The following is a 110750-nucleotide window of genomic DNA, read 5'->3' as shown; positions in this document are numbered from 1 at the left end:
ACGCTGGCATCGCCATTGGCGGCGATGGTGCCGACCTGGGCGATCTCGGCCGACGATTTGACCTTCTTGGCCTTGGCCTTGATTTCCACGACAACGGCGGCGACGGCCTGGTCGATGCCGCGCTTCAAGTCCATCGGGTTCATGCCGGCGGCGACCAGCTTGGCGCCTTCGCGCAGGATCGAGGCGGCCAGCACCGTGGCAGTGGTGGTGCCGTCACCGGCGAGGTCATTGGTTTTCGAGGCCACTTCGCGCACCATCTGCGCGCCCATGTTCTCGAACTTGTCGGCAAGCTCGATTTCCTTGGCGACGGTGACGCCGTCCTTGGTGATGCGCGGCGCGCCATAGGCCTTGTCGATGACAACATTGCGGCCCTTGGGACCGAGGGTAACCTTGACGGCGTTGTTGAGGAGCTCGACGCCGCGCAGCATGCGGTCGCGCGCGTCGGTGGCGAATTTGATTTCCTTGGCAGACATTTTTTCAATCCCGTTCGTGTGAGTGGACCCGTTCGCCACCGAGCCGCTGAGGCTCGGTGTTTGCCGGGTCAGGCGGCCTTCTTGGCCGCAGCCTTGTCGATGACGCCAGTCTCGCTCTTGTCGATGACGCCCATGATGTCGGCTTCCTTCATGATCAGAAGATCCTCGCCGTCGATCTTGACCTCGGTGCCCGACCATTTGCCGAACAGGATGAGGTCGCCGGCCTTGACGTCGAGCGGCACAAGCGCTCCGTTTTCGTCGCGTGCGCCGGGGCCGATGGCGACAACTTCGCCTTCCTGCGGCTTTTCCTTGGCAGTGTCGGGGATGATGATGCCGCCCTTGGATTTGATATCGCCTTCGGCGCGCCGGATGACGACGCGGTCGTGGAGTGGCCGAAACTTCATGAGAACTTCTTTCTGGGGCCGGCTTAGGCGGCCGCGCCCATCCTATAGGCGCTTTGGCACTCGATAGATAGGAGTGCCAAAATTATTCGCGACCAAAATTAAATATTGAAAAGTATTATTTCGGCACGCGGTTTCGTGGTACCCAAAACCGGTCAAATAATTCAAAAAATTGAATTTTGCCGGTCGAGTGCCTATTTATCGGACAAGTTCACTTTCACGATTTCAGGGCACAAGGAGATTTCCACAATGGCCGACGGCAATCAGACGATCATGGAAAAAGCTGAAGCCCGCTTTGTCGACAAGCAGAAGAAGACGGCGGAGCGCAACAAGGCCACCGCCGAGTACATGTCCGAGGCAAGGGCCAGGGAAATCAAGACGGCAAGGCTGAGGCAATTGCGCCTGGCCAAGGAAGAGGCCGACCGGGTCGCGGAAGCCTTGAATCCGACGCCGAAGAAGAAGCGGGCGGTGAAGAAAGCCTAAGCAATTCCAGGAAGAGTGCGAGCGCTTTCCCTTGGGAATTGCGCCAAAACAAAGGAGGCAAGAACATGAGCCTGACCTTTCCCAACCACAGCCGCAGCTATGACGAAGCCGGTAAGCGGATCCGCTTCGTCGGCCATGACGGCATGTTCCAGATTTCCTTTTCCGTCGCCGCCGATGCGATGACCAAGATCCAGCCGCGAACCAGCGCCACCGAAGCCGGCTACCTCGCCACCTTCGACATCGAAAGCAGCGTCATCCGCGATGTGGCGTCGAAGGCCTACGACCGCACACGCAAGAGCATGTATGTGTTGACATCGGACGATTTCCGCTGAGACCCGCTTCCGAACGCGGTGGCCCGGATCAGGCCCTGCGTTCTGCTCCCTGCATTGCAGTGCACTGACGGCTAATGCATGTCGCCCAAAAGTGCCTCGGTTTTGGGATGATGACATGCATAAAAACAACGACCCAAAGCGCATCGCATGAATCCGTTTCCACGCGACGCGATTTGGGAATCAGCCCTTGCGTTCCGCCCTCTCCCGGCGTTTGACGTCGCGGACATTCATCTGCACCATCATGTCCTCGGCATCGCGCGAGCTCATGCCCACCATCACTCTTTGCCGCACCACGGCGGGCTGGCCGGTGAAGACATCGATGATGGTCCAGCTCTGGGGAAGTTCCATGCGCAATGCGTAGCGATTTGCCATCTGGCGTCCCGTCTTTCGGCCCGGCCGCTCTGTCGAGCCTCAACCCTTGATCAAGAAAAATACGGCAGCCAGGATCATTACCGTCCAGGCTATGACCGACAGCTTCAACGCCATGCCGCCATGCGCGACCAGGATCTCGCGCAGTCGCGGAACGATACCCGCCGGCCGGGCCCGCACCGCCCCTGCGGCGGGCGCCTTGACGCCCTGTTTCCCAAAGACCGGCAGCAGCGACGGTTCACGCACGAAGATGGCCTCGAATGTCAGGGAAAAATCGGCAAGCAAGGATGCTCGCTTGACCTCCATAGCACCCTTTTCGCCAGCGCCCGCATGCCAAATCAAGAATGGCACTACAGAACCGATGGGACAATGATGCTAGCCGGAACCGCGGTTGACGCTCAAGCGGCGGCGCTGCGACCCTTCACGCCGGGCTCGGCCTTGAAGATGCGGATCGTCGCCGCCAACTTGGCGAAGGATAATTCGACCTTGAAGCGCTTGGCTTAATCCCCACCATTTTCCCTCTTGAACGCTCACCCAATCTGGCCTAGCCTTGGCTTGAGAAAAGGTTTTTCCAAACATTTCCGATCAAGCTCGGCCATCGACCGGGCTCTGTTTCGACCTGTAAGAGAAAACCTTTTCTCAAGCTAAGGATTTTCGGCACGATGCCATCGGACGATCAGCCTGTTCCGGTCTTTCCAAAGCCTGTCACCTTGCGTGACGTGGCCGCGCAGGCCGGCGTCAGCGTCGCCACCGCCTCAAAAGCGCTCAACGACCAGGGACGCATGACCGCCGAGACCCGCGAGCGCATCCGCGAGACGGCGCGCAGCCTCGGCTTCCGCCCCAATAGCCTGGCGCAGAGCCTGCTACGGCGCCGCAGCTTCACCGTTGGCCTGCTCACCAACGATACTTATGGCCGCTTCTCGCTGCCGCTGATGTCGGGCATTTCGGACGCGCTGGTCGACAAGGGTGTCTCGGTGTTCCTGTGCAATGTCGAGGAGGATCCTCGGCTCGGCCAGATGCATGTGGACGCCATGCTCGACAAGCGTGTCGACGGCATCATCGCCACCGGCAAGCGCATCGACCGCCATCTGCCGATCGACCTCTCCAACCTGCGCGTGCCGGTGATCTATGCCTTCACCCAGCCCGATCCCGACGCCGTCGCCTTCGTCTCCGACGACGCCGGCGGCGCGCGGCTGGCCGTCGAGCATTTCTGCCGGCTCGGCCGCCGACGCATCGTCCATGTCAGCGGACCGGCGAGCTTTGCCGTGGTCCACGCCCGCGCCCAGGCCTATCGCGACGTGCTCGCCGAAAACGGCCTGCCGGTCACCGAACCGCTGCTCGGCTCCTGGTCGGAGGCCTGGGGGCACGAGGCGGTAGCGCAACTGTTCGACGGCAAAAGCGACAGGCCGGACGCCGTCTTTTGCGGCAACGACCAGATTGCGCGCGGCGTCATCGATGCGTTGCGCGAGCGCGGCCTCGACGTGCCCAATGATGTCGGCGTCATCGGCTTCGACAATTGGGAGATCGTGGCGGAAGCGACGCGTCCGCCGCTGACTTCGGTCGACATGAACCTGACCGCGCTCGGCCGCGAGGCCGGGCTAACCCTGCTTTCACTTGTCGGCGGCACAGCCGCCGCGCCGGGCATTCGAAAACTGCCGTGCCGGTTGGTGGTGCGGCATTCCTGCGGCCGTCCGATGGACGGCTGACAACGAAGCGCCGCGCGAGCGACGCCAAGCCGCGGACAGCGGCCAACCCTGGAGGAGGAGAACATGAGGAACCTGATTGCCAAACTGGCCCTGGCCGCTGCCGTTCTGGGCGGAGGCCTCGGCACTGCCGCCGCCGAAACGGCCAACATCTGGGTGCGCGCCGACGGCTCGAATTTCATGCCGAGGATCGTCGACGCCTTCAACAAGGCGCACAAGGACCAGGTCAAGCTCGACATCATTCCCAATGCCGAGATCATCCCGAAATATGGTGCGGCCGCCGCCGGCGGCACGGCACCCGACGCGCTGTCGCTCGACCTGATCTATACGCCCTCCTTCGCCGCGGCCGGCCAGTTGGAGGACATCACCGACTGGGCCAAGTCCCTGCCCTATTTCTCCAGCCTGTCGCCGGCGCATGTGAAGACCGGCACCTACAAGGACCATATTTACGGCCTGCCCTTCTCGGCCGACGCCTCGGTGCTGATCTGGAACAAGAAGCTGTTCAAGCAGGCCGGGCTCGACCCTGAAAAGGGCCCGGCCAACTGGGCCGAGATCGCCGCCGACGCCGAAAAGGTCAACGCGCTCGGCGGCAACATCAAGGGCTTCTACTTCTCCGGCAATTGCGGCGGCTGCAACATCTTCACCTTCACGCCGCTGATCTGGGCCTCCGGCGGCGACATCCTCTCCGCCGACGGCTCGAAGGCGACACTCGACAGCCCGCAGTTGCGCGGCGCCATCGATCTCTACCGCTCGATGGTCAAGAAGGATCTGGTGCCGGCCGGCGCGCAGACCGATACCGGCGCCAACTTCTTCGCGGCGTTTGCCGCCGGCAATATCGGCATCTCGCCGTCCGGGGCCTTCGCCATCGGCGCTCTCAACACCCAGTATCCCAATGTCGATTACGGCGTCACCTTCCTGCCGGGCAAGGATGGCGGCTGGTCTTCCTTTGCCGGCGGCGACAATTTCGTCGTCACCAAGGGCACAACGAAACTCGCCGTGGTGAAGGAATTCCTGGACTTCGCCTATTCGCTGGAAGGCCAGACCATCCTGGCCAAATATGGCAGCCTGCCGGTGCGCGGCGACATCGCCAAGGATGCGCTGAAGGACCTCGATCCGCGCTATCAGATCGCCGCCGAGGCCATGGCCAAGGGCAAGACGCCCTATTCGGTGGTGTTCAACGATCTGATCAACTCCGCCAACGGCCCGTGGACGCAGATGATCAACGAGGTCTTCTTCGGCGACGACGTCGATGGCGCGATCGCCAACGCCCAGGAGACCATGCAGTCGATCATCGACCAGGCGCCGCAGAAGTAAGCGCCAACCTCACCTCCCCCTCGAGGGGAGGTCGGACCGCAGGTCCGGGCGGGGTCGTCTCGGCAGTGCTCGACGGTCTTTTTCGTCGGCGCGTTGCGGAGAGGACCCCACCCCCGGGCCTTCGGCCGGACCCTCCCCTCGAGGGGGAGGGGGACGAAGCGCCAAGGAACAGCCATGACAACCATCGCCACACCCACCACCGCCCCGTCCCGCGCCCGAAAACTGGTCGGCGCCGGGCGCCGGCAATGGATTGGCCTCATCTACGTCGCGCCGGCCGTGGCGTTGGTGATGGTGTTCTTCGTCATCCCGCTCGGCATGACGGCGTGGATGTCGCTGCACAACTGGCCGTTGATGGGCGAGCACTCCTTCATCGGCCTCGACAACTATTTCGCGATCCTGCGCGACACCAGGTTCTGGAACGCGCTCAAATTCACCGGCTACTACACCGTCATCGTCACCATCGCGATCTTCGTCATTGCCTTTCCGCTGGCGATCTTCATCGAAAGACCGCGGCCGCTGACCAACCTCTACCGGACCGCCTTCTTCATGCCGGCGGTCGTCGGCTTTGCCTCGGCGAGCCTGCTCTGGTCGTGGCTCTTGAACGTCGATTCCGGCCTGTTCAGCCCGGCCGCCTACGCGCTCGGCCTGATCGACAAGAAGTTCAACCTTCTGGCCACCTTCCAGCCGGCCTTCTGGTCGATCATCGCCATGGTCGTGTGGAAGGTCGCCGGCTTCACCATGATCATCCTGATGACCGGCCTGCAATCGATCCCGCAGGATCTGCAGGAGGCGGCCGTCATCGATGGCGCCGGGCCGTTCGCCCGCTTCCGCGCGATCACCCTGCCGCTGATGCGCCGCACGCTCGCGCTGGCGCTGATCCTGTCGGTCGCCGGCTCCATCCTCGCCTTCGACCAGTTCTACATCATCCTGCGCGGCGGTCCGCGCAACCAGACGCTGACGGCGGTCTACTGGATCTTCAACCAGTCCTTCGTCTCGTTCAAGCTCGGCTATGGCGCCGCACTGTCCATGGTGCTGCTGGTGATCCTGGTGGCGCTCAGCCTCATCCAGCTCTGGCTGCTGCGCAAGCCGGAAGGGCTCGACTGATGGCGCAGGCAATATCAGCCCGAGGCAAGCTCGCCGCCCGCTTGGCCAGGCATTCCACCGGCATCATCGCTTCGGTGCTGTTCTTGGCGCCGATCGTGTGGACCGTGCTGTCGGCCTTCAAGCCGGCCGCCGAAGCACGCCTGCCGCCGCTGCCGCCATGGCCGACCACAGGCTTCTCACTCGAAAACTACGCCACGCTCAACTCCTTCGGCGACGGCCTGTGGGCCTCGGCGCAGAACAGCATCTACGTCTCGGTGATGACCGTCCTACTGTCGGTCATCGTCAGCGTCTTGGCCGGCTACGGCTTCTCGCGCTTCCGCTTTCCGCTCAAGGACCTGTTCTTCGTCCTCATCCTGTCGACGATCATGATCCCGTTCCAGTCGATCCTGACGCCAATCTTCCTGGTGCTGACCAAGCTTGGCCTGCACAACACGCTGACCGGGCTGGTCGGCGTCTATGTGACGCTGCAACTGCCGTTCTCGATCTTCATGATGCGCAACGCCTTCGACGCGGTGCCACGCGAGATCGAGGAGGCCGCCCGCATGGACGGCGCCGGCAACGCCACCATGCTGGTCAAGGTGATGCTGCCGCTGGTCTGGCCGGGCGTCGTCACCATCGCGCTGTTTGCCTTTCTCGGCGCCTGGAACGAGTTCCTCGCAGCCCTCGTGCTGATGACCGACCAGTCCAAATTCACGCTGCCGGTAATGATGACGGCGCTTCAGTCGGGCCGCTTCGGCGCCATCGACTGGGGTGCCGTGCAGGCGGGCGTCACCGTGATGATGGTGCCGTGCCTGATCCTCTTCCTCGCTCTGCAACGCTTCTACATCCGCGGCCTGATGGCCGGGGCCGTCAAATAATCGACCAAATGGAGTCCAGTTCATGACCGCATCGCCATCCCCGCGGCCCGCCGCAACGAGAAAACCCAAGCTCGCCTTCCGCCCGTTGCCGGTGCCGCAGGTCGACGTGCACGGCTTCTGGGGCGACCGCGCCGACGCGGTGGCGACGCGCACCGCCAATATTCTCTACAATCGCTGCGTCGAAGCCCGGATGCTGGAGCAGATCGACCCGGACCGCCCCTCGCCCGGCGTCGTCATTCCGTTCCACTCGCCCTCGCCCGACGAAGCGGACCGCCAGGGCGCCGAGTTCACCGGTTCGACGGTCACCACGCAGATGTTTTGGGATTCCGATCTCGGCAAGACGATCGAGACCGCGGCCTATTCGCTTTACCGGCGCAAGAACCCAGAGCTGGAGAAGAAGATCGACGCCGTCATCGATATGTATGGCAAGCTCCAGCAAGAGGACGGCTATCTCTCCAGTTGGTACCAACGCATCCAGCCCGGCAAGCGCTGGACAAACCTGCGCGACTGCCACGAACTCTATTGCGCCGGGCACCTGATCGAGGGTGCGGTTGCCTACTACCAGGCGACGGGCAAGCGCAAGCTGCTCGACATCATGTGCCGCTATGCCGACCACATCGCCTCGGTGCTCGGACCCGAGCCCGGCAAGAAAAAGGGCTATTGCGGCCATGAGGAGGTCGAGCTGGCTCTGGTCAAGCTGGCGCGGGTGACGGGCGAGCAAAAATATATGGAGCTGGCGAAATACTTCATCGACCAGCGCGGCCAGCAGCCGCATTATTTCGACGAGGAAGCGCGCGCCCGCGGCGCCGACCCGAAAGCCTATCATTTCAAGACCTACGAGTACAATCAGTCGCACATTCCGGTGCGCGAGCAGGACAAGGTCGTCGGCCATGCGGTGCGGGCCATGTACCTCTATTCGGGCATGGCCGACATCGCCACCGAATATGGCGACGACACGCTGCGGGTGGCGCTCGACCGGTTGTGGGACGATCTCACCACGAAAAACCTCTACATCACCGGCGGGCTTGGACCGTCGGCGCACAATGAGGGTTTCACCAGCGACTACGACCTGCCCAACGAGAGCGCCTATGCCGAGACCTGCGCGGCGGTCGGCCTGGTGTTCTGGGCGAGCCGCATGCTCGGCATGGGACCGAACAGGCGCTATGCCGACATGATGGAGCGCGCGCTCTACAACGGTTCGATCTCGGGTCTGTCGCTCGACGGCTCGCTGTTCTTCTACGAGAATCCGCTGGAAAGCCGGGGCCGGCACAACAGATGGAAATGGCACCGCTGCCCGTGCTGTCCGCCCAATGTCGGGCGCATGGTGGCTTCCATTGGCAGCTATTTCTACAGCCTGGCGGACGACGCACTTGCCGTTCATCTCTACGGCGACTCGACAGCCCGCTTCGAGATTGCGGGCACGCCGGTCAGCCTGACGCAGGCGAGCCGCTATCCCTGGGACGGCGCCGTCGAGATCACGCTCGAACCGCAGGCGCCAGTGGAGTTCACCCTTCACCTGCGGGTGCCGGGTTGGAGTTCCAGCGCGACGCTTCAGATCAACGGCGAGACGGTCGAACTTGCCGGGATGACCAGCGACGGTTATGCCGCGATCCGGCGTGTCTGGAAGAAGGGCGACAGCGTCCGGCTCGATCTCGAAATGCCGATCGAGCGGCTCTACGCCAATCCCGAGGTCAAGCAGGATGCCGGCCGCGTCGCGCTGTCGCGCGGACCGCTGATCTACTGCGTCGAGGCGACGGACAATGAGACCCGGCTGCACCGTCTCGCTCTGCCACGCACGGCAGATATAGAGGCGCATGATCAGCCCGGGCTTCTCGGCGGCGTGGTGACGCTTTCAGCCACGGCACAAGCCGACGCCGGCTGGCAGGACGGGCTCTACCGCTCGAAGCCGCCAGCAAGCGTCGAGACGCGGCTGACCGCCATCCCCTATTTCGCCTGGGACAACCGTGAGCCTGGCGAGATGCTGGTGTGGCTGCGGGACGGATGACGGCCCCTCCCCACGCGCTTGGAGACACCATCCGGCTTTGGAAAACACCGTCCGAACAAAGGGATAGAGCCGGATTCTGATTCAGCCCGGATCGAAATCTCTAGCGTTTGGCTGTGGCCTTGGACTTGTTCAAGGCGATCGCCGCGCGCACGAGTGCCTTGAATGCCTCCTCGTCCACTTCCTCGCCTTTCTGGAAGTCAATGGCACGCCGTGTATTGCCTTCGAGACTGGAGTTGAACAGGCGCGTCGGATCGGGCAGTGCAGCCCCCTTGGCGAAGGTCAGTTTGACGAGGCTCTTGTAGGTCTCGCCGGTGCAGATGATGCCGTCATGTTCCCACACAGGGACACCGCGCCATTTCCACGTCTCGACCACCTGGGGATCGGTTTGCCGGATCAGGGCGCGCAGCCGGCCGAGCATCTCGCCGCGCCAGTCGCCGAGTTCCTCGATCCTGCCGTCTATCAGCTGGGATGGAGATTTGCCGTCCTGCATTTCGGTGTCTGTCATGTCGTTTCTCCTCCGAGCTTCGATGGATAGAGCAATCCCGGCAAAGTGTGCAGCGGTTTTGCGTCCGCAATTGCGTAGAACACCCTGGAGCACTCACATGCGCTCGCCAGGCAATTGGCTGGCCTGCTTCACCCAGGCGCTGAATTGGGCCTCGTCGAACGCATCGTCCTCATGGATGTCGAGATAACGCGTGTCCTTGCTCTTGGATTCGCCCGGTGGCACCGGATCGAGCGACAGGCCGCGGAAGAAGGCTACCTTGATGTAACGGGTGAAGCAGTGAAAGCTCAGGAACCAACCCTCGCCTTCGACGCCGTAGAACGGCGAGTTCCATTTGACGGCCTTGTGCACGCCGGGCACCGCGCGCTCGATGAGCGCATCGAGGCGCTCTCCCACCTCGCGCTTCCAGCCCGGCATGGCCGCGATGTAGGCCTGCACCGGAGCGTCGCCACAACCCTTGGCGATCTGCGGGTTGCCGCCCGAAAGCAGCTTCGGCTCAGCCTTTGCGGGTTTGGTCGACTTTGCCATGCCTTCCTGTCTTGTTCGCTGGCCTATCCGATGGCACGCTGCACGCTGCGCGTCTTAGCAACATAGGGCAGCACGAACATATAGAGGCCGCTGAACAGCAAAAGGAAGAGCGGCGGGAGTGGCGAATAGACCACCCAGGCAGGCGGCTGCCCGAACGCCATGGTGACGAAGTTGGCGACGACGGTTGCCGTGAAGATGATCGACAACCAGCGATGCGTTTGCCTGATCCATTTGCTCCAGTCCAAGATTACCTCCCTTGAAAAACGCGTGAAATAGGACGCCTTACCAGCGCGCCAACTGGGTGATCTGCACGAGATTGCCGCAGCCATCGTTCAGCTTGGCGATTGTCGAGCCGGTCACCTCGGTCGGCGGCATGGTGAACGTGCCGCCGTTCGCCGCGATGCGCTCGTGGTCGCCCTTGATGTCGTCGGTGAAGAACATCACCGCCGGCTGGCCTTGCTCGAACATCGCCTGCTGGTAGGCCTTGGCCGCTGGCTGGTCGTTGAGCGCCAGTTGCAGTTCGGTGCCCTCGGGCTCGTCCGCCGAGGCGACCGTCAGCCAGCGGAACGGCCCGTTGCTGAAATCGGCCTTCTTGGTCAGGCCGAGCACACCGGTATAGAAGGCAAGCGCCTTTTCCTGGTCGTCCACGTAGATGCTGGTCAATTTGATCTTCATCGTCTTTCTCCACAGTTTTGCTGGCGGCAAGGCCACCCTTTGAAGTCAGGTTCACTTTTCAATCCGGTTCTGACCGGGGGACCTCAGTCTGTCCGCGCCAGGAGCTCTTCCAGCTTCTCGAAAGATTGCGGCCAACCCATCTTGGCGCCGCCATAGGCACGCCTCTGCTCGGGCCGGAAGCCGGCTTGCTCCATGCGCAAATGGGTTCCCGTCGGCGTCGGGGTGAGCGTGAAAGTCACCACGCTTCTGAGATCGAAGGCTGGGTCGTGATGCGCCAGGTTCCAGGTGTAGGACAGCGTCCTGTTCGGTTCGACGGCAAGCACCTCGCAATCCAGAACGCCACCCCAATCGGCGCTGATGTTGAAGCGATGGCCGACGACCGGATTGAAATCGTTCTTCATCAGCCACTCCTCGATCAGATGTGGTTGCGTCAGCGCGCGCCAGAGTTTCTCGGGCGGATGGGAAATCTCCCGCTCGACGACGACGGTGCGGGTTTGCATCGGCGCTTCATTCACTGGTCCATCCTTTTGAGCAAATCCTCGAGATCGTCGAACCGGCTTTCCCAAAACCCCGCCATCTGGCGCGTCCAGTCCATCAGCGGTGCCAGCGCGCCGAGCTGCGCGCTGTAATGCGTCTGACGGCCCTGATGGCGGTCGCGCACCAGCCCGGCCTGTTTCAACACGCCAAGGTGCTTCGACACCGCCGGCTGCGAGACGCCGGATTGCGTCGTCAGCGCCCCTACGGTCTGCTCGCCCTGCCGGCATAGCCGTTCGAAGATCGCCCGCCTGGTCGGGTCGGCGAGCGTCCTGAAGAGCATGTCGTGAGCGTCCGGCATTCGTGATCGATAACCCATTGGCTATTGGTTGACGTATAACCGCGGGGATATATGTTCGTCAAGTAGGAGATTTGGAGAGGCCGGCGGGAACCTGGACTGCGGCGTGGACGCGCCCGATCTCCTGCGCCACCAATTCCTGCAACTGCCACAGATTGCGGTCGCGGATGCCGCAGGCATCGAGATGGCGGATCGTCTCGAACAGATACTCGGCCCCCGAGCCCCAATGGCCGACAGCCCTGGCGAGCGTCGCCGCGATCTCAGGCTTGTCGAGCTTGCCGGCATAGCGCGGATTGGCGGGGTCGACGACGAAGCCGAGCGCCTGGCTCACCCCGCCCCCGGTTCTCACCTGCAGCCAGCGTGGCACGTTGACGGCGGGCAGGATGGTCATCTCGCGGCGCAGCAGCGCTTCGAGATTGGCGGCTACAGGCTCGGCGATCTCGAACACCATGCCCTGGCATTGGCCGCCCCGGTCGAGCGCCATCATCAGGCCGGGCTGCTCGAGCGTGCCGCGAAAGCGCTGCACCGTGAAGCAGAACGACCGGTGCCAGCCTCGCGCCACTGCCCGCTCACCGCCCCGCACCTCGCCGGCCGGCTTCCACAGCAACGAACCGTAGGCGAACAGTTTCAGCGGCCCGGCGGGTGCCGAGCCCAGGATCTCGTCGCGAAATCGCGCATAGTCGGCGTCGGTCATGTAGACCATGCCCGGCGTCGGCCCGGCATCCTCGACAACGCGCATTGTACGGGCCACCAGCGCCTCGGTCAGCGCCATCGGCGCCTTGCGCGGCGCGGACTTGCGCGGCGATACGGAGGAAATGGCTTCGTTCATCCCGGTGCTCCCAGCCTTGACGCCATGTTGCCGAAGGCTGGGGGATTCTCAAGGGTCTATCGGCGGGCGCGAAATCCGGCCGCCGATTCTAGTGCTTGGTACTGCCGCCACCGATCGGTATGCGCTTTGTCCTGCTCTGCGCCTTCTCCGTTTTCGGCAAGGTGACGGACAGCACGCCGTTGCGGAAATCGGCCGCAACCTTATCCTCCGCAACTTCGAAGCCGAGCGGGATGCGACGTTCGAAGCGGCCATAGAACCGCTCGGAGAACTGACGCTCCTTGTCGTCGGTTTCCGCCTGTTTTTCACCGCGCAACGTCAGGACGCCGTCATCGAGCAACACCTCGATGTCCTTCTCCTCCATGCCGGGTATCTCGGCCGTCACGCGGATCTCCTTGTCGGTTTCGGAGATTTCCACGCTGGGCCAACCACCGCCGAACGAAGACAACCTGCCCATGGACGGAAGCCGCGAATCGAAGCCGCGGAACATGTCGTCGACCAGGCGGCTCATCTCCCGATGCAGGTTCATGAACGGGTCCTGGTCGCGGTCGCGAAAGAGGGTCGGAGCCTGGCTGCCTTCACGGCTCCACGGCATGAGATCACGAATGGCCATTGCATTTCTCCTTTCTTGATCTTGTTTGTGGTTCCTTTTCCTGCGCTGTTTGCCATGCTCCGGGGACAATGCGCCGTCCGACCTCGCCCCATTTGCGCTCGCTCTGTTCTGGTCCGCTCCACCTTGGAACGCCCTCGACCCGTCAGGTGCCTCGCGCGCCTTCATCGCCTCCGACGCACGCGGCTGCACCGGCCGATCCGGAGCCGACACGGTCGATCTGGCGTGGACGGTGATGAGGTCAAGGCCCAGTAATGCAATGTGATCGGGGGCTTGCAAGCCTCGCCTCATCCTCGGTTTCCGGCGACGCCCTCACAGGGGCAATGCAAGTTCACCGCTCAGCCTATGACAGCCACGTCCGACGCGATGACGGTAGCGGGCGCGGACCCGATCTGGACCATCACCACCATCCTCGGTTCCGGACCCAGCGATCTGCAGGGCGATCGCCGATACAGGCAGTTAAGGACAGACGCGGACAAATCTGGACATTGGCCCGACAGTTCCGGTTCCCGCCCATGCAAGCGAGGCAGATCCATACTGTCGACCACAGCTTACGCGCGTGCAAATCGTCCCGCGCGCACCCCGTGAGGCTGCGGAACGAGATCGCCTTCGAGACGTTCTATCCAGGTCGGAGGAAACCATGAACGACGCCCCGGCAACGCCCATCGGCAGGTCCCTGTCGCCGGGCGAGCTGGTTACCGTGATGTCCCATTTCCACCGCGCCGAAATTGCGCGCATGGCCGGTTGGCGTGACCGCCTCGACCGCACCAGCAACTGGGCGATCACCGTTGTCGCGGCCATGTTGTCCGTGTCGCTGTCGACGGCCAGCGCACATCACGGCGTCCTGCTGTTCGCCATGCTGCTGGTCCTGCTGCTGCTGTGGATCGAGGCGCGCCGCTACCGCTTCTTCGATGTCTATCGTGCCCGCGTGCGCCAGTTCGAGCGCCACTATTTCGCGCAGATCTTCTCGCCTCAGCCCGACTTCGCATCCGACTGGCTGCTGATCCTCGGCGAAAGCCTGCGGGCGCCCAAATTCCTGGTTTCGCAGCGTGTCGCGCTGGTGCGTCGTTTGCGCCGCAACTACATCCACATGATGCTGATCCTGCTGCTCGCCTGGATACTCAAACTCTCGACGCCGAGCCTGATCGACCAAGGCGTTCCGGCCGGTTTCGTCGGCACTTTGCGCCAAGCCGTCAGCGCTGCGGCCCTGGGCCCGATTCCGGGATATGTCATCGTAGTGGCGATCGCGGTCCTCTATGCCGGACTGTTCGCCGCGGCCTTCCTGACACCCGGCGATGATGGCGAACTGTCCTTCGGCGACGTGCATGTATAGCCCGAAGCAGGGCGCAAAAATCATTACCGAACAGCGGGATGAGGCGAAATCCTGATCAGGATCCGAACGGCATGTTCGGTTCCGCTTGTAAAACGCAGCGCCGATGCCATCTAGTTCGTATGGGTGCCGGCGCGACTCGTCGGCCAGGGAGACGTAAACGAAGTGACACAGCGAAGCGGCAGCGCCGACCTGCCGCTGCATGGCGGACGGGTTCCGAAATGGCTGGGCGATCGCATGACGCGCCTAGGCGCGGTGCTGTGCGAGGCGATCATCCATCATTATGGCCGCGACGAATTGCTGCGTCGGCTGGCGCATCCCTTCTGGTTCCAGTCCTTCGGCGCGGTGATGGGCATGGACTGGCACTCCTCCGGCATCACCACCAGCGTCATCGGCGCGCTGAAGCGCGGGCTGACGCCGCTGTCGGGCGAACTCGGCGTCCATGTCTGCGGCGGGCGCGGCACCCATTCGCGCAAGACGCCGCATGAGCTCGAGATGATCGGGGAGCGCGTCGGCATCGATGGCACGGCACTCGCCACCGCCAGCCGGCTGGTCGCCAAGGTCGACAGCGCCGCCGTGCAGGATGGTTTCGATCTCTATTTGCACGGCTTCATCGTCACCGACGACAGCCGCTGGGTGGTCGTCCAGCAAGGCATGAACGGCGACAGCAAGCTGGCGCGCCGCTACCACTGGCTCTCGGAGGGCCTGAAGAGCTTCGTCGACGAGCCGCATGCGGCGATCGAGGGCAGACGCCAGGGTGAGATCGTCAACCTGACCGACCACCGCGCCGAGGCTTCGCGCAGCGGCCAGCTCGACCTTTTGCGCCAGCTCGGTCCCGACAGGATCGTGCGTGAATTCGCGGCCATCGAACCGCCGGCGGCTCCCGTCACCGTCCAGCCGATGCTGCCCAACCTGATCATGCCCGCCCACCATGATGTCCGCGAAAGCGATATCGTCATGCGCCGGCTGCACGGCAATATTTCCGCGGCGATCGAGAGCGGCCCGGCGGATTTTCCCGAACTGCTGCTGGTGCCCGGCGTCGGCGCGCGCACCGTGCGGGCACTGGCCATGGTGGCGGAGGTCGTGCATGGCGCGCCGTGCCGCTTCTCCGATCCGGCGCGGTTCTCGCTGGCGCATGGCGGCAAGGACCGGCACCCCTTCCCGGTGCCACTGAAAGTCTATGACGAGACCATCGCGGTGATGAAATCCGCGGTGCGCAAGGCCAAGCTCGGCAACGAGGAAGAGCTAGGTGCCCTACAGCGGCTTGACGGACAGGCGCGGCGGCTGGAGCGCTATGTCACCGGGCCAAGCCTGAAGGAAATCGTCGCCGGCGAGTTCGACCAGTCGCACCAGCTCGGCGGCCGCAGCGTCTTCGGCTGGGAGCCGCCTCCAGGCGAGGCTTTGCCGGGCGCCAAAAAGTCGGGCTAGATCGCTCGGTCGCTGCAGCTTGCCGCCTATGTCGGCATTTGCCAAAAAGATTGGCCCGACCCCGTCGCAACCTTGCGCTGCATTGCACGTTTATGGGCAACGCGTGCGACTTGATCCGCGTTGAGGGGTTGGATGACCAGGCACTGCCCGCAAGCGAGATTTCTCCCCGCCATTCTCATCCCATTCACCGTCCTTGCTTTTGCGGGCACGGCCTGGGCCGCGCAGCCGGCCGGACACGCCTCCGGCATGGGCGGCTCGGCGGAAGGATTGTTCGTCGCCGAGATCGTGCTTCTGCTTCTGGTCGGGCGTGGGCTGGGTGAAATCTTCCAGCGTTATGGCCAGCCGGCGATCATGGGCCAGTTGATCGGCGGCATCCTGCTTGGCCCTTCGCTGTTCGGCTTGATATGGCCAGGCGCGCAGCATCTGATCTTCTCCACCGACCCGGCGCAGAAGAGCATGATCGACGCCGTCTCGCAGCTCGGCATCCTGCTCCTCCTGCTGCTGACCGGCATGGAGACGGATCTGCGCCTCGTGCGCCGCGTCGGTGCCGCCTGCTTCTCCATCTCGATGTCAGGCGTCGTCGTGCCCTTCGCCTGCGGCTTCGCGCTGGCGCAGGTGCTGCCGGGCTCGCTGCTGCCCGATCCGACGCAGCGCATCGTCGCCGGCCTGTTCCTCGGCACCGCGCTGTCGATCTCATCGGTCAAGATCGTCGCCATGGTCGTGCGCGAGATGAACTTCATGCGCCGCAATCTTGGCCAGGTCATCATCTCCTCGGCCATCATCGAGGACACGATCGGCTGGCTGATCATCGCCGTCACCTTCGGCATCGCCACCAATGGCAGCCTGCAGGTGCTGCCGCTCATCACCACCGTGGCCGAAGTGGCGCTGTTCATGGTGTTCTCCTTCACCATCGGCCGCCGCCTGGTGTTCACCCTGATCCGCTGGAGCAATGACAGTTTCCGCAGCGAATACGCCGTCATCACCGTCATCCTCATCATCATGGGCGTGATGGCGCTGATCACCAACCTGATCGGCGTGCATACCGTGCTCGGCGCCTTCGTCGCCGGCATCCTGGTCGGGGAATCGCCGATCCTGTCGGACCACATCGAGAGCCAATTGCGCGGCGTCATCACGGCGCTGTTCATGCCGATCTTCTTCGGCATGGCCGGCCTGTCCGCCGACCTCACCGTGCTTGCCGATCCGACGCTGGCGCTGCTGACGCTGGCGCTGGTGGTGATCGCCAGCGTCGGCAAGTTCGGCGGCGCCTTCATCGGCGGCCGCTTCGCCGGCATGTCATTGAAGGAGGCAACAGCCGTCGGCAGCGCCATGAATGCGCGCGGCTCGACCGAGGTCATCGTCGCCAGCATCGGCCTGTCGATGAACATCCTGTCCCACAATTTGTTCACGATGATCGTCACCATGGCCGTCATCACCACGCTTGCCATGCCGCCGATGCTGCGCTGGGCGCTCGGCCGGCTGCCCCTCGGCAATGCCGAAAAGCAGCGCGTCGACCGCGAGCTGCTCGACGAGCGCGGCTTCGTCTCCAGGCTGGAACGGTTGCTGCTTTTGGTCGATGACAGCCCGGCCGGCAAGTTCACCGCCTATCTCGCCGGCCTTATCGGCGGCGGCAGCGGCATGCCGACCACGCTTCTCCACCTCGAGGGCGGGCAACTGCCCGGCGCTGTCCGCGACAAGGGTCCGGAACGGGCCTCCAGGGAGGTCAAGAAGGGTGCGGCCAGAAGCGCCAGGGCCGTCAGAAAGGCCGAGGACACGCCCGTCGACAAGGTCCACCTCACGGCCCGCACCGAACTCGAAGCCACCGCTGAGACGATCGCGACGGAAGCCCGCAAGGGCTACGGCCTCCTGCTGGTCGGGCTGGAGAACGCACTGACCGACAAAGCCACCTTCAGCGGCGCTCTGAATGACATCACCAGCGGCTTCGACGGCCCGCTCTGTCTGGTGCTGAATGGCGCCAGATCCACCGGCAAGATGCCGATGTTGCGCGCCGGCACCACGATACTGGTCCCCGTCAACGGCACCGAGGTCGCTCGGCGCGCCGCCGATTTCGCCCTGGCGCTGGCGCGGCCGCATCGGGCCCGCGTGAAGGTCCTTTATGTCTCGCAGGTCCGCAAGGGCAGTCGGCCGGGCTCGGTCTCGCATCGCCGCGAAGAAGCCGTGCTGAAGGACGTCGTCGATCTCGCCGACCGCTATGGCGTCGCCGTCGACACCGCGATCCGCACCCGCGCCACGCCCGACAAGGCGATCGCCAGGGAGGTGACCAAGGGCGCGGCGATGGTGGTGATGGGCGTCACCCAGCGGCCCGGCGAAGAGCTGTTCTTCGGCGACACCGCCACGGCGGTGCTGGCCGCGGTCGCCTGCCCGGTCGTGCTCCTGGCCAGCGAGCGCGTCAGGCGAGCGGAAGCCGAGGAGGCGGCAACCGAGACCGGCGCCTGATGCCCTCGGCCAAGGTTTGCGGCCTAGATGCCGAAGAACTGCCGCCCGATCATGTACCCCAGCGCCGCCACGATGAGCGGAAACAGCGCCGGCGCCGCCTTGCTGAGGAAGGAAGCTTTCGTGTCCTTGGGCGGCACATAGCGTGCGTTGCCGAGATTCTTGGTCATTGCGTACCCCGCGCCAAACCAATCAGTTTGCGCATGTCCTTATCCCGAAACCGCTGCGCGGTTCCGGTCGACATGCATTAGAAAGAACTTATTAACAGCACGGCCAAATTAACGGCTTGCAAAGAAATTAGATCGAATAGCCGACCATTTGCGAGCTTGGCTGGCATGCATCCGTGCCATTGCGGCCGAGATAATTATCATGTTAAGTTGTTGGTCGTTGCATCCGGGCATGACACCGAGCCACAATCCCGCGCCAAGACGGGCCCGTGACAAGAACGGAAGGCTGTTGGAGGAGGAAACTAGAATGCACGCCCACCATGTGAGCGTCGCCGACGGCGAGGCTTTCCTGTCGACATCGCGCCTTTTGTTCGGCCCGATCACCCAGCGTTTCCCGCGCGGCACGGTGCCGTCGATCCCGCAGCTCGTCTCGGTCAACCTCGGCGCCTGCCGGCTGTCCGAGATCAAGGCCAATTCGCATCTTGTGGTCAACGACCGGCTGTTCTGGCGCAGCTTCGATCCCGACGCGATCAAGATCCTGGTGCAGCTGCGCGGCCGCAGCCGCTTCGAGCAGCAGCAGGTCGCGGTCGACCTCGGCCCGCAATCGGCTGTTATCTACGATCCGGTGCGCAGCTATTCCCTGCAGAACCTCTCGGATGTCGACCAGCTCATCCTGCAGGTGCCGCGCTCGACCTTCGGCGACGACACGCTCGCCCGCCTCTCAGCCCCGCTGCCGCTGCCAGGCAATGGCGACAGCCTGACCCACATCGTCTCCGGCCTGATGCAGATGGCGATCGGCGAGGCGCACAAGCTCGACGAGGCCGGCAGCCGGCGCGTCGGCGACAGCCTGGTCCAGCTCGTCAACGGCCTGATCCAGGCCAAGCCGATGGCGCCCGAATTCCGCCGCCCGCCGCTCGAAGCGCTGCGCGAGCGCATCGTCGCCTATATCGACGCCAACCTGGCGCGCAGCAGCCTGTCGGCCGAGGATATAGCCCGCCATATGGGCTGCTCCCGGCGCTATCTGCACCGCGCCTTCGAAGGCGAAGGCGCCACGCTGGAACGCTTCGTCTGGGACCGCCGGCTCGAACGCAGCAAGGAAGAATTGTTGTCGCCCGCCCGCGCCTCGGCCTCGATCTCGGAGATCGCCTTCGCCTGCGGCTTCAATTCGAGCGCGCATTTTTCACGCGCCTTCAAAGGCCGGTATGACGTGGCGCCGAGGGAGCTGCGCGAGCGGCTGCGGGCGGTGGTGCATTGATGCGCGATCTGCGCTTCCGCGCAACCGTCCGCCGCCCCCTTGCGCCGGACCTAGATCCGCCAGACCTAGATCCGGCAGACCGCCATGACGAAGAACTCGCGGTAGCAGAAGTCCGGATCGTCGAGCAGGCGATCCGGCCGCTCTCTCAGCTCCCGCCAATAGGCCTGGTCGGCGTCAGGCAGGGCGTAGCCCGGCGCGACGCTGGCAAAATAGGCCAGCAGGTCGCGAACATAGTCGCGCGTGAAACGCGGCGCGGGCGCCCAGCGCTCGACCAGCCAGCCCTTGCGGCTGACGACCTCCAGGCCCGCCTGCCGCAGGCGCGCCGGAAGCGTCGAACCGCAATCGGTGCCGAGCACGCCCCGGTCGCGAAATCCCTTGAGCCTGGCCGCCATGAAGCGCGCCAGCAGGGCGCGATCCAAGGGCAGGATCTGCAGGATGGTCGAATCGAAATCCTTGACGGCGAAGATACCGCCCGGCTTCAGGACGCGCCTGGCCTCGCCGACGGCAAGCTCGAACTCGGCCGGCGTCAGATACTGCATGACATTGCCGGACCAGACGCAATCGAACGAGGCGTCCGAGAAGGGCAGCGACAGGATGCTGCCGACATGCGTGGCAATTTCCGGCGGCCCGGACAGCGTGCCCGCGAGCGCCTCGACCCGGGCGATGTTTTCGGGCGCAAGGTCGAGTGCCGCGATGAAGCCGGATGGGCCGACGGCCCTGGCGATCAGCGGCAGGAAGCCGCCGCTGCCGCAACCGGCGTCGAGCACACGCCAGCCCGGGCGGATACCGGCATCGAGCAAGGCCGCCTCATATTCGGGACGCGACGATTCGAAATGAAGGTCGAGCCAGCCCGCCTCGCTCGCTTCGTGGCCGGTGGACGTTTGGTTCCTGCCAGACAAATGATGATCCCCCCTATACCCCGTCACGGATAGAAGCGCACCCAACGGCATCACGCAATGCCCTGCGGTTGTTCGAAGCAGACACTCCGCGCCCACGCTGGAGGCCGCGGCCGTGCTGGGAACCGCTATGCCTTGAGCGTCGGCTCGGTATTAGGCTCCAGCGCCTCTTCCGGCTCATGCTCGTCCGGCAGGACATCGCCATGCACCCCCAGCGGCCGGCCTATCCAGACCGGATCGACCAGATGGTCGCGCTTCGGGTTGGTCGTGTTCGGGTGGATGAGGATGCTCAGGCCGCGATGGTTCAGCATCAGCCACGGCACCAGCGAAGCAAAGACCTCATTGGCGAACGAGACCTGGAACATCGCCTGCTCATGCGGCCCAACCTTCTGGTCATGCCAGGCCCCCAGGCGCACGCGAAACCGTTCGCCAATGCGAAGACGCAGCCATTCCGCATGCTGCCGCTCGGCCTGCCCGGCGTAGTAGATGTGGGCGTGATAGCTGGCGATCTCGGCGAGTGGTCTTGGGTTGGCTTCGGTCACCTCGATACCTCCCTCAATGTATGTCGCTCCCGGCGGAACTCTACCCGAAGCACGGATGCCTTGTCTGCACCTGACATCCGCTTGTCACGACCGCAATGCGTGAGACGGCTCCGTTATTCGCCGGTGCCGGAGAACGACCGGAGCGAGAGCTGATCCTGAATGGCTGTTTTGCGCCCTATCTCGGTCGTTGCGGCTGATGCCGTGAGCGCCCGAAAGCTGCCAATCATCGAGACTATTGCCTATGGCTTCTTACCGCTATGATTGCGGGCGGCAGGACTCTACTGATCGATTCCCAAATGCGGAGTTCTTGGAGATGAAAAGTTGGTGTTTTCCGGCTCCTCAGTGATATTTGTCGCTTGGATCAGTGATATTTAGGTCACTTATGGGCGAACGAATTTCAACATTAACAAATCGACTGGGTGGCAGGTTCACTAGTTTCGGTGCCTTCTTGGAAGGTATTGGTCGACCCGCCGTCACAAAAGCAAAATTTGTAAATCTTGCACCGACCGACCAAGCTGACAAGGCCGGTGTATATTCCGAAGCTTTGCTCTTCGCGACGACAGACCCGAAAGTGAACAATATAGCGCTGACAGGGCCTTATGGTTCAGGAAAAAGCAGCATCATCCAATCGTTCCTGAAAAGATACCGAAGACCTTCACTTCACATATCTCTTGCGGCGTTCGTGAAAGAGGCCAGTCCACCAGGCGACAAAGAAGCTAGCACCCCAAGTCTCAAAGTGAGCCGGCAGGAGATTGAAAGAAGCATACTGCAGCAGATGCTGTATGGTGCAGATGCCAACAAACTTCCGCTGTCGCGCTTTAAGCGAATTCAATCCCCTGGCGTCCTGTCGATCTTCAAATCGCTGTACATCATGTGCGGCTTACTTTCGATTTGGTACGTATTCAAAAAGCGGGAAGCGATAATCAGCGGCACCTTTTTCGATCCACTCGAATTCAGCAATTGGCCTAACTTCACAATATTCGGGTTTTCGTTGCTTTTTTTGTGGGCTGCGCTGCACAAATTTTATGTCGCCAGCTTTGGGCTGTCACTCAAAAGCATCTCTCTAAAAGACATAGAAATTAGGCCGGCATCAGACAATCTCGATTCAATACTTAACCGTCATTTGGATGAAATTATCTACTTCTTCCAGTCAACAGAATATGATCTCGTAATAATAGAGGATCTGGACAGATTCGAAGATGCAGAAATATTCGTGACGTTGCGTGAAATCAACGGCTTGGTGAATGCGAACGCGGGAGTCAGGCGAACTATTAGATTTCTTTACGCACTGCGCGACGACGTATTTGTTAATACGGACCGGACCAAGTTCTTCGAATTCGTCATTCCAGTTATTCCCATCATAAACGCTTCGAACTCGATTGATATGGTGCTGGAGCAGGGAAAGAGGCTTGAACTCGACGGTCGTCTTGATCGACAATTCCTTAGAGAGGTCTCCCGGTATCTAGACGACTTGAGACTTATTCAAAATGTCTTCAATGAATACGCCATCTACGTCGCTAATTTGGAGACCGACGACGAAAATACTCTCAACGCCAACAAGCTTCTTGCGGTCCTGATATATAAGAACGTCTACCCCAGGGACTTCGAACAACTGCACCGGGGCGAAGGCAATCTCGCTGACATTCTGGGCCGCCACGATGAACTCGTTGCGCACGAGGAGGTGGCCTGTAAGGCAGAGATAGCGGAAATCGAACGAAAGATTGACGTTGCCGAAAGGCAGACACCCTCTGATCTGAAAGAATTGCGCCAAATCTACGCAATGACGCTCGTTCAGATGCTTCCTGCGAACGTCAATAGCATCAGCCTTGACGGGCAGTCTTGGATCGCACTTCACTCGCTCGTTGGGCACGACGCGTTTGAACAGTTAATCGCACTTCCTCATATTACCTTCCGCGATGTCTATAGTAGGGGACAGCGGACCGATATCTCGGCCTTGCAGAACGAAGTGGATAGGGAGAAAACCTACTTTCAGCGCAAGGCGGAAATTGAAAGCAAATCTGAAGCCAACAAGAGCGAGAGCTTGCAACGGATTCGCGAGCTTAGAGCGAAGATCGCGACACTTCGAACAGCCAAGTTCAATGAACTCGTGCGTTCAAGCGCCGACCGTGTGACTGACCTTTTCGACGGCTTCGGCGAGAAGGGCGAGTTGGCTCGCTTCTTGATTCTAGAAGGCCATCTGGACGATACGTATTATCAATATACGTCACTGTTCCATTCTGGTCGGCTGTCGCCTAATGACAACAAGTTTCTCATCCAGATACGGGCGTTCTTTACCCCCGACCCCGACTTTCAGATTGACAACCCAAATGAGGTCATCGCAGCGATGCGCGAAGCGGACTTCGGGCAAAGCTATGTTCTTAACGTCAAATTGGTTGACTGCCTTCTAAACGAGGCGAGCCGGTACAGCGATCAGACTCGTAGGTTTTTCGAGTTCATCGCGTCCCAGTTCGAAGGCTGCGAAGATTTCTTAGAGGCCTACTACGCCACGGGACGCGCCGTCCCCAAGTTGCTTTTCCGCCTGGCTGACGAATGGAGGCAGTTCGTTCCGACGGCAATCGCCAGCAAGCGCAGTCTTTCCCATATTACACAGTTGGTAACCAACCTGCCGGAAAGGGCGCTAGAAACACTAGCACGCAATGGCGACGAGTTCCCAGATTTCGTCGCGGCGAAACTCTCTGAAATTCTGGCACTTGCACCTGACTTGGCACCCGAACGCCTCGAGCGCATTGGCTTCGAGGTTCGAGACCTTCCGGCAATAGGAAAGTTAACCGGCATCGTGCGCTTCATGGCAAGACGTGGCCTTTTTGAACTCTCGATTGCCAATGTGGAACACATCTATCGCGAGGTCATGGGCGAGACCAATCTCATGGCGTTTCGCGAGTGCAATTACACTACGCTGCGTTCGCTCACAGATCCTGCCTTGATCATCAGGGTCGAACGCGATCTTGATATCTATCTTAGCGACGTGCTCCTTGAGCTTCACGACAATTCTGGAGAAGATGCGGCAGCCATAACCGATCTCCTAGGTCGTGAGGAACTTGACGAAGACAATCTTCGTGAATTTCTCGGTCGACAGACGGCTCTCCTGCCAGCGCTGGAGGGTGTTCCGGAGAAATTGCACGCCACGGTATTAGAGCTGCGACGTATCACGCCGACATGGGACAATTGTATCTCGTTCATGGGAGGCAGTGGCTTCGCAGCGGAAATTCTGGTGGCCTATCTTGATCGGAAAGATGTGCGCGCGGTAATTCTGAAGCACAGTCTGCGTAACGGTCCCGAGACACTGCCGCTATGCCAATTCCTTGTTAACGCGAATGCACTGAGCGATGACAGTTACCGGGAATATGTCCGAGCGTTGCCCAATACGTTCAAGAATTTTCCCAAAAGCCTCGATTCTTCGAAGCTTACTATTCTCATAGAGGAGCGCAAGATCACCTTTTCAAAGGAGACCCTTGAAAGCCTAGACGTCAATACAGACTTGCCGGTCCTTTTCATGGCAGAAAACATCGAAGCTTATCTCACCGATCCCGGAATGTTCGGTCTCGACGACGTCTTCCGAGAAGGGCTTCTTCAAGCCGACATAGCAGATGACGATAAGCGCGCGATAATCGACCTGATGGATTTGAATACGCTAACGGAACTGCCCAAACGAGCAGCACTCATAGGCCCGATTCTTGACCGCACCAACGTTCGTATATCAGGCATTGATGCGGCTAAAGCGCGGTCACTGATCCTGAATTCAAGGCCCGTTGAGACGCAGATTTCCCTGTTCAACAAGTTTCACTCGACTATGGCGGTCGACGAAGCGCGCGAAGTGCTTGCGGCGCTTCCATATCCGTTTTCTGAGATCACGACAGGATATCACACTCCAAGACGGCCAAGATCAGATGAAAATCGTGCATTGGTCCAATGGCTTGAGACTCGCGGAATCATCTCTTCGTGGAGCGAGGGAGGTGGTTGGTTCCTGGGTGATGAGATACGGGTAAATCTCAAGAGGCGATGAAAAACTGGTAGTTATACAGTCTTCTAATAGACAGCAGGTTTCAATGAGATGCCATTAAATTGGTGTTTTTGGAATTCTTACCGGTGGCTAACCAGGTTGTTGGTTCTCCCAAAAATCAGTCCACCTGACCCCAATTCGCTAAACCTGACAGTCTGCTTGCGTCCCCTAACAAGACGTTCGGAGACCCATGCCCCAATCGTAACGAGACGCTTGCCCTCATCCTCCCGCCAATCTTGGCAGCAGGAAAATCTCCGCCCCGGGCGGCAGCTCCTTGCTCCACGTGTCGCGGTAGATCGTGCCGTCGATCGCCACGGCAATGCCGCGATCGATCCATGGCTCGAAGCCGGGATACTGTTCAGCCAGTTTCCTGAACAGCTCCCTGATGTCCTTGGCTTCGACCTCGACCTTGCTCTTGCCGCCGGCGAGCTGGCCGAGGGCGCCCCAAAGGGTGACTTCGACCATCGGCGCTACGGTGTGCTGATATTCAGGTGAGGCCGGCCTGCAAATGGCAGGTTCCTGCGCTTCCGGTGCTCACGTACTTCAAGTACGCTCCGCTCCGGTTCTCGGAACCCGCCACTTTCGGCTCGGCCTGACCTGAATCTCAACACACCTTATCCCTAGCTTTCGCCCTACCCTTCCCGTTCCGCCTCGATCGCCGCGAGAATCCGTGGCGGGGACATCGGGATGTGGGTCATACGCACGCCGGCCGCGTTCGACACCGCGTTGGCGATCGCCGCCAGCGGCGGCACGATCGAGGTTTCGCCGACGCCGCGCACGCCATAGGGGTGGTTGGGGTTGGGAATCTCCAGGATCTGCGTGTCGATCATCGGCAGGTCGGAGCAGACCGGGATGCGGTAGTCGAGGAAGCCGGCGTTCTGCAGCCGGCCGTCCTTGCCGTAAATATACTCCTCGTTCAGCGCCCAGCCGATGCCTTGCGCGGCGCCGCCTTGGTACTGGCCCTCGACATAGGTCGGGTGCACCGCCTTGCCGGCATCCTGCACCACCGTGTAGCGGATGACCCTGGTCGATCCGGTCTCGGGGTCGACCTCGATGTCGCAGATATGGGTGGCGAAGGACACGCCGGCGCCATCGGCGACGAGTTCGCTGTGGCCGGCGATCGGCCCGCCGGTCTTGCCGGATTGGGCGGCGATCTCCTTCAGCGACAGTTTGCCGAGATTGCCGTGCTTCTCGCCCTTGGCGACCGCATGGCCCTGTTCCCAGACCACGTCGTCGACGGCAATGTCCCACATCTGCGCGGCGCGCTCACGCAGGATCTTGATCGCGTTGCGGGCAGCCGAGATCGTCGCCATGGAGGACGAGAAGGTGCCCCGGCTGCCGTCGGTCATGTCGTTGTAGCCGAGGCTCGACGTGTCGGCGACGATCGCCTTGACCTGGGCATAATCGATGCCGAGCTCCTCCGCCGCCACCAGCGACAGCGAGGCGCGGGACCCGCCGACGTCCACCGTGCCGACGGCAAGCGACACCGACCCGTCCATGCCGATGTTCAGATCGGTGCAGGTCTGGCCGCCGAAATTGAACCAGAAGCCGCAGGCCATGCCCCTGCCCTGGTTCTTGGTCAGAGGTGCCTTCATGTGCGGATGGTTCTTCACCGCTTCCAGCGTCGGGCCGATGCCGATCGGGCCGTAGACCGGCCCATAGGACGATCTCGTGCCTTCCTGCGCGGCGTTCCTGATGCGGAAGTCGACAGGGTCCATGCCGATCTCCTTGGCGAGTTCATCGACAGCACTTTCCACCGCGAAAGCGGCCATCGGCGCCGAGGGCGCGCGATAGGCGGCGGTCTTGGGCCTGTTGACCAGCACCTCGTAGCCGACGGTCTTGACGTTCTCGAGCTTGTAGCAGGCGAACGCCGTCATGGCGCCGATCTCGGCCCAGGAGCCGGCATAGGGGCCGCAGGAATAGCGCAGCGTCGCTTCGGCGGCGGTGATGGTGCCGTCCTTGCGGGCGCCGATCTTGACGTCGATCGAGGTGGCGCTGGTCGGGCCCGAGGCGCGGAACACCTCGTCGCGGGTCATCACCAGCTTCACCGGCCGTCCGGCCTTGCGCGACAAGGCAAGCGCCACCGGCTCGGCCCAGACATGGGTCTTGCCGCCGAAACCGCCGCCGATCTCGGACGAGGTGACGCGCAGCTTCGAGGCTTCCATGCCGAGCAGTTGCGCGCAATGCTGGCGGTAGACGAAATGGCCCTGCGTGCAGACCCAGAGGTCCGCGGTGCCGTCGGACGAGACGCTCGCCACGCAGGCATGCGGCTCGATGTAGCCCTGGTGCGTCTGCTCGGTCTTGAAGGAGCGCTCGACGATGAAATCGGCATGGCCGAAACCCTGGTGGACATCGCCATGGCCGAACTGGCTGCGCTTGGTGACGTTGGAGGGCTTTACCGGCTTTTCCTCGAGGCCCTCGGTGAAGATGGCGTCGTTGATCAGGGGCGCGGTGTGCTTCATCGCCTCGTCGACATCGGTGACGTGCGGCAGCACCTCGTAGTCGATCTCGATCAGCTTCAGCGCCTGCCTGGCCGTGCGGGCATCGACCGCGGCGACAGCGGCCACCGCATGGCCGTCATAGAGCGCCTTGGTGCGCGCCATGCAATTGTCGAGGATGTCGTACATGGCGGCATCGCCGTCGGTAAGGTCCGGCAGGTCGGCGGCGGTGATCACCGCCTTGACGCCGGCAAGCTTCTCCGCCTTCGAGGTGTCAATCTTGCGGATTTTGGCATGCGCGTGCGGGCTTCTGAGGACACGCCCGACCAATTGCCCGGCCATGTTGAAGTCAGCGCCGTAGCGGGCGCGGCCGGTCACCTTGTCGACGCCGTCGGGACGGATGGGGCGCGTGCCGACGGATGCGAATTTACGCCCGGAAAAACGCGGATCGAAGTTCATGCGTGCGCTCCCTTCATCACGTTCGCCGCGTCCTGGACGGCGCGTACGATCTTGTCGTAGCCGGTGCAGCGGCAAAGGTTGCCGGCCAGGCCGAAGCGGATTTCCTCTTCGGTCGGATCGGGGTTCTTGGCCAGAAGATCCTTGGCCGCGATCAGGAAGCCCGGCGTGCAGATGCCGCATTGCAGGGCGGCGTGTTCGAGGAACTTCTGCTGCAGCGGATGCAGCTTGTCGCCATGCGCCATGCCCTCGACGGTCTCGATGCGCCGGCCCTCGGCTTCCGCGCCCAGCACCAGGCACGAGCACACCAGCCGGTCGTCGACGATGACGCTGCAAGCGCCGCAATCGCCGGTGCCGCAGCCTTCCTTGGCGCCGGTCAGCCCGAGCCGATCGCGCAGCACGTCGAGCAGCGTTTCGTCAGGTTGGCAAAGGTACTCGACGCTGTCGCCGTTGATTGTGGTTGAGACTGCTACGCCGGCCATCATTTGCCTCCTGCACGTGTATAAGCCGAAGTGGCGGCACGCCTGGCCAACACACCCGCGACCTTCCTGCGGAAATCGATTGTACCCCGCTTGTCGTCGATCGGGCGGCAGGCGCCGGCGCAGACCTTGGCGAGCCGCTCCAGTGCCGCTTCGTCGAGCTTCCTGCCGATAAGCGCCTCGGCGGCCTCCTCGACCAGCAGCACGGTCGGTGCCGCCGCGCCCAGCGCCACGCGGGCCGCCTTGATGACACCTTGCTCGTCGATCGTCAGGTTCACCCCGGCGCTGACCACGGCGATATCCATCTCGGTGCGCGGAATGAACCGCAGATAGGCATCGCCCGAACGCGGCGCCTGGCTGTCGAGCAGGATCGCCTCGATGATCTCGCCTTTGGCCAGCGACGTCTTACCCGGCGCGGTCGGCACTTTCTCGACGGGAACCGTGCGCTTGCCCGAAGGGCCGACGATCACGGCCTTGGCGCCTGCCGCGACCAGCGCCGGCACGCTGTCGGCCGCCGGCGAGGCGTTGCAGAGATTGCCCACAATGGTGCAGCGCCCCTGCACCTGCTTCGAGCCGATCAGCTTCGCCGCTTCGACGACGCCCGGCCATGCCTTCTTCAGTGCCTTGTTTTCGCCGAGCAGCGCGCAGGGCACGGCCGCGCCGATGCTGAAGCCTTCGGCCGTTTCCCTGATCTCGCCCAGCGACGCGATCGCCTTGATGTCGACGATCAGGTCGGGTTCGACAAACCCGCCCTTCATCCTGACCAGGAGGTCGCTGCCCCCCGCGAGAATGGCCGATGTGCCGGCCGATCCGGCCAACTGGCCAACGGCATCTTCTATTGAAAGCGGACGTATGTAACGCATCGTCTCCCCTTGGTCATCTCGATCTCAGCGACCGTTATAAACACTCTCCTCATAATGGCTATCCGGTTCCTGGTTTTCGGCGATTGGGCCAGGCGTCATAAAATCGAGTCCCAAATCGGTCTGAGCTGCCGCAGGCCATGGACAGACAGGCCCGTAGCCGGAGCCCGAAAAATCTGACAGCCTGTGTCGGACTGGCCAGGCCCCGTTCGTCCTAGGGGCGTCGAACAGGCATCATGAAAGGATAGGATATGCCCGGTACCGTACGTTTACACCGCGTTCTCACCACCAGCCCGGAAAAAGTCTATCGCGCCTTTGTCGAAGGCGACGCGCTGGCCAAGTGGCTTCCGCCGAACGGCTTCACCTGCACGGTCCATCAATTCGAAGCCAAGATCGGCGGCACGTTCAAGATGTCCTTCCGCAACTTCACAACCGGCGACAGCCATTCCTTTGGCGGCGAGTATCTCGAACTCGTTCCCGGCGAGCGCCTGCGCTACACCGACAGGTTCGACGATCCCAATTTGCCCGGCGAGATCCAGGTGACGGTGATCTTGAAAAAAGTGTCGGTCGGCACCGAAATCGACATCACCCAGGCCGGTATTCCGGACGTCATTCCGGTCGAGGCCTGCTATCTCGGCTGGCAGGAATCGCTCAGGAACCTGGCAAAGCTGGTCGAACCCGAGATCAATCAGTAAGGCAATTCCCAAGCCCCGTTCGCAGCGGCGTCGGCCGCTGCGAACGGTGTTTAGACCCTTCGCGGGACGTCGCCGCAGTTCTGGCCCGCTGAAGCCCGGCACCTGGACCGTGGCAGGCACGGTCATTTGTCGCTAGCAATTCATCATCGGTTTTTGATGCGGAGCGCAAAGCATGACCTTGACCAATCGCGACATCGTCGAGCTGACCGAGTGGCGACGCAAGCTGCACCAGCAGCCGGAAATGTCGAACGAGGAAGAGAAGACGGCACAAGAGGTCGTCTCCTTCCTCGCCGATACGGGACCGGACAAAGTGTTGACCGGATTGGGCGGCCACGGCGTCGCGGCCATATACGACAGCGGCAAAAACGGACCGACCGTCCTGTTTCGTTCGGAACTCGACGCGCTGCCGATCGAGGAGCTGTCGGGCGTGCCGCACTCCTCACGCGTGCCGGGCAAGTCGCATATGTGCGGCCATGACGGGCACACGGCAATCCTCGCCTCGCTCGGCCGTCAGTTCGGGCGCGAGCGGCCCGCCAGCGGCCGCGTCGTGCTGATGTTCCAGCCGGCGGAAGAGACTGGCAATGGCGCGGCCGGCGTCGTCGCCGATCCCCGTTTCGGCGAGATCGCGCCGGATTTCGCGTTCTCGCTGCACAATCTGCCCGGCGTGCCGTTCGGCGAGGTGCGGCTCAAGCCCGGCGTGGTCAACTGCGCCTCGCGCGGCATGCGCATCGTGCTGGAGGGCAAGACCGCGCATTCGTCCATGCCCGAGACCGGCATCTCGCCGATGCTGGCGATCAGCGAGCTGATGCCGGCTTTGCCCGCGCTCGGCCGCGCGACCTTCGCCGACGATGATTTCTCGATGGTCACCGTCACCCATGCCGCGATGGGCGAAGCCGTGTTCGGCATCGCGCCCGCGCATGGAGAGGTCTGGGCAACGCTGCGCACCCGCCGCGACGAGCGCATGGCGGATCTGTGCGCTGCAGCCGAGGCTCTGGTCACCGAGATCGCCGGCCGGCATCGGCTTTCCGCGCGCTTCGACTATCACGAGATCTTCGTCGCCAGCGTCAACGCACCGGACGCCGTGGAGCATCTTCAGCGCGCGCTCGACGAAGAGGGTGTGGCGCACGGACAAGAAGCCCTGCCGATGCGCGCCTCGGAGGATTTCGGCCTGTTCGGCCATAGCGCCAAGTCGGCCATGTTCTTCCTCGGCGCCGGCGAGCGGCACCCTGCCCTGCACAATCCCGACTATGATTTTCCCGACGACCTGATCCCGATCGGCTCGAGGATTTTCATGCGCACGGCGCGCAATCTGCTGGGCTGAGCTGCAGTCGCGGCACCACGAACGACTGGCGCCTACGGCCTTCTGTTTGAGGGCGGGCCAACGGATCCGCGTTCAATGATCGTGGTCGGCAGGATGAGCCTTTCGGGCGGTTGTGTGTCGCCCTTCAACCGCCGGATGAGCAATTCCGCGACGCCCTTGCCAAGCGCGTAGACGGGCTGGTCGATGACGGTGATGGGCGGGGTTGTCACGCTGGTCCAATCCGCATCATGGAAGGTGATCAGCGAAATGTCCTGCGGAACCCGCAACCCGCGCTCGCGGATCACCTTGAATATCTCCAGCGCTATGACGCTGTCGGAAGCAAGGATCGCCGTCGGACGATCTGGTCCGGACAGCAGCTTGTCAGCAATCCTACGGGTTTCGACAGGGCTTGTCGCGCCAAGGCAAACGTGACGCTCTGGCCGGTCCATCCCAGCCTCTCGGCACCCGGTGAGGAAACCGTCGATACGCTCACGGACCGACGACGTGTAGATTTGCCCGAGATCGCGGTATTCCTGCCCTTCGGCGTCGACCGCCGTCACATAGGCGATGTTGCGGTGGCCGGCATCCGCAAGGATGCTGGTTGCCCGCATGGCGATGCCGCGATCGTCAACGGTGACGGTGTCGACATCCAGGTCGGGCAGCGCCCTGTCAAGCAGCGCAAGCGGCCGGCCAGAACGATGGATGTCGCGCAGGTGTGATATGTCGCGCGATTCCGACGGCGTGACGATCAGCCCGTCGACACGCTTGCCGATCAAAAGCCGCACGGCTGCCTTTTCGGCTTCGATCCTCTCGCCCGAGTTGGCCAGGATCACGTTGAACCCGGCCGCCCTTGCCGCATCGCTGATACCGCGCACCGCCAGGCTGAAGAACGGGTTCTCGATGTCGCCGACAACCACCCCGATGATGCCAGACCGGCCGGTCGTCATGCTGCGGGCCAGTTCGTTCGGACGATAATCCAGTGCCTTGGCCGCGGCCATGACGTCCGCGCGGATCGTATCGCTGACGACGCCGTATCCGCCGAGCACGCGCGCGGCTGTCGCCTTCGACACGTCCGCCGCGCGGGCGACGTCGCTGACTGTTATCGAGCGGGTTTTGGGCACGGTTCTTTTCATCGGACGAACGACTACAAGAGTTGTTGACGGAAGGTCAATCTGGCGATAACCATTACCAAAGAGACCGGTCTCACGCAATAAGAGACCGGTCTCTTTGAGAGATGAACGAGCCAGGAGGCATGATGACAGCCCCCGTGCGAGCCGCTTCCGCGGCGACCAACGATGTGAGGCCTGAAATTGCGGGCTCGACGCGAATGCCAAGAAGAACGTGCCAAGAAAAACAACCCTTCAGAGTGGAGAGAAGACATGAGCAGGATGGGAATTCTCAAGTCGTTGATGTCGCCGGTAAAGACCGGCGCAATGGCACTTATGGTTGTATGCATCGGAGCGGGTCTGGTTTCGCGCGCCGCCGCGGCGGATGACAATCCCTACGGCCTCATCGATGCGAAGGTCATCAGCGTCGGCACCATGGGAGACGCCAAGCCATACGCTTTCACCCAGGCGGATGGCACATTCACCGGGTTCGACCTTGAATTGTTTCGCAACGTCGCCGGCCGCCTGGGATTCAAACCCGACCAGGTGATCTTCACCGGTCAGGAATTCTCGGCGCTTATGCCCTCGGTTGCCAACGGGCGCTTCGATGTCGCGGTTGCCGCGATCGGCACGACGGATGCGCGCAAGAAGACTGTCGACTTTTCGGATGGCTATCTCGCAGGCTATCTCTCGGTGCTTACCGCCGACAAGGCCATGAAGTCGGCGGACGGGCTCAAGGGCAAGCGTCTTGGCGTCGTCCAGGGTACGCTGCAGGAATCTACGCAGCGAAGAATTTTGTCGGGACAGATCTCGTCAAGTTCCCCGACAACAACTCTGCCGTCTCCGCGCTGAACAACGGAACCGTCGACGCGCATTTCCTCGATTACGAGGCAGCCAAGGACTATGCGGTTCGCTATCCGGACTTGAAGATCGCGGTGAACATCCCCTCCTTCGACGCACCCGCGGGCTTCGTCCTGCGCAAGGGCAACGACAAGTTTCGCGAGGCATTGAACACCGCCCTGCATGCGGCGATGCAGGACGGCACCTGGAAGACGCTCTACGAGAAGTGGTTCCCCGGTTCCCCGATGCCTGACCAGTACCTCCCCCAGAAGTAACCGCGCACGCGGCCGCCGGTCGTGATGGCCGGCGGCTGCGGACACGCTTTCGCCCAGCTTTTGGCTGCGCGAACGGAGCAATGGAAAGGGGCCGAATGAATTGGCTTGAAAACCTGCGGCGCAGTTTCCTCGACTGGCAAGCCATGGCGGACGTGCTGCCAAGCATGATCACCATCGGGCTGAAGAACACCTTGATCCTTGCCGCTGCGTCCACGGTGATCGGAGTTGTCCTCGGCATGATCCTTGCTGTCATGGGCATCTCGCAATCGCGCTGGCTGCGCATCCCGGCCCGGGTCTATACCGATATTTTCCGGGGTCTTCCGGCGATCGTCACGATTCTGCTGATCGGCCAGGGCTTCGCCCGCATCGGCCGTGAAATCTTCGGGCCTTCGCCCTATCCGCTCGGCATTCTCGCCCTCAGCCTGATTGCCGGCGCCTACATCGGCGAAATCTTCCGCTCCGGCATCCAGAGCGTCGAGCGCGGACAGATGGAAGCCTGCAGGGCGCTCAGCATGAGCTACGGACAGGGCATGCGGCTGATCGTGGTCCCGCAAGGCATCCGCCGCGTCCTGCCGGCTCTGGTCAACCAGTTCATCGGCAACGTCAAGGATTCGAGCCTGGTCTACTTCCTAGGCCTGCTCGCGTCGGAGCGCGAGATTTTTCGTGTCGGCCAGGACCAGGCGGTGGTCACGGGAAACCTGTCGCCATTGCTCCTGGCTGGCGTGTTCTATCTCGTCATCACCGTGCCGTTGACCCACGTTGTCAACTACATCGACAACTCGCTGCGGGTCGGAAAGCAAAAGGCAGGCCTCGTCACCAGCGGCCTCGCCGAGGTGAGCGAACTGGAAAGCGCGATCGGCGGTCCATCTTCGCAGACCAGCCCCGACGGCAGCCCGGCGCTTCCCCGGTTCAAGGGCGGTAGTCTCGCCATCACCGATCTCGACATGGCCTATGGCGATCTCGATGTCCTCAAGGGGGTCAGCCTGACGGTCAAGCCGGGCACGGTCACATGCGTCATTGGTCCGTCGGGTTCAGGCAAGTCGACCCTGCTGCGCTGCCTCAACCGCCTGGTCGAGCCCAAGGGCGGCGACGTGCTGCTCGATGGCGCGAGCATCCTGGCGATGAAGCCCGAAAAATTGCGCCGGCGTGTCGGCATGGTGTTCCAGCAGTTCAACCTGTTTCCCGACCACACAGCCCTGGAAAACGTCATGCTGTCCCTGACCAAGGTCAAGGGCATTCCGGTGCCGGAGGCCGAGCGCATCGCCGAGGCGCGCCTGGCCGATGTTGGCCTTGCCGCCCGCAAACACCATCGTCCCGGGAGCCTTTCCGGCGGCCAGCAGCAGCGTGTGGCAATCGCCCGTGCGCTTGCCATGGACCCGGAGGTCATCCTGTTCGACGAGGTGACCAGCGCTCTCGATCCCGAACTGGTGAAAGGCGTCCTCAACCTGATGGCGGACCTCGGCCGCCGCGGCATGACGATGGTCGTCGTGACCCATGAAATGGGCTTTGCCCGCAAGGTCGCCGATCAGGTCGTCTTCATGGATGAAGGCCGCGTCATCGAGGCCGGCACGCCCGCTGCGATCTTCGACACTCCGAAAAGCGCGCGTCTGAAGCACTTCCTAGACGAAGTGCTTTGATCGCACCACCGCATGGCCCAATCCAACCTCCACACAGTGAAAGAACATCCCATGGCTACATCACATTCGGTCGCAAAGGTCGTTGTTGTCGGGGGCGGTATCTTCGGCGTCTCTTCGGCCGTTCATCTTACACGGCTCGGCATCGAAACTGTCCTGGTCAATGACGGGCCGCTTGCCAAGGGAGCTTCAGGCCGCTCGCTCGCCTGGCTCAATTCCGCCCGCAAGCGGTCAGCTGAATACCATCGCCTGCGCATGATCGGTATCGATCGCTATCGGACGTTGTCGGCGAGATATCCGGATGCTGCCTGGCTGCGTTTCGACGGCGGCCTGACATGGGATGCGGACAGCGCCTCAAACGAGATCGCGGATGTCTTCGCATATGAGAAAATTCTTGGCTATGACGCGCAGCATCTGTCCGCGGGCGCCATAGCGTCGGTCACCCCGGGTATCGCTGCAGATGCTGTCACGCCCCAGGGCGCGATCTTCAATCCGGGCGAAGGTTGGGTCGACCTGCCGTCGCTGATCGACCTACTGGTTGCGGAATTCACGGAGCGCGGCGGACAGCTGGTCACCGATGCCGGAAGCGCGGCGGTCACGGTCGTCGACGGCCGCGCCACCGGCGTCACCACGACAAGCGGCATCAGCTTCGCCGCCGACGCGGTGCTGTTGGCGACCGGCGGTGCTGTGCCGCGAATGGTCGCGGACTCCGACCGACATATTGCCGACGGGACGCCGATCGCGCTGCTGGTCAGGACCAAGCCGCTGCACTTGCCCCTTCGGGCCGTGCTCAACACGCCGCGTGTCGCCATCCGCCCGACGCCGGACGGAGCCCTTGCGCTCGATTCCGCCTGGTCGGAAGAAGAAGTGGTCGTCAATTCGGACGGTACTTATGGCGTGAAGGATTCGACCCTTCAGGGGCTTCTCGACGAAGCCTCGAAAGTTCTCGAGGGCCATCCGAAGCTGGAGCTGGAAAACTATGGCGTCGGCCCCAAGCCGATCCCCGCGGACGGCGATCCGGTATTCGGCCAATTGAAGGACATCAAGGGATATTACGTAGCCTTCAGCCACAGCGGCGCAACGCTTGGCCTGATCGCCGGCGAGCTGCTCGCCGGCGAGATCGCCACCGGAAAGGAGCACCCGCTCCTTGCAAACTTTCGGCCGGCTCGGTTTTCTTGAGGGTCGTTGCAAATCTGAACCGCGTCACGCCACCCTCCCCGCAAAACTTCGCATCAGCCCCTTCGGCAGGAACAGCATCGCCAGGATGATCGTCAGGCCCGAGATCACCGGGTGATAGTCCGGCACCACGATCCGCGCGAGGTCGAACACGGCGTACATCACGAAGGCGCCGAGGATCGGGCCGAGCAGCGTGCCGGTGCCGCCGACCACGGTCATCATCAGCGGCAGCAGCATCCAGTCGAGGGCGAACACTGAGTCCGGGCCGACATGGAAGATGTAGTAGGTGTAGAGGCTGCCCGCGATGCCGGCGATGAAGGCGCTGCCGGCGAAGGCGGCGACCTTGACCCTGAGCGTGTCGATGCCGTTGGCCGACGCCGCCATCTCGTCGTCGCGCACGGCGATCAGCGCCAGCCCGTAGCGCGAGCGCATCAAGAAGCGGACGGCAAGTGCCGTGCCGACCATCAGGCCGAGCCCGACCAGATAGTGCGGCAAGAGCGTGTCGAAGGTGCCGGCAGGCGCCACCACGCCGAAGGCGCCGCCGGTGAAGTCGCCGCCATTGATGAACATCACCTTGACGATCTCGCCGAAGCCGAGCGTGCCCAGCGCGAAATAGTCGCCGCGCAGCTTGGACAAAAGCGGCAGGCCGATGATGATGGCGGCAACAGCCGCCACCAGTCCGCCCAGCACCATCGTCAGCGGGTCGAAATAGTAGATGCGCGGGTAGGCGTCATAGAGCGAGCCCCAGAGATAGTTGCCGCTCCACAGGATCGCGGTGGTGTAGGCGCCGAGCCCGAAGAAGGCATGGTTGCCCAGGCTGATCTGACCGCCGAAGCCGGCAACCAGGTTCCACCCCTGCGCCATGATGGCGTAGATGAAGACGAAGAACAGGAACGAGAAGGCGTAACTGTCGATCGCACCGGGCAGCAGCGGCACCAGGGCGAGTGCCACGACGACGGCAATGGCAATCCCCGCCTTGGCTTGCTTGTTCCAGGCTTGCTTCAACATGGTGCTCAAGCCTTCTTGTAGGGCCGGCTGAACAGGCCTTCCGGCTTGAACATCAGCACCGCCAGGAACACGCCGTAGGCAATCGCGTTGGTCCAGCCGCCCGAGATGAAATACTGCACATAGGCCTCGATGAGGCCGAGCAGGATGCCGCCGGCGAGCGCACCGGCGACATTGCCGATGCCGCCCAGCGCCAGCGCCACCAGCGCCTTCAGGCTGAAGATGAACCCGGCGAACGGGTTGAATGGAAATGTGGTCGCCACCGCGACGCCGGCCGCTCCCGCCAGCGCGATGCCGATGGCAAAGGCGATCGCATTGACGCGATGCGGGCTGATGCCCATCAGCGTCGCCGCTTCCATGTCTTCGGACGCCGCGCGCACCGCCTTGCCGACCAGCGTCTTGCGCAGGAACAACACCACCAGCCCGGTGCCGGCGAGTGCGATCAGGAAGCCCATGGAGCGGGTGAAGGAGGTGCGCACGCCCAATATCTCGATACCGCTCGCCGTGTAGGAGGTGACGATCGCTGCGGTATTGCCGCCCCACACCACCGTCATCAGGTTCTGGATCAGGAACATCAGGCCGACCGCGATCAGGAGCGAGATGTTGCGGTCCTCCGCGGCGGCTGCCTTGCGGAACAGGCCTTGGTAGATCAGCCAGCCGACGACGAGCCCGACCGGAACGACGATCAGCAGCGACAGGAACGGGTCGATGCCCAGCCCGTAGAACAGCGCCCGCACGAAATAGGCGGCCAGGATGATCATCGCGCCCTGCGCCAGGAAGATCAGCCGCATGGTGCCGAAGATGAGGCTCAAGCCAACGGCGGCGACGCCATACATGGCGCCGCCCAGCGCGCCGTTGAGCGACAGTTGCAGCAGGATGTCGGGAGGCGGAATGTTGAACGTCATCACTACTCCAACACGCCCATATAGGCCTTCTGGATTTCGGGATCGGCAAGCAGCTCGGTGCCCGTGCCTTGCATGGCGAGCTCACCGGTCTTCAGCACGAAGGCATAGTCGGCCACCTTCAGCGCCTGGTGGATGTTCTGCTCGACGAGCAGGATGGTGACGCCTTGGCTGTGCAAGGTCCCGATCAGCGCAAACATCTGCTGCACCACGATCGGGCTGAGACCCAGCGACGGCTCGTCGAGGATGAGCAGCGATGGATCCGACATGGTGGCGCGAGCGATCGCCAGCATCTGCTGCTCGCCGCCCGAAAGCGAACCGGCCTTCTGCCCTGCCCGCTCCTTCAGTCGTGGAAACAGCGCATAGGCCTTTTCCAAAGATTGCTTGAAGCGCTTCCGCACCTTGGGCTGGAAGGAACCGAGTTCGAGGTTCTCCAGCACCGTCATCTGCCGGAACAGGCCACGCCCTTCCGGCACATGCGCAATGCCCATGCCGGCGATCTCCTCCGGCGCCTTGCCGGCCAGCGGCGCGCCGGCGAGGAAGATCTCGCCGCGCTTCGGCTTGAGCAGGCCGGAGATGGTCTTCAGCAGCGTCGTCTTGCCGGCGCCATTGGCCCCGACAATGGCGACGATCGTGCCGGGGTCGACATGGATCGACACGCCCCACAGCGCGCCGACATCACCATAGGCGACTTCCAGATTATTCACTTCAAGCAGCCGGTTCGCCAAGATAGGCCTCTATCACTTTGCGGTTGGCGACGATCTCGCGTGGCGTGCCGTCGGCGATCTTCTCGCCATGGTCGAGCACGATCACCCGGCTGCACACTTTCATGATGGCATCCACCTTGTGCTCTACCCATAGGATCGACACGCCACGCTCGTTGCGCACGCGGCGGATGACATCGACCATGCGCTGGATCTCGGTCGGGTTCAGCCCCGCCATCGGCTCGTCGAGCAGGAGCAGCGCCGGGCTGGACGCGACTGCCCGCGCGATCTCCAGCAGCCGCCGGTCGGACAATGTCATATGCGCGGTCCGGACATCGCGTTTCGCGGTCAGGCCGACCAGTTCCAGCGCTTCCTCGGCCGCGGCAGTGGCGTGCCTGACGCGCCCGCCACCGCCATAGACCGCGCCGACCATGATGTTCTCGAACGCCGTCATGGTCAGGAAGGTGCGCACCAGCTGGAAGGTGCGCGCGATGCCGAGCCGGCAGATGCGATGCGGTGCCGTGCCGGTGATGTCGCGCCCACGAAACCGGATACGCCCTTGTGTCGGCGTGTAGAGCGCGGTGATGAGGTTGAACAGCGTCGACTTGCCGGCGCCATTGGGACCGATCAGCCCGATCAGCTCGTTGGCGCCGACGGCGATGTCGATGTTGTTGAGCACGACGAGCCCGCCGAACCGCTTCTGTACCGCCTCGAGGCGAAGCAAGGTTTCGTCGGATTGCATCGTGTTTCCGTTCTCCAGTCTGTCGTCAAGGATGCTGGGGCGGACACAGAAGCCGCGCCCGCCCCATTCCGCCGCACCGATTGCTCAGCGCTTGTCCCAGGCCGGTGCCGGCTTGTAGGTCCAGTTGCCGTCCGGGTAGATCAGCTGGTGCTTGCCTTGCCACCATTGCGTGGCGACGCTGGGGATCAGGGCAAAGCCGGTCTGGTCGAATTTGAGATCGCCGACCACCGTGTCCTTGAATTCCTGGTTGAAGATCGCCTCATGCAGCGCGTCGGCGTCGGTGGAACCCGCCTTCTCGATCGCCTGCGCCAGCACTTGCGCGTTGGCATAGAAGGCGCCGACGGTGACGGAGTCTTTCTTGAACTCGGCCTCGTAGCGGTCGCCGAGCTCCTTGGCGCCCTTGTAAGGATAGCTCGCCGACCAGAAGCCGTCGGTCAGGATGTAATCGGAATCCGGCCCGAGCGCTTCGTGGAACTCGCCCGTCCAGGTGCCCTTCCAGCCATGCAGATAAGGCACGGAGAAGCCGAGCTCCTTCATCTGGCGCAGCAGCGTCACCGTGTCGGCCGGCGAACCGAACACCAGCATGGCGTCGACGTCTGCCGCCTTGAGCTTGGTGATCAACGCCGAATAGTCGGTGGCGCCGATCGCCCAGGGATCGTCGACCGCGAAAGTGTAGCCATACTTCTTGGCCGCCGCCTCGAAGGCGCCGCCAAAGCCCTTGCCGTCGGGCGAATCCTCGGTGACCAGCGCCGGGTTCTTCGGCTTCTCATTGGCCGGCAGCTTGTTCCAGATCTCGAACGGCACTTCGGCGCCCGGACCCGGGTGGAAGAAGAACAGCGCCGAATATTTGAGCTTCAACGGCTGCCATTCGAACGGGAAGGCCGTCGTGATCATGTAGAACTTCTTGTATTTTTCCGCGACGATGGCACCGGCGATGTTCATCGGCCCGGAATGGGTCGAGAGCAGCGCGTCGACCTTCTGCACCTTGATGAGGTTCTCCAGCGCCGATGCGACCTTGCCTTCCGAGCTTTCGTCGTCGGCGATGACGAGCCGCACCGGCAGTTTCTTGCCGGCCGACTTGACCATGATGCCGCCGGCCTTGTTGATGTCGGCCACCGCCTGCTCGTAGGCCCATTTCTGCTCCTTGCCGTCGCCAGCCAGCGGCCCGGTCAGGGAGATCGGCGCACCGATGACGATCTCGGTATCGCCGGCATTCGCCATACTGGTGCCGCCGGCCGCGAACACGGCCGACAGGGCCAGGCCCGCCAGCATTCTCTTCCCCGCCAGCATTGCCTTCAGACTGTTTCCCATTTCATCCTCCCAGGTTTTCATCGGGCGGGCGCGTCAGCGCGCCCGCCCGTATGTCTCAGGCTGTCGCTGCCGCGACCAGCCTGGTGTCGGTGAACTGCTCGAAACTCAGCACTTTGCCGTCCTCCATCTCCCAGACATGGACGACGCGCGCCGACATCGGCTTGCCGGTCTTCTTGTAGGTGCCCGAATAGGTGCCGATGCCGACGATGGTGGTGCCACCGTCGACCAGCTTTTCGAGCTTCAGATTGTAGCCGTCCCACTCCTCGCCGATGCGCTTGAAGACGCCCGCTATGATGGCGTCGGGGCCGACATAGGTGCCGGCATAGGGAAAGCCAGCCATTTCGGTCCAGGCGGTGCGGCCGGTGATCGGCGCCATCATCGCGGCCAAATCCATGGCGTCGGAGCCGGCGTAATGCGCCTTGATCGCTTCGTAGTTCTTGTTCATGGCGTTCTCCCGCGCGGTCAGACCGGCGCCTTGCCTTCGTCGTAGACGGTTCTGGATTTCTTCTCGATGTGAGCGCCGGCCGGCTTGTTCTCGACCTTGCCCTGGCTGGTCACGCCAAGGAATTTGCCGGTCGAGCGCATCGTGTCCCAATTGTAGAAGAACAGCGACGCGACTGGGATGATGAACTCGCGGAAACCGAACACATACTGGTTCTCGGCGAACTTCCAGGTCGTCGCCAGATCGACGTCGCCATGGCCGCGCTGCACGCCGACGAGGTTCTGCCAGGCATAGCGCTCGGCGCTCAGATAAATATGTTCGTAGACGTGGTTGGGACTGTAGGTGTAGTGCGCGGTGAGCCCGATCAGGTCCCGGGTCGGTGCCGGCACGATGCCGGTCGGCGCCACGCGGGGGTCGCCGAGCACACCGGCCGACCAGGTCTGCGCCACGCGTGGCTCGCCGGGCGCCTCGCCTGCTTCACGCACCCGTTCGCGCACCGACAGCACGCGGCGCGTACTGGTGTTGACGATGAGCGCCTCGTCCTCCGTCGGCCGGGCGGCGAAACTCATGTTGATGAAGAACACATCGGAGGCGACTTCGAGCGCCTCGTACCAGTCCGCGCCGGCTTCCGTGCCCTCGCTCCACGCCACCGTATCGGCTGACGTGAAGGCCAAGTCGATGGTGCGGCCGGTGTCGAGCGTGATCTTGAAGGTCTGCCCGCGCAACGCTGATGTCGTCGGCAGCCGGTTGGTGGCGATGCCGGCGGCGAAATCGTCGAAATGCTTCCAGTCGGCCGGCCTGTTCTGGTCGTTCATGGTGCTCCTCCACATCAATCGACAAAAGCTAACGTGGGCAGGTCGACGACGGTGGCGCCGCCATCGACCGTCAGGATCGACCCGTTCATCATCGCCGCCTCGTCGGAGGCGGCGAAGCAGATGACGTTGGACACCTCTTGCGGTGTCGCCGGCCGGCCGAGCGGCACGTCCTTCGTCACCAGCCGATAGGCCTCTTCGATCGAGCCAAGCCCGTGCTTTTCGACGATCATCTCCATCTGCTCGTCGGCCATGTCGGTCGACACCCAGCCCGGGCAGATGATGTTGGTGCGCACGCCCTTGCGGCCATAGTCGCGCGCCAGCGATTTGCCGAAGCCGATGCAGGCATGTTTCATGGTGACGTAGCCGGCCGCGTCCGGCCCGGCGAACAGGCCGGCGATAGAGGCGACGACGACGATGTTGCCTCGGCGCTCGATCAGGTCGGGCAGGCATTCGCGGGCGCAAACGAAAGCGGTGTCGAGATTGGTGCGTGTCGCCAGGCTCCAGGTTTCGTCACTCATCGAGATCGTCGGCCCGACGCCATGGCCGCCGGCATTGGCGACGAGTATGTCAACGGGCCCGACCTTGTCATGCACTTCGGCCAGAGCCGCGCGCACCGCCTTCGGATCGGCGGCGTCGCCCTGCACCACCAGCCCACCAATGTCCCTGGTCACGGCCTCCAGCGGCTCGCGCCGCCGGCCCATCAGCACCACCTTGGCGCCGTCGGCCGCCATGCGCCTGGCAACCGCCGCGCCGATGCCGGTGCCGCCGCCGGTAATGAAAGCCGTCTTTCCCGAAAATCGCATTGTTCCATCCCGATCGATGCTGTGCCGGCTGTGCGCCGATCTTCGCCAGGGATAGTGCGGCATCCGCCATTTCGCGTCTTGTCCGAGCGGGAACTTTGTTTTGACTGAGCGCGCACTTCTGCCGGGAAAGCACCGCGCGGCCTGTTGCGAGCCGCACGGCGCCCGTTCGCCAGCTACTTCTTGACCGCCTCGATGTCGATGACGATGTCGACATCCGGACCGAGACCGAAACCGGCGGCTGCCTTGGCCATCGGGAAGTCGGCGGTGCTGACTTTTCCGGTGGCGGTGAACGCGGCCTTGGTCAGCGTCGCGTCCCACGGCGCCGGCGCCTCGTTGACCAGCGTCACGTCGAGCGTGATCTCCTTGGAGACACCGCTGATGCTGAGATTGCCTGATACCTTGCCGGTCTTGTCGCCGACCTTTTCGACCTTGGTGCTTTCGAAGGAGATCGCCGGGAATTCGGCGGCGTTGAAGAAGTCGGGGCCTTTCAGATCGCTGTCGCGCTGATCATAGGCGGTGTGCACCGAGCCGACATCGATCTCGGCCTTGACGCTGCTTTTGGACGGATCGGCCTTGTCCATGACGATGGCGCCCTTTACGGCATCGAACTGTCCATGCGCGATGCCATAGATGCCGTGTTTGATGGTGAAGGTGACCCAGGCGTGCTGGCCGTCGATCTCATAAGTGTCGGCACGTGCTGCAGACGCGAATGCGCAGCAGGCAAAGGCCATGGCCGTCAGTTTTCCTATCGTCACGTATCTCTCCCCATTGTTGGTTGTCGTTCTTTGAATCCGGCTCAGGAAAAGCCGAGGGCGGCTCCATGCGGCGCCCACAGGACCGCCGTCAGGATGGCCAGCATCGCCGGTATGGCGATCAGCAGACCGGCAATCAGCGGCCGCAAGGGCCGGACGCCAGGAAGAAGGCCGCGCAGCGCGCCGGGCATCAGGGCGGCCAGGATTAGCGGTAAGGGCGAAAGCATGAGCGCCGCCGGGTTCGCCTTTGGCGCCAGCAGCGCCACCTGGATCAGCACCGTGGCGGCGGCGAAGATGAGGAGCAGCCCGTTGCCTTTGCTCCAGGCGACGGCGGTGCCGCCCCGCAACACCGCGATATGCTGGACAAGGCACCAGCCGCCGGCGAGCGCGGAAAGCGATCCCAGCAATTGCCCGGTGACGATCGAGGCGCCGAGCACCGAGATGATGGCGCCGGCCAGGCACAAAGCGAGCATCGCCGCTGGCACCAGGAACGGCTCCTCGACGGCAGGCGATGGCGAGACCTTCAGGGACATCAGCATCGCGCTGCCGACGATGGCCAGCAAGCCGGCGACGAGGGCGGCGACCATTTGCGGATCGAGCGAACCGCCGGCAATGCGGCGCCAGCCAAGCCACAGCAGGGCGGCCGCAAGGGCGATGGCGATCAGCACGCTCGTCATGGGGGCACTCAGCAGACGTTCGGGCAACAGGCCGACGACGATGCCGGCAAAAGCGAGATAGATCAGCTTCTGGCTGGCCGCGACCGGCGGCACCACAGGCGGGCCAAGCGTGTCCCAGTAGAAGAACAAGAGCAAGCCGGCCCACGGCAGCGAAAGCACCTGCGCCGGCAGTGCGATCTTTGCCAACAGCGCCATCACCATGCCGAGCACAAGCGGCAGCGCCGCCGTGGTGACCATCGGATTGCCAAGCAATGCGCTCAATTACTCTCCTCCGAGCCAGCCCCTCACCCAGCCATCGCTTTGCCCGACTCTCCTCTTCCCGAGGTGAGACGAGAGTTGCGACGTCGCCGCCTTCTCCCCCGCGGGGAAGAAGGCGGGATGAGGGAGCGGAGCGGCAAGACCGGGTTGGCGATGATCCGTTCTTCAATCTTGCCCGGCGAAGGACCGAGCGTCTTGTCCTAGCGGGAACTTTGTTTTGACTGAGAGCGCACTCGTGCTTTGGGAGGCTTGAAGCCGGCCGATGCGCTCCATAATCCTCGGCTGGGATGTTCATCAGCAATCGAGGAGGATGGCGTGAACGAGAGAACCCTGCCGCCGATCAGCCCTGCCGCCGCCGCTTTCCTGGCGCGTCCGCATCGGCCCTTCATCAATGGCCGCTTCGTCGATGGCCTCGCCGGTGACGGCCTCGCCGTCGACGATTCCGCCTCCGGCGAGATCGTCGCGCACGTGCCGGAAAGTGGCCCTGAACTGGTCGACCAGGCGGTGCGCGCGGCGCGGGCCGCGCTCGAAGGACCATGGGCATCGATGCGACCGGTCGACCGCCAGAATTTGATGTTGAAGCTCGCCGACGCCGTCGAGGCCGATGCCGACCTCCTTGCAGAGATCGAAAGCATCGAGAACGGCAAGTCGCTCGGCGTCGCCCGCATGCTGAGTGCGGCCGGCACCGTGGACTGGCTGCGCTATTATGCCGGCTGGGCAACCAAGATCGAAGGCTCGACCTTCCAGGTCTCCATCCCGGTACCGCCTGGCGCCAAACATCAGGCGATGACCGTGATGGAGCCGGTCGGCGTCGTCGGCGCCATCGTCCCGTGGAATTTCCCGCTGCTGATTGGCATGTGGAAGATCGCGCCGGCGCTGGCCTGCGGCTGTACCGTGGTGCTGAAGCCACCGCAGGAAACCCCGCTCGGCCTGCTCCGGCTCGCCGAGCTGATCGAGGCATCGGGCTTTCCGCCCGGTGTCGTCAACATCGTCACCGGCAGCGGCTCCGTCACCGGCGAAGCGCTGATCCGCCATCCCGGCATCGACAAGTTGACCTTCACCGGCTCGACGGAAGTGGGAAAACGCGTCGGCCATGCCGCCGTCGACCGCGTCGCCCGTTTCACGCTGGAACTCGGTTCGAAATCGCCGATGATCCTGCTTGCCGACATGGAGGAAGGCATCGAGCCTTTGGTCGCGGGCCTCGGCATGTTCTTCAACCAGGGCCAGGTCTGCACCTCGGCCTCACGGCTCCTGATCGAGAAGTCGATCTACGACCGCACGCTGGCGCGGCTGGCCGAGATCGCCGACGGCATGACGCTGGGCGCCGGCCGCGACGCCGATGCGCAAATCAACCCGCTGGTCTCGGCCAAGCACAAAAGAAGCGTCGAGGGGTTTGTCGAGCGTGGGCTGGCGGCCGGCGTCGAACGGGTCAGCGGCGCGCGGCCGGTCCCGGCCAGGGGCCATTATGTGGCGCCGACCATCCTGCACAATGTCCGACCGGACATGGAGATCGTGCGCGAGGAAGTGTTTGGGCCGGTGGTGGCGGCGATGCCGGTGGCCGATCTCGACGAGGCGATCCGCATCGCCAACGACACGCGCTACGGCCTGTCGGCCTCGATCTGGACCCGCGACATGGGCAAGGCGATGACCGCCATCCATGGCCTCAAGGCCGGCACGGTATGGGTCAATTCGCACAACACGCTCGACCCCAACGCACCCTTCGGCGGCTTCAAGCAGTCCGGCATAGGCCGCGAGCATGGCCGCGCCGCCATCGACGGCTATCTCGAGACCAAGACCGTCATCATGCGCTACGCCTGACATGAGCGGAGAGTACGACTACATCATCGCCGGCGCCGGCTCGGCCGGCTGCACGCTGGCCAACCGGCTGGTCAATGCGGGTAAGCGCGTGCTGATCGTCGAGGCCGGGCCTGCCGACAACACGCGGCTCATCGACATGCCCGCCACCTTCGCCAAGGTGATCGGCACGGCGCGCAGCTGGATCTACGAATCCGAGCCCGAGCCGAGCGTCGGCGGACGTCGGCTGCCGGTGCCGCAGGGCCGCACGCTGGGCGGCGGCTCTTCCATCAACGCCATGCTCTACATCAGGGGCCAGCCGCAGGATTACGATGGCTGGCGCGACCTTGGCTGCACCGGCTGGGGCTGGGACGAGGTGTTGCCGGTGTTCCGGCGGCTGGAGCGCAATGAGCGGCTGGCCGGCGAGCACCACGGCATCGAGGGCCCACTGCCCGTCTCCGATCCACGCCACCGCCATCCGCTGTCGTTGGCCTATGTGCAAGCCGCGCAACAGGCCGGTTATCGCTACAATGACGACTTCAACGGAGCGCAACAGGAAGGCGTCGGCTTCTACCAGACGACGACCACGAACGGCGAACGCCAGTCAGTGGCTAAAGTGTTTCTGAGGCCGTTGGCCGGCAACGCCAACCTCACCGTGGTCACCGACGCGCTGGTCACCGGCGTGACACTGGAAAACGGGGCGGCAAGCGGCCTCGCCTACACCACTTCGGACGGCCGCAACCATACAGCGACGGCAAGGGCCGAGGTGATCCTCACCGCCGGTGCGCTGGCGACGCCGAAGCTGATGATGCTGTCGGGACTGGGACCAGCCGAACATCTGGCCGGGCTCGGTATTCCCGTCATCCGCGACATGCCATCGGTCGGCCGCGACCTGCAGGATCATGTCGCGGCGCCCGTCTATGCATTGACACGTCGACCGATCTCGCTGCTCGGGCAGGATCGCGGCCTGAAGGCACTGCGCCACGGCATCCAGTACCTGCTATTTCGCAGCGGTCTGCTCACTTCCAACGTGGTCGAAAGCGGCGGCTTCTTCGACACTGACGGCGACGGCCGGCCCGATGTCCAGTTCCACGTCCTGCCAGTGATGATCGAAAGCGCCGAGCATGGTTCGATCGAGCGCCACGGCATGGAGCTCAACCCCTGTGTCCTCCGGCCAAAGTCGCGCGGCACGGTCGGCCTGCGCTCACGTGATGCCGCCGACCCGATCCGCTTCACCACCGGCTTCCTGTCCGATCCCCATGATCTCGCTCTGCTGCTCGCCGGCATGAAGATTGCCCGCAATATCCTGCGCCAGCCTGCCCTGCAGGCCGTGGTCGCCGGGGAACTGTCGCCGGGTGACGATGCGGATCTTTCCGACCAGGCGATAACGGACCACATCCTCGAACACGCCAAGACCGTCTATCACCCCTGCGGCACCTGCCGGATGGGCACCGACGACGGCGCGGTGGTCGATCCGCAATTGCGCGTGCGCGGCGTACCGCGCCTGCGCATCTGCGACGCCTCGATCATGCCGCGCCTGATCAGCGGCAACACCAACGCGCCCGTGATCATGATCGCCGACCGCTGCGCCGATTTCATCCTGGGCGGGTAAACGGCCGTTCACCTTGGCTTTTGCCGCCTGCGGCAGCACGCTCGAAAGCTGCACGCGCTCGCTGATCCGTTGATGGCCGCCAGCCTGCTGTCCGTGGTGCCGGTCCTGGTGCTATTCCTCGCCGCGCAGGTGAAAAGTAAGCTCCGGGCGCGCGCATCACCTATTCCGCTTTCATGTAAATGTCATAAAAATCAAATGGAAACCGGCATTCGGGTGAACTAGAAATATCGGGATGTCCTGGAGAGATCGTGATCGAAGCGGCGGCAAGCCGGCGCACCGTCGCCATGATCGGCGCCTTGCATCACCCGACGATGTCGCCGAGCTTGTCGCCACCGAAATCCACTTTGAAACCATTTCCCATCTTGAAAATCGCTTCCTTGCAAGAAACATCACATGTGGCTGAGTGACTTCGAAATTGTCCTGCGCGACCGCGTCGTTGCCAATGGCGCCGTCAGGATCGAAAACGGCCGGATTGCCGAAATCCGTGACGAGCCTGTCGAGAATGCCGACATCGAGGGTGGCGGCCGCCTGCTCCTGCCGGGCTTCATCGACATGCATGGCGACATGGTGGAGAAGGAAGTCGAGCCGCGCACCGGCGTCCACGTGCCGATGCGGATCGGCATTGCCGAGCTCGACAAGAAGCTCGCCTCCTGCGGCGTGACGACGGCCTATGCCGCGCTCTCCTTCATCGGCGCCAGCGTCACCAGCGGCGTGCTGCGCTCGGAAGATCATACGTCCGATATCATCGAGACTATCGCCGGGATGAAGGACGATCTGCTTGTCGACCATCGCATCCATGCCCGATTCGAGGTCACCTTCACGCCCGCGATCGCCATGCTGCAAAGGCTGATGGATGCAGGCAAGCTGCACCTCATCTCCTTGATGGACCACACGCCCGGACAGGGACAATACCGCGACGTCGAACTCTACATCGCCCGCATCGCCAAGGAGCGTGGCATGTCCGTTGCCATGGCCTCCGAGATCGTCGGACAGCGCATGGCCGGCCGCGAGGGCCAGGGCGATGTACTCAACGCGCTGCAGGATCTGTCGGCCCGCGCCCGCGCCTGCGGCATCGTGCTTGCCTCGCATGACGACGACACGCTGGAAAAGGTGGAACTGGTCCATGGCCTGGGCGCCGTGCTCAGCGAATTCCCGGTGACGCTCGAAGCGGCGCAGGAAGCCCGCCGGCTCGGCATGCACACCGCAATGGGCGCGCCCAACGCGCTGCGCGGAGTCTCCTATTCCGGCAATCTTTCCGCCCGGCGGGCCTATGAGGCGGGATTGCTCGACATGCTGGCCAGCGACTACCATCCAGCCTCGATCCTGCCGGCCGTGCTTGGTCTGGCACAGGTGCGCGACGGCGGCCTCGCGGCGGCGGCCGCGCTGACAAGCGCCAACCCGGCCGCGGCGCTCGGGCTCACCGATCGCGGCGCCATCGAGCCGGGGCTTCTGGCCGACCTGGTTGTTGCCGACCGCCAGCCGGTGGCACGTGTCCGCGCCACCTTCCGCGCCGGCCGCATGATCTACGGCGACGGCACGCTTGCGCCAGCCCTCAAGGCAGAACGTTTCGAAGAGGCCGCCACTGGCCGTTACCGGCTGGCCTGAGGCGCTTTTCCTGGAATTGCCTCAGAGCAGTTCACCGTTTAACGGAAACGGTGAACTGCTCTAACTCTTTGTTTTGACGCAATTCCGGACGGAAAACCGTTTCACACTTTTCCTGGAATTGCCTCAGAGATCGAGCACCACCATCATCCCGCGCACCTCTGCCATTTCCAGCAGCAGATCCTGCAGGCTCTCAACGGTCAGCGCGACACCGGTTATCGTCAGCAACTCCGCGATACTCTCCTTCATCGAAATGACGGCAACCCCGGTTTTTTTGGAAAGCATCCGTCCGATGGCTGCGCGGGCATGGGCATTCTGTTCAGGCATGATCTCCTCTCATGCTGTGAGATCGGCGCGGTTTTCCGCGACAATATGCTTTTGACGCAACTTCCGCGAGCTTTTGCTTACGTCTGCAAGCCATCTTGTTGATGATCATCCAAATCATCTCGTTGACCGTCATCTGGGCCAGAAATTGGCATCGTCATGGGCCCGACAGCCGCTCAGTATCGAGAGCGACACCGGCCCACCGTGGTGCATTTTTGCCAGCCATGATTTTTGCCCGCCGTGGGAAGGCTGATCGCAGGGCATGTGACCCGGCACGTGGACGGCGTCGCTGAAATCACTGCGCACCATTTTAAATCTTGACGCGTGTCAATTTTTTATAAAACATGCGGAAATGCTGACGGGGCTAGGTCAGCACTCTGGGAGGAGAAATGCCTGGCATGAAAAAGGTCCCGATCGGGTCCGGACTCCGCGTAACGCATGGCGCTCGCCAAGGCTGTCAGTCGCGACGTTGCCAATGCCGGCCAGGCTCTCGCAGCACCAGCCACAGGGCACGCCGTGCGCAACAGCTTGCCAATGAGACATGATCAGACAATCAAAAGGTGGAGGAACAGAATGCGCATCTTCAACGGCCTTGCGCTCAGCGCAGGTCTGCTGGCTACAATCGCTCCGGTGTCGGCCCATGCCGAGGACGCGGCAAAGGTCGCGGCCATCGTCAAAGGCCTCGACAACCCCTTCTTCCAGACCATGCAGAAGGGCATCGAGGAGCAGGCCAAGGCAAGCGGCGTCAATGTCAGCGTCCAGGCTGCCGCCAACATGGGCGACGCCACAGGCCAGGCTGACCGCCTGACCGCCATGGCCATGCAGGATTTCGATTGCTACCTGGTCAACCCGATCAGCGTCTCCAATCTCGTCCAGGCGCTGGTGCCGGTCGCCCAGAAGAAGAAGCCGATCGTCAACATCGACTCGACCATCGACGCCGAACAGGCCAAGGCCGCCGGCTTTGCCGTCTCGACCTATATCGGGACCGACAACGTCGCCGCCGGCGCGTTGGCCGGCGAGGAAATGTTGAAGCTGGTGCCGAAGGGCTCGAAGGTCGCGCTGATCGCCGGCATCGTCGGCGACGTCGGCTCCAATGCCCGCATCAAGGGCTTCAAGCAGGCCGTCGAAGGCAAGCTCGAGGTCGTGGTGATGGTCAGCGCCGATTGGGATCGCGAGAAGGCGCTGACGGCGGCCACCGACATCCTCGCCGCGCATCCGGATCTCGCCGGCTTCTTCGCCGCCAACGACATCATGGCGCTCGGTGTCGAACGCGCCGTGCAGACTTCAGGCAAGGACGTCAAGGTGATCGGCCTCGACGGCATCGTCGATGCGCTGAAATCGATCGCCGCTGGCGAACTCTCCGCCACCGTCGCCCAATATCCCTATGTCGTCGGCGCCATGGGCCTCGAAGCTTGTGCCGTCGCCGCCAAGGGCAAGGAACTGCCAGCCAATGTGCCGGCGCCGGTGCTGCTCATCAACAAGGACAATGCCGAGGCCTCGATCAAGAATTTTCCGCGCCCCGGCGGCGACTATCCCGATCCCTTCCGCGAGATGCTGAAGTGAGCAGTTCCAACAACAACGCGCCCGCCGCCCATTCGGCGGGCGCGGCGGAGGAGAGCCGCCCCTCCCTGTCGGCTCTCCTCCTGGATCCTTCCTTCTGGGCCGACTGGGCATCCGTCGTCGGCCTGGTCGGTCTCGTCATCGTCTTCGGCATCGCCCAGCCGGTCTTCCTCAGCATCGCCAATCTGCAGGCACTGTTGCTGGCGGCGTCCATCCTGGTCGTACTGTCGATCGGCCAGACCTTTGTCGTCGCGACCTCAGGCATCGACCTGTCGCTGGCGGCGGCCGTCATGCTCGGCGCCATCGTCCTCGGCCTGGTCAATGCGGTGGGCTACGGCATCTTCATCGCCTGCGTGCTCTGCGTGCTGGCCACCAGCGCCATCGGTTTCCTCAACGGCCTCATCATCACCGCCGGCAAAATCCCCGATTTCGTGGTGACGCTCGGCACGCTGTCGGCCATCACCGGGCTAGGTCTGATCCTGTCGGGCGGCGAGCCGACCATGGTCGGTTCGACCTTCCTGCTCAGGCTTGCCTCAGGTTCCTTCGGCCCATTCGGCTATCCGGTCTGGGTGGCGATAGCGGCGGTCGTCGCAGCGCATGTCGCGCTCTACCACACGCGCTTCGGCGTCCATCTCCTGGCGACCGGAGGCCAGGTCGAAAGCGCCGGCGCGCTCGGCATCCGCACCAATCGGGTCAAGATCGCCGCCTACACCATCTCGGGCCTGTGCGCCGGCATCGCGGCAATCCTCCTGGTGGCGCGCATCGGCTCGGCCGAACCGCAGATCAACACCAGCCTGCTTTTGAATTCGGTGGCCGCGGTGGTGCTGGGCGGCGTCAGCCTGTTTGGCGGCCGTGCCAGCATACTTGGCCCGGCCATCGGCGCGCTGATGCTGACCGCACTGGTCAACGGGCTGACGCTGCTTAGCGTTTCGGCCTTCTACCAACCGCTTGCCGTGGGTGCCATCGTGGTGCTGGCGGCGCTGATCATGCGGTATCAGAAATGAGCGCGGTCCTCCCCTTCCCCGCCTCGGACGCGATCATCGCCTGCCAGGACCTGAGCAAGCATTTCGGCGGGGTGCGCGCCTTCACCGATGTCGCCTTCCAGGCGCGCCGCGGCGAGGTCACCGCCGTCATCGGCGACAATGGCGCCGGTAAGTCGACGCTGATCCGCTGCCTAGTCGGCGTGCATGTGCCGGATGCCGGCTCGATCGTCTTCGACGGCCGCCAGCACCCCTTCTCCAACCCGGACGGAGCACGCAAGGCCGGCATCGAGACCGTGCACCAGAACCTGGCGCTGATCGACGAACTGACGGTGGCGCAAAACCTGTTCCTCAACCGCGAGCTCGTGCGCCGCATCGGCCCTTTCGCGTTCCTAGACCGCAAGGCGATGAAACGCGAGGCGCGCTCCATGCTGTCACGCCTGTCGATCAACGTGCCGTCGATCAACCAGCGCGTGCGCCGTCTGTCGGGCGGCCAACGGCAGGCGATCTCGATCTGCCGCGCCGTCGGCTCCGGCGCCAAGCTGGTGGTGATGGACGAGCCGACCGCGGCGCTCGGCGTGCAAGAGACCGCCAATGTCGAGGCGCTGATCCGGCGCCTGCGCGAACAATCGGTCTCGGTCATCCTGGTCAGCCACAATTTCGATCAGGTGCGCCGCCTGTCCGACCAGATCTGGGTGATGCGGGCGGGCAAGATGGCGGCAACGGTGCGCGCTGCGGAAACCACCGGCAACGAACTCGTCGCGCTGGTCACCGGCGCGGCGTGAGCATCGAACAACAGTCTTGAAATCAGGGGAGTTTGAGAGTGGCACCACTTCGTGTCGGACTTGTGGGTCTTGGAGAAGTCGCGCAGTCGATCCATCTGCCCGTTCTGGCGGATCAGCGCGACCGCTGGGCGATCGCGGGCGTCCATGACGTGTCGCCAAGCCTGGTGGCGCTGATCACCTCCCAATATGCGACGGCAAAAGCCTACGACTCGGCCGAGGCGCTGATCAATTCACCCGACATCGACGTGGTGTTCGTGCTGTCGTCCGACGACACTCACAGCCGCTTCGTGCGCGCCGCGATTGCCGCCGACAAGCACATCCTGCTGGAAAAGCCGGCTTGCCTGACGGTGCGCGAGATCGATGAGTTGCTGGCACTGATGCCGGCCTACCAAAAGACCCTGTTCGTCGGCTACATGCGCCGCTACGCGCCGGCCTATCTGGCGGCCAGGGACGAGCTTCCCGCCCACGCCGACATCACCCATGTCCGCATCTTCGACCTGATTTCGGAGGGCCGGCACTTCCTCAAGAAGAGCCGGAACGTCCTTTATCCTAACGACATCGACCCTGCCCTCCTCGCGCGAGGCGCCAGGGAACGGGATGCGCTGATCCGTGAAGTCGTCGGCGCCGACGCGCCCGCAGACCTGGTGCGCGCCTATCGCGGGCTGACGGCGCTGTCCTCGCACCACATCTCGGCGATGCGCGGGCTCATCGGCGAGCCGGCGCGCGTCGTCGCCGCGCACCGCACCAATGGTGGTGCCAACACATCCGTCACCTTCGATTACGGCCATTTCGCCTGTCTCTATGACGCGGTGGTCGACGATCTCGGCCTGTTCGACGCCATGATCGAGGTGCGCTCCAACACCAGGCGCGTGCGCATCATCTACGACACGCCCTATATCCGCAGCCTGCCGACCCGGCTGGAGGTGACAGAGGCCGGCCCGCTCGGCCCGGTGACCAAAAGCTTCGGGCCGCTCTATGGCGACGCCTTCTCCAACGAGCTGGAGATTTTCCATCGCCATATCACCGAGGGCACCAAGCCTTTGACCGACCTCGCCGACTCGCGCCGCGACCTGGCGCTGATGGCCGGGATCATCGAGCGCATGAAGGAGAGCGCTGCCTGAGCGTGGCGGACAGGTCGGCCGCAGGAACAACACCTTCCGACAAAGACTGCCGATTGGCTCTTGCCGAAGCTGGCCGCCTCGCCCATCCATGGCGTGGGAACGACCGCCAGGGACCATTGATGACCGATGCCAGCCTTCACATCGTCGAAGCGACGATCGAACAATTGCGCCGTGCGCTCGATGAGGGCACGGTCACCAGCGTCGAGCTGGTCGCGGCCTATCTGCGCCGCATCGCGCATTTCGACCGCCACGGCATCAGCCTCAACGCCGTTCCCGTGCTCAACCCCGACATGTTCGAGGAAGCCGCCGCTTCCGACCAGCGGCGGCGCGGCAAGGCCATGCTCGGCCCGCTCGACGGCATCCCCTACACCGCCAAGGACAGCTATAAGGTCAAAGGCCTGACGGTGGCTGCCGGTTCGCCGGCCTTCGAGCATCTCGTCGCCAATGAAGACGCCTTCACCATCGCCCGGCTACGCGCCGGCGGCGCGGTGCTGATCGGCCTGACCAACATGCCGCCGATGGCCAATGGCGGCATGCAACGCGGCGTCTATGGCCGCGCCGAAAGCCCTTACAATGCCGACTATCTGACCGCCGCCTTCGCGTCGGGCTCGTCGAACGGTTCAGGCACCGCGACCGCTGCCAGCTTCTGCGCCTTCGGGCTCGGCGAGGAAACCTGGTCATCCGGCCGCGCCCCGGCCACCAACAACGCGCTGGTCGCCTACACGCCCTCGCGCGGCGTAATCTCCGTGCGCGGCAACTGGCCGCTGGTGCCGACCATGGATGTCGTCGTGCCGCACACGCGGACCGTGGGCGATATGCTGGAACTGCTCGACGTCATCGTTGCCGACGATCCTGAGGCGCGAGGCGATTTCTGGCGCGCGCAGCCCTGGGTCAAGCTGCCGAAGAGCTCCGAAATGCGGCCGCAACGCTATACCGGTCTCACGCTCGCGGGATCGCTGAAAGGCATGCGGCTCGGCGTGCCCCGAATGTATATCGGCCGCGACAGCCGCGCCGACCGGCCGATCGAAACCCGGGCCTCCGTGCTTGCCCTTTGGGAACAGGCGGCGGCCGATCTCAAACGGCTGGGCGCCGAGGTGGTGGAAGTCGATTTTCCCGTCGTCTCCAACTATGAGCGCGACCGCCCCGGCACGCGTACCATGGTCGAGCGTGGGCTGGTACCGAAGGAATTCGCCGACCGCGAAATCTGGGATCTCTGCATCTGGGGCTGGGACGACTTTTTGCGCGCCAATGCCCACCCTGACATTCCCGACCTCGCCTCGGTCGATAGCCCCAAAATCTTCCCGCAGCCGCCAGGCACGCTGCCCGACCGCTATGAAGGCGGCTTCGACCTCGCGGAGTATGTCGAGCGGGCGAAAGCCGGGGTCACGCCCTTCAAGGATATCCCGACCATGGAGGATGGTCTCAAGGGCCTGGAAACGACGCGGCGGATCGATTTCGAGGACTGGCTCGACGCGCAAGGCATCGACGCAGTGGTGCTGCCCGCCGCCGCCGATGTCGGCCCGGCCGATGCCGACATCAACGAGGCGTCCGCCGCCCTTGCTTGGCGCAACGGCACCTGGGTCGCCAACGGCAATCTGGTCTGGCGCCATTTCGGCATCCCGACCGTCACCGTGCCGATGGGCACCATGGCCGACATCGGCATGCCGGTCGGCCTGACCTTCGCCGGCAAGGCCTATGACGACGAACGGCTCCTGTGCATGGCCGGCGACTACGAACGCGCCACGCAGCACCGCACCCGCCCACCGCGCACGCCGGAACTGGCCGATGACGTGTTTTCGGATCGGCCCGCCCGCTGTGGCGACGGCAAGGCGCCACCGCTTGTCATCGCGCTTGCCGCCGAGACGCGTTCTTCGGGCGATCAGGACGAGATATCCATCACAGTCGACCTGCCCGGCGACACGGAGGCGGAGAATGCCAGCGTCAAGGTGCATATCAACGGCGAGCCTGTCGCATTGCAGCGAAGCGGCGCGCGCCTAGTCGGGCGTGCGCTCGTTCCGGCCGCCGAGCATCAGCGGCTCCACAGCGTCTGGCGCGGCCCGTATGGCTCGATCATCACGGCGGTGGTGCGGCTGGAGGATGGGCGAAGCGCTGGCGCCTATGTGGTTGTGGGCGGGATTGGATAACAAGGGACGCAACACCCAGCGTCGAGTTCCGTCACGCCCCCCTCTGTCCTGCCGGACATCTCCCCCACGAGGGGGGAGATTGGCAGCTTCGGCGCCGGCTGTGTTCCTGCTACATCGGAGATTGGCGAAGACCGCGGTCACGGCCAATCTCCCCCCTCGTGGGGGAGATGTCCGGCAGGACAGAGGGGGGCGCCGTAGAGCGCCACCATCGCCGCTACCCCCGCGCCGCCCAGAGCAAACCGCGCTCCACAATCAGCGCCATTTCCGGCACCGCGAACTCATCCGCCGTGTGTCCAAGAGAACTGTAAAACACCCTGCCCGAACCATACCGGCGCTTCCAGACTACAGGCATGACAACGCCGCCGATGCCCGGAAAATGCGCGTCAGTGAAAGTGGTCGTCGCCAGCACTTCGTTGCTTGGGTCGACATGCATGTAATACTGCTCCGACCGGTAGGCGAAATCGTTGATGCCTTTGGTGATCGGATCGTCCGGCCGGGTGATGGCGACTTGGTAGTCGATGATGTCGCCGGGGTGCGCGACCCATTGGCCGCCGGTCATGAACTGATAGTCGGGCTCGTTGCGAAAACTGTCGCCCATCGTGCCGTGAAAGCCGCCGAGCCCGGTCCCCTGGCGAACGGCCTGCGTCAGGTTCTGCAGCTCGGCCTTTTCGATCGTCGACATGGTGATGACAGGCACGATCAGATCGAATGATGACAACTCCGGATCTGCGAACATCGCCGTGCCCTGGCCCAGCGTGACGGCGAAACCGTTACGCTCGAGCAGCGCGCGGATGACATTGGCGCTGCGCTCCGGCGTATGGCCTTCCCAGCCGCCCCAGGCAATCAAGGCTTTCTTCGCCATGCCGTGAATCTCCTCTCCTCCGTTGTCGCTGTCTTGGCGCGCCTGTCAGCGCCAACCCAGCCCAGGCGCCACATGGGTCAGAATCGCCTCGATGACATGAGCGTTATAGTCGACGCCGAGTTGGTTGGGCACGGTGAGCAGCAGCGTGTCGGCCTCGGCGATCGCCTCGTCCTGCGCCAATTCCTTGATCAGCACATCCGGCTCGGCGGCGTAGCTGCGCCCGAAGATCGCCCTGGTATTCTCCTCGATGAAACCGATCTGGTCGCGGCTCTCATTGCCGCGCCCGAAATAAGCGCGGTCGCGGTCGTCGACCAGCGCGAAGATGCTGCGGCTGACCGAGACGCGCGGTTCGCGCTCATGGCCGGCCGCTTTCCAGGCCTCGCGGTAAATCCGGATCTGCTCTGCCTGCTGGATGTGGAAAGGCTTGCCGGTCTCGTCGAATTTGAGCGTCGAGCTCTGCAAATTCATGCCCAGTTTCGCCGCCCATTCCGAGGTGGCGTTGGTGGCCGCACCCCACCAGATGCGCTCGCGCAGGCCTTCCGAATGCGGCTCCAGCCTGAGCAGGCCGGGCGGGTTGGGGAACATCGGCCGTGGGTTGGGTTGGGCGAAGCCTTCGCCGCGCAGCGTGTCGAGGAAGACCTCGGCGTGGTGCCGCGCCATGTCGGCGTCGCTTTTGCCTTCCGGCGGCACATAGCCGAAATAGCGCCAGCCATCGATTACCTGCTCGGGCGAGCCGCGACTGATGCCGAGCTGCAACCGCCCGCCAGCGATGATGTCGGCGGCACCGGCATCTTCGGCCATGTAGAGCGGGTTCTCGTAGCGCATGTCGATGACCGCCGTGCCGATCTCGATGCGGCTGGTCTTGGCGCCGACGGCCGCCAAAAGCGGGAATGGCGAGGCGAGCTGGCGGGCAAAGTGGTGCACGCGGAAATAGGCGCCGTCGGCGCCAAGCTGCTCGGCGGCGACGGCAAGATCGATGGATTGCAGAAGCGCATCGCTCGCCGAGCGCACCTGCGATTGCGACGAGGGCGTCCAATGCCCGAATGACAGGAAACCGATTTTTTTCATGGTCCTGAAGTATATGCCCGCGGCACGTGCTTCAATGCCAAAACGGCAGGGTTACACACCGTCGCCCTGCACGGTACCAAAAGCAGGCGATACCAAAGTGCGCGATGCCGAGCCTGAACGCCATGGAGGGCGGAATGCTGAAGGGAACCCGCATCGTCGAGATCGAGGCGCTCGGGCCAGCCCCCTTTGCCGGCATGCTCTTTGCCGATCTCGGCGCCGATGTCATCGTCGTCCACCGCAAGCAGGCGCCGATGCCCGGCGTCCCCGAACGCTCGCTGCTCGATCGCGGCAAGCGCTCGATCGCGCTGGACCTCAAGGATGCCGCCGACGCCGCCGTGCTGATGCGCCTGGTCGCCACCGCCGATGGATTGATCGAGGGTTTCCGGCCCGGCGTCATGGAACGTCTCGGGCTCGGCCCGGATGCCTGCCTCGCCGTCAACCCGAAGCTGGTTTACGGCCGGATGACAGGCTGGGGCCAGGATGGCCCGCTCGCCCGCACCGCCGGTCACGACATGAACTATATCGGCGTGTCCGGTGCGCTCTGGTACGGCTCCTTGCCAGGAGAGGTGCCTATGTCGCCGCCGACGCTGGTCGGCGACATAGGCGGCGGCGCGCTCTATCTGGTGATCGGCATGCTCGCCGCCATCATGAACGCGCGCGCCGGTGGCAAAGGCAGCGTCGTCGACGCGGCGATCGTCGACGGCTCGGCCCACATGATGAACCTGTTGATGTCGCTTGCCCCATCCGGCGCGCTCGCCGCCGAGCGCGGCCAAAGCCTCCTCGACGGGCCGCATTGGTGCCGCGTCTACCGCACCGCGGATGGCGGCTTCATCAGCATCCAGTGCATCGAGCCGAAATTCTATGCGCTGTTCCTCGACCGGCTTGGCCTCGCCGCCGATCCGGAATTCGCCAACCAATTCGACCGCGATCTCTGGCCGGAGCTCGGCAACCGGCTGGCGGCGATCTTTGCAGAGAAATCCCGCGGCGAATGGGTCAAGCTGTTCGAAGGGTCGGACGCCTGCGTCGGGCCGGTACTTGGCCCGTGGGAGGCAGCACTGCATCCGCACATGGCCGCCCGCGGTACATGGCTGACGGTGGACGGTGCTCTTCAAGCGGCGGCGGCACCGCGTTTTTCGGCAAGGGCGCGGTGCTCGCCTGCCGCAAGCCCGGCGCGTGGCGAACACGATGCGGAAATCCGTGCTTGCCTGGCCGAATCGTGACGTAGGACGAGCTCCATGGCGGTTCGGCCGATCATAAGGTTCCCCAATCCCCTCCTCCGCGCGGTGGCTGAACCTGTAAAACTGTTCGACAGCGACTTGCACGGTTTGGCCGGCGATCTCGTCGACACCATGCACGCGGCGCCCGGGATCGGCATCACCGGCCCGCATATCGGCATTTTGAGACGCCTGGTGGTGATCCAGCTGCCTTCCGCCGCAAAGCCGGGGATCTACGTCAATCCATCGATCGTCCACGCCTCGACCGAAATGATCCGTCATGCGGAAGGCAGCGTTTCGATGCCCGGCGTCACCGAGGATATCGAGCGACACGCGCGCATAATCGTTCGCTATCAGGATCTGGATGGCAACGAGCAGTTCGAGAACGCCGATGGTCTGCTGGCGGTTTGTCACCAGCATGAGATCGATCAGCTCGACGGGCTCTTCTGGACGCACAGGCTGACGCGCCTGAAGCGCGATCGGCTGGTCAAGCGCTACGGCAAACTCATGCGAGCCTCGTAGACGCCACGGCAAATCGTAAAGAACGGGCCTTGGTCCGGCAAAATTGTGCCGTGCTGATTGCGTGGCAGCCGGAAGCTCTTGAATGCGGCTCTTCATTCTCGTATACGAGTATACGAGAATGAAGGCATTGATGGAGGGGGCACGATGGCCATCGTCAGGGATTTCGGCAAGGCGCCGGTGGACGCCCTGGTCATCGGCGGCGGCATTGCCGGCTGCTCGCTCGGCTACGAGCTGGCTCGCCGAGGCTTCAAGACGACCATCCTTGAGCAGAGCATGATCGCCGCGGAGTCCTCGGGGCGAAACACCGGCACCTTGCTCAGCGGCCCACAAAAGGAGGTGGTCGAACTGCTGGATGCCAGCGTCGCGGTCTACGCCGAGCTTGCCGACGGACCTGTTCCCTTCGAATTCGCGGCAATCGCGCATCTGCTGATCTCCGAGGATGAGGGGAGCTTCGAAGCCGCTGCCGCGGTGGCGGACCGCTACCGGGCGGCGGGCGTACCGATGGAAAAGATCATGGGCAAGGATCTGGCGCGCGACCATCCGCGCATCGGCTTCAAGGTGGCCGGCGGCTACAGCGTCGGCCGCGCATGGACGCTGGAGCCGATGGGAGCGACACACGCCTTCGCCCATGCCGCCCGCGAGGCCGGAGCGACGATCCGGACAGGCCTGCGCGTCGCCCAGATCTTCTCCAGGGGCGGCAAGGTGCAGGGCGTGCTGACCGACCAGGGCATCGTTCCCGCCGATCTCGTCTTCATCGCCAACGGACTGTGGATGTCGGACCTTCTGCGGCGCACCGTGGGCGATGGACCGCTGCCCGGCTTACCCCTCACCGCCGGACGCGGCTGGCTGATCCAACTGGGCAAGCTCGACTTCGAATTGCCCTGGATCGTCGAGGAACTGACCTGGCCGGATCAGGAGGAACTCGGCCGGCGCATGAGGCTCGATGGCCTCGCCGATGTCGCCGCCCAGCGCGACGACCAACCGGCCGTCGAGGCCATCTGCCTCAACCCGATGCGCGGCGGCGATGCCAGGCTCGGCGCCTCCGTCCAGCCCGCCTTTCGCGACCTCGTCCGCAACACCGACATGGCAAGCCGTATCGCCGGCCGCACGCTGCGCATGCTCCCCGGTCTCGGCTCTCCGCAGGTCAAGAACGTCTATCCCGGAAACAGACCGATGCTGTCCGACGGCCTGCCGGTCGCTGGCCGGACCGCTGTCGAGGGGCTGTTCGTGCATGGCGGCATGGGCTCGATCGGCATGCATGCCGCACCCGCCACCGCGCGCTGGCTGGTCGACGCGGCGCTGTCGGGCGATGGCAATCCAACACAGGAATGGCTGCGCCCGGACCGCTTTCCGGGATGGGGAACGGCCTGAGGCAGCACCAAACAGGATCAGCGAATGCGCAACCCCTGCGCGTCGAAGATGCGGGTGCGGCTGGGCAGGAAACGCAGCGTGATCGTCTCGCCGAAACGCGGCTGGTCCTCGCGCCGTTCGGCGACCACCGTTTCGCCGCTGGGCAGCGCGCCGTGCACGTAGGAGGTCGATCCCAGGCGTTCGGTGACATCGACGGCCAGCGCAAGCTCGACGCCCTGCTTTTCGTCGAGATGCTCCGGCCTGATGCCCAGGGTAACGTCTTGGCCACTGCCAAGCCGCGTCGTGAGATGAGAGATATCGACCCTGGCATCGCCGACAAGTACGGCTTTCCCGTCCTCGGCCACCTTCGCATTGAGGAAGTTCATGCGCGGCGAGCCGATGAAGCCGGCGACGAAGGCGTTGTCGGGATCGTCGTAGAGCGACAGCGGCGTGCCGATCTGCTCGATCTTGCCGGCTTTCAGCACGACGATCTTGTCGGCCAGCGTCAGCGCTTCGGTCTGGTCGTGCGTCACATAGACCATGGTGCGGCGGATCGACTGGTGCAGGCGCTTGATCTCGGCGCGCAGTTCCGTGCGCAGCGCCGCGTCGAGATTGGAGAGCGGCTCGTCGAACAGGAACAGTCTGGGATCGCGCACCAGTGCCCGGCCGATGGCGACGCGCTGGCGCTGGCCGCCGGACAACTCACGTGGCTTGCGACCCAGCAAGGGTTCGATCTGCAGCAGCTTCGCCACCGCATCGACCTTCTCGCCTGACGTCTTGCGGTCTAGTCCGCGCATCTTCAGCGGAAAGGCAATGTTCTCGGCCACCGACATGGTCGGATAGAGCGCGTAGGACTGAAACACCATCGCCACGTCGCGCTCTCGCGCGGGAAGATTGGTGACGTTGCGGTCGCCGATGACGATGGTGCCGGAATCGATCGGGTTGAGCCCGGCAATCGCATGCAGCAGCGTCGACTTCCCGCAGCCCGAAGGCCCGAGCAGCACGACGAAGGAGCCTTCCTCGACTTCGACCGAGACATCGTCCAGCACGTTGACCGCACCGTAGGATTTCGACACCGACCGTATAGACAAATTCGCCATCGTTTCCCCCTCAGCCCTTCACGCTGCCCAGCGTCATGCCGCGCACGATCTGCCCCTGCACCAGAACGCCAAGCACGATCATCGGCAGCATGATGAGCGTGGCGGCGGCGGTCAGCGCGCCCCACTGGATGCCCTGGAAGGTCAGGAACGAGGTGATGGAGACCGGCAGGGTCTGCGTGTCGCGGCCGGTCAGCACCAGGGCGACGAAGAACTCGTTCCAGGTGAACAGCACACAGAGAATCAGCGTCGCGACGATGCCGCCGCGCGCCGCTGGCAGGTAGACATGCCAGAACACGCTGAACTCACGCGCGCCGTCGACGCGGGCCGCATCGCGCAGCTCCTTCGGGATGTCGTCGAAGAAGGTGATCAGCAGCGAGATGGCGAACGGCACATTGACGAAGGCATAGGCCGCAATCAGCAGCCAGTGCTGGTTGAGCGCGCCGATTCGGGTCGCCAGGTAATACATCGGAATGACAAACAGCAGCGCCGGCGCGATGCGCAGGCTGAGGATGAACTTTTCCTTGGAGCGGCGCAGGTCGCCCGGCTGCTGCGCCAACCCGTAGGCGGCGACCGAGCCGATGGCCACCGCCAGCGCGCTGGACAGGATGGAAATGATGAAGGAATTGGCAAACGCGCTAAGGAAGCCGCGATTGGCGAACACAGTGCGATAGTTGTCGAGCGTCGGGCTGAACAGCCAGACCGGCGGAATGGCGAAGGCGTCGCGCGTCGTCTTGAACGAAGTCACCACCACCCAGTAGAGCGGGAACAGCACCGCCAGCAAAAGCATGAGCAGCCCGACATAGAAAACCGTACGCCGGCCCATCAGCGCTCTCCCGCTTTCGGAAACAGCACGCTGTACATGGTCAGGAGCGCGACATTGGTGAAGATGGTCAGGATGACGGCGATGGCGAGCGCGTAGGAAATGTCGAAATTGGTGAAGGCGACGATGTAGCCGTAATAGTTCAGCGTCTCGGTCGAAAGCGCCGGCCCGCCGCGCGTCATGATGTAGAACAGGTCGAAGGCCTTGATGCTGTCGATCGCCCGGATCAGCGCGACGATGGCGAGCGCCCGGCGCAGCATCGGCAGCAGCACATACCAGGTCACCTGCCATTCGCGCGCGCCGTCGACGCGGGCGGCGTTCAGCGGATCGGTGAGTGCCGATTCCAGTGCCGCCATCACCAAGAGGATGACGAAGGGCGTCCACTGCCAGATGTCGGCGATCAGCACCGAAAACAGCGCCAGTTGAGGACTGCCCAGCCAGTCGACCTGGGATATGCCGGCCAGTGACAGAAGATAGTTCGCCATACCGGTGGCGGGATCGAACAGGAAGCGCCAGGTCAGCCCGACGACCACCGGCGTCATGATGATCGGCACCAGAAGCAGCGTCCTCACCAGCCGTTTCATGGCGAAGTCGCGGTCGAGGAAAAGCACGACGGCAAGCCCGAGCGCGATCTCGATCACCGTCGCCAGCGTCGTGAACAGCACCGTGCGCCACAGCGCCGCCATGGCGCGCGGATCGCCGAAGAAGCGCAGGTAATTGTCGAGGCCGACGAACTTTTCCCGTCCGGCGCGCATCAGCGACAGATCGTGCAAAGAAATCCAGATCACGAACAGCGTCAGCGCGACCGAAGCCACGGTCAGGCAGACGATGATCGGCTGGAAGAAATGCCTGGTCGGATCCGATGCTGCTGTCGCCACGGTCTCAATCCACTCGTTGAGGATTTCGCCCTGCCGCGCACAGGGAGCGCACGCGGCAGGGCACGCCTTACCCGCTTATCGGGCGAGCGCGGCGTTGTTGGCCTCGTCCGCCTCCTTCAAGGCATCGACGGCACTGGCCGTGCCGGCAAGCGCCTTGGAGACAGCGATGCCGGTGTTGTTGATGATCTCGTTGGCCTGCTCGACCGTCGGCAGGTATTGCGGATTGCCGGCATTGATTGCGGCGATCATGCCGTCCTTGAAGGCGCCGTAGCGCTTGCCGAATGCCTCGCCGTTCAGCACCGAAAGCGAGGTCACCCCGGAATTCGGATCGGTTTCGATCGCCTTCAGCTGCTGCTCCTTGGCGGTCGCCCAGGCGGCGAACAAAGCAGCCGCTTCCTGATTCTTGGATTCGGCCGAGACATACATCGAGTGCACGGCGAGCGAGGACGAGCCGCCCTTGGGCGAGGAGGATTTCATCGGCACCGGCACATAGCCGACCTTGCCGACGACCGTGGAGACGGTGGGATCCTCGTTGTAGGCGCCGTTGACGGTGGCATCGAGGGTGATCGCCGCCTTGCCTTGCTGGAACAGCAGTCGGTTTTCTTCCCAGCCGAAATTGGCGACACCAACCGGACCGTAATCCTTCAGCACCTTGGTGAAGGCTTCAAGTGCGGCGGCACCCTCCGGCGTCGCCAGCGCCGACTTGCCGCCGGCGTCGAGGAACGAGCCGCCAAAACCCCACAGATAGGCGGCCCAGACATAGACGCCCTGGATGCCTTGCTGGCCGCGCATGGTGATGCCGGCGATCTGCTTGTTGGTTTTTTCGGAGATCGTCTTGGCAGCATTCTCGATGTCCTCGAACGTCTTCGGCGCCGCAAGTCCGTACTGTTCGAACAGATCCTTGCGGTACATGACAAAGGTGCTCTCGCCGTAGACCGGCAGCCCGTAGACCTTGCCGTCGACCACGTTGGTGTTGAAATAGCCGGGCACGAAATCGGCCCTGTCGAAATTCTCCTTGTGCTTGGCCAGGAAATCGTCGAGCGGCACGACATAGCCCGACTTCACGAAACCCGGCAGGTAGATGATGTTGTTCTGGACGACGTCATAGCGGCCGGACTTGGAGGAGAATTCCAGCAATTCCTTGGCCGTGATGTCTTGCTCGGGTACGATTTCGAGCGCCACGTCGATGCCGGTCACCTGCTTGAATTCCGGCAACAGCCTCTGGATGGCGTCGGTCGTCGGATGGCCTTCGAGCAGCACCGACAGTTGCACCCCGTCGAACGGCTTGTCCTGCGCGAAAGCCGGCAGGGCCGTGGCAAGCGCGGCCGCGGCCACGCCAAGCATCAACACATTGCGTCTGTTAAACATTTCTCGTCTCCCATTGTTGGGCCACTCTGGCCTCGTTTCAAATTCTCTGTGTCTGTTCGAGCATCACGCCTGGCCGAGACGCACGATTTCGCCGCTCTGCGCCGACTGCATCATCGCCAGGGTGAGTTCGAGCGAACGAAGGGCATCGCGGCCGCTGGCGATCGGCATGTCGGCCCCGTCCAGCCAGGCAAGCAGGCCGCCCAGTTGGCGCGCCAGGTCGCCGTCGAGACGGCCGTTGACGACAGGCCAATGCTGGGTGTCGATCTCGCGCGATGTTTCGTTGCTGGCGTAGTAGAGGCCGCTGTCGCCGCACTGGACCTCGAACGAGCCTTCGGTGCCGATCAGCTCCATGCGGGCATCGATCATGTGGCGCGCGCCGGCCGGCAGCGACCAGGCGCTTTCGAAGTTCACCACCGTGCCGCCGGAGAAGCGCACGATCGCGGCCAGGCTGTCCTGCGTGCCCGAGGCGCCGAGCAGAATGTCGGTCTGCTGGGCATAGACCGAAACCGGGTGCTGCCCGTCGAGCATCCACAGCACCATGTCGACGTCGTGCACGGTGACATGCAGCGCCAGCGGCAGCTTGCCGCCATAGCGCTTGGGGCCTTCGGTGCGGGCGCTGTTGCGCCGGGCGTAGATGTGGATCGGCTCGCCGATTTTGCCCGAAGTCATCAATTCCTTGGCCGCCGCATAGCGCGGATCGAAGCGCAGGAGGTAGCCGATGCCGAGTTTGACCTTGGCCGCCTCGCAGGCAGCGATGATGGCTTTGGCATCCTCGATGGTGGAAGAGATCGGCTTCTCGACGAAGATGTTGATGCCGGCCTTGGCCACGGCAACCGCCGGCGCCAGATGCAGGTTGTCGGGCGTGCAGATCGAGACGAGGTCGAGATCGCGTTCGCCCGTCAGCAGCGCCTCATGGCTGGGGTAGACCTTGCAGCCCGGCGCCTTGGCGGCTACAGCGCCGGCCAGTTCCAGGTTGGGATCGACGATCGCCGCCAGTTCGCAGCCGACCATGCCAGCGAAGATGGCGGCGTGCATGGAGCCCATGAAGCCCGCACCGATAACGGCGACGCGGTGGCGCTTGATCATGACTTGTTCCTCTTCAATTGCGGATCGGCGCTCCACGACGCGACCTTATCGACGAAGCCGCGGGTTATGGCGTCGGGCCGTGTGATGGCACCGCCGACGACGATAAAGCGTGCGCCGAGCTCGAAGCAGCGGACCGCCTCCTGCGGTGTCCAGATGCGGCCCTCGGCGACGAACGGCAGGCCGGCGCCGGCAAGCTGCCCCATCAGCTGGAAATCCGGCCCGCGCTGCTGGTTGGAATAAGGCGTGTAGCCGGCCATGGTGGTGCTGATCAGCGAGGCGCCGGCATCGATGGCGCGCTTGCCCTCGTCGAGCGTGCTGACATCGCCCATCGACAGGCGCCCCTTGGCAGCAATCGCACCGAACATCGCCTCAAGATCCGTCGGGCGCGGCCGGTTGGTGGCGTCAAGAGCGACGATGTCGGCCCCGGCGTCGATAATCGACGCCACGTTGGCGAGCGTCGGCGTGATGTAGATTTCGGTGTCGGCACGGCGGGCCTTGATCAGCCCGATGATGGGAACGCCGGTGCGCCGGCGGACCGCCTCTATATTGGCGACACCCTCGATGCGCACACCGGCCGCGCCGCCAAGGATGACCGATCGGGCAATGGCGGCAATGTGCTCAGGGGCGTCGAGCGGCATGCGGGATTCAGCCTGGCACGAGACGACCAGCATTCCATCGAGCTGAGCAAGTAGATCGCCTTGCACCTGGGTTTCTCCTTCGAGCGTTACCCCTGCAATCAACCGTGGATGAAACTTTTTGTCAAGAAATTATTTTAGATGAAAATTTCCTTCAGAAAGCAGTGCGGCCCCTAACAGACCGGCATCGGCGCCCGCCTGCGCTGCGACGATGGGGCGTTGGAAGACGGCAGGCAACAGCCGGGAGCGCGCCTCCAGGGCGGCAATGAACCCATCCGCCAGCCCGACGCCGCCGCCGACCGCGAAGCAGTCGACATCGACGGCCGCCGTCAGATCGGCGAAGCCGTCGACCAGCGCGTCGACAGCGGAGGCGATCACCTCGGCGGCGATCGCATTGCCTTGCCTGGCGGCCGCGAACAGGTCAGGCGCGCCAACCGGGCGGCCGAGCCGCTCACTGCCGCGACGGGCGAGTGCTGTGCCAGACGCGATCGTCTCCAGGCAGCCGCGCCGGCCGCACCCGCAAATCGCGCCGCCGGGATCGGCCATCATGTGCCCGGAATGGCCGGCAAGTCCCGTCGCGCCGGTCTGCAGGCGGCCGTCGATCACCAGGCCGCAACCGATGCCGGTGGAGACGGTGAAGAACGCGAAGTTGCGGAAGCCACGACCGGCGCCGAGCGAGAACTCGGCCCAGGCCGCAGCCTGGGCATCGTTGACGACGAGCGGCGGCACGCCGAGCGCCTTTTCGAGCGCTCGGGCCAGCGGGTAGCCGTTCTCGATCGGCAGTGTCTGCGGGTTGAGCGCGGTCAGAGCACCGTCACGAACGATTCCGGTGGTGGCGACGGCGATGGCGTCGAAAGCGTGCCTGGGCGCAAGACCGGCGATCGCCGCGACCAGATCGTCGCCCCTGCCCGTCCTCGGCGTTGCCGTCTGGCGCCTGTCCAGCAACCGCCCGCCGCGCACTTCGGCGGCGGCGATCTTGGTCCCGCCGATGTCGACGGCGAAGACCGCGCGATCAGAAGCTGCGGTCACTCACGACCTCCGCCGTGCGCCCGAGCAGCGCGAGCCGCGCCGGATCCTGCCGCATCATCTCGGCCGCCAGCGCATCGACGATCAAAAGCTGGCTGATCTTCGACGGGAAGGCGCCGCCGGTCAGCGGCGTTTCCGGCCAGGACGCGATCAGGGCGAGATCGCAGGCGGCGACCAGCGGGCTTTTGGAGCGGTTGGATATGCCGATGACGAAGGCACCTTGCGATCGGGCAAGCTCGGCGATCCGCACCGCGTCTATGGTCGAACCCGAACTCGATATCACCACCTGCACGGTGCCCTTCTGCGTGGTTCCCGCCGCCATGACCGCCAGATGAGCGTCGCCGAGCGCGCGGCTGAGCTTGCCGATACGGGTCATCTTGTAGGCGAGGTATTGCGCCGTGATGGCGGAAGCGGCGATGCCGAAGCAGTCGATCGCCGTCGCCGCCAGCAGCTGCCGCGCAGCCTTGGCAATGTCTTCCCTGACAATCAGCTGCTCGGTTTCGCGCAGCGAGATGATGGCGGTTTCCACCAGCCGCTGGATGTCATCGGTCGGCAAGCCGATGTCCCGCGCCCGCTCGTCGGTGGCCAGTTCCTTGGCCAGCGCCAGCTTGAAGTCCTGGAAGCCGGCAAAACCCTGGTCGCGGCAGAAGCGCATGACGCTGGCCTCCGACGAGGCGGACGCCTCGGCAAGCTCGGTGATGCTCTGGCGCAAAGTGGCGTCCGGCTGCGCCAGCACTGTTTCGGCGACGCGCGCCAGCGCCGGCGTCATGTCTCCAGCCGCCGCCCTCAGCGAGGCGATAAGCGCGTATGTCATGAAAGGTCCTTGTTGCTAGAAATGTTCCGCCACCCAGGGCGGCGGGCCGGCAAACAGCTGATCACACAGACGTATGGCAGTCGCATCGCCCACCACCTGGCCATACTGCGCCAGTTTCGAGGCGCTGCGAAAGCCCGTGAATATCTGCACGAATGCCGAGGCCTGCAGGGCAACGGTCTGATAACCGGCGGTCGTCTCGCGAACCTCGACGGCACCACCCCTGATCTCGATCTCCAGCGCCGTGTCCGCCGGCCCGATGCTAAGTGCCAGCCTGATGTCGTCGGCATGGTAACCGCGCTGGCGGAGCGCCGCGGCCGGATCGAGCACCCGCAACAGCCATTCCTCCTGATGGGCGAGCCGCCAGCCCTTGTCAGGCATCGCCGCCACCAGATCGTCCTGCGGGCCGCCATGCCAGCGCACGATCGGATAGACCGAGCGGAACCTGGCCAGGAACGACAGCAGCCCTTGCGCGGCGTCAGGGGAAGCGGCGTGCCAGTCACGGACATCGAGACGGGCCTCGTCGCCCATATCTAGGATCACATAGGCCGCATCGCCTTCCGCCAGATAGGCGGCGAGCGCGTCGGTCGGCTCTCGCCACAGTTCGTTCCAATGCGCTGGCCCACGGCTGAGCAGCCCGGCCTCGCGGCCCGCCTTGACGGCATAGGCGGCGGCAAGGCGCGGATCGTCCAACTCGACGCGCTCGAAGGCGAGCCGACTCACCGCCGGCAGGCTGGCCGTCTCGGCTTCATAGACGATCTCATGGCCGGCGAGCTCGAAGCCGCTCTTGCGGTAGACCGGCCGCGTCGAGGCAAACAGCGTGGCGACAACGGCGCCTTTGCCTTGCGCCTCCGCGCATAACGCGTCGACGAAAGGCACCGCCAGCCCCCGGCCGCGACACTCCGGCGCGATCGCCACATGCGCGATGTTGGCCGCCGGCACCGGTTTGCCGTGGAAGACATGCGCCGTATCGAGCAGCGCCGCGCAGGCATGCGGACGCCCACCCTCGCCCCGCAGCAGCCTGAGCGCGCCAAGGCCGACATTGGCGATGTATTCATCGGACCGCGCCTTGCCGAAGCCGAAGGCCCAGCTCAACAAGCGCGCGATTTCAGGCGCATCCTTGGCCGTTGCTGCTTCGACGGCCACAGGTTTGGAGTTTTTTTTCATATTTGTCTCATAGTTGGCGATTTTCATCATACCTTGAAATCGCCAATGCGCAATGGCCGACAGCCATGCCCACGAAACGGCCGCGGAATTGAGCGGCCGGCCATGGGTCCTGGGATGAGTGTTTTATCGTTCAGACGACGTCATGCCGGCCGCGTGTCGGCACCGGTAACCGGGGCGGCGTTCGCGACGTCCTCGCCGGATTCCCGGCGAGGGCCGTTCATTTCCCGCAATGGTGATCGTTGATCTTGTTCGTCGCATTCGCGTCCGGCCCCACCCGGTGATAGGAACATGCGCCGGCGGCGGTGGTGAACAACTGCTGGTCATAATAGCGCGGGCCGCCGAACAGGAAGTCGATGAGATCGTCTTCGGCGGGAACGTAGCGTTCCCGTTCAACCTGATAATGGCGATGCCTGGCGCCGGCCAATGCTGATGGGGACATGCCGCAAGCCATTGCCAGGGCAAGAGCGCAGATCGCAAACCGTTTCGTCGTCATCGGCAACACCCCTCCTGGCCGTTCCGATTCCATCTTACATCCAAAATCGCCACCGCCACAAAAGTTCCGTGCTGGCGGTTTGCCTCGCCGCGATTTGCCGGCCAGGGACCGAACCGCACGGCGCATCAGAAGATCGAAACTGCCCCGGCCTGTTAGGCGACGGGTCCCCGATAGTGTCGCTAAAGCCGGGCTTTGGTGCTGCGGGGCGTGGCAAGCAGCAGGCTCGTCTCGCTGCCGGTAATGCCGGGAACGAGCCGGATGCGTCGCAGGATCGCATCGAAATCGGTAAGGGTGGCCGTATTGAGTTCGACCACAAGGTCCCAGCGACCGTTGGTGGTATGAATGGTCGCGACCTCCGCAAAGCCGCCAAGTGCACGGATGACGCGATCGGCGGCATGGCCTTCGATCTCGATCATCATGATGCCCCTGACCGCCGAGCTGATCGCTTCGGCCCGCAGGATCACGGTGTAGCCGATGATCTGTCCCGACTGTTCGAGCCGCTCCATCCGCGCCCTTGCCGTGGCGCGGGAAACGCCGAGATCGCTTGCCAGGTCTGAGATGCTCCGCCGCGCGCTATGGCGCAGCAACGTGATCAGCTTTTGGTCGAGTGAATCCATTTTTGTCCAATATGGCAGTCTGATTGATCAGAACGATAAGTCTTTTCGGTGATTTTGCCAATCAGGCCTATTCATTCTGCCGGCCGCGTGGGTTTCAACTGCTCTCAGCTTCTTTGAGGAGAATGGTCGAGTGGATTGCAAGATCTTGGGTGCGCCTGTGCAGGACGGTGCCGGCCGCATGGGCTGTGAAATGGGGCCGAGCGCCTTGCGGACCGCCGGGCTTGCCGGCGCGCTCAGGGAGCTTGGCCATCAGGTTGCGGACCTTGGCACGATCCTGCCGGCAACCGTGCGGCCGCTCGCGCATGGCAATCTGGCGCTGAAGGCGCTGCCGGAGATTTCGGCCTGGACGGCCGGTATCGCCGAGGCCGCCTATGACGTCAGCGCCGACGCCATGCCTATCTTTCTCGGCGGCGACCATTCGATCTCGGCAGGAACCGTTTCCGGTCTCGCCCGTCGCGCCGCCGAAGCCGGCCGGCCACTGTTCGTGCTGTGGCTCGACGCGCATCCCGATTTCCATACGCTGGACACCACGGCCAGCGGCAATCTGCATGGTGTTCCGCTTGCCTACGCCAGCGGCCAGCCTGGTTTCGGCGGCTATTTTCCGGACCTGCCGGCAGCGGTCGATCCCAAGCGGATCTGCGCCATGGGCCTGCGCAGCGTCGACCCGGCCGAACGCGAAGCGCTCAACCGGGCAGGCGTGACCGTGCACGACATGCGCGCCATCGACGAACACGGCATCGCGCCGCTGCTGCGCGCTTTCCTGGCGCGTGTGGCGGCGCAAGACGGGCTGCTGCATGTCAGCCTCGATGTCGACTTCCTCGATCCCTCGATCGCGCCTGCGGTCGGCACCACCGTTCCCGGCGGCGCGACCTTGCGCGAGGCGCATCTGGTGATGGAAATGCTGTCCGACAGCGGCCTCGTCTCCAGCCTGGATCTGGTCGAACTGAACCCCTTCCTGGACGAACGCGGCCGCACCGCGACGCTGATGGTCGACCTGACGGCAAGCCTGATGGGCCGCCGCATCATGGATCGCCCCACCCTCAGCCATTCCGGGAGTTTCTGATCATGACCACCGCAAAGCTGAACATCGTCCCCTTCGTCAGCGTCGACCGCATGATGAAACTGGTGAATGCCATCGGTGTCGAGCGCTTTCTGACCGAGCTCGCCGGCTACATCGAGGAGGACTTCCGCCGCTGGGACCTGTTCGACAAGACGCCGCGCATCGCCTCGCACAGCCATGACGGCGTCATCGAGCTGATGCCGACGAGCGACGGACGCCTCTATGGCTTCAAATATGTCAACGGCCATCCGAAGAACATGCGCCAGGGTCTGCAGACGGTCACCGCCTTCGGCGTGCTCGCCGATGTCGGCAGCGGCTATCCGATGCTGCTCACCGAGATGACCATCCTGACCGCACTGCGCACCGCCGCCACATCCGCCGTCGCGGCCAAGTATCTGGCGCCGCACGGCACCCGCACCATGGCCATCATCGGCAACGGCGCCCAGTCGGAATTCCAGGCGATCGCCTTCAAGGCGCTGACTGGCATCGACCGGCTGAGGCTCTACGACATCGACCGGCCGGCTTCGCTGAAATGCGCGAAGAACCTTGCCGGCATGGGGTTTGATATCACCATCTGCGAGACCGGGCAGGAAGCGGTTGAAGGTGCCGGCATCATCACGACGGTTACCGCCGACAAGCAGTGCGCCACCATTCTCACCGACAACATGGTCGGCTCCGGCGTCCACATCAACGCGGTCGGCGGCGACTGCCCCGGCAAGACGGAACTGCACAGGGACATCCTGCTGCGCTCCGAGATTTTCGTCGAATTCCCACCGCAGACGCGCATCGAGGGCGAAATCCAGCAGCTTGATCCTGACCATCCGGTGACCGAGCTCTGGCAGGTGATCGCCGCCAGGACCCAAGGCCGCCGCGATGCCAAGCAGATCACGCTGTTCGATTCGGTCGGCTTCGCCATCGAGGATTTTTCGGCGCTGCGCTATGTGCGCGACCAGCTGCAGGCGACCGGCCTCTACGAGGAGCTTGACCTGCTCGCCGACCCCGACGAACCGCGCGACCTGTTCGGCATGCTGCTGAGGGCGGCGATGCAGCCGGCGGCCTGAGGGCAGACACCCCAAGATCGTCGGGTTGCAAACGCCGAGGTGTTTGAAGGAATGATACGTCAGCCATAAACCTTTTCGTCCGCCATGCGTTGCTTCTTCTCCAAGCTAGCCAAGGAGACGATGATGCAGATGAAGTCGGAAATAGCCGGCGAAGCGGCAAAGCAGCGCCATATCCAACGTGGCATCGATGCCAAGGACAAGTCGAAAGGCAATGGCAAGCAGCAAGGGGCCCTGCAGGCTGGCGCCCGCGAATATCCCGAGCCGCCCTTCCCCGAACAGCACCAGCCGAAACCGGGACATGAATGGGCGATAGAGCCGGCGCCGCTGTACGATGCGCCGTACTATCTCGGATCGAAAAAACTCGACGGCAAAGTAGCGCTCATCACGGGCGGCGATTCCGGCATCGGCCGTTCGGTGGCGGTGTTGTTCGCCCGCGAGGGCGCCGACGTCGCGATCGTCTATCTGGCCGAGGACAAGGATGCAGAAGAGACCAAATCCGCAGTGGAGAAGGAAGGCGGACGCTGCGTTCTGGTCAAGGCCGACGTCAGCGATCGCGATCACTGCCGCAACGCGGTGGCCCAGATCGTGAAGGAATTTGGCCGCATCGACGTGCTGGTCAACAATGCAGCTTTCCAAATCCACTCCAGCGATTTCGGCGAGCTGACCGAGGAACATTTCGACACGACACTAAAGACAAATCTCTATGGCTATTTTCATATGGCACAGGAAGCCGTGCCGCACATGAAGCCCGGTTCGGCGATCATCAACACCGGATCGGTAACCGGCATCGACGGCTCAAAGCAGCTGGTCGACTATTCGATGACCAAGGGCGGCATCCATGCCTTCACACGGGCTCTCTCGGGCAATCTCATCGGCAAGGGCATAAGGGTGAACGCGGTAGCACCGGGTCCGGTGTGGACGCCGCTTAATCCCTCGGACAAAGAGGCGGAAGATGTCTCCAAATTCGGCGCGGACACGCCAATGAAACGACCCGCGCAACCGGAAGAACTCGCGCCGGCCTATGTCTTTCTCGCTTCGCCGCAATGCTCCAGCTACATCACCGGCGAGATTTTGCCGGTGGTCGGAGGTTACTGAGGCCGGTTGAAGCGAAACGTATGAGCCAGGAGCAGGATGAATGGCCCGTCTGCTTTTCACAGTGGCGCTAGCTTATGTGGCGTACCGCATCTACGCGGAAACCACGGCAGCCCGACATGTGCCGCAGGATGAACGCGAGGCATTGCGCAAGCAATCGGCGGCCCTGGGTGTCGACCCGTCCCGCTGAGATTGCTCAACTGTCGGCTGGCCGGCGCATCTGCCGGCCAGTCGACAGGAGCAGTCTTATTCCGCCGCCTGCAAGTTGATCTTGCTTTCCGCCATTTCGGTGAGCTTGCGGTCGGTCGCCTGTTCTTCCTTGAGGTTCTTGGCCAGCACGTTGGCGCAGTCAGTGCGGCCGAGTTGCTTTGCCCAGGCGATGAGCGTGCCATAGCGTGTCATCTCGTAGTGCTCGACGGCCTGTGCCGAAGCAATCAGCGCCGCATCGAGGACTTCCTTGTCGTCGACGTCACCACTGACATCGTCGGCTTCCTCGAGAATGCCGTCGATAGCCGGGCAGTTGACCTCCTTGGCCTTGACGCCATGCAATTCGAACACTTGTTCGACACGCTCGACATGGCCTCTTGTCTGGTCGAGGTGTTTTTCGAATCCGGCTTTCAACTGCGGATCGGTTGCCTTGTCGATCATCTTCGGCAGCGCTTTCTCAATCTGCTTTTCGGCGTAATAGATGTCGCGCAGCGTGTGCACGAAGAGATCGTCGAGTGTCTTGATGTCCTTCGAAAAGAAGCCCATGGCCTTGCCTTTCATTGTACTCGAGTTGAAATTTCAGTGGCGGGTCACCCGCCACCGATGAAGGCCGGGATCGGGTCCCGGCTTGTCTGGTCAACGTACCGGTACGGGAGGAGTTCCTGATTTTCGGGGGCAAACCGCAACCCCTTTCCGCCGGCCTGGGATGCCATCGACGGGGCGCCTGGCGTCGACCACGCGTCCTGAAAGAGCGCAAAAGCCCCAAAGGGAAAGACTGTCGACGGGGAGAGCCGCGCGCAGTGTTGGATGCCATGCGTCGCAGTGATACGCTCGTCACTGCAGCGGAAGACCGGCGCGAAACGGTATGCGTCAGACGATCAGATGTTCGACCCTGATCGGCAGATCGCGGATACGCTTGCCGGTGGCATGGTAGACCGCACTTGCCACGGCGGCAGCCGTCCCAACATTGCCGAGTTCGCCCAACCCCTTGACGCCGGCAGGATTGACTTCATGGTCGACTTCCGGGACCAGGATCACGTCGACCTGCTTGATGTCGGCGTTGACCGGCACCAGATAGTCCTGCAGGTCGCGGTTGACGTAGCGCGCCGTGCGTTGGTCGATCTCCGTTGCCTCGTGCAGGGCCTGGCCAATTCCCCAGATCATGCCGCCCATCAGCTGGCTGCGTGCGGTACGCGTGTTCATGATGCGCCCGGCGGCGAAGGCACCGACGATGCGCGGCACTCTGATTTCATGGGTATGGCGGTTGATGCGCACTTCGACGAATTCGGCGCCAAAGGCATATTTCACCGAATCCTCATCGCCTTCTCCTCCATGGAATTCCGGCTGTCCGGCATAGAGCTTGTTCAATGCTTCCGGTGAGGCGCCCTTGGGTGCAAACTCGGCATATTCCTCGATGGCGCCGACCTGCATGGCCTTGAAGACATCGGCGAGCTTTGCCGATTTGCCGGTTTCGGCGACGATCTTTCCGTCGGCCATATCCAGCTTCGCGTTACCCGAGCCGGCCAGGGGACCATCCTTGCCTGCTGCCGCGGTGAACAGCTTCTCGCGAACGGCATCGCAGGCCTTCATGACCGCCGAGCAGACACTGGCCGTCGAGATCGATCCACCCGACACCGGAGCCGGCGGCAGGGCACTGTCGCCCATCTCGACGCTGATCTTGTCCATGCCGACCCCCAGCCTTTCGGCCGCCATCTGTCCGGCGATGGTGCGAACGCCGGTGCCGATTTCATGCGAGCCGCACTGGACCCGAACCTCGCCATCGGCGGTGAGACGAACCCTGGCCGCGCAGGGTGCGGCGGCTGTCGGATAGATCGCCGTCGCGCAACCCATGCCGACCAGCCAGTCGCCGTCGCGCATCGAGCCGGCCTTGGGCTCGCGTTTCGCCCAGCCGAAGGCCTCCGCGGCCTGATCGTAGCACTTGATGAGCGAACGGCTGGAAAACGGCTTGCCGCCGATCGGTTCCTTCTGCGGCTCGTTGATGCGGCGGAACTCGACGGGATCCATGCCGAGCGCAACGGCCATTTCGTCCATGGCATTCTCGAGCGCATAAACGTAAGGCGTCTCCGGCGGCGACCGCATGTATCCAGGCGTATTGCGGTCGGCGTGGACCAATGAAACCTGCGTCAGGACGGAGCCGTAGTCGTACATGCGGGCGGTGGCGGATGTGCCGCCGACGACATAAGGGTCAGGGCGTGACGTCACCTCCCAGCCCTCATGTCCGAACGAGGTGATGCGGCCGTCCTTGCCTGCGCCGATGCGGATTCGATGCCGCGTCTCGGCGCGATAGGTTTGTGTGCCGAAAGCCTGCATGCGGCTGACGACGCAGCGGACGGGACGGCCGATCCGCTGCGCGGCAATGGCAACGATCGCCGTGCGCGCCGTCATCGGTCCCTTCGAGCCGAAGGCCCCACCGATATAGGGACTGATGATCCGCACATTGGCCGGATCGAGCTTCAGTTGGCGCGCCAGCTCCACCTTCCAGCCGGTCACGTTCTGGGAGGGTTCGTGTATGGTCAGTTGGTCGCCCTGCCACATGGCCGTGGTCGAAAACAGTTCGATCGGGTTGTGGTGCTGGGTCGGTGTCGAGTATTTCTGGTCGATCTTCACAGCCGCATCTGCCCAGGCGGCGTCGAAGTCGCCGGCCTTGGCATCTTCCTTGAACATCGGGTTTTTGCCTGCCGCAGGCTCCATCTTCGTGCCCTTCGAATCGAAGCTGGCGCTGGGCGGTTCGTCCTCATAGTCGGCGCGGATCAACATCGCTGCTTCCTCGGCCGCCTCGAATGTCTCGGCAACGACCAGAGCGATGATCTGGCCGTCGTGGAAAATCGTCTTGTCGTGCAAAGGCCCGATCGAACTCGCGCCGGTGTTGCCGAACTTCGGCGTCTCGGTCTTGTCCATGTCGCCGTAGGTGACGATGTCCAGCACACCGGGCACCGCACTGGCGTCTTTCGTGTGGAGCGCGGAAACCTTGCCCCGGGCGACGGTGCTGGTGGCAAGGGCGCCATAAGCGACGTTGGCCGTGGCGATGTCGGCCGGATAGCTTGCCTGTCCGGTGACCTTCAGACGGGCGTCGATACGGACAACCGGATCGCCCTGATTTTCCTTGGGAGCGGGTGCGGCTTGGTTCATGGCTCAGACCTTCATGTCTCGGGTTTCGAGCAGCGCTCGCACCAGCGTGCGCTTGCCGAGCGGTATCTTGAAAGCGTTGTGTTCTCGCGGCCTGGCGTCGGCGAAAGCGACATCGGCAGCCTTCTGCGCCGCGGCTTCATCGAGCACCTTGCCTTGCAGCGCGTTTTCCGCCGCGCTTGCGCGCCACGGCACGGTCGCGACACCGCCGAGTGCGACGCGCGCGCCTCTTACCGTGTCGCCATCCATATCGAGGGCGACCGCTGCCGATGCCAGCGCGAACGCGTAGGATTCGCGATCGCGTATCTTCAGATAGCGCGACCGGCTGCTCCACGGTGCGAGCGGTACTTCGATGGCAGTGATGAGTTCGTCGGCGGCAAGATCCGTCTCGATGTTGGGCGTGTCGCCCGGCGGCCGATGCAGCTTGGCAAAGGCAAGGGTACGCTTGCCTCGCTCGCCTTCGATATCGACAGAAGCATCGAGCGCTATCAGCGCCTGTGCGAAATCGCCATGGTAGGTGGCAATGCAGGCATCGCTGGTACCGAGAATGGCATGCTGGCGGTTGAACCCCTCCATCGCGGCACAGCCGGAGCCGGGTTCACGCTTGTTGCAGGGCCATGATGTCTCGCGGAAATACTCACAGCGCGTGCGTTGCAGCACATTGCCGGCAAGGCTCGCCATGTTGCGAAGCTGGCCGCTGGCGGCCAGCTTCAGGCTGTCGGCAAGCAGCGGGCAACGACGCCTGACGTCTTTGTTGTCGGCAGCTTCCCCCATCCGGACCAACGCCCCAAAACGGATGGCGTCATTGCCGATCCTGACCTGCCGCAAGGCCGGCTCGGCAAGCGTGTTGAGGTCAAGCAATCGCTCTGGCCGCGCAACGCCAAGCTTCATGTAGTCGGCCAGGTTGGTGCCGCCGGCAATAAACTGCGCGTCGGCTTCGGTCGGCGGAATATGTCGTGCATCGCGACGAGACGCCATGGTGACCGCTGCGGAGACGCTGCTTGGTCTTTCATAAACGAAGGGGTGCATCCTAGGCCCTCCTGATCTGGTCGCGCGCCTGGACGATCGCCGCAACGATGTTCGGGTAGGCAGCGCAACGGCAGAGATTGCCGCTCATGTATTCGCGAACATCATCTTCCGACCCGGCATGACCCTCGTCGATGCAGCCAACGGCGGACATGATCTGGCCCGGTGTGCAGTATCCGCACTGAAAGGCATCGTGGTCGACAAAGGCCTGCTGCACGGGATGGAGTTCTCCGTCCGTCGAAGCCAGGCCTTCCACCGTGGTGATCTCGCGGCCGTGGTTCATCACGGCGAAGCTCAGGCACGACAGAACCCGCTTTCCGTCGACCAGAACGGTGCAGGCGCCGCACTGGCCGTGGTCGCAGCCTTTCTTGGTGCCGGTCAGGCCGACATGATCGCGAAGAGCGTCTAGCAGGCTCGTACGATTGTCGAGGGCGAGGTTGTAGGCCTGTTTGTTGATACGCATGGAAACCGCCGACAGGTCGCGGGGCTTCGCCGGTTTTGCCGACGCTGGCTGGGCTGCTCTTGTCTGGGAGGTCGCGAGCGGCACCGCCGCTGCCGCCGAAACAGAGGCTGTCATGAACATGCGTCTGCTCAGGCCATTGGAAATCTTGGCATCGGACATGGCTGGCTCCTGGCTGGCTGGGTCTCAAGCGAGCCAAACCACCCGTCCAGCACAAAGTTCCCTCCTCACATGGCTGTGACTGATTTTCTGTCGTGCCGCATCAGGCCTCATAATGCCGGCTTAAATGTCCCCGGCGCTGGAACTCACCCACCGGCTTTTCGTTCAGGCTTAAATCCCATCAGACAGGAGAAACCGTCATGCCACGCGGCGAGAAATCGAAATACACCGACAAGCAGGAGCGCAAGGCCGACCACATAGCCGAAGGCTATGAGAAGCGCGGGGTTTCCGAAAAGGAAGCCGAGCGGCGTGCGTGGGCGACCGTCAACAAGGACGATGGCGGCGGCAAGAAGGAAGGCGGCTCCGGCCGCGGCAAGCATACGGGCAACCCGGCAGCGCATAAGGGCGGCAGGACCGGCGGCAAGGCGTCGGCGTCGCGGTCCGCCGCAAGCCGATCGGAATCGGCGAAGAAGGCTGCGGCAACCCGCAAGCGGAACGCCGAACACCACGCTCATTGAAGGGGGAGCAGACTGATGTCCGGAGAACAACCATGAAATCACGGCTCGTCAACGAAATCAGTGGCCAACGGACATTTGTCATCGTGCTCGATCCCGGCGAGGAAGCATTCGCGGCGCTTACGGATTTCGCGGCTGACCGGAAGGTCGACGGCGCTTCCCTGACCGCGATCGGCGCTTTCGAAAGAGCCACGGTGGGCTGGTTTGATCCGGATGCAAAAACCTACCGCAGAATCCCGGTCGAGGAACAATGCGAAGTGTTGAGCGCGATCGGCGATGTTGCGCTTGGCGACGATGGCAAGCCCAGCCTACACGTTCATGCGGTGCTCGGATTGAGCGACGGCACCACCCGTGGTGGACATTTGCTTGACGCCATCGTTCGGCCGACGCTTGAAGTCACGTTGGTGGAGGCACCCGGCCATCTGCGCCGCAGCAAGCGCCCCGGACTGGGCGTTGCCTTGATCGATCTGGATGCTTGAGCCTCAAACCCGGCTTCAAATCCAGCTGGAGAGAAGCGTCTCCATCTCGATCGTCTCGACCTGCTGCGCGAAGCGTTGGTGATAGACGGTCAGCAACGCGTCATGGGTTGCGTCGGAAGAACTGCATAGCGCGTCCGTGACGAGAACGACGCGATAGCCGAAATCGATGGCCCCCAATACCGTGGCCAGAACGCATACATCTGTTTCGCCACCCGTGATAACCAGCGTGTCGATGTCGCGCTCCACCAGAAGGGCCCTGAGGCGCCCTTCGAACCAGGGCGAGTAGATGTGCTTGTCGATGATTGCCGCCGGCGGGCAATAACCGGCCAGTGTCGGCAACAACTCAGTCATTTCGGGCCCGATAGACTCGATCGTCATCGAAGCCCAGCGCTCGTAATAGCGCCTCCAGGTACCGACGCCCTGCCCCGGCTTCCGGGCTGGCAGGAACCGCGTAAAGACCGTCTGTGGCGCGCGTCTTTCGACCAGCCTCTCGATCTGCGGGAGAACCCGCGTGATCCAGGGTGTTGCCCATTGAGACGGCTCCGCAAACAGCCGCTGCATATCCACGCAGATATGCATGCATCTATCGCCAAGGGGACCGTATGCCAGGCCCGGCATCGACATCAGCGCGCCTCCGACAGGCGGTATGTTTCCACGACACCTCCCATTGCCAGCAAAGACACGCAACGCCACGTGCCGCGACTGGTTCCTGAGACGGCACAGGAATCGGCGCCGGCGGCCGACGTTTTCGCAGAGAGCGGCTCGGCTGGGTTTGTTGCGGGATAGATTTTGCCGCACGCAGAAGAACGATGTAGCCCCGCGTAGGGACGACGCTCCGAAGAAAATCCTGGCGGCAAGGAACAATCCCCTCAGCAACGACTTGCAGATGGAACCACACAACCGCGAACATTTCGCCAAGCGGGGACAAGCGCGATGAGCATCTTCTACCGTGCGGCCAAGATTGCGGAGGAGGTTCACGCATCGCAGCGCGACAAGACGGGGCAGCCCTATATCGAACACTGCCGTCGTGTCGTCGATGCTGTCGAAACGATGGATCAGAAGGTCGTCGCCTATCTCCATGACGTGTTGGAAAAGGGCGAGGGCTGGAACCGGACCAGGCTGGAAGAGGCTGGCTTTGGCCCGACCATTGCTTCTGCTGTCGATGCCCTGTCGCGCAGGGACGACGAGGATTATTTCGCCTTCGTGCGGAGAGCTGCCTCGAACCCGTTGGCGCTGCCGGTCAAGCGCGCGGATCTGGAGGACAATATCTGGCAGTCGCGGCAGGTTGGGGCATCGGCTGCCAAATATGAAGAGGCCCTGCGCATCCTCGATGAGGAGTTCTCGAGGCGTTAGCAGTGCTCCGGTGTCCACCTCGCCAAACTTCAAGTATCCGCGGACATCTATTCCGTGACATGGGGCGTGTGCCGTTTGTCCTCCGCGGGTTCGACATCGATCCGCGCCTTTTGCGGGTCGAACGCGCCATGACGCGCAATGGCGCGCGCGGCGGTATCCGGCGTTTCGTATGCCCACATGAAATCGTCGGCCGAGCTGCCCACCGCATGGACGCGCCAATAACTCGCAGTGCCCTTCGGCGGGCTCTCGCTTGTCGTATTCGTCTTTTCGAACAGGTCGAAATAGATGTCCTCGAAAGGGATATAGAACACGGGCTCGTGTCCTTCTTCCCGCAGCACTTTCGCACGTTCCGTCGCCGCGACTATGGCGTCGGAAAATCGCACCGTCACCGTGCCGGCAAACGGCTCTATGGCCAATTGGCCAGCATGGTGCCTTGAACCGGCATGGTGTCTTGAAATTGCGCCTGAAGCTTGCATCTGAATTCTCCTGACTACCGGTTGATGACGGGCGGATTGATGGCGGGATGGCGTCCCGGTTTCGCGATCCCGTGAAAACGAAATGCACGCCGGTGGAGTGAGGTTCCGCTCCGCCAAGAAAGGCTGAGCGGCGGCGGCGCGTTATCGCTTGCCGTGGCTGTCGAGGAAATTGACCAACAGCCGCGAAACCTCTTGCGGAGCTTCACGCGTCGGGAAATGCCCGACCGCATCCAGCACCAACCGCTTGTAGGACGCGGTGAAATGCCCCTCCAGCCCCTCGGAAGATCGAGGCAACACCACACGGTCATCGCCGCCGTGAAGCGTCAGGGTTGGCACGGTGATGATCTTGACCGATGTCGCCTGGCGGGCAAGTTCGGCATAGCGAGGATCGGGCTCGGCTTCTTCCCACCGGACCCGATAGGAATGCAGAGTGACTTCCGCCCAATCCGGGTTTTCGAAGGATTTAGCCACTTCATCGAAGATGGCATCGTCGAACCAGCCCAATGGGCTCCAGCTATCCCACTGGAATCTGGCGAATTCCTTGCGGTTCTTTCGCACGAACTCGGCGCCGCGCTCCGTCGCCATGAACCATTGATACCAGAATGCTTTCGCTTGTTCAGGCGATGGTGTCACCAGCCTGCCCGGTTGCCAGCCAAGCGACAACGCGGCGCAGCATTTGATGCGGTCCGGGAAAACCGACGCCAGCAGGTAGGCGATACGGGCGCCCCAATCGTGGCCGACAATTGCAAAACGGCTGAGGCCGAGCGCATCGGCGAAGTCCAGCACATCCTGCGCCATCGCCGTGATCTCGCCCGAGCGCATGGTCTCCTTCGACAGAAACGATGTCGGTCCACAGCCTCGCAGCCAGGGCGAAAATGTCCGAAAGCCAGCGTCATGAAGGGCCGGCGAAATGCGCGCATAAGTGGTCGCGTCGTCGGGCCAGCCATGCAGCAGAACGACCGGGACGCCATACTGCGGTCCACCGCTGAAATGGGCGATGCGCAGCAGAGGCGTATCGCAATACGAGATGGAGTTCATTTGTTCTGCGGCACGGTCGCTGGCTGGTCGCCGCCAGTCGTGGACTTGGGTCTGGCATCCTGGTCGACCTGCGGGTTCTTGTTGACGGTGTCGGTGTTGGCTTTCGTCGGTTCGCTGTTGTTGTCACATGCGCCCAGCGCAAGGGTGGCGGCCAACACTAGAAATGACAGGGGACTCCTCATGGCAACCTCCTCGGTTGATACTGGACAAAACAAGGCTGCCCGACTTTGGTTGCCAGGCTGAGCACGGGATGGCGCGATTTCACGCCTTCGAGCTTTTTGAACCGTCGCCGACTGTCGGATCGGACACGACCGGACCGCGTTCGGTCTCCGGGCCTTCTGCTTCTATCTCCTGCACGGCCTGGTCCCAGTGTTCCTGCTCACGTCCGGCTGGCCGGCCTTCTCGTTCCCAGATTTCGTAGGCCCGCCGTTTGATACGCTCTTCCCTGCTGTCCATGGTCCGATCCTCCGATTCACAAGTTCCAATCCCGCAGGGTATTTTTTGTTCCTCTGTCGTCGTCAGGAGGCTTGCTGTCGGTTGCTGTGATCTCGGGCAATGTGCATATGGATTATGGTGAAGACCCGGTTGGTTATTTTCGTACCAACTTTTTCGGCAACACCCCGCCAAGGATTCGATGCTGCCCGCGAACCCATGCATTGATGACACTGTCAGGCGGTCCAGGCGGCGTTGAGGGTAAGAGACGCCTCGAGCACCTGCGTCCCACCCGTGTCGCGCATTTTAAGGGTTATCTTGACGAGATCGCGATCCGGCATTTCATCGCGAGCAATGTCATGCAAGATGCGAATTGCTTCCGCTCTTGCCTGCTCTGGGGATTCAAACAGCTGCCCGTTCTCGTCCGAGACTAGGCCATCGCCATTATAGAGATCGAAATAGTAGCGTTTCATTCATGTCACGCTGAAAGCCTCAGCGTTCTAAATACGTCGACACGCGAATGGTTCCCCGTGTGCACTGGCGTTTGCGCGAAAACTGGCGCAGCCTGTCAAATGATAGCGTCCGTCATCTTCCGAAGGCCTAGGGTTCGGCTTCCCGACACACAGGCGATCGGCTTCCCACTTCGATCGCCCCGAGGCCGCCATGCTGGAACCCCTTTATCTGCAACTTAGTCAGCATGACGATCTATCGAACGAAGAGAAGGCTCTGCTCGCCGAGACGGTCGCTTTTGGAAGAGATTTTGAAAAGGGCCAGGATCTCGTCTCGACAGGATCGCGGCCAGCCTACAGCACCATGCTGCTCGACGGCCTGGCGGCACGCTACAAAGTGCTCGAGGATGGTGGCCGGCAGTTCACTTCCTTGCAAGTGCCTGGCGACTTCGTCGACCTCCACGCCTTCCTGCTCCGGAAGATGGACCACGGCATCGTCGCACTTTCGCCTTGCCGTGTCATGTTCGCGGACCACAGCAAATTGAAGGCAATCACCGAACAGGCTCCGCATCTGGCTCGGTTGCTGTGGCTCGACACACTGGTCGATGGCGCTATTCACCGCGAATGGATCGTGGCAATGGGCAGGCGCTCAAAGACTTCGCATCTCGCCCATCTCATATGCGAACTGTTCGTTCGCCTGCAGGTGGTCAAGCGTACCAGCGGCATGAGCTTCAACCTGCCCCTTTCGCAAGCGGAGATGGCCGATGTGCTGGGGCTTTCGGTTGTGCATATGAACCGGGTGATCGGATCCCTGAAAAAGACCAAGGTCATCAGCTGGGTGAACCACACAGTCACCATTCTGGATTGGGATCAGATTGCAGAGCTTGCCGAGTTCGATCCTACGTATCTGAGCATGAACAACGAACCCAGGTGAGCGCCTTGCTTCAAGTCGCAGTGCTGCGCATGGTACCCACTGACGGGCAACGTGCGGGACGTATCGTAATGTCCTTCCAAGCTCACGCATGTGTGGAACCGGCTTGCTAAAGGCGCACGATGTTTGCAAGTTTCAAACGCCTGCGCTGGCCCTCTGCATAGGCAAGGGCAATGGATTCGAGCTCGAACTGACGGCTGTCCTGTTGGTCGTCTCCGACCACACGGACGAACCATTCGCCGCACGCCTCGACGACCTCAATTCGCGGCTCGACGTCGGCGCCGCTGCGTTCGAACTCTTCGTCGTTTTCGCGTTGGAGATGAGCCATCTCCTTCCTCCTGATCTGGCGAAAACGTCAGCGTCCCATCGCACCAAGGTCCGGTCATTTAAATTTGATGGTGCCGATGACTTTTGGCAGTCCCTCGGCTTTATCCCGGAACCAACCCTTTTTTGTGAAGTTTTATCCGGTGAAGGGACGATTTTTTCAGGGAGATTTTCCTATGAAACATGTTCTCATCACCAGCATGCTGGCGATCGGGCTTGGCTGTGGAACGGCGATGGCTCAACAGCAGTCGGAAAGCCAGCAGGGAGCAGATACAAACTGCGCCGCCGGGGCGGCTAACTGCAAGACCGGAACGAAGACCGATGAGCAGGTCCAGGGCAAGGCCAAGATGAAGACCGATGAGCAAGCCCAGGGCAAGGCCGGCGCTACCACGGACCAGCAGGCCCAGGGCAAGCCCAAGATCAAGACCGATGAGCAGGCCCAGGGCAAGGCCGGCGCCACCACGGACCAGCAGGCCCAGGGCAAGCCCAAGATCAAGACCGATGAGCAGGCTCAGGGCAAGGCCGGCGCCACCACGGACCAGCAGGCCCAGGGCAAGACCAAGATGAAGACCGATGAGCAGGCTCAGGGCAAGGCCGGCGCCACCACGGACCAGCAGGCCCAGGGCAAGCCCAAGATCAAGACCGATGAGCAGGCTCAGGGCAAGGCCGGCGCCACCACGGACCAGCAGGCCCAGGGCAAGGCAAAGGTCCAGACCGATGAGCAGGCCCAGGGCAGCGCCGGCACCACCACGGACCAGCAGGCCCAGGGCAAGACCTCTACGCAGGATAAGACTTCAACCGCTTCGATCAACAATGTGACGGTCGAACAGAAAACCCAGATCACCCAGGTGATCAAGGAAACGAAGGTCGAGCCCGTAGCCAATGTCGACTTCGACGTTTCGGTGGGCGTCGAGGTGCCGCGTCACAAGGTCAGGCTGCATCGTCTGCCGGCTCGCATCGTCAAGATTGTCCCGGCTTATGAGTCATATGAGTATTTCGTACTCGCCGACGGCCGGATCGTCATCGTCGACCCGGATACGTACAAGATCGTGCTCATTCTGACCTAGCAGGATACCCCGCAGCCCGTCTTGCCCGCGGCACGACGGGCTGCGTTATTGCCATCCGGCGATCACGGGCAATTACCGATGAAAGGCGAACCGGCGTGGCGTTCGGCTGGAGCATTCAGGCGTTTGGGATACAGAGTGCCAACACCCAGACCGACCTTCACCGCAAAACCGACCTTCACCGCAAGACGCCAGGATAGGCTTCGCCTTTCAACAAGCTAGCGAGATGGGCAGCGTTGGAGGCAGCCATTTCGATCGCGGCGGCGACCTTTTCCGGCGTTTCAGGCAGATCGACATAATTGACACCGCCCATTGCCTCGCCGACCCAGTAGATTCCACTATTGGCGGGAATGGTGAAGCCGACATCGTTCAAGGCTTGAAAGCATGCGGCATGGCAGTGATGCGCCCCATCCTCATTGCCGACGATGGCCACCAGAGCTACCTTTCCGGCTGCCGGCATGCGCCCTTGGCCATCGGTTTCGTCCAAGAACGCGTCCATGCGTTCCAGCACGCGCTTGGCAACGCTCGAGGGCTGACCGAGCCAGATCGGCAACCCAAGCACGAAAATATCGGCTGCCAGAATCTTCTGTCTAAGTTTTGGCCAGTCGTCACCCTTGCCCATGTCTGAAAGCACACCCGGCTTGATGTCGTGATCGAGCGATCGCACGATCTCGCCCTTGACCCCATGCGGCACCAGCGCCGCCAGAAGGTCGGCGAGCAGGCGGTCGGTGGAGGATTTCTCCTTGTCGTCGGAGGCCTTGAGGGAGCAATTGAGGGCGAAGGCTGTCAGTTGCATTTGAACGTCCTTGACTGCTGCGAGAGCTACCCAATCACTCGGCATTGTTGCGGAAATATCTATGGGGATGCGGACGTCACGCGCCAGACCGTGTTTCCGACATCGTCCGCTATCAACAACGCACCCGCCTTGTCGACGGCAACTCCGACCGGCCGCCCATGCGCCTTGTTGTCGTTGTCGAGAAAACCGGTGACGACATCTTGCGGCTTGCCTTCCGGATGACCGTCCTTGAACGCTACGAAGACGACTTTGTAGCCATTGAAGTGCTTGCGGTTCCAGCTGCCATGCTCGCCGACAAAGGCGCCGTTGCGATAAGGGTCCGGCAGGTTGGTTCCGGTGTAGAACACCAGACCCAAAGGTGCGACGTGGGAACTCAGGGCATAGTCCGGAGGGATGGCTTTCGCCACCAGGTCCGGCCGCTGCGGCATCACGCGCGGATCGACATGCTGGCCATAATAGCTGTACGGCCAGCCATAGAAGGCGCCATCCTTGACCGATGTCATGTAATCGGGAACCAGATTGGGCCCGAGCTCGTCACGCTCGTTGATGACCGCCCACAGCGCCCCGCTCCGCGGCTCCCAGCTCAGCCCGTTGGGATTGCGCAGCCCGCTCGCGAAAATGCGATAGCGCCCGGTGGCCCGGTCGACCTCCCAGATCGCGGCCCGGTCCTTCTCGGCCTGGATGCCGTTCTCGGTGATGTTGCTGTTGGAGCCGATGCCGACATAAAGCAGCGACCCGTCAGGACTGGCGACGAGCGACTTGGTCCAGTGGTGGTCGATCGGCCCCCCGGGCAACGGTGTTAGTATGGTGCCGGGCGCGGTGATCTTGGTATCGCCGGTGGTGTAGGGGTAGCGCACGATGGCATCGGTGTTGGCGACGTAGAGATCGTTGCCGACCAGGGCCACGCCGAAGGGCGAATTGAGATGATCGAGGAATATGTCCTGAACATCGGGCATGCCATCGCCGTTCGTGTCGCGCAGCAGGGTGATCCGGTTGCTTCCTTCAGTCTCTCCGCCCGAGGTCGCCATGGACTCGATCCAGCCCATGACCAGGTCTTTCGGACGTTTGATTGCAGCACCGGGCGGCGCCACGGACTCGACCACCAGAATGTCGCCATTCGGCAAAGTGTAGAGCGAGCGCGGGTGCTTCAGTCCTTTCGCGAAGGCCTTGATTTGTAGGCCCTTGGCGACTGTCGGCGTCTCATCCTGTTTCCAGCCGACGACCGAAGCGACATGCATCGGCGGAACAAGATACTGAGTCAGTTCTGGTAGTGTCGGGTTCGCTCCGACCTGATCGCCTGGGTCCGGCTCATCATTGCTGCACGCCGGCAGTATTAGGAGCGAACCGCACAGCAGACCGAGACCTGCCGCGCGCTGGATATATCGGCTGGAAAACAACAGGGCGCTCATTCGACCACCTCCACTCGATTGCGGCCGAAACTCCATTCCAGCAGACAGAGGAGGAGCAGGACGATCACCGCAGCGACTGACAGGGTGAGCCCTGTCGGCACAACCGAGGTCCAGGCATCGCGGCTATGCACCAGCGCGTTGAAGAACGATATGACGAGCACGACGAGATTACCGAGAAGCGAGGGCCACGCAGACCTTGCCGCACCGGAAAGCCGACCGGTGAACAAATCGACAAGCGCCAGCAGAACCGCGAGCACGCCCACGACCAGGCCGGCGAAGAGTAGCCAGGCGGAAAAATCGGCCCACATCATTTCCGCGCTTTGCCAATAGGTTACGTCGGTCAGCAACGTGCCTATGAAACACGCATTGGCCACGGCCATCGGTGTTTTGTGAAGCGGACGCCGGGAGACCACCAACTTGGATTGGGCACGGGCCACGGACATTCTCCACCTTTGAAAGTTGGACCTGTCTTCCAAACCAACTTGTGGTTGGGAGGTTCCCGGATCAGTTTGCGCTCAACAACTCGTGATGGCATCGCAAGGCTATCTCAAAGCTCAGCAAGAGCGCATGCGATTCAAGAATTTTGAGACCGCAAAGTCCGCAAGGTGATCGAGTATCGATGCAGGTCAACCGGCGGAATGCTGTGCTCCCATTCCGTGCGTGATGGCCCGGTCATCAGATAGGCCGACCTTGGCTCGACGACGATGGTCCGGCGATCCCATTTGGTGCCGTTCTTTCGCCGGAGCCGGAAGCTGCAGGGCGCCAGCAGCGAGACACCCGCCACGTCTTCGAAATGAGGCTTGTCACGGTGCCAGCCGATGCCGGCGCCAGGCCGATACTCATTGATCAGCACCTGTGCGAAGGCTTCGGCCGGCCGTCGCGCAAGGGCTGCAACCTTTTCGCGCAGAGGCAACAGAAAGTCAGGTATTGCCGGCGCCTGCACGACTTCGCGCCGATCATAGTCGTAACGCAAGCCAAAACCGACGACCCGCCGGTTGGCCAAATGGCCATGGAAATCGAACGCCTGGAAAGGCAAAGCGCCTAGTTGCCTGGCGAGTTCGGTTTCTTCCCGAGGGGTGATCAATCCGGGCTGGTAGCGAAAACCTTCCGGCAGATCGTCGACAGCACCAAAGAGATCATGCTGAAGCGAGGATGAGCCGGGTGTTTTCGATTTGAACATCGACATCATGGCTAGATGGTGAGGGCCAGCCCGCCTGGCAATATCGGAACGAAACGACCAATCCCACGGATCGCCCCCGCGGAGGACCGTGAGACTCGTTTGAGTGCCAGGAGGCGATCGCTGATCGTGATCTCTTCGCGACGAGTCCGGAACCTGCACGGCACCGCATCGTTGAAGTCTCGTCGAAGCGGGCAAAACACCGTCGTTTTTTCCCGCTTGGCATGATCGGGGTTTCCCCTGATCCAACCAATTGAACAGTGGCGCGAGCGCTCCGCCCAGCCACCGGGGACTGAAATGCTGTCCGATCCGACTGTCGTTATTTTGATGTACTTCATCCTGCCGCTCTGGCTCCTGGCCGGGTTCGCTGATTGGCTATGTCATCGCGCCTCGCATATCGAGACGACGACTGGCGCCAAGGAATCCCTTATTCATCTCCTGATGTTCGTTGAGGTCGGCATTCCGCTACTGGCAGCCATGTTCCTCGATATCAACGCCTCGATCATCGCGGGCATGCTTGTGGCGTTCCTCGTCCACGAAGCCACCGCCATGTGGGATGTGCGCTACGCCACGACAGCACGAACCGTGACGCCGGTCGAGCAGCACGTTCACAGCTTTCTGGAGATGATCCCGCTGATGGGCATCATCATCGTGATCTCCCTGCACTGGGGCCAATTCCTCGCACTCTTCGGTTTGGGATCAGAGCCGGCACGATTCAATCTTGTCTGGAAATCGGAACCTCTGCCCGTCACCTACATCGTGACGATGCTTGTCGTCATTCTGCTGTTCGAATTCCTGCCTTACATCGAGGAATTTGTCCGGGGACTTCGCGCCAATGCCGGAAAACTCGTCCCTGAGAAGGCGCGGAAGGGAGAACCGGGACAGACCGCTCGTCGCTGACGGGCCGACGCCATTCCCGGCGAGCGGGATTCCTCATCCGCCTGTCAGCTTCTGTTTGATCGTTCCAATGACTCCAGCTTCGTCATGCGGAGACCTCATAAAGCGGTTCTCTATCCCGGCCCACTCAGACATGCGCACGATGTCCTCAAAGCCCTTGAGGTCGACGCTTGTTTCAGGGTCCAGTGGCTTGCCCTCGCGCAGATCGTCCAACGCCTGCTGCATGGACTTGATCGCCCGGAACAGCACCGTTGTGGGATAAAGGATCATGTCATACCCCATCTCATGCATCTCCGAAGGCGAGACCCACGGCGTCTTGCCGCCTCGCTCAAGGATGCTCGTGGCCAATGGCACATCTCGGAAGGCGGCACCCACGGTCTTCAGTTCCTTCAGGCTGGTCGGCCCCTCGACATAAACTCCGTCCGCACCCGCCTCCAGATAGCGGTTGCCGCGTTCGATCGCATCATCGATGCCGTTCGGCTCGCGCGCGTCGGTCCGGGCGAGCAGGAAGAAATCGGGATTGCTGCGTGCGGCGACCGCCGCCCGGACCTTTTCCTCCATGAATTCAGGTGGAACCACTTTCTTGCCGGCCATGTGCCCGCAGCGTTTGGGCGGCTTCTGGTCCTCGATGAACAGAGCCGAGGCGCCGACCGCCTCATAACTTCTCACTGTACGCGTCACGTTCTTGACGTCGCCATAACCATCGTCGCCATCGACCAGCACCGGCAGGTCCGAAGCCTCGATGATCTCGCGCGCCTTGGCACACTTTTCGCCGAACTGCTCAAGGTCTATATCGGGCACCGCATGCATGCCGGCAACCATAGCGAAGCCGCCGATCTGATAGGCCGAGAACCCGGCGCGCTCGATCAGCCGAGCCGTCAGTGCATCGCCCGCCGATGGCAGCACCAGCGGCGCATTGTGGTCGATAGTCGATTTCCAGGACAGGCGTCGGACCATCTTCGAACCTCCGATCGAAAACGCGATCGACCAATCGAGGTTCCAGAGCACTTCCCGGGAAAGGCATTCGGCCCGATGTCGCGACAGCCTTGAGGCTGACGCTGCCGGATCCGACAATTGACGGGAACGGAGCGCTATGGCGCCGGTCATGCAAGACCGGGAACCGGCCTCGTCTTGCCGCTCATATGCGCGCCAAGTGTCAATGTTTGCGGGAAATTCCGGACAGCCGCAGCCATCAATAAGGGGCCGCCGGGGCCGAGCGCTATTCGGGCGATAGCCGCGGCAGCGTGGACGCGCGTCGAAAACAATCCTCGCCAGGCCGCTTGATAGCGCCTACCGGCAGCTTCGCGCCCTGCCCGGCCGCTTGGCGCGCCAGAAAGTTCCCTGGCTAGCAGCCAACCAGACTGAAGCGCCATCGAGATGCCTTCGGCGATGATCGGATGAGACTCCCCGGCAGCATTGCCGACACGGAAGATGTCCCTTTCATAGCAGGCCCGGATACCGGGACGGATCGGGCCGGCTGCGAGCCACCGCCCATCGAGACAGGCTCCATCCAGAGCATCGCTGACGCCCCGGCAAGAAGCCATGAGATGATGGAAGACCACGTCAGCGGCCGACACAGGGCTTGCGACGCCATCATGTCCGGAGCCATGTTTCCCGCGCAGTCGCGCGAGCATCTCGCGCCTTATGCAGCACGAGATCGACAACCGGCCATGATCGGCCAAGACCATGCCGCCATAGCCGCCGGGAAACGCCAGCAGAGGCATCAGATCGGGCGCGAGCGTCGAGCCGGTGAAGTGCGCCTTGAAGCCGAGCAGGTCCGATGGATGGTTGATCTTTTCGAGCTGGCTTGGCAGCGATCCCGGTTCCCAGGAACCATGCGCCGCGATAATCACCGGCGCCCGCAAGGTCGTCGTCTCGTCGCCGGAATTCTCGCCCCTCGCCTGAATGCGCACCCTTTGCATGTCCCCATCCCGATCGATGGCGACGGCCCGGCAAGGCTGGAATATTTGGGCGCCCGCCGATCGCGCCGCCTGCAAGAGCAGCGCGTCGAGAATGTCACGGCCCAGCGCGCGGCCGAAGCCGTCTTTTGCAGGACCATATTTTGCGTCCGGCATCGGCGCCTCGACGCAGGTCTCACCGGAAAAGAAGCCTACGCGGCGGATTTCGGGGCCAGCATCAGCGCGCCAGGCATCGCCGATCTCCAGTCGATCGAGAAGCACGAGATTGCTCGCCGAAATGTATTCGCCACAGACCTTGCGGCGCGGGAACGCGCTCTTTTCCACGATCGCCACGGACCACCCATGTCGGGCCAGTGTGAGTGCGGCGGAAGTGCCCGCCGGGCCGGCGCCGATGACGATCGCATCATGGGTCGATAGCTTGCTCACGGGTTCAACTCAAAACCGGCATTGTCGCTGACACCGACGAAGACATGGGAAAAAAGACCGGCGCGCCGTTCCTCGAGCGGCTTGAGACCGGCCGCGAGCCAGAGACCGGACAGTTCGCTGCCGCGAAAGCCGGCACGCACGCTCTGGGCCGCATCATGTCGTGTCACGTCATTGACGCCGATCGCCGGCAGAAGGCGAGCCGCTGTCAGCGACGGCATCGATCTCAGCGGTTCCGTCGCAAGCAGCAGCGGAGCCTTCGGCGCCAGCAGAGAAAACAGTCGCACCAGACTGGCGTCGTCGAAATGATGCAGGAACAGATTGACGGTGATCGCGTCGAACCGCTTGCCCCCAGCGCCTCCCGCCCAGTCGAACACGTCGGCGGTGATGCCTTCGAGGGTCCAACCCAGCCTGCCCAAATCGGCGGAGAGCTCAGCGGTGAGGAGACCGGCGCGATCGAGCATTACTAGTTCCACCTCGGGCCAATGCCTGGCCATGCGCCGCGCCACCGCCAGCATGAAGGTACCGTCGCCCGCTCCTATCTCCAGAATGCGCCGTGGCGGCTTCGGCACGAATTTCCGCAGCAATGACGCCATGATCCGCGCCTGAAACATCAGCGCGTTGATGCGGCGGAGATCGCGGCGCGAGGCGATAGCCCGCGGATCGTCGGCCGCCAATCCGTCTAGGATTTCCGGGACAAGGCGACGTTGGTGCAGTTCGCTCATGATACTGTTCTAAAGAGCATGGTTTCAGCCGTCAGGCCGGGTCCAAACGACATGCCGCAGCCGAGCAGGCCCGGCGGCGCCTTCAGCATCTCTTGCAGCGTGAACATTACGGTGGCCGACGACATGTTTCCGTATCGGCGCAACACCTCGCGCGACGGCTTGAGCGCGGCGGGCGTGAGGTTCAGCGCCCTTTCAACAGCGTCGAGGATAGAGCGGCCGCCGGGGTGAACGGCCCACAGATCGATCGCTTCGGTCGGCCGACCGCCGAGGAAGGCGTCCTGGTTGCTCAACAGCGCGTCGTGGATCGCCGCAGGAACCTGGCCAGAAAGAACCATGTCGAAGCCATGATCGCGAACGTCCCATCTCATCAGGTCCCGTCGCTCGTCCGCGACAACGCAGTGGAAACTGTCGAGCTTGATGCCGGGCGGTTCGGCTGTGACGAGCGCGGCCGCGCAGCCGTCGCCCCAAAGACAGAAGGACAGCAGCTTTTCCAGTTCGGTGGTTTCATTGAGATGCAAGGTGCAGAGCTCGATATTGACCAGCAAGACTTTCGATTGCGGGTCGGAGCGAACGATATGGCGGGCCAGCTTGAGGCCATTAATCGCGGCGTAGCAGCCCATGAACCCGATCATCGTGCGCTCGATCCTGTCCGACAGGCCGCAGCTCTGAACCAGGTCCAGGTCGATACCTGGCGCGGAAAACCCGGTGCAGGTGGTGACGATCAGATGGGTGATGCGCGACGCTTCGTCGCCAAGCTGCAATCCGTCGACGCCTTTTTTTGCCAGGACAGGAGCGGCTTCACAAAACATCGCCATTCTCGCGGCCGTTCCGGGGAATGCGCCGCGGACAAAGGTTCCGGCACGGTCGACATACGCTCCTTCGGGGTCGATGGCGGGCGCAAAGCAGGAATAGCGGCTTTCGATGCCGGCAAGGCCGGCCATGCGTTCAAAGATCCTCCTGCGATTGGCCGCAAGCATCGAAGCCGCGAACCGCAGATAGAATTGATGAACTTCATGCTCCGGGACCGCTGTCGCGATCCGGTTGACATAGGCGTTGGCAGACATTTCCGGTCTCCTTGGGCGTCGTGCGCGGTGTCGCCGCTGCCGAAGGGTCTTTGCTCTACGGCACCAATGTCGGGGCGCCGGCTTTGAGCGTTGCCTGTCCCACAAACGCTTCCCACAACGAGTTTCGTCCCGCCGTGCCAGATTCAAGGGGCAGCATCCAACGACGGGAAGTTTTGGCGGCCGCCGTCGCGGATACCACTTTCGGCCTAATGTGCTACTGCGGCGGCTCGTTGCCGACGTCCGCCATCTCGTCCTTGAAGTTGACCGTGGTGCCTTCTTGCACCATGGAGGCGAGGTCTTCGGCATCCCAGTTGGTCAGCCTGATACAGCCGTGCGAGAACGTCGTGCCGATCTTGCCGGGTTCGGGCGTGCCATGAATGCCGTAGCTTTCGATGGAAAGGTCGATCCAGACCGATCCCACCGGATTGTTCGGACCGGCTGCGATAGTGAAGGGCCGCTTGGTCCTGATGCCCTTGAAAGCGAACTTCGGATCGTAGTGATAGGTGGGGTTGTGCACCACCCGCCTGACCTCTGCCGTGCCGCTCGGCGCCGGCTTCTCGTCGCTTCCGATCGAGGCGGGGTAGACTGCGAGCCATTTGCCGGATGCATCGAGCACGCGCACCACGCGAGCGCCCTTGTCGACCTCGACGCCGGCAATGGCCGCTGGAGGATCGCCTCGGCCAACGTCAGGCACCATCAACATCGTGCCTGCCTTCCGGAAGGTGGCGCCTGGATTGAGCATTTTCAGCAATTTTTCGCTGACATGGAAGCGCTCCGCCAGCCTCTCCATCGCGTTGCGATAGCCGAGCCGCCGCAGACTGGCCATCTTCTCCATGCGAGCCGGAATACGCTTGGTGAAAGGTCCACGCACATCCTTGGGCGCCAGTTCGTAGGCAATCAGGGCCGGACGGGCGGAGGCTGCTATCAGCTTGTCCCAGGTCTCGCGTGTGAGCTTGCCGTCGGCCTGGAGACCGTTCGCTGTCTGATAGGCACCGACCGCCTTGGCGAAGTTCTCCGACAGGCGGCCATCGATCAGGCCCGGCGAGAAGCGGGCACGATCCAAAAGGATCTGCGCCCTCAGAACGGTCGGATCGACGCCTCTCGGCTCGCCGGTAGCGAATTGGGCCTGGTTGACGGCGTTCGGGTCCAGCTTGGCTGCATCCGTCGCACCGCATGCAAGGGCGAGCGCCGCGGCGACGACAAGAAGGAGCCTGATCATCGATGTCGCTTTCCTTGGTTGCAACCAACCTGCTTCTATGACGCGGTACGGCCCAACTGGTTCCCCTGGCTATCAGATGCACCGTCGGCGTTAGGCGCAGTATTGACGTCGACAGGAGTTGGCAGACTTCTCCTGTTCAGGCCGGAACTGGATCGCGTTTCCTTCAGGCTTGCATCGCCACGCGGCTATGACGCGCAACAATTTTTTCCTCGTCAGTCGCAACCACACGGATTTCCACCTTGCTGTCTGGACGACTGATGATCTCGGCGTGGGCGTCATTGGCATGTTGGTCAAGCGCCACGCCAAGCCACGTCAATTTCCCGCATATCGCCTTGCGGATGGAGGACGACCGTTCACCGATGCCGCCTGTGAACACCAGGCATTCGAGCCCACCCATCGTGTTTGCGAGCGCTGCGGCCTCCCTCGCGGCGCGGAAGGCGAAAAGCTCCATCGCCTCATGGGCGCGAGGGTCATCGCTCGCTTCCAGCGTCCGCATGTCGCCCGAAATACCGGATACACCGAGCAGTCCGGATCGCTCGTAAAGGATCGTCTGCAATTCGTCCGCCGCGACGCCTCTTTCCAACAGGAGATACAGCAGCACGCCGGGGTCGATGGCGCCGCAGCGCGTACCCATGACAAGGCCGTCGAGGGCGGAAAACCCCATCGTGGTATCGACGCTTTTGCCCTCGCGCAGGGCACAAAGACTTGCCCCGTTGCCGAGATGGGCGACGATGGTGCGTTTCGCCACGAGAGATGGCGATATCTCGCCGAGCCGCCCGGCGATATATTCGTAGGAAAGGCCGTGGAAACCGTAGCGGCGCAGGCCCTCCCCTTCATATTCGCGCGGAAGCGCAAAGCGCCGCACGAGCGGTTCGATCGTCCGATGGAAGGCAGTGTCGAAACACCCGACCTGTGGCAGGTCCGGTTGCAGGGCGGCTATGGCGCGGACCGGCGCGAGGCTGCGGGGCTGGTGCAGCGGAGCGAGCGGCGTCAGCCTGTCGATGGCCTCGATGATGTCTGGGGTCAACCGGACGGGTTCGATGAACGCGCTCCCGCCATGCACGATACGATGGCCGGCGCAGATAAGTTTTCTTCCACCAAGTTCGCTCTGCACCCAATTCAGCATCTCGCCGATGGCTGTGTCACGCGGCTTGTCGGCGGCGAGTTGCCGGTTGCACAGCGCCGTTCCGTCGGCCGCTGTCGCGCGCAGTGTAGGTACGTCGCCCAGATCCAGCGTGCCGCGCGAAACGAGTTGTAGATCTTGCGGCGAAGCAAGATCGTAAAGCGCGAACTTGATACTGGACGAGCCGGCATTCAATGCCAGGATCGACTGGCGCATCATTGGCGGACCTTTGCCGCGTTCGCGGGCCAGCTCCATTTCTGGATTTCGGGCATATCTTCGCCATGCTCGCGGACATAGGCCTTGTGCTTCACCAGCCGGTCGTGGAGCTCGCCGGCAAGGCCTTCGGTCCTTTCGGCCAGTCCCGGCACGCGCTCGATAGCGGCAAGCGCGAGGTGGTAGCGATCGAGTTCGTTGAGCACCACCATGTCGAACGGCGTCGTCGTGGTGCCCTCCTCGCGGAAGCCGTGCACATGCATGTTGTCATGGTTGGCGCGGCGATAGGTCAGGCGATGGATGATGTAGGGATAGCCGTGATAGGCGAAAATGACCGGCCGTGTTTTGGTGAACAACGCGTCGAAGGCCTGGTCGGCGAGACCGTGCGGATGCTCGGTGTTCGACTGCAACGTCATCAGGTCGACGACGTTGACGACGCGGATTTTCAGGTCGGGGATCGCGGAGCGCAAAATGTCCGTCGCGGCCAGCGTTTCCAGCGTCGGCACGTCTCCGGCGCAGGCCATGACTACATCCGGCTCCTCGCCCTTGGCCAGGGTGCCGGCCCATTCCCAGATGCCCGCGCCCGCTTTGCAATGGGCTTCGGCTTCCTCGACGGACAGCCACTGCGGCGTCGGCTGCTTGCCGGCTGTGATGACGTTGATGCGGTTATAGGTCCTCAGGCAATGGTCGGTAATCCACAGCAGGGTGTTGGCATCCGGCGGGAAGTAGAGCCTGACGGTGTCGGCCTTCTTGTTGGCGACCAGGTCGGCAAAACCCGGATCCTGATGACTGAAGCCATTGTGGTCCTGGCGCCAGACATGAGAGGTCAAGAGATAGTTGAGCGAGGCGATCGGCTTGCGCCAGGCGAGTTCGCCGGAGGTCTTCAGCCATTTGGCATGCTGGTTGACCATGGAATCGACGATATGGATGAAGGCCTCGTAGCATGAGAACAGTCCGTGACGGCCGGTGAGCAGATAACCTTCGAGCCAGCCCTGGCAGAGATGCTCGCTCAGCACTTCCATGACGCGGCCGTCGCGGGAAAGATGGACGTCGTAAGGCTCGATGCCCTCCATCCAGACCCGATCGGTGGCCTCGAACACATCGTCGAGGCGATTGGACGATGTCTCATCCGGTCCCATGAGCCGGAAGTTTTGCGCTTTGGCATTGAGGCGGAACACGTCGCGAAGGTAGCTTCCACAAATCCGCGTCGCTTCGGCAACGACCCCTCCCGGCCGGGGCACTTCCAGCGCCAGGCCTTTCCAGTCCGGAAGCACAAGGTCGCGCTTCAACAGCCCGCCATTCGCATATGGGCTCGCGCCCATGCGCTTTGATCCAGTCGGAGCCAGCGCAGCGAGTTCCGGCAGAAGGTGTCCGTTTCTGTCGAACAGTTTCTCCGGCTCATAGCTTCGCATCCAGGTTTCGAGGATCTTGCGGTGTTCCTCATTTCCCCGCGCGTTCGACACCGGCACTTGATGCGCACGCCAGAAGCCTTCGACCTTCTCGCCATCGACTTTCTTTGGTCCGGTCCAGCCCTTGGGGCTGCGCAGCACGATCATCGGCCACAGCGGACGCCCGCCACGCCATCCCGGCGACCGGGCCTGTTCCTGAACGGACCGGATGCGATCGAGCACCGTGTCGAGCGTCCCGGCCATGGATTGGTGCATGGCAAGCGGCTCGTGGCCTTCGACGAAGAACGGTTCGTAGCCATAGCCAGCGAAAAGGTTTCGCAACTCCTGGTCGTCCATGCGGCCAAGGATTGTTGGATTGGCGATCTTGTAGCCGTTAAGATGCAGGATCGGCAGGACGGCGCCATCCGACGCCGGGTTCAGGAACTTGTTGGAATGCCATGACGCCGCGAGCGGACCGGTCTCGGCTTCGCCGTCGCCAACGACGCAGGCAACCACCAGATCCGGATTGTCGAAGGCCGCACCAAAGGCATGGACCAACGCATATCCGAGTTCGCCGCCCTCATGGATGGAGCCGGGCGTTTCGGGCGCGGCGTGGCTTGGCACGCCGCCGGGGAAGGAAAACTGCCGGAACAGTTTCCTCAGACCGTCCTCGCCCTGCCCGATATCAGGATAGATTTCGCTGTAGGTGCCCTCGAGCCAGGTGTTGGCGACCATCGCGGGGCCGCCATGGCCCGGGCCGCAGATGAACAGGATATCGAGTTCGCGTTCGCGGATAACGCGGTTCAGATGCAGGTAGAGAAAATTCAGGCCCGGCGTCGTGCCCCAATGGCCAAGCAGCCGCGGCTTGACGTGCTCGGCCTTCAAGGGTTCGCGCAACAGCGGATTGTCGAGCAGGTAGATCTGGCCGACCGAGATGTAGTTCGCGGCACGCCAGTAGCGGTCCATGAGATCGATCCGTTCGAGGCCGATCGCCCGCGGCGTTGCACCAGCCTTGTCGTTCATTGCCCAACCTCCAGTACCGATTCTCCAGCAGCGCTTCGCTGCAGGTAACTGGAGCGGCTGCGCGCCCGAGCAAGCCCTGGCGGCCACCATCTGGCCGGCATCGAACCGCGCCCTGCCAAGCAGGCGGGAGCCCGCTCGCGATTCAGGATGGGCTGGCGGCCTGTGCGGGGAATGTGGGAACCTTGAAGTCCTCCAGCGGTTAGAGACTGGAGCGCGACAGCCGAGCTCAAGGCAATGGCTGACCAAGGTGTCGCGAAGGATGTCCTCGAGGCGTCGCGGACAAGTGATCACCAAAGGGCGGCCACCAAAGGGAGCTGGAAATGCTCGATCTCTCCCGTGCCCGCGATCGAATGGTCAAAGTACATGTCGGCCGGCGTGGCATCCGCAATCGCGAGATTCTGCAAGCCATGCGCGAAGTTCCGCGCGAGGCTTTCGTCGATCCTGGCTTCGAAGAGTTCGCTTATGAAGACGGACCGCTGCCGATCGCGGACGGACAGACGATATCCCAACCTTATATCGTTGCACTCATGATCGAGATGGCGGATGTCAAAGCCGGTGATCACGTGCTCGAAGTTGGTACCGGTTCGGGCTACGCAGCCGCCGCGATGAGCCGGATCGTCGAACATGTCTACACGATCGAGCGTCATCCCGGTTTGGCTAAGTCGGCAAAACAACGTTTTGAAAAGCTGGGCTATCGCAACATCGAGGTCCGCACAGGCGACGGCACCAAGGGCTGGCCGGAGGCGGCACCATTCGATGCCATCGTGGTGGCGGCCAGCGGACCGGGTGCGCCGCTGGCTCTTCAGGAACAACTCGACGTCGGAGGCGTCCTTGTCGTTCCTGTCGGCGACGATCCGGATTTGCAGCGTCTGCTAAAGGTCACACGCACAGGCGCCTCGACCTACAGCGAAGAGGATTACGGCGGTGTACGGTTCGTCCCGCTCATCGGCGAACAAGGTTGGCCGGAAGGCAACAAGCTGACCGAGGTCGATCGGCCGCTCCGGCATCCGCCTCCCGTCAGCCTGCCCGATATGATCGCGAGGGCGGCTGAACCGCTTCCGGATTTCGACGATCCGACGTTTGGCGAATTGTTCGATCGGTTTGCCGACCGGCGCGTCGTCCTGCTTGGCGAGGCAAGCCATGGCACGTCCGAATTCTATAAGGCGCGCGCGACGATCACCCGCAGGCTCGTCGAACGGCACGGTTTCACCATTGTCGCGGTCGAGGCGGATTGGCCCGATGCCGCCGCGATCGACCGCTACGTTCGCCGTCGTCAGCCGCAAGCCGGCGCCATTGCGCCATTTCAGCGGTTTCCGACATGGATGTGGCGAAACACCGATTTTGCGGCTTTCATCGAGTGGATGCGCCACCACAACGAGAAGCTTGAGCCATCAGGGCAAGCGGGGTTCTACGGCCTCGACATCTACAATATGAGCGGGTCCATCGCCGCGGTTCTCGACTATCTCGACCGGGTCGACCCGCAGGCGGCGAAGGTCGCGCGCGAGCGCTATGGCTGCCTGACACCTTGGCAGAACGAGCCATCCACCTACGGCCGCGCGGTGCTCACCGCCGGCTATCAAAAATGCGAGAAAGCGGTGCTTGAGCAATGCCGGGACCTGCTCGCCAGACAACTCGAATATGCAAGGCAGGACGGTGTGGATTTCCTCGACGCCAGCCAGAATGCCCGGCTGATCGCCGCCGCCGAGCGTTACTATCGGATCATGTACTATGGCGGCGCTGAATCCTGGAACCTGCGTGACACCCACATGTTCGACACGCTGGAACATCTGCTGGATGCTGGTGGCCCGAACTCCAAGGCCATCGTGTGGGCGCACAATTCGCACATCGGCGATGCCCGCTACACCGAGATGGGTGTCGTCAGGGACGAACTGAATATCGGCCAGCTTTGCCGGCAGCGTTTCGGCGAAGAGGCCGCGCTGATCGGTCTTGGCACCCATTCCGGCACCGTGGCTGCCGCCAGCGACTGGGACGGGGAAATGGAGGTGAAGCAGGTTCGCGCCTCGCACCCCGACAGCTACGAGCGGCTTTGCCACGATAGCCGCGTGCCGCGTTTCCTGCTCGACTTGAGGCGCGACGAGGCGCTGCGTGAGCGCCTGCTGGAACGCAGGCTGGAGCGCTTCATTGGTGTGATCTACCGGCCGGAAACCGAGTTGCGCAGCCACTATGCCGACGTCTCCTTGCCCCGGCAATTCGACGCGTTCGTGTGGTTCGACAAAACCGCGGCGGTGACGCCGCTTGGCCCGGAACACGCAGGAACCGGTGTTCCCGACACCTATCCGTTCGGGCTTTAGCCGAGGCGGACAGCGAGCCCATGAAAGAGGCCGGAACAATTCATCCGGCTTGCGGTTTTGAAACCGAAAACCTCTTCGAAGGAGTTTTCTGATGACCGGAACCAAGCATCCAAAGTGGAAGAAACCGAGCGATGCCGACCTGGCCAACAACCCTGGTATCGGCACCTCGAAGGGAACGATCAAGGAAGGCGAAGAGTTCGAGCTTGAAGGCGAGAACACGGTTGAAGGCGACGTCGAAAACGACACCAATGCCGCCGGCGGGATCAACCCGAGACAGAAGATGCGGACCAACAAATAGCGTGCCGATGCACGCGATCAACTGTCGCCGTAGGAGTGAAGCATGACCCTCACACTCAGCAGTGCCGCCTTTGCCGAAGGCCGACAGATTCCCGAAAAATACACCCGGGACGGCAAGAACGTGTCTCCGCCGCTGAAGTGGGCTGGTGTGCCGGCCGAGACGAAGAGCCTCGTTCTCATCGTCCAGGATCCCGATGCCCCAAGCGGCATGTTCGGCCATTGGGCAGTGTTCAACATCTCCCCCGACACCCGCGAACTTCCCGAGGCGGAAAGCGGCAAGCCGGGTCCGCAGGCCCTCAGGCAAGCCACGAATGATTTCGGAAACGCCTACTATGACGGCCCTCAACCACCCGTCGGGCATGGCGTCCATCACTACCATTTCCGGCTCGCTGCGCTCGACACGCCGAGCCTTGCCATCCCGGCGAGCGCGGGCGTCGAACGTATCTGGCAGGAGGCGCAAAAACACGCGCTTGAGCAAGCCGAACTTGTCGGAACATACGAACGCGGCCGGTAGTTCGAGTGCCGTCAAACGAGTCCAATCGCGTCACCCATGTCGTCATGAGCGGAACGGTTCTTCTCCCTGCCGATTGTCTGGGAAAGGAGATGTGCCATGTTTGAAAGCGTCATGTGGTTGGTTGTCGTTGCCGGTGGGCCATTGTTGCTGCTCATATTGATGGCCTATGTTATTGCGACGCGTCGCCGTCCTGGCCCCGCCGAACGCAAGGAAAGCGACCGGGCGACCGACCGGCTGTATCATGAGGACAAGGGTTGATCCGCGTCGGGTAACGAAGACCTTATATCGTCTCAACCAGGCGACGATCCTCGCCTCCGGTCAGCGCATTATCCTCTGCCTCAACCACGTAAAGAACCTGCCGCTAATCGCTGAGCGGACCCTGCTGGCGGCCCAACGCGCTTTCATGGTTGAGCCGACGTGGCAATCGCAGACGATGTCGTGCAGCTGCCAGTCGTTCAGCTCGAAAAAGCGCTTTGCCTCACCATACGTATCGTCTTTCAAACCCGACGCACGCAGCACCGGATCTTCGAAGGCAACCGAAATTGCCGATCCCTCGCCCCGCATCGTCGCACGTGCTCCAGGGTGAAGATGTTCGGTGCCTGCAAACGCGCCAAGGCATCGCTCGGGATTACGCTCCAGCAGTTCAGCCCAGCGCTCTATGCGCTGATTTCGTGTCATTGCGGAATATGCAGCCGAGGATTCAATCTTGGCGACGGCATGCAGTTGGTCGAGTGTCTGATGTTTCATGGCCGACTCCTGTCGAGAGTGAACAGCCCACGCCTTCAGGAGAATTATCGCGCTGTGATGCCTCGACAAGAGCGGAAGATCGAAGCGGTCGGGATCGTCAATGGCCAGAAAGCGTTCAATGGCGCGGGTCGATAGCATCGGCCAGGGGGTCCAGGGCTGTTCGATCCGGGCCATTGTGCGACAAGCGGGCATTCAATAGTCTTTCCGCTGGGTCGAGGAACGCACGCATGACGCCGAAACTGAACCGTTGGAAGCGCTTCGCCGACTGGGACGAGCGGCCGTTGCGGCTGGACAAGTTCGCGGCTGAAGACCCTGCCAATGGCTTCTCCGCCTTCTCCAGCCCGGCCGATCCCAAACCCGGCATCGGCATCAAGGGCGGGCGCGTTGTGTCCCTCGATGGCGTGCTCGAGCACGACTACGACATGATCGACCGCTTCATAGCCCGCCATCACATCGACCCGGAGGTGGCGTCTGAAGCGATGGCGCTGGACTCGGCGACCGTCGCACGCTGGCTGGTCGACATGAACGTGCCGCGCGAAACGCTGGTGCGGCTCGCGCATGGCATGACACCCGCCAAACTCGCCGAGGTCGTGTCGCAGCTCAACGCGTTGGAGATCGCCTTTGCCTATTCGAAGATGCGGGCACGCAAGACGCCGGGTAACCAGGCGCATGTGACCAACGCCAAGGACGACCCGCTGCAGCTTGCCGCCGATGCCGCAACCGCCGTCGCCTTCGGTTTCGACGAGATCGAGACTACGATGCGCGTGTCGCGCAACGCCTGGTCCAATGCGGTGGCGTGTGCGGTGGGCGGCGCCGTCGGCCGCTGGGGAACGCTGTTCCAATGCTCCAGCGAGGAGGCGGAGGAGCTGCGCATCGCCATGGCCGGCTTCACGTCCTATGCCGAAACCGTTTCCGTCTACGGCACCGAAAAATCGTTCACCGATGGCGACGACACGCCGTGGTCCAAGGCATTTCTCGCCGCCGCCTATGCATCGCGCGGCGTGAAGATGCGCTGCACGTCGGGTGCCGGCTCCGAATTGCTGATGGGCTTCCATGAGGCAAAGTCGCTGCTTTACCTGGAGGCGCGCTGTCTCTGCCTGCAGCGAGGCATGGGGGTGCAGGGTACGCAAAATGGCGGCATCGACGGTGCGCCTTTGACCGCCACCATACCTGGTGGCGTCCGCGAGCTGATGGCTGAGAACCTCATCGCCGTCTGGCTCGATCTCGAATGCGCATCCGGCAATGACGCGCGCTCCGCCGAATCGGAGATTCGCGTCGGCGCCAAGATCCTTCCCTACCTGATTGCCGGCTCGGACCTGATCTGCTCGGGGATGGGATCGATCCTGAAATACGACAATTCATTCAACCCGTCGTTGATCAACGGCGAGGAGTTGGAAGACTATCTGGTGCTGCAGCGCGATTTCGAGGCCGATGGCGGATTGACGCCACTGCCCGAGTCACGCGCGATCGAGCTGCGCGAGCGGGCAGTGGAGGCGATCGCCGCCGTGTTCGAGGAACTCGGCCTGTCGACGCCGACCGAGGATATGAAAACCAGTGTGGTCTACGCCTCCGGCTCCGACGATACGCGCAGCCTGATGCCGCGCGACGTGAGCTTCATCAGCGAGGCCATCAAGGAGCGCGGCATCACCGTGATCGATGTGGTCAAGGTGCTGGCCAACCGGGGTTTCCGCGAAGAGGCCGAGAACCTGCTGAACGTGGTGAAGCTGCGCCTTTCCGGCGACTATCTCCAGACCTCGGCCATGATCCGCAATGGGCGCATCGTCAGCGCGATCAACGATCCGAACGACTATCTCGGTCCGGGCTCCGGCTATCGCGTGTCTGAAGAACGGCGGCTGCAGCTCAACGAAATCCGCGATGTGCTGGACCAGAAGGAAGTATTGCGTTCGGAGGCACTGCACGAGAAAGACGAGGCGAGACATATCCGCTATCGCAACGTTGGGCCCGCAGCCAATGGATCGGCGAAGGACGACGTGGTCATCGGCATCAGCCCGGCCTTCGGGCTGAAGTTTTACCGGACGACGGCCGGGCATCGGCTTTCCGAAGTCCTTGGCGCCATGCTGGATGCAATTCGCGGGCGCGGGCTCAAGGCGCGCGTCGTTCGCTTTCGCCATACGGCCGATACCTCCTTCCTCGGCCTGTCCGCTGCGCGGCTTGCCGGCAGCGGCATCGGCATCGGCATCCAGGCCAAAGGCACGGCTGTCATCCATCAGCGCGACCGCCAGCCGCACAACAACCTCGAACTGTTTTCCAATGCGCCGATCACCAGGCTCGAACACTATCGCGCGTTGGGTGCCAATGCGGCCGCCTATGCGCTGGGCGAAATGCCGGAGCCTATCGTCGTGCCGCAGCGGGGCGAGGCCATGGGTTCGCGCTACCACGCCCGCGTCGCCCTCATCTATGCCATCGAAACCGGGCTGACCGAGGCTGGTGCGGCTCCCGAAGAGGTCGATGTCATACTGACGGGAGCGAAATCATGACCCATACCCGCGCCGACTATCCACTTGCCGAGACACAGCCCGGAGAGGTGACCGGCAAGCACGGCAAGTCGCTTTCACAGATAACGCTGGACGCGGTGCTTGCCGGCGAGGTGACGATGGAAGACCTTCGCATCACGCCGCAAGCGCTGCAGGCTCAAGCCGATGTGGCGCGCGATGTCGGACGGCCGACACTGGCCCTCAACTTCGAGCGCGGGGCGGAACTCGTCGAGGTGCCGCAGGATTTTATCATGCAGGTCTACGAACTGCTGCGCCCCGGCCGCGCTAGGTCCAAGGAAGAATTGCTCGAGGCCGCCGCCACGATGCGCGATACCTACCAGGCCGAACGCATCGCCCGTTTCATCGAAGAAGCCGCCGAGACCTATGCGGCGCGCGGCCTTTTCACATTCCGCTTCTGAAAGGACCGCATGAGCTGGAAAACCGGATTCCGTTCGCTCTACTACCTCGGTGCACCCGAGCCGGATGATCCGGTGCTGGTGCCGGCGCAAACCGCCATCCTGGTCATCGATGTTCAGAACACATACCTGGAACGGCCGGATCGCGCGTCGCTCACGCCAGAAGAACAGCATCGCTACGATCTGTGGACGCCGTTCCACGAGCGCATGCACGGCACGGTCATACCGAACACGGCAAGACTGCTCGATCTGGCACGGCAAAATGGCATTGAATGCCTTTTTGCCCGTATCGCCAGCCTCACCAAGGACGGCCGCGACCGTTCGCTCTCCCAGAAAATGCCGGGCTGGAACAATTTGCTGCTGCCAAAGAACGACGCGCCGTCGCAGCTGGTTGCCGAGCTTCAGCCGGTCGGCGACGAAATCGTGGTCACCAAGACCACCGATTCCGCGCTGACAGGAACAAATCTGCGCCTGATCCTGCACAATCTCGGCATCAGGAATGTCATCTGCTGCGGCATCTTCACGGACCAGTGCGTGTCCTCGACCGTGCGCAGCTTGGCGGACGAAAGCTACGCAGTCATCGTGCTCGAGGACTGCTGCGCGGCGGCGACCGAGGAGCTCCATCGCAAGGAGCTCGAAATCATCAACATGATCTACTGCCACGTCATGTCGAGCGGCGAGCTATGCAAAATCATGGCCTTGGCAAAGTGACGCTGCGTCCGTAGTGTCACGCTGCACGCGCAGGCTGGGACACATCGGCCGCTCCGTGCGGGGACCAGACACAGCTGTCACGAATGGAGAGGGCTTCATGGCCATAGAAACTGCACGCGGGACGATCGACGTCTCGAAGAGTAACAGCATCAATCTTTTGCACTCCAAGGCCGTGGGGCTCGCGGGAGTGCTCTTTCTGGCCGTCACCGGCGCGGCGCCAATGTCGGCGATGCTGGGCAATGTGCCGTTCGCGGCAGGTTACGGTATCGGCAAATACACGCCGGCCGCCTTCCTGATGGCAACGATCGTGCTGACCATCTTCTCGGTCGGCTATGCCGCGATGGCATCGCGCGTCTCGTCCGTCGGCGGCTTCTATTCCTTCATCAGCCAGGGGCTCGGCCGCGAGGTCGGCATGTCGGCCGGCTTTGGCTCGCTCGCCTGCTACTCACTGTTCGAAGCCTCTCTCACTGGTTTGTTTGCATTTTTCGGCAATCTTTGGCTTTCCCAGCATTTCGGCATCAACGTGCCGTGGATCGTGCTGGCGCTCGCCATGATCGTCGTCATCGCGGCGCTTGCCTATCGCGACGTGAAAGTGTCGGCAAGGCTGCTCGGGATCGCACTCATTCTTGAAGTGATCATGCTGGTGATCTTCTCGCTGGGCGTGCTTTTCGCTCATGGCCCGACGAATTTTTCCGGCGATTCACTAAATGTGTTCAAGGTGTTCACGCCTGTCGCCGAGCAGAAAGTCGGTGATGTGGCCATACCCGCTGGCGAGGCCGCCGTCGGTATCTTCATGGCGTTCTGGTCGTGGGTCGGCTTCGAGATGGCGCCGAACTATGCCGAGGAATCCCGTGATCCCAAGCGCATCATTCCACAGTCGCTGTTGATTTCGGTGATTGGCCTTGGCCTGTTCTACACCTTCGTCAGCTGGTGCGCGGTGGCGGCCTATCCCACCGAGGCCGACATGGTGGCCAAGGCCTTCTCCGATGGCGTGAACTTCTTCCTGACACCGGTTCAGAATTATGTCGGCGGCTGGGGCTACCAGCTGATGTCGCTGCTCATCCTGACCAGTTCCTTCGCTTGCGGCATGGCCTTCCACAACACCGCTTCCCGCTATCTGTACTCGCTGGCGCGCGAAGGCGTCCTGCCGCAGGTGATCGCGGAGACGCATGACCACCACAAGAGCCCGCACAAGGCCTCGGCGCTGCAGTCGGTGCTGGCGGCGATATGGGTACTGCTCTACGGTCTGGCCTACGGCTTCGACGATCCGTCGGGACAGGCCTGGCTTGGCGTCTATACGCTGTTCGCGGTGCTGGGTACCGGACTGCTGCTGGTGCTGCAGGCCGTAGTCTCGCTGGCGATCTACATGTGGTTCAAGAAGAACGGCGGCGGCAGCCTGCTGACCACAGTCATCGCGCCGTTGATCTCGCTGGTTGTCCAGTTGCTCCTCGTCTACACGCTGGTGGCCAATCTCGCGACGCTCGGCGGCACCAATGGCTTCGCCAGGAGCATCCCCTATGTCGGGCTTGCGATCCTTATCGTCGGCCTGATCTGGGGCTTCGTGCTGAAATCCGCCAACCCCAAGGCGTACGAGAACATCGGTCACATGGTGAACGAGGGCTAGGGGCGGACGCCGCCCTGGCATCTTTTCGGCAACGGGGACGGGGCATCACCCTGTCCCCGTCTCATTTTGGAGCTTCAGATCATGACCCAATCTTTGAAGGGTCGATCCGTCGTTGTCACCGGCGGATCGAAAGGCATCGGCAAGGGCATAGCGCGAGTGTTTGCGCTATCTGGCGCCAAGGTCGCCATCATCGCGCGCCATCTCGACCAGGCCGAAGCAGCTGCCGCCGAGATCGGCCACGGTGCCTTCGGCGTGGTTGGCGACGTCACGTCGCTTGCCAGCATCGAGAGCGCCTTTGCGACAGCGGCCGCGAGAAACGGGGGCATCGACGTGTTGTGCGCCAATGCCGGAATTTTCCCGCAGGCCCGGCTAGAGGAGATGACTTCGGAACAATGGGACGAGGTCGTCGACACCAACCTCAAAGGCACCTTCCACGCGGTCAAGGCGGCGGTTGCCTATCTCAAGAAATCCGACCAGGGCCGGGTCGTGCTGACGTCATCGATCACCGGCCCGGTCACCGGTTTTCCCGGCTGGTCGCACTACGGCGCCACCAAGGCCGGGCAACTCGGCTTCATGCGCACCGCCTGCATCGAGCTGGCGAAATACGGCATCACCGTCAACGCCGTCATGCCGGGCAACATCATCACCGAGGGCCTTGCCGGCCTGGGCGAGGACTACCAGAAGACCATGGCCGCCTCTGTCCCGCTCAAGCGGCTCGGAACCGTGGAGGACATCGGCTACGCCGCACTCTACTTTGCGTCGAAGGAAGCCGCATACGTGACGGGACAGACGATCATCGTCGATGGCGGCCAGATCCTGCCGGAGAGCCTGGAGGCCCTGGCATAAAGCTGTTCATCGCGAACCGCTCTATCTCCTTGTTTTGATGCCATTCCCAAGCAAAAGCGCTGATATTTTTCCTGAATCACTCTAGGAGAACTTGCTCAGATAGGCTTCGCACAGCCCCTCCGTTCCCTCGGTGTATGGCAGGCCCATCGACCTGGCGAGGTCCGTTTCAGCGTGCGAGCCGATCCAGGCAACCAGCAACAGGCGGCGCAGCATCACGAAGGTCGGGATCTCGTCCTCGTCCGCCTTGGGCAGGTCAAGCACGCGGCGATAGCCGGTCGTCCACGATTGGATCAGATCGGCTGTCTGCGGCTCGTGCTCGTAGAAAGAGATGGGCGTAGCGGCGTCGTACATAAACCAGCCGAAGCCGCAGTCGTCGAAGTCGATGACCTTGACCGTCTTGCCGTCGATCAAAAGGTTGGCGAGCCG

At 62.9% G+C, this 110750-nt stretch carries 115 protein-coding genes and 2 pseudogenes (2 of these 117 running past the window's edge); 48 read left to right on the top strand and 69 right to left on the bottom strand.

Annotation, left to right across the window (positions count from 1 at the left end):
- A protein-coding gene (gene groL, locus MESOP_RS15410) for a chaperonin GroEL (RefSeq protein WP_013894243.1) crosses the window boundary here: on the bottom strand, positions 1-473 show its 5' portion. It extends 1141 nt beyond the left edge of the window; the window shows 473 of its 1614 coding nt (coding positions 1-473); it begins with the start codon at positions 471-473; its stop codon lies off the left edge, out of view.
- Between the two features lie 68 nt (positions 474-541).
- Positions 542-877 (bottom strand): co-chaperone GroES, encoded by a 336-nt coding sequence (locus tag MESOP_RS15405; protein ID WP_013894242.1) that lies wholly within the window; start codon positions 875-877, stop codon positions 542-544.
- Positions 878-1123: 246 nt separating this feature from the next.
- Here MESOP_RS15405 and MESOP_RS15400 point away from each other — a divergent pair, with 246 nt between their 5' ends.
- Together MESOP_RS15400 and MESOP_RS15395 are read left to right on the top strand one after the other, a co-directional pair.
- Entirely contained in the window at positions 1124-1357 is a 234-nt protein-coding gene (locus tag MESOP_RS15400) for a hypothetical protein (protein WP_013894241.1), read from the top strand.
- A gap of 65 nt (positions 1358-1422) precedes the next feature.
- Positions 1423-1689, top strand: a complete 267-nt coding sequence (locus tag MESOP_RS15395) for a DUF1488 family protein (protein WP_013894240.1) — start codon at positions 1423-1425, stop codon at positions 1687-1689.
- 180 nt (positions 1690-1869) lie between these two features.
- Here the strand turns inward: MESOP_RS15395 and MESOP_RS15390 are convergent, their stop codons facing one another.
- Both MESOP_RS15390 and MESOP_RS15385 read right to left on the bottom strand, forming a co-directional pair.
- On the bottom strand, positions 1870-2061 hold the full coding sequence (locus tag MESOP_RS15390; RefSeq protein WP_013894239.1) for a hypothetical protein: 192 nt from the start codon (positions 2059-2061) through the stop codon (positions 1870-1872).
- Positions 2062-2100: 39 nt separating this feature from the next.
- Positions 2101-2343, bottom strand: coding sequence for a hypothetical protein (locus tag MESOP_RS15385; protein WP_245265105.1), 243 nt, complete (start codon positions 2341-2343; stop codon positions 2101-2103).
- A 377-nt stretch (positions 2344-2720) separates the two neighbouring features.
- Here MESOP_RS15385 and MESOP_RS15380 point away from each other — a divergent pair, with 377 nt between their 5' ends.
- The 5 genes from MESOP_RS15380 to MESOP_RS15360 all read left to right on the top strand — a co-directional run bounded on the left by MESOP_RS15380 (position 2721) and on the right by MESOP_RS15360 (position 9041).
- Complete coding sequence (locus MESOP_RS15380) at positions 2721-3764, top strand: LacI family DNA-binding transcriptional regulator (protein ID WP_013894236.1); 1044 nt, start codon at positions 2721-2723, stop codon at positions 3762-3764.
- A 63-nt stretch (positions 3765-3827) separates the two neighbouring features.
- Positions 3828-5075: an ABC transporter substrate-binding protein gene (locus MESOP_RS15375; protein WP_013894235.1), complete on the top strand. Its 1248-nt coding sequence runs from the start codon at positions 3828-3830 to the stop codon at positions 5073-5075.
- Positions 5076-5249: 174 nt separating this feature from the next.
- Entirely contained in the window at positions 5250-6179 is a 930-nt protein-coding gene (locus tag MESOP_RS15370) for a carbohydrate ABC transporter permease (RefSeq protein WP_013894234.1), read from the top strand.
- Positions 6179-7036 (top strand): carbohydrate ABC transporter permease, encoded by an 858-nt coding sequence (locus tag MESOP_RS15365; RefSeq protein WP_013894233.1) that lies wholly within the window; start codon positions 6179-6181, stop codon positions 7034-7036. The genes MESOP_RS15370 and MESOP_RS15365 overlap by 1 nt, the downstream gene beginning before the upstream one ends.
- Before the next feature lie 22 nt (positions 7037-7058).
- Complete coding sequence (locus MESOP_RS15360; protein WP_013894232.1) at positions 7059-9041, top strand: glycoside hydrolase family 127 protein; 1983 nt, start codon at positions 7059-7061, stop codon at positions 9039-9041.
- A gap of 100 nt (positions 9042-9141) precedes the next feature.
- Here the strand turns inward: MESOP_RS15360 and MESOP_RS15355 are convergent, their stop codons facing one another.
- The 8 genes from MESOP_RS15355 to MESOP_RS15320 form a co-directional block, all read right to left on the bottom strand.
- The gene (locus MESOP_RS15355) at positions 9142-9546 is read right to left on the bottom strand and encodes a DUF1801 domain-containing protein (RefSeq protein ID WP_013894231.1); all 405 of its coding nucleotides are present in this window, start codon (positions 9544-9546) and stop codon (positions 9142-9144) included.
- A gap of 93 nt (positions 9547-9639) precedes the next feature.
- Entirely contained in the window at positions 9640-10071 is a 432-nt protein-coding gene (locus MESOP_RS15350) for a DUF1801 domain-containing protein (protein ID WP_013894230.1), read from the bottom strand.
- Positions 10072-10094: 23 nt separating this feature from the next.
- Positions 10095-10316, bottom strand: coding sequence for a hypothetical protein (locus MESOP_RS15345; RefSeq protein WP_013894229.1), 222 nt, complete (start codon positions 10314-10316; stop codon positions 10095-10097).
- A gap of 37 nt (positions 10317-10353) precedes the next feature.
- On the bottom strand, positions 10354-10746 hold the full coding sequence (locus MESOP_RS15340) for a VOC family protein (protein ID WP_013894228.1): 393 nt from the start codon (positions 10744-10746) through the stop codon (positions 10354-10356).
- An 83-nt stretch (positions 10747-10829) separates the two neighbouring features.
- Positions 10830-11246 carry an SRPBCC family protein gene (locus MESOP_RS15335; protein WP_085984575.1) on the bottom strand — a complete coding sequence of 139 codons (417 nt, stop codon included), beginning with the start codon at positions 11244-11246 and terminating at the stop codon, positions 10830-10832.
- A gap of 11 nt (positions 11247-11257) precedes the next feature.
- Positions 11258-11581: an ArsR/SmtB family transcription factor gene (locus MESOP_RS15330; RefSeq protein ID WP_013894226.1), complete on the bottom strand. Its 324-nt coding sequence runs from the start codon at positions 11579-11581 to the stop codon at positions 11258-11260.
- A 58-nt stretch (positions 11582-11639) separates the two neighbouring features.
- Positions 11640-12407, bottom strand: coding sequence for a gamma-glutamylcyclotransferase (locus MESOP_RS15325; RefSeq protein WP_013894225.1), 768 nt, complete (start codon positions 12405-12407; stop codon positions 11640-11642).
- Positions 12408-12495: 88 nt separating this feature from the next.
- A complete protein-coding gene (locus tag MESOP_RS15320; protein WP_013894224.1) occupies positions 12496-13017 on the bottom strand; it encodes an Hsp20/alpha crystallin family protein in 522 nt (173 codons plus the stop codon).
- Between the two features lie 637 nt (positions 13018-13654).
- On the opposite strand from MESOP_RS15320, the gene MESOP_RS15315 reads away from it, so the two are divergent.
- The 3 genes from MESOP_RS15315 to MESOP_RS15305 all read left to right on the top strand — a co-directional run bounded on the left by MESOP_RS15315 (position 13655) and on the right by MESOP_RS15305 (position 18226).
- Entirely contained in the window at positions 13655-14347 is a 693-nt protein-coding gene (locus MESOP_RS15315; RefSeq protein ID WP_013894223.1) for a DUF2270 domain-containing protein, read from the top strand.
- A gap of 162 nt (positions 14348-14509) precedes the next feature.
- Entirely contained in the window at positions 14510-15772 is a 1263-nt protein-coding gene (locus MESOP_RS15310) for a DUF763 domain-containing protein (RefSeq protein ID WP_013894222.1), read from the top strand.
- Between the two features lie 132 nt (positions 15773-15904).
- Complete coding sequence (locus tag MESOP_RS15305; RefSeq protein WP_013894221.1) at positions 15905-18226, top strand: cation:proton antiporter domain-containing protein; 2322 nt, start codon at positions 15905-15907, stop codon at positions 18224-18226.
- 23 nt (positions 18227-18249) lie between these two features.
- Here the strand turns inward: MESOP_RS15305 and MESOP_RS33675 are convergent, their stop codons facing one another.
- Positions 18250-18393, bottom strand: coding sequence for a hypothetical protein (locus tag MESOP_RS33675; protein WP_013894220.1), 144 nt, complete (start codon positions 18391-18393; stop codon positions 18250-18252).
- A gap of 304 nt (positions 18394-18697) precedes the next feature.
- Here MESOP_RS33675 and MESOP_RS15300 point away from each other — a divergent pair, with 304 nt between their 5' ends.
- Positions 18698-19645 carry a helix-turn-helix domain-containing protein gene (locus MESOP_RS15300; protein ID WP_013894219.1) on the top strand — a complete coding sequence of 316 codons (948 nt, stop codon included), beginning with the start codon at positions 18698-18700 and terminating at the stop codon, positions 19643-19645.
- Between the two features lie 65 nt (positions 19646-19710).
- On the opposite strand, the gene MESOP_RS15295 is transcribed toward MESOP_RS15300, so the two are convergent.
- On the bottom strand, positions 19711-20544 hold the full coding sequence (locus MESOP_RS15295; RefSeq protein ID WP_041164143.1) for a methyltransferase domain-containing protein: 834 nt from the start codon (positions 20542-20544) through the stop codon (positions 19711-19713).
- Positions 20545-20669: 125 nt separating this feature from the next.
- Complete coding sequence (locus tag MESOP_RS15290) at positions 20670-21083, bottom strand: DOPA 4,5-dioxygenase family protein (RefSeq protein WP_013894217.1); 414 nt, start codon at positions 21081-21083, stop codon at positions 20670-20672.
- A gap of 382 nt (positions 21084-21465) precedes the next feature.
- On the opposite strand from MESOP_RS15290, the gene MESOP_RS15285 reads away from it, so the two are divergent.
- Positions 21466-25107, top strand: a complete 3642-nt coding sequence (locus MESOP_RS15285) for a YobI family P-loop NTPase (protein WP_013894216.1) — start codon at positions 21466-21468, stop codon at positions 25105-25107.
- Positions 25108-25323: 216 nt separating this feature from the next.
- On the opposite strand, the gene MESOP_RS15280 is transcribed toward MESOP_RS15285, so the two are convergent.
- The 4 genes from MESOP_RS15280 to MESOP_RS15265 all read right to left on the bottom strand — a co-directional run bounded on the left by MESOP_RS15280 (position 25324) and on the right by MESOP_RS15265 (position 29340).
- Positions 25324-25569, bottom strand: coding sequence for a MoaD/ThiS family protein (locus MESOP_RS15280; protein WP_013894215.1), 246 nt, complete (start codon positions 25567-25569; stop codon positions 25324-25326).
- 167 nt (positions 25570-25736) lie between these two features.
- Positions 25737-28001 (bottom strand): xanthine dehydrogenase family protein molybdopterin-binding subunit, encoded by a 2265-nt coding sequence (locus tag MESOP_RS15275; RefSeq protein ID WP_013894214.1) that lies wholly within the window; start codon positions 27999-28001, stop codon positions 25737-25739.
- Complete coding sequence (locus MESOP_RS15270) at positions 27998-28480, bottom strand: (2Fe-2S)-binding protein (RefSeq protein WP_013894213.1); 483 nt, start codon at positions 28478-28480, stop codon at positions 27998-28000. Before MESOP_RS15270 ends, MESOP_RS15275 begins: the two co-directional genes overlap by 4 nt.
- Positions 28480-29340 (bottom strand): FAD binding domain-containing protein, encoded by an 861-nt coding sequence (locus MESOP_RS15265; RefSeq protein ID WP_013894212.1) that lies wholly within the window; start codon positions 29338-29340, stop codon positions 28480-28482. Before MESOP_RS15265 ends, MESOP_RS15270 begins: the two co-directional genes overlap by 1 nt.
- A gap of 248 nt (positions 29341-29588) precedes the next feature.
- Here MESOP_RS15265 and MESOP_RS15260 point away from each other — a divergent pair, with 248 nt between their 5' ends.
- Together MESOP_RS15260 and MESOP_RS15255 are read left to right on the top strand one after the other, a co-directional pair.
- Positions 29589-30032 carry an SRPBCC family protein gene (locus tag MESOP_RS15260; RefSeq protein ID WP_013894211.1) on the top strand — a complete coding sequence of 148 codons (444 nt, stop codon included), beginning with the start codon at positions 29589-29591 and terminating at the stop codon, positions 30030-30032.
- Between the two features lie 172 nt (positions 30033-30204).
- Positions 30205-31353 (top strand): amidohydrolase, encoded by a 1149-nt coding sequence (locus MESOP_RS15255; protein WP_013894210.1) that lies wholly within the window; start codon positions 30205-30207, stop codon positions 31351-31353.
- 32 nt (positions 31354-31385) lie between these two features.
- Here the strand turns inward: MESOP_RS15255 and MESOP_RS15250 are convergent, their stop codons facing one another.
- Positions 31386-32465 carry a LacI family DNA-binding transcriptional regulator gene (locus tag MESOP_RS15250; protein ID WP_013894209.1) on the bottom strand — a complete coding sequence of 360 codons (1080 nt, stop codon included), beginning with the start codon at positions 32463-32465 and terminating at the stop codon, positions 31386-31388.
- Positions 32466-32765: 300 nt separating this feature from the next.
- On the opposite strand from MESOP_RS15250, the pseudogene MESOP_RS15245 reads away from it, so the two are divergent.
- The 3 genes and pseudogenes from MESOP_RS15245 (at position 32766) to MESOP_RS15235 (ending at position 36366) form a co-directional block, all read left to right on the top strand.
- Positions 32766-33553 (top strand): annotated as a pseudogene (locus tag MESOP_RS15245) (ABC transporter substrate-binding protein).
- 95 nt (positions 33554-33648) lie between these two features.
- Complete coding sequence (locus tag MESOP_RS36550; protein ID WP_013894208.1) at positions 33649-35190, top strand: amino acid ABC transporter permease/ATP-binding protein; 1542 nt, start codon at positions 33649-33651, stop codon at positions 35188-35190.
- A gap of 51 nt (positions 35191-35241) precedes the next feature.
- Complete coding sequence (locus MESOP_RS15235) at positions 35242-36366, top strand: NAD(P)/FAD-dependent oxidoreductase (protein ID WP_041164142.1); 1125 nt, start codon at positions 35242-35244, stop codon at positions 36364-36366.
- A 24-nt stretch (positions 36367-36390) separates the two neighbouring features.
- On the opposite strand, the gene MESOP_RS15230 is transcribed toward MESOP_RS15235, so the two are convergent.
- The 10 genes from MESOP_RS15230 to MESOP_RS35625 all read right to left on the bottom strand — a co-directional run bounded on the left by MESOP_RS15230 (position 36391) and on the right by MESOP_RS35625 (position 44777).
- A complete protein-coding gene (locus MESOP_RS15230; RefSeq protein WP_013894206.1) occupies positions 36391-37371 on the bottom strand; it encodes a branched-chain amino acid ABC transporter permease in 981 nt (326 codons plus the stop codon).
- 5 nt (positions 37372-37376) lie between these two features.
- Positions 37377-38273: a branched-chain amino acid ABC transporter permease gene (locus tag MESOP_RS15225; protein ID WP_013894205.1), complete on the bottom strand. Its 897-nt coding sequence runs from the start codon at positions 38271-38273 to the stop codon at positions 37377-37379.
- Positions 38274-38275: 2 nt separating this feature from the next.
- A complete protein-coding gene (locus tag MESOP_RS15220) occupies positions 38276-38977 on the bottom strand; it encodes an ABC transporter ATP-binding protein (protein WP_425339704.1) in 702 nt (233 codons plus the stop codon).
- Between the two features lies 1 nt (position 38978).
- The gene (locus tag MESOP_RS15215; protein ID WP_013894203.1) at positions 38979-39716 is read right to left on the bottom strand and encodes an ABC transporter ATP-binding protein; all 738 of its coding nucleotides are present in this window, start codon (positions 39714-39716) and stop codon (positions 38979-38981) included.
- An 84-nt stretch (positions 39717-39800) separates the two neighbouring features.
- Complete coding sequence (locus tag MESOP_RS15210) at positions 39801-41027, bottom strand: amino acid ABC transporter substrate-binding protein (protein WP_013894202.1); 1227 nt, start codon at positions 41025-41027, stop codon at positions 39801-39803.
- 55 nt (positions 41028-41082) lie between these two features.
- On the bottom strand, positions 41083-41472 hold the full coding sequence (locus MESOP_RS15205; RefSeq protein ID WP_013894201.1) for a nuclear transport factor 2 family protein: 390 nt from the start codon (positions 41470-41472) through the stop codon (positions 41083-41085).
- 17 nt (positions 41473-41489) lie between these two features.
- Positions 41490-42284 (bottom strand): MoaF C-terminal domain-containing protein, encoded by a 795-nt coding sequence (locus MESOP_RS15200; protein ID WP_013894200.1) that lies wholly within the window; start codon positions 42282-42284, stop codon positions 41490-41492.
- A 14-nt stretch (positions 42285-42298) separates the two neighbouring features.
- The gene (locus MESOP_RS15195) at positions 42299-43087 is read right to left on the bottom strand and encodes an SDR family NAD(P)-dependent oxidoreductase (protein ID WP_013894199.1); all 789 of its coding nucleotides are present in this window, start codon (positions 43085-43087) and stop codon (positions 42299-42301) included.
- Positions 43088-43260: 173 nt separating this feature from the next.
- On the bottom strand, positions 43261-43842 hold the full coding sequence (locus tag MESOP_RS35630; protein ID WP_013894198.1) for a YceI family protein: 582 nt from the start codon (positions 43840-43842) through the stop codon (positions 43261-43263).
- Between the two features lie 41 nt (positions 43843-43883).
- Positions 43884-44777: a hypothetical protein gene (locus MESOP_RS35625; RefSeq protein ID WP_013894197.1), complete on the bottom strand. Its 894-nt coding sequence runs from the start codon at positions 44775-44777 to the stop codon at positions 43884-43886.
- A 312-nt stretch (positions 44778-45089) separates the two neighbouring features.
- Between MESOP_RS35625 and MESOP_RS15180 the strand changes: the two genes are divergently transcribed.
- From MESOP_RS15180 to MESOP_RS15170, 4 genes are all read left to right on the top strand, one after another.
- The gene (locus MESOP_RS15180) at positions 45090-46592 is read left to right on the top strand and encodes an aldehyde dehydrogenase family protein (protein ID WP_013894196.1); all 1503 of its coding nucleotides are present in this window, start codon (positions 45090-45092) and stop codon (positions 46590-46592) included.
- Position 46593: 1 nt separating this feature from the next.
- Complete coding sequence (locus tag MESOP_RS15175) at positions 46594-48180, top strand: GMC family oxidoreductase (protein WP_013894195.1); 1587 nt, start codon at positions 46594-46596, stop codon at positions 48178-48180.
- A gap of 248 nt (positions 48181-48428) precedes the next feature.
- Positions 48429-48587: a hypothetical protein gene (locus MESOP_RS35620; protein WP_167313556.1), complete on the top strand. Its 159-nt coding sequence runs from the start codon at positions 48429-48431 to the stop codon at positions 48585-48587.
- On the top strand, positions 48574-49785 hold the full coding sequence (locus MESOP_RS15170) for an alpha-D-ribose 1-methylphosphonate 5-triphosphate diphosphatase (RefSeq protein ID WP_013894194.1): 1212 nt from the start codon (positions 48574-48576) through the stop codon (positions 49783-49785). Before MESOP_RS35620 ends, MESOP_RS15170 begins: the two co-directional genes overlap by 14 nt.
- Before the next feature lie 123 nt (positions 49786-49908).
- Here the strand turns inward: MESOP_RS15170 and MESOP_RS15165 are convergent, their stop codons facing one another.
- Positions 49909-50109: a hypothetical protein gene (locus tag MESOP_RS15165; protein WP_013894193.1), complete on the bottom strand. Its 201-nt coding sequence runs from the start codon at positions 50107-50109 to the stop codon at positions 49909-49911.
- A 570-nt stretch (positions 50110-50679) separates the two neighbouring features.
- Between MESOP_RS15165 and MESOP_RS15160 the strand changes: the two genes are divergently transcribed.
- The 5 genes from MESOP_RS15160 to MESOP_RS15140 all read left to right on the top strand — a co-directional run bounded on the left by MESOP_RS15160 (position 50680) and on the right by MESOP_RS15140 (position 56696).
- Positions 50680-51669 (top strand): sugar ABC transporter substrate-binding protein, encoded by a 990-nt coding sequence (locus MESOP_RS15160; protein WP_013894192.1) that lies wholly within the window; start codon positions 50680-50682, stop codon positions 51667-51669.
- The gene (locus tag MESOP_RS15155; RefSeq protein ID WP_013894191.1) at positions 51666-52670 is read left to right on the top strand and encodes an ABC transporter permease; all 1005 of its coding nucleotides are present in this window, start codon (positions 51666-51668) and stop codon (positions 52668-52670) included. Before MESOP_RS15160 ends, MESOP_RS15155 begins: the two co-directional genes overlap by 4 nt.
- Complete coding sequence (locus MESOP_RS15150; RefSeq protein ID WP_013894190.1) at positions 52667-53431, top strand: ATP-binding cassette domain-containing protein; 765 nt, start codon at positions 52667-52669, stop codon at positions 53429-53431. Before MESOP_RS15155 ends, MESOP_RS15150 begins: the two co-directional genes overlap by 4 nt.
- 38 nt (positions 53432-53469) lie before the next feature.
- The gene (locus MESOP_RS15145) at positions 53470-54552 is read left to right on the top strand and encodes a Gfo/Idh/MocA family protein (protein WP_013894189.1); all 1083 of its coding nucleotides are present in this window, start codon (positions 53470-53472) and stop codon (positions 54550-54552) included.
- A 119-nt stretch (positions 54553-54671) separates the two neighbouring features.
- Positions 54672-56696, top strand: coding sequence for an amidase (locus MESOP_RS15140; protein WP_013894188.1), 2025 nt, complete (start codon positions 54672-54674; stop codon positions 56694-56696).
- 29 nt (positions 56697-56725) lie between these two features.
- Here MESOP_RS15140 and MESOP_RS36760 read toward each other — a convergent pair.
- The 3 genes and pseudogenes from MESOP_RS36760 to MESOP_RS15130 all read right to left on the bottom strand — a co-directional run.
- Positions 56726-56889, bottom strand: a pseudogene (locus tag MESOP_RS36760) (ABC transporter ATP-binding protein); the annotation flags it as partial.
- 21 nt (positions 56890-56910) lie between these two features.
- Positions 56911-57558, bottom strand: a complete 648-nt coding sequence (locus MESOP_RS15135) for a ThuA domain-containing protein (RefSeq protein WP_013894187.1) — start codon at positions 57556-57558, stop codon at positions 56911-56913.
- Between the two features lie 45 nt (positions 57559-57603).
- Positions 57604-58626 carry an LLM class flavin-dependent oxidoreductase gene (locus tag MESOP_RS15130; protein WP_013894186.1) on the bottom strand — a complete coding sequence of 341 codons (1023 nt, stop codon included), beginning with the start codon at positions 58624-58626 and terminating at the stop codon, positions 57604-57606.
- Positions 58627-58760: 134 nt separating this feature from the next.
- On the opposite strand from MESOP_RS15130, the gene MESOP_RS15125 reads away from it, so the two are divergent.
- The 3 genes from MESOP_RS15125 (at position 58761) to MESOP_RS15115 (ending at position 61733) form a co-directional block, all read left to right on the top strand.
- The gene (locus MESOP_RS15125; RefSeq protein WP_013894185.1) at positions 58761-59846 is read left to right on the top strand and encodes a CaiB/BaiF CoA transferase family protein; all 1086 of its coding nucleotides are present in this window, start codon (positions 58761-58763) and stop codon (positions 59844-59846) included.
- Between the two features lie 15 nt (positions 59847-59861).
- Positions 59862-60362, top strand: coding sequence for a peptide deformylase (locus MESOP_RS15120; protein WP_013894184.1), 501 nt, complete (start codon positions 59862-59864; stop codon positions 60360-60362).
- A gap of 144 nt (positions 60363-60506) precedes the next feature.
- A complete protein-coding gene (locus MESOP_RS15115) occupies positions 60507-61733 on the top strand; it encodes an NAD(P)/FAD-dependent oxidoreductase (RefSeq protein ID WP_013894183.1) in 1227 nt (408 codons plus the stop codon).
- 17 nt (positions 61734-61750) lie between these two features.
- On the opposite strand, the gene MESOP_RS15110 is transcribed toward MESOP_RS15115, so the two are convergent.
- The 11 genes from MESOP_RS15110 to MESOP_RS15060 form a co-directional block, all read right to left on the bottom strand.
- Positions 61751-62812 (bottom strand): ABC transporter ATP-binding protein, encoded by a 1062-nt coding sequence (locus MESOP_RS15110; RefSeq protein ID WP_013894182.1) that lies wholly within the window; start codon positions 62810-62812, stop codon positions 61751-61753.
- A 10-nt stretch (positions 62813-62822) separates the two neighbouring features.
- Positions 62823-63635 (bottom strand): carbohydrate ABC transporter permease, encoded by an 813-nt coding sequence (locus MESOP_RS15105; protein ID WP_013894181.1) that lies wholly within the window; start codon positions 63633-63635, stop codon positions 62823-62825.
- Positions 63635-64510 (bottom strand): carbohydrate ABC transporter permease, encoded by an 876-nt coding sequence (locus tag MESOP_RS15100; protein WP_013894180.1) that lies wholly within the window; start codon positions 64508-64510, stop codon positions 63635-63637. The genes MESOP_RS15105 and MESOP_RS15100 overlap by 1 nt, the downstream gene beginning before the upstream one ends.
- A 75-nt stretch (positions 64511-64585) precedes the next feature.
- Entirely contained in the window at positions 64586-65878 is a 1293-nt protein-coding gene (locus MESOP_RS15095) for an ABC transporter substrate-binding protein (protein WP_013894179.1), read from the bottom strand.
- Positions 65879-65941: 63 nt separating this feature from the next.
- Complete coding sequence (locus tag MESOP_RS15090) at positions 65942-66964, bottom strand: Gfo/Idh/MocA family protein (RefSeq protein ID WP_013894178.1); 1023 nt, start codon at positions 66962-66964, stop codon at positions 65942-65944.
- Complete coding sequence (locus MESOP_RS15085; RefSeq protein WP_013894177.1) at positions 66961-67668, bottom strand: N-acetylmannosamine-6-phosphate 2-epimerase; 708 nt, start codon at positions 67666-67668, stop codon at positions 66961-66963. Before MESOP_RS15085 ends, MESOP_RS15090 begins: the two co-directional genes overlap by 4 nt.
- Before the next feature lie 63 nt (positions 67669-67731).
- Positions 67732-68628, bottom strand: a complete 897-nt coding sequence (locus tag MESOP_RS15080; RefSeq protein ID WP_013894176.1) for an N-acetylmannosamine kinase — start codon at positions 68626-68628, stop codon at positions 67732-67734.
- Complete coding sequence (locus MESOP_RS15075; RefSeq protein WP_013894175.1) at positions 68612-69439, bottom strand: MurR/RpiR family transcriptional regulator; 828 nt, start codon at positions 69437-69439, stop codon at positions 68612-68614. The genes MESOP_RS15080 and MESOP_RS15075 overlap by 17 nt, the downstream gene beginning before the upstream one ends.
- A 15-nt stretch (positions 69440-69454) precedes the next feature.
- Positions 69455-70603 carry a GNAT family N-acetyltransferase gene (locus MESOP_RS15070; RefSeq protein ID WP_150111198.1) on the bottom strand — a complete coding sequence of 383 codons (1149 nt, stop codon included), beginning with the start codon at positions 70601-70603 and terminating at the stop codon, positions 69455-69457.
- Between the two features lie 217 nt (positions 70604-70820).
- A complete protein-coding gene (locus MESOP_RS15065) occupies positions 70821-71096 on the bottom strand; it encodes a hypothetical protein (protein WP_013894173.1) in 276 nt (91 codons plus the stop codon).
- A gap of 179 nt (positions 71097-71275) precedes the next feature.
- On the bottom strand, positions 71276-71713 hold the full coding sequence (locus tag MESOP_RS15060; protein WP_013894172.1) for an Lrp/AsnC family transcriptional regulator: 438 nt from the start codon (positions 71711-71713) through the stop codon (positions 71276-71278).
- 130 nt (positions 71714-71843) lie between these two features.
- On the opposite strand from MESOP_RS15060, the gene rocF reads away from it, so the two are divergent.
- The 4 genes from rocF (at position 71844) to MESOP_RS33670 (ending at position 75116) form a co-directional block, all read left to right on the top strand.
- Positions 71844-72776 carry an arginase gene (rocF, locus tag MESOP_RS15055; RefSeq protein ID WP_013894171.1) on the top strand — a complete coding sequence of 311 codons (933 nt, stop codon included), beginning with the start codon at positions 71844-71846 and terminating at the stop codon, positions 72774-72776.
- 2 nt (positions 72777-72778) lie between these two features.
- Positions 72779-73834: an ornithine cyclodeaminase gene (locus MESOP_RS15050; protein ID WP_013894170.1), complete on the top strand. Its 1056-nt coding sequence runs from the start codon at positions 72779-72781 to the stop codon at positions 73832-73834.
- 123 nt (positions 73835-73957) lie between these two features.
- Positions 73958-74929: an SDR family oxidoreductase gene (locus tag MESOP_RS15045; RefSeq protein ID WP_013894169.1), complete on the top strand. Its 972-nt coding sequence runs from the start codon at positions 73958-73960 to the stop codon at positions 74927-74929.
- A 40-nt stretch (positions 74930-74969) separates the two neighbouring features.
- Positions 74970-75116: a hypothetical protein gene (locus MESOP_RS33670; protein WP_013894168.1), complete on the top strand. Its 147-nt coding sequence runs from the start codon at positions 74970-74972 to the stop codon at positions 75114-75116.
- Between the two features lie 56 nt (positions 75117-75172).
- Here the strand turns inward: MESOP_RS33670 and MESOP_RS15040 are convergent, their stop codons facing one another.
- The 4 genes from MESOP_RS15040 to MESOP_RS15025 form a co-directional block, all read right to left on the bottom strand.
- Positions 75173-75679 carry a YciE/YciF ferroxidase family protein gene (locus MESOP_RS15040; RefSeq protein WP_013531567.1) on the bottom strand — a complete coding sequence of 169 codons (507 nt, stop codon included), beginning with the start codon at positions 75677-75679 and terminating at the stop codon, positions 75173-75175.
- Between the two features lie 324 nt (positions 75680-76003).
- The gene (locus MESOP_RS15035; RefSeq protein WP_013894167.1) at positions 76004-78283 is read right to left on the bottom strand and encodes a xanthine dehydrogenase family protein molybdopterin-binding subunit; all 2280 of its coding nucleotides are present in this window, start codon (positions 78281-78283) and stop codon (positions 76004-76006) included.
- A 3-nt stretch (positions 78284-78286) separates the two neighbouring features.
- On the bottom strand, positions 78287-79309 hold the full coding sequence (locus tag MESOP_RS15030; protein WP_013894166.1) for an FAD binding domain-containing protein: 1023 nt from the start codon (positions 79307-79309) through the stop codon (positions 78287-78289).
- A 1-nt stretch (position 79310) separates the two neighbouring features.
- Positions 79311-79928, bottom strand: a complete 618-nt coding sequence (locus tag MESOP_RS15025) for a (2Fe-2S)-binding protein (RefSeq protein WP_013894165.1) — start codon at positions 79926-79928, stop codon at positions 79311-79313.
- 197 nt (positions 79929-80125) lie between these two features.
- Here MESOP_RS15025 and MESOP_RS15020 point away from each other — a divergent pair, with 197 nt between their 5' ends.
- Positions 80126-80443, top strand: a complete 318-nt coding sequence (locus MESOP_RS15020) for a hypothetical protein (RefSeq protein WP_013894164.1) — start codon at positions 80126-80128, stop codon at positions 80441-80443.
- A gap of 32 nt (positions 80444-80475) precedes the next feature.
- Complete coding sequence (locus MESOP_RS15015) at positions 80476-80919, top strand: PPC domain-containing DNA-binding protein (protein ID WP_013894163.1); 444 nt, start codon at positions 80476-80478, stop codon at positions 80917-80919.
- A 15-nt stretch (positions 80920-80934) separates the two neighbouring features.
- Here MESOP_RS15015 and MESOP_RS15010 read toward each other — a convergent pair whose 3' ends face one another.
- A complete protein-coding gene (locus MESOP_RS15010) occupies positions 80935-81543 on the bottom strand; it encodes a cysteine hydrolase family protein (RefSeq protein ID WP_013894162.1) in 609 nt (202 codons plus the stop codon).
- A gap of 309 nt (positions 81544-81852) precedes the next feature.
- On the opposite strand from MESOP_RS15010, the gene MESOP_RS15005 reads away from it, so the two are divergent.
- Positions 81853-82272, top strand: a complete 420-nt coding sequence (locus MESOP_RS15005) for an HD domain-containing protein (RefSeq protein WP_013894161.1) — start codon at positions 81853-81855, stop codon at positions 82270-82272.
- 47 nt (positions 82273-82319) lie between these two features.
- Here the strand turns inward: MESOP_RS15005 and MESOP_RS15000 are convergent, their stop codons facing one another.
- The 5 genes from MESOP_RS15000 to MESOP_RS14980 form a co-directional block, all read right to left on the bottom strand.
- Entirely contained in the window at positions 82320-82748 is a 429-nt protein-coding gene (locus tag MESOP_RS15000; RefSeq protein ID WP_013894160.1) for a DUF427 domain-containing protein, read from the bottom strand.
- Positions 82749-82889: 141 nt separating this feature from the next.
- A complete protein-coding gene (locus MESOP_RS14995) occupies positions 82890-83786 on the bottom strand; it encodes an alpha/beta fold hydrolase (protein WP_013894159.1) in 897 nt (298 codons plus the stop codon).
- Positions 83783-83968: a hypothetical protein gene (locus tag MESOP_RS14990; RefSeq protein WP_013894158.1), complete on the bottom strand. Its 186-nt coding sequence runs from the start codon at positions 83966-83968 to the stop codon at positions 83783-83785. Before MESOP_RS14990 ends, MESOP_RS14995 begins: the two co-directional genes overlap by 4 nt.
- 79 nt (positions 83969-84047) lie before the next feature.
- Positions 84048-84242 (bottom strand): DUF2934 domain-containing protein, encoded by a 195-nt coding sequence (locus MESOP_RS14985; protein WP_013894157.1) that lies wholly within the window; start codon positions 84240-84242, stop codon positions 84048-84050.
- Positions 84243-84454: 212 nt separating this feature from the next.
- Positions 84455-84691, bottom strand: coding sequence for a DUF6894 family protein (locus MESOP_RS14980; protein WP_013894156.1), 237 nt, complete (start codon positions 84689-84691; stop codon positions 84455-84457).
- Positions 84692-84881: 190 nt separating this feature from the next.
- Here MESOP_RS14980 and MESOP_RS14975 point away from each other — a divergent pair, with 190 nt between their 5' ends.
- Positions 84882-85601 carry a Crp/Fnr family transcriptional regulator gene (locus tag MESOP_RS14975; RefSeq protein WP_013894155.1) on the top strand — a complete coding sequence of 240 codons (720 nt, stop codon included), beginning with the start codon at positions 84882-84884 and terminating at the stop codon, positions 85599-85601.
- A gap of 106 nt (positions 85602-85707) precedes the next feature.
- Here the strand turns inward: MESOP_RS14975 and MESOP_RS14970 are convergent, their stop codons facing one another.
- The gene (locus MESOP_RS14970; protein WP_013894154.1) at positions 85708-85926 is read right to left on the bottom strand and encodes a hypothetical protein; all 219 of its coding nucleotides are present in this window, start codon (positions 85924-85926) and stop codon (positions 85708-85710) included.
- A 172-nt stretch (positions 85927-86098) separates the two neighbouring features.
- On the opposite strand from MESOP_RS14970, the gene MESOP_RS14965 reads away from it, so the two are divergent.
- Positions 86099-86989 (top strand): DUF1236 domain-containing protein, encoded by an 891-nt coding sequence (locus MESOP_RS14965; RefSeq protein WP_013894153.1) that lies wholly within the window; start codon positions 86099-86101, stop codon positions 86987-86989.
- A 175-nt stretch (positions 86990-87164) separates the two neighbouring features.
- Here MESOP_RS14965 and MESOP_RS14960 read toward each other — a convergent pair whose 3' ends face one another.
- From MESOP_RS14960 to MESOP_RS14945, 4 genes are all read right to left on the bottom strand, one after another.
- Complete coding sequence (locus tag MESOP_RS14960) at positions 87165-87782, bottom strand: flavodoxin family protein (RefSeq protein WP_013894152.1); 618 nt, start codon at positions 87780-87782, stop codon at positions 87165-87167.
- A 59-nt stretch (positions 87783-87841) separates the two neighbouring features.
- Positions 87842-89191, bottom strand: coding sequence for a PQQ-dependent sugar dehydrogenase (locus tag MESOP_RS14955; RefSeq protein WP_013894151.1), 1350 nt, complete (start codon positions 89189-89191; stop codon positions 87842-87844).
- Positions 89188-89634, bottom strand: coding sequence for a DUF2231 domain-containing protein (locus MESOP_RS14950; protein WP_013894150.1), 447 nt, complete (start codon positions 89632-89634; stop codon positions 89188-89190). Before MESOP_RS14950 ends, MESOP_RS14955 begins: the two co-directional genes overlap by 4 nt.
- Before the next feature lie 131 nt (positions 89635-89765).
- Positions 89766-90377, bottom strand: coding sequence for an alpha-ketoglutarate-dependent dioxygenase AlkB (locus MESOP_RS14945; RefSeq protein WP_049802459.1), 612 nt, complete (start codon positions 90375-90377; stop codon positions 89766-89768).
- 288 nt (positions 90378-90665) lie between these two features.
- Between MESOP_RS14945 and MESOP_RS14940 the strand changes: the two genes are divergently transcribed.
- Positions 90666-91268 (top strand): hypothetical protein, encoded by a 603-nt coding sequence (locus MESOP_RS14940; protein WP_013894148.1) that lies wholly within the window; start codon positions 90666-90668, stop codon positions 91266-91268.
- Between the two features lie 33 nt (positions 91269-91301).
- On the opposite strand, the gene MESOP_RS14935 is transcribed toward MESOP_RS14940, so the two are convergent.
- From MESOP_RS14935 to MESOP_RS14905, 7 genes are all read right to left on the bottom strand, one after another.
- Positions 91302-92222: an isocitrate lyase/PEP mutase family protein gene (locus MESOP_RS14935; RefSeq protein WP_013894147.1), complete on the bottom strand. Its 921-nt coding sequence runs from the start codon at positions 92220-92222 to the stop codon at positions 91302-91304.
- Positions 92223-92368: 146 nt separating this feature from the next.
- Positions 92369-93610, bottom strand: a complete 1242-nt coding sequence (locus MESOP_RS14930; protein WP_013894146.1) for an NAD(P)/FAD-dependent oxidoreductase — start codon at positions 93608-93610, stop codon at positions 92369-92371.
- A complete protein-coding gene (locus MESOP_RS14925) occupies positions 93607-94332 on the bottom strand; it encodes a methyltransferase domain-containing protein (protein ID WP_013894145.1) in 726 nt (241 codons plus the stop codon). The genes MESOP_RS14930 and MESOP_RS14925 overlap by 4 nt, the downstream gene beginning before the upstream one ends.
- Entirely contained in the window at positions 94329-95396 is a 1068-nt protein-coding gene (locus MESOP_RS14920; RefSeq protein ID WP_013894144.1) for a type III polyketide synthase, read from the bottom strand. Before MESOP_RS14920 ends, MESOP_RS14925 begins: the two co-directional genes overlap by 4 nt.
- Before the next feature lie 214 nt (positions 95397-95610).
- A complete protein-coding gene (locus MESOP_RS14915; protein WP_013894143.1) occupies positions 95611-96615 on the bottom strand; it encodes a L,D-transpeptidase family protein in 1005 nt (334 codons plus the stop codon).
- Positions 96616-96778: 163 nt separating this feature from the next.
- Entirely contained in the window at positions 96779-97957 is a 1179-nt protein-coding gene (locus tag MESOP_RS14910; RefSeq protein ID WP_013894142.1) for an acetate/propionate family kinase, read from the bottom strand.
- Positions 97954-100362, bottom strand: coding sequence for a phosphoketolase family protein (locus MESOP_RS14905; RefSeq protein ID WP_013894141.1), 2409 nt, complete (start codon positions 100360-100362; stop codon positions 97954-97956). Before MESOP_RS14905 ends, MESOP_RS14910 begins: the two co-directional genes overlap by 4 nt.
- A 320-nt stretch (positions 100363-100682) precedes the next feature.
- Between MESOP_RS14905 and MESOP_RS14900 the strand changes: the two genes are divergently transcribed.
- The 4 genes from MESOP_RS14900 (at position 100683) to MESOP_RS35615 (ending at position 103743) form a co-directional block, all read left to right on the top strand.
- Positions 100683-102674 carry a protein-L-isoaspartate(D-aspartate) O-methyltransferase gene (locus MESOP_RS14900; RefSeq protein WP_013894140.1) on the top strand — a complete coding sequence of 664 codons (1992 nt, stop codon included), beginning with the start codon at positions 100683-100685 and terminating at the stop codon, positions 102672-102674.
- A 91-nt stretch (positions 102675-102765) separates the two neighbouring features.
- A complete protein-coding gene (locus MESOP_RS14895; RefSeq protein WP_013894139.1) occupies positions 102766-102972 on the top strand; it encodes a hypothetical protein in 207 nt (68 codons plus the stop codon).
- Positions 102973-103014: 42 nt separating this feature from the next.
- The gene (locus MESOP_RS14890) at positions 103015-103485 is read left to right on the top strand and encodes a YbhB/YbcL family Raf kinase inhibitor-like protein (protein ID WP_013894138.1); all 471 of its coding nucleotides are present in this window, start codon (positions 103015-103017) and stop codon (positions 103483-103485) included.
- Positions 103486-103581: 96 nt separating this feature from the next.
- A complete protein-coding gene (locus MESOP_RS35615) occupies positions 103582-103743 on the top strand; it encodes a hypothetical protein (protein ID WP_013894137.1) in 162 nt (53 codons plus the stop codon).
- Between the two features lie 60 nt (positions 103744-103803).
- On the opposite strand, the gene MESOP_RS14885 is transcribed toward MESOP_RS35615, so the two are convergent.
- Positions 103804-104232, bottom strand: a complete 429-nt coding sequence (locus MESOP_RS14885) for a hypothetical protein (RefSeq protein WP_013894136.1) — start codon at positions 104230-104232, stop codon at positions 103804-103806.
- A 227-nt stretch (positions 104233-104459) separates the two neighbouring features.
- On the opposite strand from MESOP_RS14885, the gene MESOP_RS14880 reads away from it, so the two are divergent.
- The 5 genes from MESOP_RS14880 to fabG all read left to right on the top strand — a co-directional run bounded on the left by MESOP_RS14880 (position 104460) and on the right by fabG (position 110324).
- The gene (locus MESOP_RS14880; protein ID WP_013894135.1) at positions 104460-106730 is read left to right on the top strand and encodes a propanediol/glycerol family dehydratase large subunit; all 2271 of its coding nucleotides are present in this window, start codon (positions 104460-104462) and stop codon (positions 106728-106730) included.
- Positions 106727-107146: a diol dehydratase small subunit gene (locus tag MESOP_RS14875; RefSeq protein ID WP_013894134.1), complete on the top strand. Its 420-nt coding sequence runs from the start codon at positions 106727-106729 to the stop codon at positions 107144-107146. Before MESOP_RS14880 ends, MESOP_RS14875 begins: the two co-directional genes overlap by 4 nt.
- A gap of 9 nt (positions 107147-107155) precedes the next feature.
- A complete protein-coding gene (locus MESOP_RS14870) occupies positions 107156-107854 on the top strand; it encodes a cysteine hydrolase family protein (RefSeq protein WP_013894133.1) in 699 nt (232 codons plus the stop codon).
- A 97-nt stretch (positions 107855-107951) separates the two neighbouring features.
- A complete protein-coding gene (locus MESOP_RS14865) occupies positions 107952-109478 on the top strand; it encodes an APC family permease (protein WP_013894132.1) in 1527 nt (508 codons plus the stop codon).
- Between the two features lie 81 nt (positions 109479-109559).
- Positions 109560-110324, top strand: a complete 765-nt coding sequence (gene fabG / locus MESOP_RS14860; protein WP_013894131.1) for a 3-oxoacyl-ACP reductase FabG — start codon at positions 109560-109562, stop codon at positions 110322-110324.
- An 81-nt stretch (positions 110325-110405) separates the two neighbouring features.
- On the opposite strand, the gene MESOP_RS14855 is transcribed toward fabG, so the two are convergent.
- Positions 110406-110750: the 3' portion of a phosphotransferase enzyme family protein gene (locus tag MESOP_RS14855; protein ID WP_013894130.1), read on the bottom strand. The gene runs 666 nt beyond the window's last position; only the last 345 of its 1011 coding nucleotides appear in the window; the start codon falls outside the window, past its right edge; its stop codon occupies positions 110406-110408.

This window comes from Mesorhizobium opportunistum WSM2075, from assembly GCF_000176035.2.
Taxonomy (GTDB): Bacteria; Pseudomonadota; Alphaproteobacteria; order Rhizobiales; family Rhizobiaceae; genus Mesorhizobium; species Mesorhizobium opportunistum.
Note: the sequence above shows the minus strand (reverse complement) of the source record. Positions and strands in the feature narration are given on the sequence as shown.

Bases quoted from the DNA above. Each gene is read 5' to 3' on its own strand.
- MESOP_RS15405 (WP_013894242.1), bottom strand. From the start codon at position 877: ATGAAGTTTCGGCCACTCCACGACCGCGTCGTCATCCGGCGCGCCGAA.
- MESOP_RS15400 (WP_013894241.1), top strand. From the start codon at position 1,124: ATGGCCGACGGCAATCAGACGATCATGGAAAAAGCTGAAGCCCGCTTT.
- MESOP_RS15395 (WP_013894240.1), top strand. From the start codon at position 1,423: ATGAGCCTGACCTTTCCCAACCACAGCCGCAGCTATGACGAAGCCGGT.
- MESOP_RS15390 (WP_013894239.1), bottom strand. From the start codon at position 2,061: ATGGCAAATCGCTACGCATTGCGCATGGAACTTCCCCAGAGCTGGACC.
- MESOP_RS15380 (WP_013894236.1), top strand. From the start codon at position 2,721: ATGCCATCGGACGATCAGCCTGTTCCGGTCTTTCCAAAGCCTGTCACC.
- MESOP_RS15375 (WP_013894235.1), top strand. From the start codon at position 3,828: ATGAGGAACCTGATTGCCAAACTGGCCCTGGCCGCTGCCGTTCTGGGC.
- MESOP_RS15370 (WP_013894234.1), top strand. From the start codon at position 5,250: ATGACAACCATCGCCACACCCACCACCGCCCCGTCCCGCGCCCGAAAA.
- MESOP_RS15365 (WP_013894233.1), top strand. From the start codon at position 6,179: ATGGCGCAGGCAATATCAGCCCGAGGCAAGCTCGCCGCCCGCTTGGCC.
- MESOP_RS15360 (WP_013894232.1), top strand. From the start codon at position 7,059: ATGACCGCATCGCCATCCCCGCGGCCCGCCGCAACGAGAAAACCCAAG.
- MESOP_RS15355 (WP_013894231.1), bottom strand. From the start codon at position 9,546: ATGACAGACACCGAAATGCAGGACGGCAAATCTCCATCCCAGCTGATA.
- MESOP_RS15350 (WP_013894230.1), bottom strand. From the start codon at position 10,071: ATGGCAAAGTCGACCAAACCCGCAAAGGCTGAGCCGAAGCTGCTTTCG.
- MESOP_RS15340 (WP_013894228.1), bottom strand. From the start codon at position 10,746: ATGAAGATCAAATTGACCAGCATCTACGTGGACGACCAGGAAAAGGCG.
- MESOP_RS15335 (WP_085984575.1), bottom strand. From the start codon at position 11,246: ATGCAAACCCGCACCGTCGTCGTCGAGCGGGAGATTTCCCATCCGCCC.
- MESOP_RS15330 (WP_013894226.1), bottom strand. From the start codon at position 11,581: ATGCCGGACGCTCACGACATGCTCTTCAGGACGCTCGCCGACCCGACC.
- MESOP_RS15325 (WP_013894225.1), bottom strand. From the start codon at position 12,407: ATGAACGAAGCCATTTCCTCCGTATCGCCGCGCAAGTCCGCGCCGCGC.
- MESOP_RS15320 (WP_013894224.1), bottom strand. From the start codon at position 13,017: ATGGCCATTCGTGATCTCATGCCGTGGAGCCGTGAAGGCAGCCAGGCT.
- MESOP_RS15315 (WP_013894223.1), top strand. From the start codon at position 13,655: ATGAACGACGCCCCGGCAACGCCCATCGGCAGGTCCCTGTCGCCGGGC.
- MESOP_RS15305 (WP_013894221.1), top strand. From the start codon at position 15,905: ATGACCAGGCACTGCCCGCAAGCGAGATTTCTCCCCGCCATTCTCATC.
- MESOP_RS33675 (WP_013894220.1), bottom strand. From the start codon at position 18,393: ATGACCAAGAATCTCGGCAACGCACGCTATGTGCCGCCCAAGGACACG.
- MESOP_RS15300 (WP_013894219.1), top strand. From the start codon at position 18,698: ATGCACGCCCACCATGTGAGCGTCGCCGACGGCGAGGCTTTCCTGTCG.
- MESOP_RS15285 (WP_013894216.1), top strand. From the start codon at position 21,466: ATGGGCGAACGAATTTCAACATTAACAAATCGACTGGGTGGCAGGTTC.
- MESOP_RS15280 (WP_013894215.1), bottom strand. From the start codon at position 25,569: ATGGTCGAAGTCACCCTTTGGGGCGCCCTCGGCCAGCTCGCCGGCGGC.
- MESOP_RS15275 (WP_013894214.1), bottom strand. From the start codon at position 28,001: ATGAACTTCGATCCGCGTTTTTCCGGGCGTAAATTCGCATCCGTCGGC.
- MESOP_RS15270 (WP_013894213.1), bottom strand. From the start codon at position 28,480: ATGGCCGGCGTAGCAGTCTCAACCACAATCAACGGCGACAGCGTCGAG.
- MESOP_RS15265 (WP_013894212.1), bottom strand. From the start codon at position 29,340: ATGCGTTACATACGTCCGCTTTCAATAGAAGATGCCGTTGGCCAGTTG.
- MESOP_RS15260 (WP_013894211.1), top strand. From the start codon at position 29,589: ATGCCCGGTACCGTACGTTTACACCGCGTTCTCACCACCAGCCCGGAA.
- MESOP_RS15255 (WP_013894210.1), top strand. From the start codon at position 30,205: ATGACCTTGACCAATCGCGACATCGTCGAGCTGACCGAGTGGCGACGC.
- MESOP_RS15250 (WP_013894209.1), bottom strand. From the start codon at position 32,465: ATGAAAAGAACCGTGCCCAAAACCCGCTCGATAACAGTCAGCGACGTC.
- MESOP_RS36550 (WP_013894208.1), top strand. From the start codon at position 33,649: ATGAATTGGCTTGAAAACCTGCGGCGCAGTTTCCTCGACTGGCAAGCC.
- MESOP_RS15235 (WP_041164142.1), top strand. From the start codon at position 35,242: ATGGCTACATCACATTCGGTCGCAAAGGTCGTTGTTGTCGGGGGCGGT.
- MESOP_RS15230 (WP_013894206.1), bottom strand. From the start codon at position 37,371: ATGTTGAAGCAAGCCTGGAACAAGCAAGCCAAGGCGGGGATTGCCATT.
- MESOP_RS15225 (WP_013894205.1), bottom strand. From the start codon at position 38,273: ATGACGTTCAACATTCCGCCTCCCGACATCCTGCTGCAACTGTCGCTC.
- MESOP_RS15215 (WP_013894203.1), bottom strand. From the start codon at position 39,716: ATGCAATCCGACGAAACCTTGCTTCGCCTCGAGGCGGTACAGAAGCGG.
- MESOP_RS15210 (WP_013894202.1), bottom strand. From the start codon at position 41,027: ATGGGAAACAGTCTGAAGGCAATGCTGGCGGGGAAGAGAATGCTGGCG.
- MESOP_RS15205 (WP_013894201.1), bottom strand. From the start codon at position 41,472: ATGAACAAGAACTACGAAGCGATCAAGGCGCATTACGCCGGCTCCGAC.
- MESOP_RS15200 (WP_013894200.1), bottom strand. From the start codon at position 42,284: ATGAACGACCAGAACAGGCCGGCCGACTGGAAGCATTTCGACGATTTC.
- MESOP_RS15195 (WP_013894199.1), bottom strand. From the start codon at position 43,087: ATGCGATTTTCGGGAAAGACGGCTTTCATTACCGGCGGCGGCACCGGC.
- MESOP_RS15175 (WP_013894195.1), top strand. From the start codon at position 46,594: ATGAGCGGAGAGTACGACTACATCATCGCCGGCGCCGGCTCGGCCGGC.
- MESOP_RS15170 (WP_013894194.1), top strand. From the start codon at position 48,574: ATGTGGCTGAGTGACTTCGAAATTGTCCTGCGCGACCGCGTCGTTGCC.
- MESOP_RS15165 (WP_013894193.1), bottom strand. From the start codon at position 50,109: ATGCCTGAACAGAATGCCCATGCCCGCGCAGCCATCGGACGGATGCTT.
- MESOP_RS15160 (WP_013894192.1), top strand. From the start codon at position 50,680: ATGCGCATCTTCAACGGCCTTGCGCTCAGCGCAGGTCTGCTGGCTACA.
- MESOP_RS15150 (WP_013894190.1), top strand. From the start codon at position 52,667: ATGAGCGCGGTCCTCCCCTTCCCCGCCTCGGACGCGATCATCGCCTGC.
- MESOP_RS15140 (WP_013894188.1), top strand. From the start codon at position 54,672: ATGACCGATGCCAGCCTTCACATCGTCGAAGCGACGATCGAACAATTG.
- MESOP_RS15135 (WP_013894187.1), bottom strand. From the start codon at position 57,558: ATGGCGAAGAAAGCCTTGATTGCCTGGGGCGGCTGGGAAGGCCATACG.
- MESOP_RS15130 (WP_013894186.1), bottom strand. From the start codon at position 58,626: ATGAAAAAAATCGGTTTCCTGTCATTCGGGCATTGGACGCCCTCGTCG.
- MESOP_RS15125 (WP_013894185.1), top strand. From the start codon at position 58,761: ATGCTGAAGGGAACCCGCATCGTCGAGATCGAGGCGCTCGGGCCAGCC.
- MESOP_RS15120 (WP_013894184.1), top strand. From the start codon at position 59,862: ATGGCGGTTCGGCCGATCATAAGGTTCCCCAATCCCCTCCTCCGCGCG.
- MESOP_RS15115 (WP_013894183.1), top strand. From the start codon at position 60,507: ATGGCCATCGTCAGGGATTTCGGCAAGGCGCCGGTGGACGCCCTGGTC.
- MESOP_RS15110 (WP_013894182.1), bottom strand. From the start codon at position 62,812: ATGGCGAATTTGTCTATACGGTCGGTGTCGAAATCCTACGGTGCGGTC.
- MESOP_RS15105 (WP_013894181.1), bottom strand. From the start codon at position 63,635: ATGGGCCGGCGTACGGTTTTCTATGTCGGGCTGCTCATGCTTTTGCTG.
- MESOP_RS15095 (WP_013894179.1), bottom strand. From the start codon at position 65,878: ATGTTTAACAGACGCAATGTGTTGATGCTTGGCGTGGCCGCGGCCGCG.
- MESOP_RS15090 (WP_013894178.1), bottom strand. From the start codon at position 66,964: ATGATCAAGCGCCACCGCGTCGCCGTTATCGGTGCGGGCTTCATGGGC.
- MESOP_RS15075 (WP_013894175.1), bottom strand. From the start codon at position 69,439: ATGACATACGCGCTTATCGCCTCGCTGAGGGCGGCGGCTGGAGACATG.
- MESOP_RS15070 (WP_150111198.1), bottom strand. From the start codon at position 70,603: ATGAAAAAAAACTCCAAACCTGTGGCCGTCGAAGCAGCAACGGCCAAG.
- MESOP_RS15065 (WP_013894173.1), bottom strand. From the start codon at position 71,096: ATGACGACGAAACGGTTTGCGATCTGCGCTCTTGCCCTGGCAATGGCT.
- MESOP_RS15060 (WP_013894172.1), bottom strand. From the start codon at position 71,713: ATGGATTCACTCGACCAAAAGCTGATCACGTTGCTGCGCCATAGCGCG.
- MESOP_RS15050 (WP_013894170.1), top strand. From the start codon at position 72,779: ATGACCACCGCAAAGCTGAACATCGTCCCCTTCGTCAGCGTCGACCGC.
- MESOP_RS15045 (WP_013894169.1), top strand. From the start codon at position 73,958: ATGCAGATGAAGTCGGAAATAGCCGGCGAAGCGGCAAAGCAGCGCCAT.
- MESOP_RS33670 (WP_013894168.1), top strand. From the start codon at position 74,970: ATGGCCCGTCTGCTTTTCACAGTGGCGCTAGCTTATGTGGCGTACCGC.
- MESOP_RS15040 (WP_013531567.1), bottom strand. From the start codon at position 75,679: ATGGGCTTCTTTTCGAAGGACATCAAGACACTCGACGATCTCTTCGTG.
- MESOP_RS15035 (WP_013894167.1), bottom strand. From the start codon at position 78,283: ATGAACCAAGCCGCACCCGCTCCCAAGGAAAATCAGGGCGATCCGGTT.
- MESOP_RS15030 (WP_013894166.1), bottom strand. From the start codon at position 79,309: ATGCACCCCTTCGTTTATGAAAGACCAAGCAGCGTCTCCGCAGCGGTC.
- MESOP_RS15025 (WP_013894165.1), bottom strand. From the start codon at position 79,928: ATGTCCGATGCCAAGATTTCCAATGGCCTGAGCAGACGCATGTTCATG.
- MESOP_RS15020 (WP_013894164.1), top strand. From the start codon at position 80,126: ATGCCACGCGGCGAGAAATCGAAATACACCGACAAGCAGGAGCGCAAG.
- MESOP_RS15015 (WP_013894163.1), top strand. From the start codon at position 80,476: ATGAAATCACGGCTCGTCAACGAAATCAGTGGCCAACGGACATTTGTC.
- MESOP_RS15010 (WP_013894162.1), bottom strand. From the start codon at position 81,543: ATGTCGATGCCGGGCCTGGCATACGGTCCCCTTGGCGATAGATGCATG.
- MESOP_RS15005 (WP_013894161.1), top strand. From the start codon at position 81,853: ATGAGCATCTTCTACCGTGCGGCCAAGATTGCGGAGGAGGTTCACGCA.
- MESOP_RS15000 (WP_013894160.1), bottom strand. From the start codon at position 82,748: ATGCAAGCTTCAGGCGCAATTTCAAGACACCATGCCGGTTCAAGGCAC.
- MESOP_RS14995 (WP_013894159.1), bottom strand. From the start codon at position 83,786: ATGAACTCCATCTCGTATTGCGATACGCCTCTGCTGCGCATCGCCCAT.
- MESOP_RS14990 (WP_013894158.1), bottom strand. From the start codon at position 83,968: ATGAGGAGTCCCCTGTCATTTCTAGTGTTGGCCGCCACCCTTGCGCTG.
- MESOP_RS14985 (WP_013894157.1), bottom strand. From the start codon at position 84,242: ATGGACAGCAGGGAAGAGCGTATCAAACGGCGGGCCTACGAAATCTGG.
- MESOP_RS14980 (WP_013894156.1), bottom strand. From the start codon at position 84,691: ATGAAACGCTACTATTTCGATCTCTATAATGGCGATGGCCTAGTCTCG.
- MESOP_RS14975 (WP_013894155.1), top strand. From the start codon at position 84,882: ATGCTGGAACCCCTTTATCTGCAACTTAGTCAGCATGACGATCTATCG.
- MESOP_RS14970 (WP_013894154.1), bottom strand. From the start codon at position 85,926: ATGGCTCATCTCCAACGCGAAAACGACGAAGAGTTCGAACGCAGCGGC.
- MESOP_RS14965 (WP_013894153.1), top strand. From the start codon at position 86,099: ATGAAACATGTTCTCATCACCAGCATGCTGGCGATCGGGCTTGGCTGT.
- MESOP_RS14960 (WP_013894152.1), bottom strand. From the start codon at position 87,782: ATGCAACTGACAGCCTTCGCCCTCAATTGCTCCCTCAAGGCCTCCGAC.
- MESOP_RS14955 (WP_013894151.1), bottom strand. From the start codon at position 89,191: ATGAGCGCCCTGTTGTTTTCCAGCCGATATATCCAGCGCGCGGCAGGT.
- MESOP_RS14950 (WP_013894150.1), bottom strand. From the start codon at position 89,634: ATGTCCGTGGCCCGTGCCCAATCCAAGTTGGTGGTCTCCCGGCGTCCG.
- MESOP_RS14945 (WP_049802459.1), bottom strand. From the start codon at position 90,377: ATGTCGATGTTCAAATCGAAAACACCCGGCTCATCCTCGCTTCAGCAT.
- MESOP_RS14940 (WP_013894148.1), top strand. From the start codon at position 90,666: ATGCTGTCCGATCCGACTGTCGTTATTTTGATGTACTTCATCCTGCCG.
- MESOP_RS14935 (WP_013894147.1), bottom strand. From the start codon at position 92,222: ATGGTCCGACGCCTGTCCTGGAAATCGACTATCGACCACAATGCGCCG.
- MESOP_RS14925 (WP_013894145.1), bottom strand. From the start codon at position 94,332: ATGAGCGAACTGCACCAACGTCGCCTTGTCCCGGAAATCCTAGACGGA.
- MESOP_RS14920 (WP_013894144.1), bottom strand. From the start codon at position 95,396: ATGTCTGCCAACGCCTATGTCAACCGGATCGCGACAGCGGTCCCGGAG.
- MESOP_RS14915 (WP_013894143.1), bottom strand. From the start codon at position 96,615: ATGATCAGGCTCCTTCTTGTCGTCGCCGCGGCGCTCGCCCTTGCATGC.
- MESOP_RS14910 (WP_013894142.1), bottom strand. From the start codon at position 97,957: ATGATGCGCCAGTCGATCCTGGCATTGAATGCCGGCTCGTCCAGTATC.
- MESOP_RS14905 (WP_013894141.1), bottom strand. From the start codon at position 100,362: ATGAACGACAAGGCTGGTGCAACGCCGCGGGCGATCGGCCTCGAACGG.
- MESOP_RS14900 (WP_013894140.1), top strand. From the start codon at position 100,683: ATGCTCGATCTCTCCCGTGCCCGCGATCGAATGGTCAAAGTACATGTC.
- MESOP_RS14895 (WP_013894139.1), top strand. From the start codon at position 102,766: ATGACCGGAACCAAGCATCCAAAGTGGAAGAAACCGAGCGATGCCGAC.
- MESOP_RS14890 (WP_013894138.1), top strand. From the start codon at position 103,015: ATGACCCTCACACTCAGCAGTGCCGCCTTTGCCGAAGGCCGACAGATT.
- MESOP_RS35615 (WP_013894137.1), top strand. From the start codon at position 103,582: ATGTTTGAAAGCGTCATGTGGTTGGTTGTCGTTGCCGGTGGGCCATTG.
- MESOP_RS14885 (WP_013894136.1), bottom strand. From the start codon at position 104,232: ATGAAACATCAGACACTCGACCAACTGCATGCCGTCGCCAAGATTGAA.
- MESOP_RS14880 (WP_013894135.1), top strand. From the start codon at position 104,460: ATGACGCCGAAACTGAACCGTTGGAAGCGCTTCGCCGACTGGGACGAG.
- MESOP_RS14875 (WP_013894134.1), top strand. From the start codon at position 106,727: ATGACCCATACCCGCGCCGACTATCCACTTGCCGAGACACAGCCCGGA.
- MESOP_RS14870 (WP_013894133.1), top strand. From the start codon at position 107,156: ATGAGCTGGAAAACCGGATTCCGTTCGCTCTACTACCTCGGTGCACCC.
- MESOP_RS14865 (WP_013894132.1), top strand. From the start codon at position 107,952: ATGGCCATAGAAACTGCACGCGGGACGATCGACGTCTCGAAGAGTAAC.
- fabG (WP_013894131.1), top strand. From the start codon at position 109,560: ATGACCCAATCTTTGAAGGGTCGATCCGTCGTTGTCACCGGCGGATCG.